A 111034-nucleotide genomic window follows, 5' to 3' on the forward strand; every position below is an offset into this window, starting at 1 on the left:
ACGCTAACACGAGAGCGCTGCCCGGCGGGGCAGGCGCTCCGGCGGCGAAGCCCGCCCAACGAGATACCCGGCTTGACGTGATCAGGGCTCTGGCGCTGATCACGATCTTCATCAATCACGTGCCCGGACAGATGTTCGAGCACTGGACATCGAAGAACTTCGGCTTCTCCGACGCATCCGAAGCATTCGTGCTGATTTCGGGAATCGCTATCGGCCTCGCCTACGGCCGCAAATACGGTGTCGGCAACCGCCTTTCTATGTCGATCAAGGCCGTTCGTCGTGCCCTTGTCCTCTACGGCGCGCACATTGCCTGCACGTTTACCACCCTTGCCGTCTTCGCCCTGGGCGCCTGGTGGTTCCATCAGCCGGACATGCTGGAGAAGATCGCCATCGCGCCTGCACTTGCCGAACCGGCGAAGGGCATGCTTGCCATCTTCCTGCTCGGCCACCAGTTCGGCTACAACAATATCCTGCCGCTCTATGCCGCCCTGCTTCTCATGGTGCCGGCGATCCTGTGGCTCGAATCGAAGAGCCCGCGGTTGCTCGTCACGCTTTCCATCGCCCTGTGGTTCATTGCGGGTCTCTATGAGATCGCGCCAGCCAACATGCTGATGGACGGCGTCTGGTTCTTCAATCCGCTCTCCTGGCAGCTGTTGTTCGTGATCGGAATCGTGTCGATGCGCCATGTGCAGCGAGGCGGCACGATCTACTGGAACCCGGTCCTGTTCCTCGCCGCAGCAGGCTATGTGATTCTGTCGGCCTTCTGGGTGACCCTGTCCTGGTGGAACCTGGACATCACGCTCGGCCTGCTGCCGAAGGTGCTGGGTGGCTTCGAGAAGACCTATCTGTCGCTGCCGCGCCTTCTGCATGTGCTGGCGCTGGCCTACCTGGTCGTCAAGGTGCCGTTCCTTTCGGCCGCCGCCCGCCGTCCGGTCAACAATCCGCTTTCGGTGCTCGGCCGTCATTCTCTCGGTATCTTCGTGTCGGGCACCATCCTGGCGATGATTGCCCAGGTGCTGATGGCCGGCATGGGCGACAGTGCGGCCATGGGGATCTCGCTTGTGCTGCTCGGGATCGTCATCCAGTTCGGCATCGCCTACTGGCTGGACGATCGCGACCAGAAGAAGAAGCAGGGCGTAAAGAAGCCGCAGCGGACCAAGCCGATGCTGCCGGCGACGCCGATACAGGCGTTGAAATAAGCAACGGAATGAAACGCATCTGCCCGGACAGGATCCGGGTGCTCAAAGCAGAAGGGGGCGAGACGCCCCCTTTTTCATTGGCCTTCGTGATGGTCTCCAAGCTGAATGGGAACGGCCGCGCTCGTTCAGGCCGCCTCGGTCCCGTCAGGGCCGCGCGCTTCCAGGGCAGGCGTTTCGGTAATGCCGCTCGCTTTCAGCAGGGAGGCGAACCGTCCGCTCTTCTCCGCCAGTTCCTGGTAGCCGCCCATTTCGACGATCTGACCATGATCGATGAAGAGGACGAGGTCGGCCTCACGCACCGTCGACAGGCGGTGGGCGATGATGAAGGTCGTGCGGTCCTTCCGCAGCCTGTCGATCGCCGCCTTGACGCGGCCTTCCGTTTCGACATCGAGCGCGCTTGTCGCTTCGTCGAGCACGAGGATCGGAGCGTTCTTCAGGATGGCGCGGGCAATGGCGATGCGCTGGCGCTCGCCGCCGGACAGGCGGTTGCCGCGCTCGCCGGCATGCGTCTCGTAACCATCCTGCCGGCCTTCGATGAACTCGACGGCGGCTGCAGCTTCTGCGGCCTGGGCGATTTCCTCCGGCGTGGCGGCTTCCTTGCCGATCTGGATGTTATCGCGGATCGAGCGGTTGAGCAGACCGGCATCCTGGAACACGGCGGCGATGTTGGCGCGCAGCGACTTTCGGGTGGCGGTCGAGATATCCATGCCGTCGATGAGGATCTTGCCGTCCTGCGGATCGTAGACCCGCTGCAGGAGGTTCATGAGCGTCGTCTTGCCGGCGCCGGTCGGACCGACGATGGCGACGGTCTGGCCCGCCTTGACGGCGAAGGACATGTTGCGCACGCCCTGCGTCGTGTTGGCGAAATCAAAGGAGACGTTGCGGAACTCGACATCGCCCTTGACCTTGCCGAGGTCGATCGCGTCCGGCGGATCGCTCTGCCGGATGGCCGCTTCCTTCTCCAGCTCGAAGAAATCCTCGAGCTTGGCGCGGGATTCGAAGATCTGCGTTGCGTAGCCGCGCATCTGGTCCAGCTTGCCGATCAAAAGGTTCGCAAAGCCGGTGAAGGCGATGATCTCGCCGACCTTCAGTTCGCCGCGCTGGACGAGAATCGTGCCGATGATCAGGATGATCATCATCGAGATGGTGGAGGCCATGCGGTTCAGGGCGCTGGCGATCGCCCACCAGTCGAGCACCGGGATCTGCGCATCGAGGAGGTTGCGCGTATAGTTCTTCAGTGCCCGCGTCTCGGCCTCGATACGGTTGTAGGAATGCAGGACCGAGACGTTGGAAATGCTGTCGCTCACATGTGCGAACACGGAATGATAGTGCCCTTCGACCGCCTGCTGGCCTTCCTTGGTGCGCGCGATCACGGCTCGGCCGATCAGGAGATAGAGGACGCTGAGGACGATGAGGACGGCGGTCATGCGCACGTCCATCGCCAATGCGGTCGGGACGAGGAGGGTGAGCGAGACGGCGGTGGCCAGATGCGTGCGCATGAACTCCAGCCAGAGGCCGAACAGTGTCTCGCATGCGCGCAGCAGTGTGTGCAGCGCATTGGAGGTGCCGCGCTGGTGATGCCAGGACAGCGGCATGGAAATGATCCGCTCGAAGGCTTCCGTCAGCAGGTGCGCCCGGCGCTCGTGAGCCAGCCTGTCGGCCTCGCGCGCGACGAGAACGTAGGCGATCGTGTTGAAGATGCCGAAACCCGCCCAGGCAATGAGGATCGGGGTCACATCCGTCTTGTCTGAGATCGCATCAATGATCTTGCCGAAAAGGATGGGTTCGGCGATGGTGATGACAGCCAGGACGATGTTGGCGACGACGATGATCCATACACGCAAACGGTAAGTTGCGAGGTAGCGAAGCGCCTGAAAATAAACGTGGGCTAGTGACACGATACAATCTCTTGTTTAAATTTGTTCACGTCTTCACGGATTCGTAGTCCTTGCCGAAGGCCGTGGAGATATTGTGAGACAACGGTTGGCCGTTTGCATCCGAAAAAAGGCAATTTTCGTTCTGACGTGAAATATCCGGATAAAAAGCAAGAAACCATATAAATGTTCCGTCATAACGCCTGCGGAATAGCCGCAAATCACTTTTTCATCCGGGAGCGAATGTATCATGCCGATTATGTGTGATCTTTGCCCCTCCCCTGTACAAGCGCGACGCGGTCTCGTTGATCGGGGGGCGATGTGAAGATTGACGCCCTACTCGAGTTTCTGGAGCGTGCGGACGACTACGACAGCTATGAGCGTGTCGTCCAGCAGCTGGAACGCGTCATCACGCTCTTCGGCTTCGAATATTACGGTGTTTTGCGGCAGCCCAAGCCCGTCGAGGACATAAGCAGCCTTGTTCTTTGCGGGCGCTGGCCGGAGGGCTGGCCGGAGGTCTACACCGCCAAGAAATTCATCCTGAGCGATCCGACGATCCGTTATCTGCAGGTCGCACATCGGCCGTTCCGCTGGCGCCACGCTCTCTCCATTTTTCGCACCGACCCGCATCGCAAGCGTATGGAGCGCATGATGGCGGAGGCCAAGAAGTTCAGGCTTGAGGATGGCTACGTGTTCCCCGTGCACGGCCGGACCGGGTTGCTCGGCAACATGTCCGTCAGCGGCGTGCTGATCGAGCTCAGGCCGATGGAGCTGTCGCTCTTCTCCGCCTTTGCCGATCGCGCCTTCTGGCGGCTGATGGACATCACCAACAAGTCGGGCGAGCTGGAGCTTCTCGCCAATGTCGACACGCAGCTGACCAAGCGGGAGCTCGAGGTTCTCAACTATCTCGCCGATGGCCTGACCTCCAACGAAATGGGCCAGATCCTCGAAATCTCCAGTCATACGGTCGACTGGTACATGAACGGAATCCAGGACAAGCTGAGGGCAAAGAACCGCCAGCATGTCGTCGCGACGGCGCTTCGCATGGGGCTGATCGGCTGATCGCAGGCTGCGATACGAAATTTTCTTCCACTGTCGCCAAGGAAATTGAACTTATTGCGACAAGCCGTTAAGACTCTTCTTCGCAGTGCAGCATAAGTGCACGTGGCGAATTGAGGAGACTGTCTTGTCCATTCAGAAGATTCTTGTTGCCAACCGATCTGAAATCGCCATCCGCGTTTTTCGCGCGGCCAATGAACTGGACATAAAAACGGTCGCCATCTGGGCGGAAGAAGACAAGCTGGCGCTGCATCGCTTCAAGGCGGACGAAAGCTACCAGGTCGGCCGCGGCCCGCACCTCGAGCGTGATCTGGGCCCGATCGAGAGCTATCTGTCGATCGAGGAGGTGATCCGCGTCGCCAAGCAGTCCGGTGCCGACGCCATCCACCCCGGATACGGCCTGCTCTCGGAAAGCCCGGAATTCGTGGACGCCTGTGATGCCGCCGGCATCACCTTCATCGGTCCGAAGGCCGAAACCATGCGCCAGCTCGGCAACAAGGTTGCCGCCCGCAACCTGGCGATCAGCGTCGGGGTTCCGGTCGTGCCGGCCACGGAGCCGCTGCCGGACGACATGGCCGAGGTCGAGAGAATGGCCGAGGAGATCGGCTATCCGGTGATGCTGAAGGCCTCCTGGGGCGGTGGCGGGCGCGGCATGCGCGCCATTCGCAAGAAAGAGGATCTCGCCCGCGAGGTGATGGAAGCCAAGCGCGAGGCGAAGGCCGCCTTCGGCAAGGACGAGGTCTATCTCGAAAAACTCGTCGAGCGGGCGCGCCATGTGGAAAGCCAGATCCTCGGCGACATGCACGGCAATGTCGTCCACCTGTTCGAGCGCGACTGCTCCATCCAGCGGCGCAACCAGAAGGTCGTGGAGCGGGCTCCCGCGCCGTATCTCAATGAAGAACAGCGCCAGGAACTCGCCAGCTATGCGATCCGCATCGGCGAGGCGACGAACTATATCGGTGCCGGCACCGTCGAGTTCCTGATGGATGCCGACACGGGCAAATTCTATTTCATTGAAGTCAATCCGCGCATCCAGGTCGAGCACACGGTCACCGAAGTCGTCACCGGCATCGATATCGTCAAGGCGCAGATCCACATCCTCGACGGCGCCGAGATCGGCACGCCGGAATCGGGCGTGCCGGCGCAGGAAAACATCTGGCTGAACGGCCACGCGCTGCAGTGCCGCATCACCACGGAAGATCCGGAGCAGAACTTCATTCCGGACTACGGCCGGATCACCGCCTATCGCGGCGCGACCGGCTTCGGCATTCGTCTCGACGGCGGCACGGCCTATTCGGGCGCGGTCATCACCCGGTTCTACGATCCGCTTCTCGAAAAGGTGACCGCGTGGGCGCCGACGCCGCTGGAAGCCACCCAGCGTATGGACCGTGCGCTTCGCGAGTTCCGTATCCGCGGCGTGGCGACGAACCTGACCTTCCTCGAAGCAATCATCAGCCATCCGGATTTCCGCGCCAACAAATACACGACGCGCTTCATCGACACGACGCCGGAGCTCTTCCAGCAGGTCAAGCGCCAGGACCGCGCCACCAAGATCCTGACTTATCTCGCCGACGTGACCGTCAATGGCCATCCGGAAACGAAGGGTCGCGCCGAGCCGAACCCGGATGCTGCAAAGCCTGTCATTCCCTATATCAACGGCGCCATTCCGGACGGCACCAAGCAGCTGCTCGACACGCTTGGGCCGAAGGGCTTTGCCGACTGGATGCGCAACGAAAAGCGCGTCCTGATGACGGATACGACCATGCGTGACGGGCATCAGTCGCTGCTCGCCACCCGCATGCGCACGCATGACATCGCGACGATCGCCGGCACTTATGCCCGCGCCCTGCCGCAGCTTCTGTCGCTGGAATGCTGGGGCGGTGCGACGTTCGACGTCTCCATGCGCTTCCTGACGGAAGATCCGTGGGAGCGGCTTTCGATGGTCCGCGAGGCGGCGCCGAACCTGCTTCTGCAGATGCTGCTGCGCGGCGCCAACGGTGTGGGCTACAAGAACTACCCGGACAATGTCGTCAAATACTTCGTCCGCCAGGCGGCGAAGGGCGGCATCGATCTTTTCCGCGTCTTCGACTGCCTCAACTGGGTCGAAAACATGCGGGTGTCGATGGATGCTGTCGCCGAGGAGAACAAGCTCTGCGAGGCGGCGATCTGCTATACCGGCGACCTCCTGAACTCGGCTCGCCCGAAATACGACCTGAAATATTATACCGCCCTTGCCAGCGAGCTGGAAAAGGCCGGTGCGCATATCATCGCGGTCAAGGACATGGCGGGTCTCCTGAAGCCCGCTGCCGCGACGATCCTGTTCAAGGCGTTGAGAGAAGCAACCAGCCTGCCGATCCATTTCCACACGCATGACACGTCCGGCATTTCGGCCGCGACCGTGCTCGCCGCCGTCGATGCGGGTGTGGACGCGGTCGACAGCGCCATGGATGCCTTCTCCGGCAACACCTCGCAGCCCTGCCTCGGTTCGGTCGTCGAAGCGCTGAAGGGGACGGAGCGCGATCCGGGCCTCAATCCGGAATGGATCCGCCGCATCTCCTTCTACTGGGAAGCCGTGCGCAACCAGTACGCAGCATTTGAAAGCGATCTCAAGGGACCGGCATCGGAAGTCTATCTGCACGAAATGCCCGGCGGCCAGTTCACCAACCTCAAGGAACAGGCCCGTTCGCTCGGTCTCGAGACCCGCTGGCACGAGGTCGCGCAGGCCTATGCCGACGCCAACCGCATGTTCGGCGACATCGTCAAGGTGACGCCGTCCTCCAAGGTCGTCGGCGACATGGCCCTGATGATGGTCAGTCAGGATCTGGCGGTTGCCGACGTGGAAAACCCGGCGAAGGATGTATCCTTCCCGGAATCGGTGGTTTCCATGCTCAAGGGCGACCTCGGGCAGCCGCCCGGCGGCTGGCCGGAAGCCCTTCAGAAGAAGGTGCTGAAGGGAGATGAGCCCTATGTCGTGCGCCCGGGCTCGCTGCTGCCCGACGCTGACCTTGCCGCCGAGCGCAAGACGATCGAGGAGAAGATCGAACGCGAGGTCAACGACTTCGAGTTCGCCTCGTATCTCATGTACCCGAAGGTCTTCACCGATTACGCCATGGCGCACGAGACCTATGGTCCCGTCTCCACGCTGCCGACGCCAAACTATTTCTACGGCCTGCCGGTCGGCGACGAGGTCCTGATCGATATCGAAAAGGGCAAGACGCTGGTCGTGCTCAACCAGGCAATCGGCCATACGGACGAGAAGGGGATGGTCACCGTCTTCTTCGAACTGAACGGCCAGCCGCGTCGCATCAAGGTTCCGGACCGGGCGCACGGCGCGGCCGGCGGCGCTGTTCGCCGCAAGGTCGATGTCGGCAATGCCGCCCATGTCGGCGCACCGATGCCGGGCGTGATTTCCACGGTTGCCGTTGCGACCGGTCAGGAGGTCAAGCAGGGCGACGTTCTTCTCTCCATCGAGGCGATGAAGATGGAAACCGCGCTTCACGCGGAAAAGGACGGCGTCATTGCCGAGGTTCTGGTCAAGGCGGGCGACCAGATCGACGCGAAGGATCTGTTGATCGTCTACGCAAGCTGACGCTTCGAGACATTGAGGAACAGCAAGGGCGGCCTTTGGGTCGCCCTTTTTCCTTCAGAGGCATTCGTCCGACGGATCGGTTGCAGAAATAGCATCTTGCCCGCAACGCTGTGATGCATTATGCACGTTTATGCATGTTTTTACCGATTTGAGCCGAAATCCATGAAGCCCGATCTCTTTCTCAAACAACGCCACGCGCTGATCCAGGAGCGTCTTGCCGCCTCCGGCAAGGTGATCGCCGCCGACCTCGCCGAAGAATTCGGGGTGTCCGAAGACACGATCCGCCGTGACCTGAGGGACATGGCGGCAGCCGGTCTTTGCGAACGCGTTTATGGCGGCGCTCTGCCGCCGGCGCCGTTTCCCGGCGGTCTTTCGGTGCGCACCCGGCTCGATCCGGAGCGCAAGGCCGCGCTGGCCGCGGTCGCGGTCGGCGAAATCCAGGACGGCATGTTCGTCTTCTTCGACGTCGGCAGCACCAATCTCGCCATCGCGAAGGCTTTGCCGCCGACACTGAAGATCACCGCCGCCACGAACGCACCGATCATCGCAGCGACGCTGATGGAGCATGAAGGCGTCAACGTCATCATGATCGGCGGCGCAATCGATCGGGAAACCGGAGCAGCCGTGGGGGCGGAGGCGGTGAGCGAGGTCAAGCGCCTGCGGCCCGATCTCTGCATCCTAGGTGCTTGCGGCATAGACCGGGACGCCGGCGTCACCAGCTTCGGCTACGAAGATTCGATCCTCAAGCGCCATGTCGTCGAGCAAAGCCGGTCCGTCATGGCAGCAGTGACGTCCGAAAAGCTCGGCACCGCGGCCCCCTTCGCCGTCGCTCCGCTGGCGGCATGCGGCATCGCGGCTTTCGAAGGCGATGCCGATCCACAATTCCTGACCCATTGCCACGGGCTCGGCATCAAGGTGCTGCAGCCGTCTCCCGCCTTTCTGCCTGAAAAGGTCTGATCCATGAACCAGATGTCTCCCGGGCTGCCGGTTCGCGCGCCCTTCATGCCCAAGCAGCGTATTGCCGTCAGCCTGCTGTTCCTCATCAACGGCTACATGATCGGCAACTGGGCGCCGAAAATTCCGGAATTCATCGATCGTCTGGGTCTGACTAGCGGTGAGATGGGCCTGATGATCATGGCCTTCGGCATCGGCTCGCTGGTGCTGATGCCGTTTGCGGGCGCTGCGATTGCCCATCGCGGTTCGCGCCTGGTCTCGCGCGTCACAGCGCTCCTGCTGCTGCCGGGCATGCTGATGCTGACATTCGCCCCGAACTGGTGGCTGGCCGCTGCCGCGCTCTTCTATTTCGGCGGCATGATAGGGGCGATGGACGTGGCGATGAACGCCAATGCCGTTGTCGTCGAGAAAAGCATGGGACGGGCGATCATGTCGTCCTGCCACGGCTTCTGGAGCCTCGGCGGCCTGATCGGCGCCGCGACGGGTGGCTATCTCATCGTTCACCTCGGTGTCGTCGGGCATACGCTCGTCCTGACCGCCTTGGCGACGATGCTGCTTCTCGTGGCATGGGCGGAGATCGAGACCGATGCACCGCATCCCGAGGATGAGAAGCTGAAGGTCAGCCTGCCGCTGACGCCGCTTCCCTGGCTGATCGGCATCATGGCGCTGTTCTCGATGATTCCCGAAGGCTCGGTGCTCGACTGGGGCGCGCTTTACCTGCGCAACGAACTCGGGACGACGCTCACCCATTCCGGCTTCGCCTTTGCAGGCTTCTCGCTCACCATGGCTGCCATGCGCTTTGCCGGCGATTTCGTGCGGGACCGTTTCGGTGCCGTCATGACGTTGCGGATCTGCGCGCTTGCCGCGATGACGGGCCTGCTGATCGCCGGATTTGCGCCGAACGCGACGGTTGCGATCCTCGGCTTCACCGTCTGCGGCATCGGCATATCCAACATGGTGCCGATCGCCTTCTCGGCTGCCGGCAACCTGCCCGGCCTGCCGCCAGGCGTCGGCATCTCGGTCGCCACCTTCCTCGGCTATTCCGGCCTGCTGTTCGCGCCGTCGATCATCGGCTTCATCGCAGAGCATACCGGCTTTGCGCCGCTCTATGCGGGCCTGAGCATCCTGATCATGGTGGTTCTTGGGCTCTCCAGGCTGGCGAGCCATGCCGACGCAGCGTGAACGGGTGTTGACAATGACGGGGGCATGATCCACCTGAATGGCATAGTCTCCAGCTTTCCGGGAAGCCCGAACCATGTCCTCGATCCGCGACTTTGATCCGAAACCGCGCCGTGCCTCGGTCGCCGTCGATGTCGGCGGCGTGATCGTCGGCGGCGGCGCACCGGTCGTCGTGCAGTCGATGACCAACACCGATACGGCGGACGTGGATGGCACCGTCGCGCAGGTGGCGGCGCTTTACAAGGCCGGCTCGGAGATCGTCCGCATCACCGTCGACCGCGACGAAAGTGCCGCTGCCGTGCCGAAGATCCGCGAGCGCCTGGAACGGCTGGGCCTCGACGTGCCGCTTGTCGGCGACTTCCACTATATCGGCCACAAGCTGCTCGCCGACCATCCGGCCTGCGCCGAAGCGCTGGCGAAATACCGCATCAATCCCGGCAATGTCGGTTTCAAGGACAAGAAGGACAAGCAGTTCGCCGACATCGTCGAGATGGCGATCCGCTACGACAAGCCGGTGCGCATCGGAGTCAACTGGGGCTCGCTCGACCAGGAACTCCTGACCCGGCTGATGGACGAAAACCAGAAGAACGGTTTTCCGCTGTCGGCGCGCGATGTTACACGTGAATCCATCGTCCAGTCGGCGCTGCTGTCGGCCGAGCTCGCGGAAGAGATCGGCCTGCCGCGCAACCGCATCATTCTCTCCGCCAAGGTGTCGCAGGTCCAGGATTTGATCGCCGTCTATTCCATGCTGGCCGAACGCTCCGACCATGCGTTGCATCTCGGGCTTACCGAAGCGGGCATGGGATCGAAGGGCATCGTCGCCTCGTCGGCCGCCATGGGCTACGTCCTGCAGCAGGGTATCGGCGATACGATCCGCGTCTCGCTGACGCCGGAGCCGAATGGCGACCGCACCCGCGAGGTGCAGGTGGCGCAGGAAATCCTGCAGGTCATGGGTTTCCGCCAGTTCGTGCCTGTTGTCGCGGCTTGTCCCGGCTGCGGCCGTACGACCTCGACCGTCTTCCAGGAATTGGCACAGCGCATCCAGAGCGACATCCGCAAGAACATGCCGGTCTGGCGCGAGAAATATCCGGGCGTCGAGGCGCTGAACGTCGCGGTGATGGGCTGCATCGTCAACGGTCCGGGCGAATCCAAGCACGCCGATATCGGCATATCGCTCCCCGGCACGGGCGAAAGCCCTGCGGCACCGGTGTTCATCGACGGCAAGAAGGCGATGACGCTGCGCGGTCCGAAGATCGCCGAGGATTTCGAGGCGATGGTGATCGACTATATCGAGAAGCGCTTTGGCTCCGGCTCGCAGGCGGCGGAATAGTTAGATCCGGCTGGTCAGAAGCTTCAATCCCGCCAGGCCGAAGAACAATCCCATAGCCCCTTCGATGACGCGGCGCGCCTTCGCATAGCCACGGACCATGGGTTCCGTGGAGAACAGCACGGCGAGCATGTTGAAGGATATGAAGCCCATCACCATCGCGCCACCGATGAAGATATAGACCACCTCGGACGGTGCGTGCGCCGGCAGGCCGAGCGAGACCAGCGACATCCAGACGAAGATGGCCTTCGGATTGGTCAGGTGGATGCCGAGACCCCGCAGATAGAAGACCTTCAGGGGCAGGTCTTCATGGCTCATCCTTGCGACGGACCCGTAGTCCGCCTTGACGGCCGAGCGAAGGTTCTTCCAGCCGAGCCACAACAGGTAGCATCCCCCGGCAATCTTCAATCCTGTCAGCGCGTAGGCGAATTGGGTGAGCAGGGCCGATAGGCCGAGTGCCGCCAGTATCGCCCAGATGAAGGAACCGGTGATGACGCCCGTTGCGAGCGCCATGCCGCGGCTGCGGCCATTGGCCATGGCCGTTCCGGCGATGGCGAGCGTCGCCGGGCCGGGGCTGATGACGGCAAGGAAGTAAACGCTCCAGGCGACCGCGAGATGCGGCAGGATAGTCGGCAGGTCCATGGGGTCCTCATCGGCAGGGGTAGCCGATTGTTGCTGCGACCCCGACGCGCAGGCAAGCCGACTCTTGTCACCGCTGCAATTTGGGTCGATCAGCCGGCAGCGTCCTTGAAGCGCTTCAGCACCGCGTCCAGTCCTTCCGCGAGCTGGTCGAAGGCGCCGTTCTCTTTCAGGTGCTTGAGGACCTGTTCGTTGATCCCGCCCGCCGTCGTGTGTTCGTCGGCCAGTTCAGCGAAGCTCGCTTCCGCGTTCAGCATGGCCGTATTGGTGAGACCGCGCATCATGGTGGCGACGAAGCGGCGCGCCTCTGAATAGGGAATGCCTTGGCCGGCCAGCCACTGCGCAATGGTTTCGGCGAAGGTGAAGACGGAGGCCATGCTGGCGGTCGCGGCCGTCAGCGCGTCGAATTCGGCGGCGTTTTTCACCTCTATAGCGACGCCAAGAATGTTGAACAGCGCGGCCACATCGGCGTCGGGCGGATAGACGGGCGTCGGGCCCATGCGCTGCGCCGTCGAGGGCAGAGGGATGACGCGCGTCACCCTCTCGGCGGGCGAGACCATCGCCTTCACCTCATCGAGCCCGATGATCGCCATGAGGCTGACGACATGATGATTGGCACGGAATGTCAGGTCTTTGAGCACGTCCACGGCGACCTGCGGACGCACTGCGATCAGCACCATCTCGGAGCCGTCGAGCACGGCCTGGTTCGAGGCTGCAACGGAGACATTGGCAAAGCGGGCTGCGAGTGACGCGGCGATCTCTGCGTTGCGGGGTGACAGGAGAATTTCCGGCGCGGTCTTTTCGTTCGTGCTCAGTCCTTCGACGATGGCCGCTGCTATTGCGCCCGTTCCGACAACTCCGATGGTCATTATCCGCCCGTTCGTCTGTATTTCATTCGTCGGCGACCATAGGAAGAACGGTATGAAAATGCCACCTCCGTCGCAAATTGCTCCCGCCTTTCAAGGGGAGAAAGGCGGGAGCGGACTTGCCGCCTCGGGGTCTGCACCTCGCTAGAATGTCACGGGGGGCAGGCGGCAATTCGGATAGGGGAAGGGAACCTTCAGGCGGCGATCTCTTCGTAGGGTGCCTTGGCACGGGCGTCGCGCAGCACCGATCCCCACCAGTCTAGATGCGCGAGCAGGTGGGCCATTTTGGCTCTCTCGCCGGCGCCATCCGACAGATGTCCGGACTGATTGAAGCGGCCCCAGGGATTTGCGAAGCTGACGACGTCGCGGATCGTCACCGCATGCAGTTCGGCGAAGACAAGGCGGAGCTGTTCGACCGCGCGCAAGCCTCCGGAAATGCCGCCGTAGGAGACAAAGGCGACCGGCTTAGCCCGCCATTGATCCTTCCCGCTGTCGATCAGTTGCTTCAGCGGCGCGGTGAAGGAGTGGTTGTATTCCGGCGTCACGATGAGGAAGACATCGGCTTCATCGAGCCGGAGCCAGAGATCGAAGAGCCCCTCGCTATGGCCTCCGTGACGCGCCGGAAGCGTCATCTCCAGCGGATCGATGATGTCGACCGTGAAGCGGTCCTGCCGTTCGATCTCGCCCACTGCCCAGCGGACGATGCGGTCGCAGAGCCGGCCTTCCCGTGTGCTGCCGTAGAGCACCGCGATTCGTAGTCTCTCTTCCTGCATGCATTCTTTCCCGTTGCTGTGATAATGAGGGCACGCTACAACCTCAACATTACTTGAGGTCAACAGGAAAATTTCGCATGGGCGAGAAATTCGAAATCCGCCGCGAGCTGACCGTCGGAGAGGTGGCGGCGCGCAGCGGCGTGGCGGTCTCGGCGGTTCACTTCTATGAGGCAGAGGGGCTGATACGCAGTTGGCGGAATGCCGGCAATCACCGGCGCTACGGCCGCGACGTCTTGCGCCGGATCGCGATCATCAAAGTGGCGCAGCGCGCCGGCATCACGCTCAAGGAAATCGCCGGCGCCTTTTCGACGCTGCCGGACGGCCGGACGCCTAACCGCCAGGACTGGGAGCGCCTGTCGGCTGCCTGGCATGCGGACCTGAACGACCGGATCGCGCGTCTCACCCGGCTTCGGGACCGGCTGTCCGGCTGCATCGGCTGCGGCTGTCTCTCCGTCGATCGCTGTCCGTTGCATAACCCCTACGATGCACTCGGACGGGAGGGATCCGGGCCGCGCCTCCTGGAGCAGGATTGATGGCAGGTCACAGGCCGAATTCGGACAGGCAGCCGCTGAGGCGACGGACAGCCGTCGTGATTTCATCGGCCGTATAGGCCGCAAATCCGAGCACGAGACCCGACCGCGGCTGGCTGCCGGCATAGTGCGGCGACAGCGGCAGGAGCGACAGGCCCTGCCGGCGCGCTTTTTCGCAGACCGTCCGGTCGTCGCAGCCGTCCGGCAAAAGGACCGTCACCTGCATGCCGGCGTGGTGATTGTCGAAACGGCAGGATGGCGGCAGGTGTGTCGACAGCGCTTCGATCAGCGCCTGGTGCCGCTCGGCATAGATGCGCCTCATCCGCCGTATGTGGCGCAGGAACTCGCCGTCCTCGATGAAATGCGCCAGCGGCCGCTGGGCCGAAATCGAGGCGCGGGCGCCGAAATGCGCGACGCAGCGGGCGAAGGTATCGACCAGGTTCTCCGGCACGACGAGATAGCCAAGCCTCAGGCCGGCGGTGAAGACCTTGGAGAAGCTGCCGACATAGAGGACATGGCCGGAGGTGTCGACGCTTGCCAGCGCGGGGATCGGCCGGCCAGCATAGCGGAATTCGCTGTCATAATCGTCCTCGACAATGAAGCTGTCGTTGCGGACCGCCCAATTGAGGAATTCCACCCTCCGGCCGGCGGACATGATGCCTCCCAGAGGAAACTGATGGGATGGCGTGAGGACCGCAAGACGCGGCTGCGCGCCGGACGGGTTCGGAAGCCGGGCACCGTCGGCGTCGATGTCCAGCCATATGGTTCGCGTGCCAAGGCTGTCGGTGAAATGGCGTAGACGCTCGAAGCCCGGATCTTCCAGCGCGATGCAATCCTCCTTGCGCATCAGCGCGCGGACGCAGATTTCGAGTGCATCGGCCGAACCCGCGGTCACCACGATCTGGTCCTCGGTCGCCGAAACGCCGCGCCAGTCGTGGATATGGGCGGCGATCGCCCGCCTCAGGCGCCGGTCGCCAAACAGGTCATCATTCATGACCATGGCTTCCGGCTCGGTTCGCGCCACGCGGGCAATCGCCCGGCTCCATTGCCGGAAAGGGAAAAGCCGCATGTCGGGCAGGCCGGGGTAAAGGGGGAGCGTGCGCCCTGTCTTGCCGGCATGGATCGGTTCGGACCTCTGCGCCGGACCTTTTGGCAGGTCTGCTTCCGCAAGCCGGCTCGGATAATAGCCGGAACCCTGCCGACCGGTGATGTAGCCCTCGGCCGAAAGCTGCTCATAGGCCGCGATGGTGGTCGATCGGGAGACGCCGAGTTCGACGGCCAGGGCCCGGCTCGGCGGCAGTCGGCTTTCGGGCTTCAGGTCGCCGGCGACGATGCGGTCGCGCAGCTGCGCGTAGATCTGCTGAAAGAGCGGCTGGGCCGCGTGGCGGTCGAGACTGAGCGATAACAATGGAGTATCCAAAATTGGTTTGCTCAATTTCTACATTATTGGATATTTTTCACAAACCAAAACTGTCCTATCTCCGAGCCAGCAAAGGAGTTGGCCTATGAGCGATGTGATGGACAAGACGGAACGGACGCGGCTGCGGCGGATGCATGAGAGGGGACATTTCGATCGGGAAACGGTCAATGGGATCCTCGATGCGATGCCGCTCTGTCACGTCGGCTACATACTGGATGGCCGGCCGGCGGTGACGCCGAATCTGCAATGGCGCGAGGGAAACCATGTCTACTGGCATTCCTCCAGCGCCAGCCGCGCGGGCCGTCTTTCGGCGGGTGCGGATGTCTGCCTGACGGTCTCGATGCTCGACGGCATGGTGATGGCGCGCTCGGCGATGCACCATTCGGTCAATTTCCGGTCGGTGATGATTTACGGCAAGGCGACGAAGATCGACGATCCCGAGGTCAAGCTCATCAAGTTCCGCAACATGATCGAGGCCTATTTCCCCGGCCGCTGGGATCTGCTGCGCCCGGTTTCGGCGCAGGAGACAAAGGCGACCATGGTCCTGTCACTGCCGATCGACGAAGCCTCCGCGAAGGTGCGGACCGGTGGACCCAAGGACGACGAGGAGGATTATGCGCTGCCGATCTGGGCAGGCGTCGTTCCGATCACGTTCTCGGTCGGAGCGCCGATCTCCGACCCGCTGAACCTGCCGGGCGTCGAAACGCCCGACCATGCGACAAACTTCAGGATCGGCTAGAGGATGGCATCGAGCGCCGCGATGAGGCGCTCGCATTCCTCCGCAGTGCCGATGGTGATGCGCAGGTGGTCGGAAATCCGCGGCTTGTTGAAATGGCGGACGAGCACCGCCTTTTCGCGCAGGCCGGCGGCGATCTCGGCGCCTGACTTCGAGGCGTGGCGGGCAAAGACGAAGTTTGCCGCTGATGGCAGCACGTCGAAGCCGCGTTCGACAAGCGCTTTCGTCACCGCTTCCCGGTTGGCGATGATCTGCGCCCGGCAGGTCTCGAACCAGTCCTCGTCCTCGATCGCCGCAATCGCGCCGAGCTGGGCCAACCGGTCCAGCGGATAGGAATTGAAGCTGTCCTTGACGCGTTCCAGCGCCTCGATTAGCGGACGCTGGCCGATGGCGAAGCCGACGCGAAGGCCGGCAAGCGAGCGGGACTTGGAAAAGGTCTGCACGACCAAGAGATTGGGATAGGTCTTCGTCAACGGAACGGCGCTCTCGGCGCCGAAATCGACATAGGCCTCATCTATGACAACCGGCTGATCCGGGTGATTGCGCAGCAGCGTCTCGATGGCCGACAAGGGCAAGGCCATGCCGGTCGGCGCATTGGGATTGGGCAGGATGATCGCACCGCACGGACGATCATAGTCGGCTATGGAGACGCCGTAGTCCGCATCCAGCGGAACGGTCTCGGCGGTGATCCCATATAGTCGGCTATAGGTCGGATAGAAACTGTAACTTATATCCGGATAGAGGAGCGGCAGGTCGTGCTTCAGCAGGGCCTGGAAGGCGTGCGCCAGCACCTCGTCGGACCCGTTGCCGACGAAGACTTCCTCCGCCGAGACGCCATAATGGCGGGCGATCGCCTGACGCAGGTCCAGCGCCGAGGGGTCCGGATACAGGCGCAAGCCGTCTTCGGCCGCCGCGCGAATGGCGGCCAGCACCTTTGGCGAGGGACCGAAGGGGTTCTCGTTGGTGTTGAGCTTGACGAGATCGGCAATGCGCGGCTGCTCGCCCGGCACATAGGGCTGGAGATCATGGACGATCTGCGACCAGAACTTGCTCACGATACTTGCCTTTCTAGCTCTTGCGGTTGGCGACGAAGTGCGCCGTCTCGATCAGAATGCCACCCGCGGCGCCAAAGGGGGCCATCAGTTCCTCGGCCTGCGCGACGAGATACGAGAGCCGCGCCTCTGCCCAATCGGTGCCGTGCAGGGATACGAGCGTGCCCTTGCCGCGCGCGGCGTCCTTGCCGGTCGCCTTGCCCATGGTGGCGGCGTCCGACGTCAGGTCGAGAAGGTCGTCGGCAAGCTGAAAGGCGAGGCCGAGCGTTTCGCCGTATTGGCGCATTCGCTGCCTGTCCTCGGAAGAGGCGCCGGCAATGACAGGCCCGGCTTCGCAGGCAAAGCGGATCAGCGCGCCGGTCTTCATCGCCTGCAGCATGACGATGCCGTCTTCGTCGGGCGCCTGCTTCTCGGCGGCGAGATCCAGGGCCTGGCCACCGGCCATGCCGCCGATGCCGGAGGAGCGCGCCAGCATGCGCAGGAGCTCCACCCGTGCCTCGGCGGAAAGCGGCGTTTCCTCCGCGGCGATGATGTCGAAGGCGTAGGTCAGCAGGCTGTCGCCGGCAAGAATGGCAGTGGCTTCGTCAAAGGCGATGTGGACCGTCGGCTTGCCGCGACGCATGTCGTCGTCGTCCATGGCCGGCAGATCGTCATGGACGAGCGAGTAGCAGTGGACGAGTTCCAGCGCCGCGCCGACCCTCAGCGCAGCGTCCGGGTTGCCGCCGAACAGCCGGGCGCCTTCGAGGACCAGGAACGGTCGTAGGCGTTTTCCGCCGTTTAGCACCGCGTGCCGCATGGCATCCAGCAAGGTTGCCGGTCGGCAGATTTCGTCGTCCAGCAAGCCCGCCCCGAGGACTTCGGCAAGGAACATCTCCACGCTGCGGGCGTTGTCGGCAAGGCGGTTTGCAAGGGTGGTGGCGTTCGTCATCATGCTCGCTCTTTGGCATGGCGGCGGCAAACTGGCAATGGATTTCAAACATGGCCGGCGGGGCTGGTCATCGGCTGCGGGCCATGTTTTAAGTGACGTCCGGAATGCATTTTTGACCGGGACCACCACAAGAAACCGGCAGGGGGAAAGATCAGTGGCGGCCAGTTGGCGTTTTTTATCGGGCAACCGTGTGCGTCCCATTTTTCGGCGGATTGTCCGTATCGCCCTTTTTCTTCTGGTCCTGCCCTACCTTCTGATTTTCGTCTACCTGCTGCCGGTGCATCCCGTCTCGACGCTGATGATCGCCGATCTCGTCACCTTCCAGGGCTATTCCCGCCAATGGGTCAAGCTCGATGACGTCGCGCCGGTGCTGGTTCAGTCGGTGATGATGTCGGAAGACGGCCAGTTCTGTTTCCATGACGGGGTCGACTGGGAGCAGATGCGGGGCGTGGTGGACGACGCGCTGGACGGCGAGGCGACCCGCGGCGCCAGCACCATTCCCATGCAGACGGTCAAGAACCTGTTTCTCTGGAACGGTCGCTCCTTCCTGCGCAAGGCGCTCGAGCTGCCGCTGGCGCTGGCGGCGGACGCGGTCTGGTCAAAGCGGCGGATCATGGAGCTCTACCTGAACGTCGCCGAATGGGGGCCGGGCATCTACGGCATAGAGGCGGCGAGCCACTATCATTTCAATGTGCCGGCCTCCAAGCTCACGCGCCGGCAGGCCGCCTACCTGGCGGTTTCTCTCCCCAATCCGCTGGAGCGCAACGCCGGCAAGCCGAGCTCCGGCATGAAGCGGCTGGCCTCGATCGTCGAGCGGCGGGCCCGCGCTTCCGGCGAATACATCAAATGCATTTATGATTGACGGCAAACCTATTCATTTGTCGTGGAGCCGCCGCCTGGGCTAACGTCTGGTCCATCAGCATTTTTGGAGACAGCCGTGAGCGAACTTCTTCTGTATGTCGGCAACAAGAACTATTCCTCATGGTCCATGCGCCCATGGCTGGCGCTGAAGGCGGCCGGAATTCCCTTCCGTGACGAGGTCATCCCGTTCGACTTTCCGGGTGGCAACCCGGCCATCAAGGCGGTGTCCGAGACCGGCAAGGTGCCGCTTCTCGTCCATGACGGCTTCAAGGTCTGGGAATCTCTGGCGATCATCGAATATGCCGCGGAGCTTTTTCCGGATGCCGGCGTCTGGCCTCAGGACCGCAAGGCGCGGGGCCGGGCGCGCTCGGTGTCGATGGAAATGGCCACAGGCTTCCAGGCGCTGCGCAACGCCTGCCCCATGAACCTGCGCTATCCGCCGCAGACGCTGGACGTCGGAAGCGATGTCCTGGCCAACGTTGCCCGCATCACGACGATCTGGAACGAATGCCTCTCGGATTCCGGTGGGCCGTTCCTTTTCGGCGCATTTTCGGCTGCCGACGCCATGTATGCACCGGTCGGCAGCCGGTTCCGAAGCTACATGCTCCCGGTCGACGACGTCTCGGCTGCCTACATGACCGCTGTCACTGGCCACCCGGCCTTCCAGGCATGGGCGGCGGATGCCGCCAGGGAGACATGGGTGGTACCTGAGGACGAAGTCTGAAGGAGAGTGCCCGGCGGCACTAAAAAAATCCCTGTGGGGTATGGCCAAACGCCGCTTGCGCATGTATAAGCCGGCCCAATTTCCGAAATAGGGGCATGTCCATTTCGGCCAACAAGGCGGCTGATGGCATATGCCGTCCGTCCAGTGGAGTAAGTCAAATGGCTGTACCGAAGAAGAAAACGACCCCGTCCAAGCGCGGCATGCGCCGTTCGGCCGACGCCATCAAGGCATCGGCATATGTTGAAGACAAGAACTCCGGCGAACTGCGCCGTCCGCACCATATCGATCTGAAGACCGGTATGTATCGCGGCCGCCAGGTTCTGACGCCGAAGGAAAGCGCATAACCCCTAGCGGTTCCGCTTCACTGCGATTTTAAAAGAGGTCGGCCGTTCGCGCCGGCCTTTTTGTATTTGTCTCGCTACCCGCATAAAGTATTGTGCGTTGCGGCGAGATTCGCGAGCGGCTGCATTTGCAGAGCTTTTCCATCCGATCCGCCTGAAATGACACTCCGGATGAGGTTTATGTAATGCTTGCTGCGTTGCCACTGATGATCGTGCCGTTCCTGCTCTACAATGCGGTAATGCTGGGACTTGTCGGCGCGGATGGCGTCAGTGCGCTCGGAAGCGTCCTCACGTCGGTGCAGATGCTCTCGGGCGCTGACTGGACGCTCAGCCTCGGCGATATTCTGATCGTCGTCTCGCTGGTGGCGCTGTTCTTCGAGATCCTCAAGGCGACGATGCACAACTCCGCTTCGCTGCTCAATCACATGCTGTCGATGCTGATCTTCATCGCGTTTCTGGTCGAATTCCTGCTCGTGCGCGATGCCGCGACGCAGATCTTCTTCATCCTGATGGCAATGTCGCTGATCGATGTCGTGGCGGGCTTCACCATCTCCATTCGCTCGGCCGGTCGCGACGTATCGATCGGGCTCTGATCAGGAGCCACGATCGACGTCATTCGCATTTCGGTCTCTCAGAGATTGTCGAGCTTGGTCTGAAGCGCCTTCAGCTGCGCCTTCAGTTCGTCGATGTCCTTGCTCTCCGCCTTCTTTTCCTCCGCGGCTGCCGGCGGGGTCATGAAGGGCGAGAACATCTGCATCGCCTGGTGGAACATTTCGGTGTTCCGCTTGACCTGTTCTTCCATCAGTTGCATCGGCATCTGCAGGTTCTTGGCAAGCGGTGCTTCGCCGAAGGCCCTGCCGATCTGCTCGCGCATTTCCGTCTGCTGCTGGCCGAACGCCTTCATCGAATGTTCGAGAAAGCTCGGCACGACCATCTGCATCTGGTCACCGTAATAGGTGATCAGCTGGCGCAGGAAGGAAATCGGCAAAAGGGTGTTCCCGGTCTTGGATTCCTGCTCGAAGATGATCTGGGTGAGAACGGAATGAGTCAGATCTTCCCCTGACTTGGCGTCCTGAACGGTGAACTCTTCCCCCTTCTTGACCATCTCGGCCAAGTCTTCGAGGGTCACATATGTGCTGGTGCCGGTATTGTAGAGACGACGATTGGCATATTTTTTTATGATGATCTGATCGCCATTCTTGGCCATTGCAAACTCCTGCTCCCAAAACGTCCAGCGTTTCCTCTTAGATAGGAACTGTAAGCGCAAATTGCCGGTCGTTACAATCGATTTGTGCAATGCATGAATTCAACTTCGAGCTTCACGGGAAGCTGGCGCGAGGACCTGTTTCATCTCATTGAAGTCATTTGACTTCGCATTCAAGCTTTGTCAGTTTCGAGAAAATGGACAATAGCGCCAATGAGGAGGCACCCATGAGTGAACCAAGCATCGTCATCGCCAGCGCGGCCCGCACAGCGGTCGGCTCATTCAATGGCGCCTTCGCCAATGTCCCGGCGCATGATCTCGGCGTGACCGTCATCAAGGCCGTGCTGGAGCGGGCCGGTGTCGACGCCAGCGACGTCAACGAGGTGATCCTCGGGCAGATCCTGACCGCCGGCCAGGGCCAGAACCCGGCGCGCCAGGCGGCGATCAACGCCGGCATCCCGATCGAAGCGACCGCCTTCGGCCTCAACCAGCTCTGTGGCTCGGGCCTGCGCGCCGTCGCGCTCGGCGCCCAGCAGATCGCAACCGGAGATGCATCCATCGTGATTGCCGGCGGCATGGAATCCATGTCGATGGCCCCGCACTGCCAGCACCTGCGCGCTGGCGTGAAGATGGGCGATTACAAGATGATCGACACCATGATCAAGGACGGCCTGACGGACGCCTTCAACGGCTACCACATGGGCAACACGGCGGAAAACGTCGCCAAGCAGTGGCAGCTGTCGCGCGAAATTCAGGACGAATTCGCGGTCGCTTCGCAAAACAAGGCCGAAGCCGCCCAGAAGGCGGGCAAGTTCAAGGACGAGATCGTCGCCCACGTGATTTCGACCCGCAAGGGCGACGTCGTGGTCGACACCGACGAGTATATCCGCCATGGCGCGACGCTGGAGAGCATCGCCAAGCTGAAGCCGGTGTTCGAAAAGGATGGCACGGTGACGGCGGCCAATGCATCGGGCATCAATGACGGCGCGGCCGCGACGCTTCTGATGAGCGAGGCGGAAGCCGCCAAGCGCGGCATTCAGCCGATGGCCCGCATCGTCTCCTGGGCAACCGCCGGCGTCGATCCGAGCATCATGGGAACCGGCCCGATCCCGGCATCGCGCAAGGCCCTGCAGAAGGCCGGCTGGAGCGTCGGCGACCTCGATCTCGTGGAAGCCAACGAGGCATTCGCCGCCCAGGCCTGCGCGGTCAACAAGGACCTCGGCTGGGATCCGTCGATCGTCAACGTCAATGGCGGCGCGATCGCCATCGGCCATCCGGTCGGCGCGTCCGGTGCGCGCGTGCTCAACACGCTGCTGTTCGAAATGAAGCGCCGCGGCGCCAAGAAGGGCCTTGCGACACTCTGCATCGGCGGTGGCATGGGCGTTGCCATGTGCGTCGAGGCGATGTGATCAGCGCTGATTGTCACTAGGGGAGATGGCCTGCCGTATCATGCCGGGCGGCAGGCCTCAACAACCGCATAAAATACCGGCGAGAGTTTTAGTTACGGGCATCTCGGGAGGAATACATCATGAGCAGGGTGGCCATCGTTACGGGTGGGTCGCGTGGTATCGGCGCGGCGATCTCGATCGCATTGAGGGATGCAGGCTACAAGGTTGCCGCCAACTACGCCGGCAATGACGAGGCGGCAGCGAAGTTCAAGGACGAAACCGGCATTCCGGTGTTCAAGTGGGACGTGTCGTCCTACGAGAGCTGCGTCGAGGGCGTGGCCAAGGTGGAAGCGGAGCTCGGGCCGGTCGACATTCTGGTCAACAATGCCGGCATCACGCGCGACGCGATGTTCCACAAGATGACGCCGGACCAGTGGAACGCCGTCATCAACACCAACCTGACGGGTCTGTTCAACATGACCCATCCGGTCTGGAGCGGCATGCGTGACCGCGGCTTCGGGCGGGTCATCAATATTTCCTCGATCAACGGCCAGAAGGGCCAGGCCGGACAGGCAAACTATTCGGCCGCGAAAGCCGGCGATCTCGGCTTCACCAAGGCGCTTGCCCAGGAAGGCGCGATGAAGGGCATCACCGTCAATGCGATCTGCCCGGGCTATATCGGCACGGAGATGGTGCGCGCCATTCCCGAAAAGGTGCTCAACGAACGCATCCTGCCGCTGATCCCGGTCGGCCGGCTTGGTGAACCGGAGGAGATCGCCCGCTGCGTGCTGTTCCTCGCCTCCGACGATTCCGGCTTCATCACCGGGTCGACCATTTCTGCGAACGGCGGACAGTTCTTCGTCTGATTGTGGCAATAGTGGATGTTGCCGGAAATGGCGCCCTCGGGCGCCATTTTTGCTTTCAGCAAAGGTTAACGTCCGGGTCAAAATCGCTCCAATTTGGCGCATCCGGCAGATGAGAATATGGTTAAAATATTGTAAAAATACAATATTTAGCGATGAACAAAGCAGGAAACTTGTGGTGTCAATGATTCGTCGCCGATTCGTTCCGGCTTTGGCCTGAAGGTTAAAGTCCGCGCTTTTGGCGCCTGCTTTTCCCTATTCACGAGGACGTCGCCGGACTGTTGTTTCCCGCCAGCAGATGCATGATCGAGCGACCCACCATCAAGGTGACCGAGAGACCATTGACGAAGCTCCAGGTGATTTGCATTGGCTGGCTCGCTGCTGCGGCAGGATCGATCGCGGTGAGGACCCCATCGACGTAGTTGACCGCGAAGATGACCAGCAGCAGCCCCAGTGAAAGCCACTCTCCCTGCAGCAGCAACTTGCCGTTCGGCAGGCGCCTGGTCTGCCGAGCCGGCTTGATCGACAGAAGGATGACGAATGCCAGGATGATGCCGGTGGCGGTTCCCGCCAAGACATCCGCATCGAAACCGGCCATGACCAGCCGGCGGAGCGCAAGGAGAGTGAGGATCGCCGGCAGCAGGATCAGCGAGTTCTGCGATACTTCGCGTGTCTTTGTCCTCTTCAGCCCGCGAAAGACAAGAAGGGCGAGAACGAGCCATACCCAGCTGGGCGTGTGGGTGAGGATGTCGATCGGCATTTGCATGATGTCATGTGCTCCATTACTCAGGATGAAAGGTGCGGCGAACGGAGGTCTGGCATGTCGCCGCCGGAGAATGAGGGCAATGACGGGTTCGTATAATGCGTGAGGGCTACGTGGGCGGCGCGCCGCTGCAGCTCGCGCTTCGTGAAATGCAGGATGAATTTTCGAGCTGGCGAACCTGGGGCGCACTGGCCCTGGTCGCGGTGCTGCTGGTCGTTTCCGGTCCTTTCCAGACGATGACGACGCTTTCCCTGCCTCAGCGCAGCCTTTACTGGGGCGCCCTGGTTGTTGCCACATTCGTCGCCGGAAACTTTGTCGGCACATGGTGGAATTATGTCGTGCTGGAGCGCGGATGGCGGCAGCCCTGGCGGTTCATGACGGTCGGGGTCAGCGCCGGCATTCCAGCGGCCATAGCGGTTACAGCTATCAATGTTGCCGCCTTCGGATGGCAAATGCTTGCGCCGGCACAGATCGTGGAGCTTACCGCCTACAGCGTCTTCATCAGCGTTCTGGTCGCCGGATTATTCGCGCTCTACAGCCGGTCGGCGGACGAGGTGCCAGTCGGCATCAACGCGGGTGCGGAGGATGGTCTGCCGGCCATCCTCCGCCGCCTGCCGCTGCCCAAACGCGGGCGGCTCGTTTCGATCTCCGTCAGCGATCACTATGTCGAGGTGACGACGCTGAAAGGGCGGGAATTGCTGCTGATGCGTCTGCGGGATGCGGTGGCCGAATGCCCCCCGGAAAAGGGTCTGCAGATCCACCGCTCGCACTGGATCGCACTTGACGGCGTGAAGCATGTCTATCGCAGCGGCGGCAAGGTGATGGTCGAGACGGTGACCGGTGATCATCTTCCAATCAGCCGGTCCTTCTTGGCAGAGGCGCGTGCCTCCGGGTTGAACGCCTGAAGTGGGGCTCAAAGGTTAACAACAGGCGCTGCAATGCTGTCCCGCATGCTTCATTTGCTCGAAAATTATGGTTAAAATATTGTAAATACACCATATTTAGCGGTGAACAGATCGGGAAGACATTGATGTCAGCGATTCGTCGCTGATTCGTTCCAGCTTTGGACCGAAGGTTAATCGGGAGGTTGTTTTTCGCCGCCTTGGTCGGTTCTTTACGAAGGGGTGCCGCCGTCTGCCGACATTAGCAAACCGGTAGGATCTATTAACGCCGGACCGTCCATCTTGCGTCTGCAAGGAATTCCTGATTCACTATCTGGTGTCACGGCGTCGTTCGGGTGGAAGATGTAGCGGTGAACAAAGCCTGAATCCGTGCGAGTCAGCGATTCGTCGCTGATTCGTTCCTTTGCTGTTCCGAATCTTAACCGTTTGGTTTGACTCTCGAATTTCGGTCACCCTCGAAGTTGGGGCTTGCCTCGCCCGCCCTTAGTCGCCATGTGTCTTGCGGTGTTCCAGCCTTCCTCGCCGGGGGCGGTCACCCTCTCGTTTTTGCGTGGTGTGATAGTGACGATCCAACCCATGATCCTGAGCGGCCGCGGTGTCACCGCCATGCTCGGTCCGACCAATACCGGCAAGACCCACTATGCCATCGAGCGAATGCTGGCCTACGGTACGGGGGTCATCGGCCTGCCGCTGCGCCTGCTCGCACGCGAAGTCTACAACAGGCTGGTGGAGCGCGCCGGGGCCGCCAATGTCGCGCTGGTGACGGGAGAGGAAAAGATCTCGCCGCCCGGTGCGCGCTATTCCGTCTGCACGGTCGAGGCGATGCCGCGGGAAACCAATGCCGCATTCGTGGCGATCGACGAGGTACAGCTCGCCGGCGACCTGGAGCGTGGACACATCTTCACCGACCGCATTCTGCATCTGAGAGGCCGCGAGGAGACGCTGCTGCTTGGCGCCGACACGATGCGGCCGATCCTGCGGCAGATGCTTCCCGGCATTACGCTTGTGGACCGGCCGCGCATGTCGCAGCTCTTTTATGCCGGCCAGAAGAAGATCACGCGCCTGCCGCAGCGAAGCGCCATCGTCGCCTTCTCGGCGGAGGAGGTCTATGCGATCGCCGAACTCATCCGCCGCCAGCGCGGCGGCGCGGCAGTGGTGCTCGGCGCGTTGTCTCCGCGAACCCGAAACGCCCAGGTTGGCCTCTATCAGGCAGGTGACGTCGAATATCTGGTGGCCACCGATGCGATCGGCATGGGGCTGAACCTCGACGTCGATCACGTCGCCTTTGCCCAGGACCGCAAGTTCGACGGGTTCCAGTACCGCAATCTCAATCCGGGCGAACTCGGCCAGATTGCCGGCCGCGCCGGCCGCCACGTCCGCGACGGCACATTCGGGGTTACCGGCCGCGCCGAACCATTCGACGAGGAACTGGTCGAGCGCCTGCAGAATCACGAATTCGATCCGGTCAAGGTGCTGCAGTGGCGGACCAAGGCGCTCGATTATTCTTCGCTCAACGCCCTGCGCCGCAGCCTGGAAACGCCGCCACAGGTGCCGGGCCTGACCAAGGCGCTGCCGGCAATCGACCACGAAGCGCTCGAACTGCTGGCGCGCTATCCCGAGATCATCGATCTCGCCACCACGCCGGAGCGGGTCGAGAAGCTTTGGGAAGCCTGTGCGCTGCCCGATTATCGCCGCATCACCCACGCACAACACGCCGACCTGATTTCGACGCTCTATTCGGATCTCGTTCGCCATGGTGTGGTCAACGAGACTTTCATGGCAGAACAGGTCAGGCGGTCGGACCGGACGGACGGGGAAATCGATACTTTGTCGGCGCGCATTGCGCAAATTCGAACTTGGACTTATGTGTCCAATCGCCCAGGGTGGCTAACCGATCCGACACACTGGCAAGAAAAGACGCGTGAAATCGAGGACCGGCTGTCCGACGCGTTACATGAGAGGTTGACGAAACGCTTTGTTGATCGCAGGACTTCTGTGCTCATGAAGCGGCTTAGAGAGAATGCGATGCTGGAAGCAGAAATCAGTGTGAATGGCGATGTCTTCGTCGAAGGACATCACGTCGGCCAGTTGGCCGGTTTCCGGTTTTCGCCGGTCACCGGGGGGAACGGGCCTGACCAGAAGGCGGTCGAGGCTGCGGCCCAGAAGGCGTTGTCGCTGGAATACGAAGCGCGCGCCGCGCGTCTCTACGCGTCCGGCAACAGCGACCTCGTCATCGGTTCGGATGGTTACGTCCGCTGGCGGGGCGAACCCGTGGCACGGCTTTCGTCCGGCGATCACATCCTGCATCCGCGCGTCATCCTGCTCGCCGACGACCAGCTGAGCAGCAATGCGCGCGAGCACGCGACCGCCCGCGTCGAGCGCTTCGTCAATCACCACATCGCGACCGTCCTGAAGCCGCTCGATGACCTGTCGCGTGCCGAAGACCTGCAGGGTCTCGCCAAGGGCCTGGCATTCCAGCTGGTCGAGAACCTCGGCGTTCTCTTCCGCCGCGACGTCGCCGACGACGTGAAGTCGCTCGATCAGGATGCGCGCAGCTCTATGCGCAAATACGGCGTGCGGTTCGGCGCATACCATGTCTTCATGCCACTTCTCCTGAAGCCGGCGCCGGCGGAACTGATCACGCTTCTCTGGGCGCTCGCCAATGACGGCCTGGACAAGCCCGGCTACGGCGACCTGATCCCGGTTCTGGCCGCCGGCCGCACGTCGATCGTCACCGACAACACCTATGAACGCGCCTTCTACAAGCTCGCCGGCTTCCGCTTCCTCGGCAAGCGCGCTGTTCGCATCGACATTCTCGAGCGCCTGGCGGACCTGATCCGTCCGCTCCTGCAGTGGAAGCCGGGTTCGGGCGCTCGGCCCGACGGCGCCTATGACGGCCGCCGGTTCACGTCGACGACCGGCATGCTGTCGATCCTTGGGGCTACGCCGGACGACATCGAGGAAATCCTCAAGGGTCTCGGTTACCGTGCCGACCAGGTTTCCGCTGAAGAAGCCGCGGCATTCCTGGCAAGCCAGGGTGGCGAGACGCCTGCCGCCGAGGGCGAGGCCGACAAGGCCAGCGCAGAGGCCGAGAGCGCCGAACACGAAGACGCCGGTGACGATGCCGATGGCGAGGAGAGTGCTGCTCCCGCCGAAAGCGCTGCCGTAGCCGAGGAGGCTCCCGCGGCAGTGGCCGAGGCAGCCGATGCGACGGTCGCCGAAAAGTCCGAGACGGATGCGTCTGCCGCCGAGGAGGCCGTTGCAGAAGAGCCGAAGCCGGTTCTGCTCTGGCGCATGGGCGGTCGTTCCGACCACCAGCAGCGCCGTCCGCATGGCCAGCAGAAGCAGGCACGCTCCAATCGCGGCGAAGATGGCCGCAAGGACCAGCCGCGCGAAAATCGGGAAAACCGTGACAATCGCGGCAAGGGCGGCAAGCCGAACCGCAATCAACGGCATGACGGTCCGCGTCCGGACAAGGGCCAGCGCAACGACCGCCATCAGCAGCAGGCCAAGCCGCCGCGCAAGGAAAAGCCGATCGATCCGGATTCGCCTTTCGCAAAGCTCGCCGCGCTGAAGGAACAGATGAAGAAGTAAGCGATGGCGGAGGAAGGCCATCCGGTTGCAGCGGCGCGACAGCGCCTCGACAAGTGGCTATTCTTCACCCGCCTCGTCAAATCACGCACGCTGGCGCAGGATTACATTCGCTCGGGCCAGATCCGGGTGAATGGCGAGCGTGTCACCTCCTCAAGCGCGCAGGTCAAGATCGGCGACCGGATCGAGGCGACGCTTGCCAGCCGCGACATCGTCGTGGTCATGCGGGATGGAGGCTTTCGTCGCGGGCCGTCCGAGGAGGCGCGGCGCCTCTACGAGGACTTCTCGCCGCCGCCTGGTGAGACAAAACGCCTCAGGCCTCTCGAACAGGCCCTTCGCACGCCGGGAACGGGTCGTCCGACCAAGAAAGAACGGCGGGCGGTGGATCGGCTGAAGTCGGAAGACGATTAGAAAACTCTGCCTCCAGAAGGCCGAAATCGGAAACGGAATGCCCTTGCCATAAGGGATCAAAGCCGTTACCTCACAAATGAAATGAGCGCATTGGATTCTCCGGTCGAGCGCCGGATAACCGCGCTCCCCGGTATTTCTGGACGTCAGGGCTGATCGTCCAAATTAGCATAGCTGGAGTGTCTCGTGACATATATCGTGACGGATAACTGCATTCGCTGCAAATACACAGATTGCGTCGAAGTCTGCCCCGTGGACTGCTTCTACGAAGGCGAGAATTTCCTGGTCATCCATCCCGATGAATGCATCGATTGCGGCGTCTGCGAACCGGAATGTCCCGCCGAGGCGATCAAGCCGGATACCGAGCCGGGTCTCGACAAGTGGCTGAAAATAAATACGGAATACGCCTCAATCTGGCCAAATATCACGACCAAACGTGACCCGCTTCCCGAAGCGACCGAAATGGACGGCGTGGAAGGCAAGTTTGAAAAGTTCTTCTCCGAGAAGCCCGGTTCTGGCGATTGAGCGGAGAGTATTTCCTTCCGTTACGGAAGGTTGCGATTGAAGGATTCCGCCGCACGCCGGCGGTCAACCGTCGGGGATGCCCGACGGGCATGTATTGATTGATTTTATCATATTTTTGTGGTAGACATTCTCTATCTGGTCCACCACGCGGCAGCTATGTGCCTCAATAATCACGAAAGCTACAAAACAATTCGCACGCGAAATCGGCATCGTCGTTGATGCTGTCTACAGATTTCGAGCTTCGGAGCGTTTTGTTCTCTGCATGCATTCGACCAGAGCAGAGGAAATGTACCCGTCCGTGCATTTCATTTATCCGGGCCTCACTGACCCGACTCCGGCCTTGTTGGGCCGGCAGTGTAACAGGGAGTTTTTGAATCGAATGACGACCCAGCAGAAAAAATCTTCGACGCGCCACGGCTTCAAGACCGGCGAATCCATCGTGTATCCGGCTCATGGCGTCGGCATGATCTCCGCCATTGAAGAGCAGGAAGTGGCGGGCATGACGCTCGAACTTTTCGTGATTGATTTCGAGAAGGACAAGATGCGCCTCAAGGTTCCGGTGGCAAAGGCCGTGAGCATCGGTATGCGCAAGCTGTCCGAGACGGATTTCGTCGATCGCGCCCTCAAGGTCGTCCAGGGCAAGGCCCGCATCAAGCGCACCATGTGGTCGCGCCGCGCGCAGGAATATGATGCCAAGATCAATTCCGGCGATCTGATCTCGATTTCCGAAGTCGTTCGCGACCTTTACCGCGCCGAAAACCAGCCGGAGCAGTCCTATTCGGAGCGTCAGCTCTATGAAGCTGCCCTGGATCGCATGGCGCGCGAAATCGCCGCCGTCAACAAGATGTCCGAGACCGAGGCCGTCCGCCTGATCGAGGTCAATCTTGCCAAGGGTCCGAAGCGCGGCAAGTCTGTCGAAGACGATGCTGCCCAGGAAGAAGAAGAAGCCGCGTAAGCGCTGATTGCATCACCTGCGATCTCCCAAAACCCGGCCTCAGCGCCGGGTTTTATTTTTTTGAAGAGACCTCCCAAACTCTCACATTCGTGTGATTTTTTTCCTCTGCCATTGCATTGCCGCGAAACTGGGTTCACATAATAATTGTTCGCCTGACTTATTAATTGTTTTCTTGCTGGCGGGTAGTGAACAATTTCGCGGTTGGATCGTTGTACCGACGTAGGTTGCGCGGATGAATAAGGATGAAGCGACCTGAACCCATTGGGGTTTGGCGCTTTTCATAGATTTAAGACTTTAATTGCCCCAGGAGAAGTCTGATGAATAGCATTGCCATAGACCGTCAGCTCAGCAGGGTAGCCAGAAGCGCTCCGTACCTCGCCCGCGAGGAGGAACACGATCTTGCTGTGCGCTGGAAGGAAAGCCACGACCAGGGTGCGCGCAACCGCATCGCCATGTCGCACATGCGCCTGGTTATTTCGATGGCCAACAAATTTCGTAATTTCGGATTGCCGCTCAGCGACCTCATTCAGGAAGGCCATGTGGGTCTCCTGGAGGCGGCCGCTCGCTTCGATCCTGAACGTGAAGTGCGTTTCTCAACCTATGCAAGCTGGTGGATCCGCGCGTCGATGCAGGATTATATCCTGCGCAACTGGTCCATCGTCCGCGGCGGCACCAGCTCGGCGCAGAAGGCCCTGTTCTTCAACCTCAGGCGGCTGCGCGCCAAGCTTGCCCAGGGTGACACGCACCTGACGGCTCAGGCGATCCACCAGGAAATTGCCTCCGCGCTCGGCGTCAGCGTGTCCGACGTGCAGACCATGGATGCCCGTCTTTCCGGCCCGGACGCCTCCCTGCAGGCGCCGGCGATTGCCGGCGACAACGACAGCAGCGAGCGCATCGACATGATGGCGAGCGATGAGCCGCTGCCGGACGAGCAGGTCTCCGACATGATCGACAGCGAACGCCGCCGCGAATGGCTCACCCATGCGCTCGACTCGCTCAACGACCGGGAAATGAAGATCATCCGCGCCCGCCGGCTCGCCGAAGACGGCGTGACGCTGGAAGAACTGGGTTCCGAACTCGGGATTTCCAAGGAACGTGTCCGGCAGATCGAAAACCGGGCGATGGAAAAGCTCAAGGCCGCTCTTATGTCGGCCGATCCGATGCTCGCCATGCTTTAGACGCGGGTCGCATCATACTTGCAAAAAACGGCCCCGTTCGGGGCCGCTTTTATTTTGGCTTGGGTTTTCAACCCTTCGTGAAGACGTAGTCGGTTTCCTGGCGCAGCACCTCACCTGGACGCAGCACGGGGCTGGGAAAGCTCTCGTGGTTGATGGCGTCCGGCCAGACCTGGGTCTCCATGCACAATCCCGAAAACGCGCCGTAGGTACGGCCTTCAAGGCCCGGGACCGGTGTGGCGAGCTTGACGGCGGCGTAGAACTGCACGCCGGGTTCGGTGGTGCGCACTTCCATGGCGACCCCCGAACTGCTGCTCTTGGCCAGCGCCACGGCGCGCTTGGCGCCACGCTCCGTCGACAGGCAGAAATTGTGGTCGTAGCCGACCTGCTTGCCGTCCTCGAGCATGCGGATCGGCCGCATCTGGCGGAAGTCGAACGGCGTCCCGCCAACCGGCCGAAGTTCTCCCGTCGGGATCAGGTTCGCATCGGTCGGCAGATAGTAATCGGCGGCGATCAGCATGTCGTGGTCGAGGATGTCGGCCTTGCCGTCCAGATTGAAATAGCTGTGCTGGCAGAGGTTGGCGAGCGTCGGCTGGTCCGTCGTCGCCTCGTATACGACCGACAGGACGCCGTCGCCGTGAACCGTGTAGGTTGCCGAAATCGAGCAGTTGCCGGCGTAACCGCAACGGCCGTCCGGATCGACGATCTCAAGGCGAACGCTGTCTTCCTTCAGATCGGCAATCACCCAGTTCTGCTTGCCGATGTTGTTGGCGCCGCCATGCAGGTGATTGACGCCCTTCTCGTTGAGATCCAGCTGATAGGCCTTGCCGTCGAGCGTGAACTTGCCGCCGGCGATGCGGTTGGCGCAGCGGCCCGGTGTGGCGCCGAAGTTGGAGGAATATTTCGGGTAGCTGCCGAAGTCTTCGAACCCAAGCACGAGTGGCGGCTGGTGGCCTTCGAGGCGAAGATCCTGGATGACGGATCCCCAGGTCATGACGTTGGCAGTCAGTCCGCCACCGCGGATCGTCACGCGATAGACCGGCTCGCCGGCATCCGTATGGCCGAAAATTTCACGCTCCAACGGTTTGACCGTCATCTCCCATTCCTCTTCGTCATTTCGGTTGATTGACTTTCGTGCCGCCTGCTGGAAGCAGGCAATTGCATACATGGAGCAGGGCAGACTTCAAGACAATTCCCGCGTAGCCTTTTCCAGTCCGCCAAGCGTCAGGGGAAACATCCGGCCTGCCATGAGGCCGTTCAGCAGGCCGATCGACGTGGTGTAGTGCCAATAGGATTCCTTGACGGGATTGAGCCATACCGATTTCCGGAAGTGGTCGGTAATCCGTCTCAGCCAGACCGCCCCCGCCTCGGCATTCCAATGTTCGACGGAACCGCCCGGATGGGTGATCTCGTAGGGCGCCATGGAGGCATCCCCGACGAAGATCGCCTTGTAGTCGGGTCCGTAGGTATTGAGGAGTTCCATCGTCGGGGTGCGCTCGCCGTAGCGGCGGTTGTTATCCTTCCAGACGTCCTCGTAGATGCAATTATGGAAGTAGAAATATTCCATGTGGCGAAATTCCGCCTTGGCCGCGGAAAACAGCTCTTCCACGGCACGGACATGATCGTCCATCGAGCCGCCGATATCGAAGAACATCAAAAGTTTGACGGCGTTGCGCCGCTCCGGCCGCGTCTGGACGTCGAGATAGCCATGTTCTGCGGTGGCGCGGATGGTGCCGTTGAGGTCCAGCTCGTCAGGCGCTCCCTGCCGCACCCATTGCCGCAACCGTTTCAGCGCGACCTTGATGTTGCGCGTGCCGAGCTCGACCGTGTCGTCGAGATTGGCGAAGTCGCGGCGGTCCCAGACCTTGACCGCCCGGCGGTGGCGCGAGGTTTCCTGGCCGATGCGCACGCCTTCCGGATTGTAGCCATAGGCACCGAAGGGCGAGGTGCCAGCGGTGCCGATCCACTTGTTGCCGCCCTGGTGGCGCTCCTTCTGCTCGGCGAGCCGCTCCTTTAGCGTTTCCATCAGCTTTTCGAAGCCACCGAGGCTCTCGACGAGCTTCTTTTCTTCCTCCGTCAGATGCTTTTCCGCGAGCCGTCGAAGCCACTCTTCGGGTATGGCGGCGTCCGTCGGACCCGCTTCCGAACCTGAAACGGCCTCGACTCCGCGGAAATATTCGGCGAAGGTCCGGTCGAAGCGGTCGATGAAGCGCTCGTCCTTCACCAGCGCTGTGCGGGCGAGGTAGTAGAAGGCCTCTACATCATAGTCGACCAGTCCGTCCTCCATGCCTGCCAGCAGCGTCAGAAACTCCTTCAGCGTCACGGGGACACCGGCTTGCTTCAGGCTCAGGAAGAACGGGATGAACATGCAGGCGACTATAGGCCGGCGCGGTCAGCCTGTCAGCCGCTGATCCATCCGGTCGAGGCCGATCTCGGCGAGATCGTAGGGTGTCGTCTGGTAGACCTGGTTGATCCAGTTGCCGAACAGCAGGAAGGCGTGGCTGCGCCAGCGGTTGAGCGGCTGCTTGGTCGGATCATCATCCGGGAAGTAGTTGTGCGGCGGCTTGATCGGCGTGCCGGCCTCGACATCGCGGAAATACTCTTCCGCCAGCGTCGTCGAGTCATATTCGACGTGGTTGAAGATGTAGAGCCGGTTGCACTTTTCCTCGGAAATGAGGCAGACGCCGGTGTCGTTCGATTCCATCAGCAGCTCCAGGCCCGAGCCTGCGCGCAGGTCTTCCTTGCGCACCTCTGTCCAGCGCGAGACGGAAATCTGGAAGTCGTCGGAGAAGCCGGAGAGATAGGGCGATGCCGGCTTGAGGTTCTTGTGGCGGTACACGCCAAAGGCCTTTGCCGGCAGATTGTATTTCGGCACCTTGTGGAAGTGCCAGATCGCCGCCATCGCTCCCCAGCAGATGAAGAAGCTCGAATGGACGTTGGTCTCGGTCCAGTCGAGGATCTGCTTCAACTCATCCCAATAGGTGACGTCCTCGAAGGGCAGCGTCTCGATCGGTGCGCCGGTGATGATGAAGCCGTCGAACTTGCGGTCCTTCACCTCGTCCCAGGTGTTGTAGAAGGAGATCAGATGGTCCTCGGGCGTGTTCTTCGCCTTGTGGCCGCCGATGCGCACCAGCGTCAGCTCGACCTGCAGCGGCGAGGCGCCGACGAGGCGGGCGATCTGCGTCTCCGTCTTGATCTTGTTCGGCATGAGGTTCAGGAGGCCGATCTGCAGTGGCCGGATGTCCTGCCGGAGCGCCGTCTTCTCATCCATGACCTTAACGCCTTCACGCACGAGAATGTCGCGGGCGGGGAGTTCGTCTGGAATTCTGATCGGCATCGTAGTCATCCTTCATGCGGTCGGGCGATAGCCCAAAGACAAAAAAACCGGCGGCGAAATCGCAACCGGTCCTTGGAACATTCGTTTGTCCGCGGCCCTTTTTAGCGACTTCTTTAACGTGGCTGCAAGCCGGCCGGCCAAATCACCACGGAACGCCTATGAAATAGCGCCAAGTTGAATGAGAATCAAGAAAAAGCGCACTCAGGGGAATGTGGGCATGCGCCATGCCCCTCCCCAACCCCTCCCCACAAGGGGGAGGGGCTTTGCCGACGAATCTGCCTCTGCTGCCATAAGCATCCTGATGATCAGGTTAGGGGGTGGGTGAAGAGTGTCGCGGGAGATAGCCCCTCCCCCTTGTGGGGAGGGGTTGGGGAGGGGACTTTGTGTTGGTGAGCGAAAGCTTCAGCCGTCTCGCCTTGCCATGAAAGCCAGGCGTTCGAAAAGATGGACGTCCTGCTCGTTCTTCAACAGTGCGCCGTGCAGTTTCGGCAGGGCGTTCTTCGCATCGCCGCGCAGGCTCATCGGATCGACGTCGTCGGCGACGAGGAGGCGGATCCAGTCGAGCGCCTCGGAGGTCGACGGGCGCTTCTTCAGGCCCGGCGTCTCGCGGATCTCGTAGAACTGCGTGAGGGCGGCGCGAACCAGCGACTGCTTGATGCCGGGGTAGTGAACCTCGACGATGCGCTCCAGCGTCTCCGCGTCGGGGAAGCGGATATAGTGGAAGAAGCAGCGGCGCAGGAAGGCGTCCGGCAGTTCCTTCTCGTTGTTGGAGGTGATGATGACGATCGGCCGGTTGGCGGCAGAGACCGTCTCGCCGGTTTCGTAGACGTGGAACTCCATGCGATCGAGTTCCTGCAGAAGATCGTTCGGGAATTCGATGTCGGCCTTGTCGATCTCGTCGATCAGCAGCACGACCTTGCGGTCCGCCTCGAAGGCCTGCCAGAGCTTGCCCTTGCGGATGTAGTTCTTCACGTCATGGACGCGTTCGTCGCCGAGCTGGCTGTCGCGCAGGCGGGAGACCGCGTCGTATTCGTAGAGGCCCTGCTGTGCCTTGGTGGTCGACTTGATGTTCCATTCGAGGAGGTCGAGGCCGAGCGCGCTCGCCACCTGGCGGGCAAGCTCCGTCTTGCCGGTGCCGGGCTCGCCCTTGACCAGCAGCGGCCGCTCCAGCCGGATCGCGGCATTGACCGCTGTCATCAGGTCCTTGCCGGCGACGTATTCTTCCGTTCCTTCAAAACGCATCGTTCGTTCGTTCCCGCTGTTCAACAGCCTTAGACCTATTGCCTGAGACGGACGCGGGCAACAGAAAACCCGGCGGAATTGACTTCCGCCGGGTTCTGCAGAGCGAAAGCGGAGACCGGCCTGCCTAAGGAGAACACCGCTACTCCAAAACCGGTCCCCGCCTTTCAGGCGGCACGCCCTACGCTCTGATCTCCTGACGCTGGAAGGAGACATAGGCGATCGTGTAAACCACGACCATGGCTGCGATCAGGCCGGAAAGCTGCGGCCAGATCAGAAGTGCGCTTTGATCGAAGGGCAGCGGCATGCCCATGATCGCCCCCTGCAACTGGCTCATGAAGACGAGGCCGAGCGAGCGGGTAGCGGGGTTGAGGATCGCCATCGTCGCCTCACCGAAGAGCGTGTTCGGCGAGATGCGCGACAGCGCCTGACCGATTTCCGCCTGGTGAACGATGGTGACCGGGTTGAAGGGATCGGCCGGCGCAATGGCGCTGGCGATCAGCGGCGCGATCATGCTCCAGAAGATCGTGAAGATCAGCCACAGCGTCAGGCCTGCCAGCGCCGAGGTCGCCGGCGAGCGGAAGAGCGTGGAGAACAGGAGCGAGATCGCCAGCCAGACACCGGCATAGGCGAGCGAGATCAGCAGGAACGTCAGGCCCCTGAGGATTTCCTCGCCGGAAGGTGGCAGGCCGAGCATGATAATGCCCATGCCGGTGACCAGCAGCCAGAGGGTGATCAGGCAGATGCCGATCACCATCAGCCCGCCGAGGAATTTTCCGGCAAGCAGCGCGTCGCGATAGATCGGTTGCGACAGGATGCGGCTCATCGTGCGGCGGTTATACTCGCCGTTGATCGCGTCGAAGCCGAGCGAGATGCCGACCAGCGGCAGGAGGAAGCCGAGGAAGGCGATGAACGACGGCAACGGGTCCTGCGCGGTGGTGAAGATGCGCAGGAACAGGAAGGGATCCTCCCCGACCGTGTTCTTGATCTGGCCGATGGCGCCGTAGATGGAGCCGATCGCCGTCAGGATGACCAGCAGCATGACGAGGTGCATGCGCGGGCTGCCCATGTGATCGGCCGCCTCCTTCATGGCAACGGTTGCGAGACCCTTGAAAGGTGATCCTTCACGCTGCTTCATCGCGGTCACCCTCCTCGAAATAGCGGACATAGACCTCGTCAAGGCTCGAGCGGTCCATGGACATGCCCTTCAGCCTGCCGCCCGATTGCACGATCTTTTCGGCCAGTTCGTCGCGTACGTCGCGGGCCGCGTCGATGCGGTAGCGGCCGGTGCCGATGGTGGTTACGTTGCTCACTCCGTCGATGGCGCCGCCAACGGCCGCGACATCGCAGTTCTCGGCATCGATCTCGATGACATAGGCGCCACCGAGCACCTGGCTTGCCAGATCGCTGACCTTGCCGATCAGGCCGACCTTGCCTTTCCTGAACAGCGCGACCCGCGAGCAGATCGACTGCACCATGGACAGAAGGTGCGAGGAGAGCACGATGGTCATGCCTTCGCCGGCAAGCTTGACGATCAGGTCGAGCAGTTCCTGCGTCGACTGCGGGTCGAGGCCCGAGGTCGGCTCGTCGAGGATCGCCACCTCGCAGGCCTTCACCAGGAGATCGGCAATGCCGAGCCTCTGGCGCATGCCGCGCGAGAAGGTGGCGACGCGGCGGTCGATGACATGGCCGAGACGCACGCGATCCATCGCCGCGACGATCCGCCTTGCCGCCTCATCGCCGGGAATGCCGGCGAGCCGCGCGGTGTAGGCGAGGTTCTCCCGGGCCGTCATCGAGTCGTAGAAGCCGACGGCATCTGGCAGGTAGCCCACCCGCCGCTTGACGGCGAGTGGATCGCGGTAGGGGTCGTGTCCGAGGACACGCACCTCGCCGCCGGAGGGTTCTGTAAGGCCGAGCAGGAGCAGGATGGTCGTCGTCTTGCCCGCTCCGTTCGGTCCGAGCAGGCCGAAGACCTCGCCCCGCTCGACTGTCAGATCAAGGCCATCCACCGCAATGTGGTGACCATAGGCTTTCCGGAGGCCTTTCGCCTCTATGACCGGCGTGCTCATCTGCGGCCATACCGGGCAACCGCGAAAGCAAGAACGATCACGGCGGAGCCGATGACGCCGAGGCCGGCGAGGCCCCACATGGTGGAGGTGGTGACGGTGACGCGGAAGTCGGAGCTATCCGACACGCCGTCGCCGCGGGCCGACACGGTGACCATGTAGTCGCCGGCGATCGCCTTGTCGGAGGGCGTCATGTGGACGGCGAACTTCTGGTCGCTGCCGGGAGCGAGTTCCGGAATGGACTTCGGATCAACCTCCATCTTCCAGCCCTGCGGCGCGCTGGCATTCAACGCAACGTTGGCGGCCGGTGCGGAACCGGAGTTGGAGACGGTGAAGTCGAAGGTTTCTTCCTTGCCGGCTTCGGCGCGGCCGGAGAGGCGGCCTTCGGGGGCGGCGAGCGCCACCTTCGGCTGGCCGGTGATGTCGAGCAACAGCTTGGTTGCGGCCTTCACCTTGTCGTTGGAAGCGCCGGCGGCGACGGGATACTGGCCGGCGGAAATGTCACGCGGCGGGGTGACCGAGAGTTTCACGGTCTTGGTCTCGCCGGGCTTGAAGGGCAGGCTGGTCAGCTCCTGGCTGCCATATTGTTCCTTGAAGGTGGTCTGGAAGCCGGCCGGCGCGTCAGCGAGCAGGTTGAAGGTCTGGTCTTCGGCGCTGTCGTTCTTGATCGTCAGGTCGAAATCGAAATTGGACCGCGGCGTGCCGCGGAGTGCCGGAAGCTTCGGTTCGATCGTCACCTTGTCGGGGTCGGCGGCGGCGAGCGTCATGGTGATCGGCAGCTTCAGCGACTGGCCGTCGGCGGTCTGGCCGATGACGGTGAAGTCGTAGGTGCCGGCCTTGACGTCCTTCGGCGCGCTGACCTTCAACTGCAGGCTGCGGTTCTCGTCCGGGGTGACCATGGCGGCCTTGACCGGCTTGCCCCCGCCGTCAAGCTCCCATTTCCAACCGTCCGGCAGGCCGTTGACGCTGAATTCGACGCGGGCGGGCGGTTCGTTGGAATTGGCAAGACTGAGGGAAAGGGTCGCATCCTCCCCGATGCGTTCGGTAATGGCCGGATAATCGGTGGTGAGCCAGAGGCCCGAGGGTTTCATGTCGGCCTGCTGGGCCATGGCAGGAATTGAGCACAGCAAGGCGGCACCGGTAACCATGGTCACCGATGAAAGGCGGCGTAAGCGATTCATCGCATCACTCCCGAATCTGATTTCTTAGAGGCTTGTTTTCGACTTCGTTGTGGTGGCGTGCCCGCTCCCCGGCCGGTCGGACCGTGGCGCGAACAAGGAAACGCTTTGCCCGAAATGTGACCAAAGTCGGGCAGGAAAATTACAAGCTCGTAATGTCAGAAAAGCCTTAAGCAGCGGCCGGCGTGCCGAAAACAAGCACCAGAACGGCAAGCGCTATACCCGCGATAAACACAATTCTCTGCGGCAATATATCGCGCTTCTTTACTTCCAATGTTGCCAAAAGTGCCTGAACGCACTGGATTCCGTAGTAGAGAACGAATGCCTTGGAAGCATAGGAGATGATCTCGAAGATGTCGGCCGACCAGGTGACCGCGATGGCCACCAGCGCGGTCGCGAGATAGCCGCCCCTGACCGGAATGCGTCCGCGTGTCGCACCGTTGACGAGCCCGGCGGCGCCGTTCAAATCAGCCATGGCGGCGGAAAGTTGCGATGCGAGGGCCGTCAGGATGACGAGCGGGGCGGCCGCGCTGCCCAGCGAGGCGACCATGTCGATGATCTGAGTCTCGCCGCCGACGGCCGGCAGGTCCGTCGGAAAGAACGGCGTGACCAGCAGGATGAAGGCGAGATAGATCGCCGTTGCGATCCCCTGCGCGTAGATCATCGTGCGAATGCGCGTCCGGCGGTCATAGGTGTTTCCGAGATAGCGGGAGGTTTCGAAGCCCTGGACGAGAATGATCAGTCCGAGCAGGACGCTCAGCCTTTCCCCGCCGGTGTCGTGGTTGATTTCCGCCAGATGAAACGTGCCGCCGTTGAACGCGAGGAAGGCGGCATAGGCGAGAGCGGTGATGAGGCCGGCGATCAGCGCCAGCTTGATGGCGACGGCGGCGACCTCGACATGCTCCAGCGCCCGCAAGCCGCGCAGCGTGCCGATCAATCCAAGTGCGCCGATGACGACGGTCGCGATGATCCTGCCTGTCCATTGATCGACGATGCCGTCGGCCTTCAGCGCGAAGGAGGCGAAGAGATTGATGTAGTAGCAGACCGAGATGAAATAGGCGAAGGCAAGCGCCAGATCGGAGGCGCGTTCGAGAAACAGGATCGGCCCCGTCTCACCGGCCTCGATCATCTCTTCCACATGCGCGATGTTGAATCGGATCGCGGCCCCGAACATGTAGGCGGCAACGCAGAGGAACAGCATGGCCGCCCAGGCCCAGTTGCCGGCGACATGGGCAAGGACGGGACCGGCCACGAGGAAACCGGAGCCGATGATCGAGGCAAGCGGTGTCACCGTCGCCCGCCATGTCGGCGAAGCGAGCAGCGTCGGCCGGAAGAGGATGATCGCCGCGATTGCGGCGGTGAGGATCATGATGATGTTGGTCGACATGATCCGATGCTTAACCCCTCAAGCGGGCGATGGATAGCCTTGGACTTTGAACGGAGCCGACCTAGCCGCGCAGATGCATGAGCTTGAAATGGGGCGCCGTCAGCGGCTCCAGAAGGTGGGCATGGCCGCCGTCCTTCAGCAGCCGAAGCGCTTCCAGCTGCGATTGCCGGCGCTCGTTGAGGTCTGCTACGGCGGTAACGACGAGGGTACTTTCGGTGTAAGGGCGAGGCAGGCCGTTTTCGACGGCGCCGGCGATGACGAGGGCGCGGTACCAGTCGAAGGGAAGAAGGTCCGCATCGCGGGTATCATCTTCGGCGATGTAGGTGCAGGCTGTCCGCACGTCTGAGGCGCCTGCCTGCTCGACCGGCACTTCGTCCAGTCGGTCATAGCCGCGCCGATATCCTTCGAATTCGTCCAGCAGCACGATATCATCGGCCAGAAGCCGGTAAAGCACGCCGTGGACCCGGTCCGCCGGTTCCGCCGGAACGATCGTCGCCTTGCCCGATCCATCCCGGCCACGCTTGGAATAATCCAGCGCATAGCCGGCTATCGAACCGATGCCGACGACCCGGGCGCTCGGGCAGCGCGCGGAAAGCCGCGCCGGCAGCATGTTCGACCCGTAGGCGAAGTAGAGGCGGAAACTCGTGCTCAGCCTTCCATCTCCTCACGCAGCATTTCCAGCTCCAGCCACTCTTCCTCCATGGCGGTGATCTTCGCGCGAAGGGCCTCGAGTTCGGCGGCAAGCTTGTTGAAGCCGGCGGGGTCCTTGGTAAAGAGGTTCGGGTCCGCCATCTTCTCCTCGATCTTCGCCGCCTTGGCTTCGGCCTCTTCCATCTGTTTCGGCAGGTTTTCGAGCGCGAACTTCTGCTTGTAGGACAGCTTGCCCTTGTTCTTGTCGGCGGCCGGCTTCGCCTGCTGATCGCTCTTCGGTTTCTCGGCTGCCTTTTCCGCCTTCTTGCGTTCCTGCTCGGCGCCCCTGCGCTGGGCGAGCATGTCGGAATAGCCGCCGGCATATTCGATCCAGCGTCCGTCTGGCGCCTCGATATTGGCGGGAACGATGGTCGAGGTCACGGTGCGGTCGAGGAAATCACGATCGTGGCTGACAAGGATGACGGTTCCCGCGAAACCGGAAACGATCTCCTGCAAAAGGTCGAGCGTCTCGATGTCGAGATCGTTGGTCGGTTCGTCGAGGATCAGGAGATTGGACGGCCGTGCCAGAATGCGGGCGAGCATCAGCCGTGCCCGTTCGCCGCCCGACAGATTGCGGATCGGCGTCCTCGCCTGTTCCGGCTGGAACAGGAAGTCCTTCATGTAGCCGGTCACATGCTTCTGCTCGCCGTTGACGAGCAGGTTCTCGCCGCGACCATCGGTCAGGTAGTGAGCGAGCGTGTCCTCGAGGTTCAGGTCCTCGCGCTTCTGGTCGAGCGTGGCGATTTCCAGATTGGTGCCGAGCTTGATTGTGCCGCTGTCGGGCGCCAGTTGTCCGGTCAGCATCTTCAGCAACGTCGTCTTGCCGGCGCCGTTGGGGCCAACTAGGCCGATGCGGTCGCCGCGATGGACGCGGGTCGAAAACGGCTGAACGATCGTCCTGTCGCCGAAGCTCTTGGTGATCTTTTCCGCCTCGACGACGAGCTTGCCGGATTCACGCGCTTCCACCGCCGTTGCCTGCACCGTGCCCTGCGGGCCGCGATGCGAACGATGCTCGGCGCGCATGGCGTGCAGTTCGCCGAGCCTGCGGACGTTGCGCTTGCGTCGTGCGGTCACGCCGTAACGCAGCCAGTGTTCCTCGCGTTCGATGGCGCGGCCGAGCTTGTGCTGCTCGAGTTCTTCCTCTTCCAGCACCTTGTCGCGCCATTCCTCGAAGAAGGCGAAGCCCCGGTCGAGACGGCGCGAAGTGCCGCGATCGAGCCAGACGGTGGCGTTGGAGACCTTTTCGAGGAAGCGGCGGTCGTGCGAGATGACGACGAGCGCGCTGCGGCTCCCGTTCAGTTCGCCTTCCAGCCATTCGATGGTGGTGAGGTCCAGATGGTTGGTCGGCTCGTCCAGGAGCAGGATATCCGGCTCCGGCGCCATGACGCGGGCGAGCGCCGCGCGACGGGCTTCGCCGCCCGACAGCGTCGAAGGATGTTCCTCGCCGGTCAATCCGAGATGCGACAGCAGGTAGGTGACGCGGTAGGGATCATCGCCGGGGCCGAGGCCGGCCTCTGCATAGGCCTGCACGGTGGCGAAGTCGCCGAAATCGGGTGACTGCTCCAGATACCGGATGGTGGCGGACGGGTGACGGAAGACTTCGCCCGACTGTGCTTCGGCAAGGCCGGCGGCGATCTTCAGGAGCGTCGACTTGCCCGAACCGTTGCGGCCGACAAGGCAGATGCGATCGCCGGGCTCGACCTGCAGGCCGGCGCCATCGAGAAGCGGCGCGCCGCCGAAGCTCAAGTGAATGTCGTCGAGTTTGAGAATGGGGGGCGCCAAAGGTCAGGCTCCTGTCATGTCATAGGGGCGGGCGAGGAAAATGCCCCGGCCCGATTTGAGCGACAGGCGCACGGGGCCTTCCGCCACATTGGAAATCGTCCGCGTCGATCCGAACGGCAAGGCAAAGGCCTGCAGCGGATAGCGGACATTGGCAAGTGTCAGGCCGGACAGTGCCGTCAGTCCGAGCACGGAGAAGAGGCTGCCGCGCGGCAGATCGATTTCCCGGTCGCCCGGAAGCAGCGGATAGGCCTCCTCGATTCCCGACGTCAGCAGCACGTCGAGGCCGCTCTCGGCCAGGTGACTGGCGTGCAGCAGATGCATCAGCGCATGATCCGAGCGCTCGCCGCCCAGCGCGCCGGCAAGAACGAGTGCGGTCGCGCCGCGTTCGAGCGCCACCTGCACCGCGAGTTCGCCGTCGGTCGCCGCTTTCGCTGGCGGAAAATCACGGCGCTCCACGTCCGGCCAGTTCTTCTTCAGGCTCTCGGTGGAGGAATCGAAATCGCCGACCCAGAGCTCCGGCGTGATGCCGAGCGCACGGGCGTGTCGCATGCCGCCGTCGGCGGCAATGTAGCGCGCGCCGGCAGAGGCCGCCTCAAGCCGCGGGGTTACGGCAAGGTCGCCGCCGAGAAGAATGGTGAAGAGCGTCATGGGACAAGCGCAATAGCGCAAAATCGCCGGCAATGGAAAGGGAAACCGGCGGCGGCAATCGTCGAATTTCCTTGTCATAAAGCCGCCGGCACAGTAAATCTCGCGGCAGATCTAACGGGGTGCACCTTCCACGATGCTGGAATGGCGCTGAGAGGCCTGAGGCCAACCCGCAGAACCTGATCCGGCTAACACCGGCGGAGGGATTAGACGCATCTCATCAGCGCGCTATCCCAACATGTAAAACATAAGGAGGCGCCTGATGCGCAGACTGACGATTTCGCTCACCATGGCCGTTGCGGCCCTGTCATTCGTTCTGCCGGCATCTGCCGCGGACAAGGTGCTGACCGTCTACACCTACGAAAGCTTTATTGCCGACTGGGGCCCGGGTCCCAAGGTCAAGGAAGCCTTCGAGAAGACCTGCGCCTGCACAGTCAAATTCGTTGGTGTCGAGGACGGCGTTGCGCTGCTGACGCGGCTGAAGCTGGAGGGCGAAGGCACCAAGGCCGACGTCGTGCTCGGGCTCGACACGAACCTCATCGCCGAAGCGAAGTCGACCGGGCTTTTCGTGCCGGCGGAGGTGGACACGTCCAAGGTTTCGGTTCCGGGCGGTTTCTCCGACGACGTCTTCGTCCCCTATGACTACGGTCATTTTGCCGTCGTCTACGATACCAAGTCGATGGCCGAACCGCCGAAAAGCATGAAGGACCTGGTCGAGGGAGATCCGTCGCAGAAGATCGTCATCGAGGATCCGCGCACGTCGACGCCGGGCCTCGGCCTGCTTCTCTGGGTGAAGTCGATCTACGGCGACAAGGCGCCGGAGGCATGGGGCAAGCTCAAGGACCGCGTGCTGACGGTGACGCCGGGCTGGTCGGAAGCCTATAGCCTGTTTACCAAGGGCGAGGCGCCGATGGTGCTGTCCTACACCACGTCTCCGGCCTATCACATGATCGCCGAGAACGAGAACCGCTACCAGGCGGCAAGCTTCTCCGAAGGCCATTACATCCAGATCGAGGTTGCGGGTGTGACCAAGACGGCGGCCGACAAGGATCTCGCCCGGCAGTTCCTGACCTTCATGGTGAGCCCGACCTTCCAGGACATCATTCCGGAAACCAACTGGATGATGCCGGCAGCCCCGACTTCCGCGCCGCTTCCGGCCGCCTTCGACACGCTTGTCCATCCGGACAAAACCTTCCTGATGGACCCCGACACTGTCGAGAAGAACCGCAAGGCCTGGATCGACGAATGGCTGGCGGCGATGGCGGTCAACTGACGTTTCGATGCAGATTGCCGGCCGGGACAGACGAGGTGCGATCATCGGCGGGGCCATGGGCCTCGCCTGCCTCTCACTGTTCGTCGGCGTGGCGATCGGATCGCTCTTGAGCTACGGCGGATCGGGCCTGTCGATCTCGCCGCTTGGCGATCCCTATATCCGGCGCGTACTGATCTTCACGTTGTGGCAAGCTGGCCTCTCCACTGCGCTTTCCATCCTGTTCGCCATTCCCGTGGCACGCGCGCTCGCACGTCAAAGACAGTTTCCGGGCCGTGTCTGGGTGCTGCGGCTGATGGCCGTGCCGATGGGCCTGCCGGTGCTGATCGGCGCTCTGGGCCTGCTCGGTCTCTGGGGTCGGCAGGGCATGCTGAACAAGGCTCTCCTCGGTCTTGGCCTCGACAGTCCCGTAAACATCTACGGATTGTCAGGCATCCTGCTCGCCCATGTCTTCTTCAACATGCCGCTCGCCGTCCGCTATCTGGTGGCCGGTCTCGATCGCGTGCCGAACGAATACTGGCTCCTGTCGGCGCAGCTCGGCATGCGCTCCGGGAGCATTTTCCGCTTCGTCGAGTGGCCGGTCATGCGCCGGCACCTGCCCGGTGTCGCGGGGCTGATCTTCATGCTCTGCGCCACCTCCTTCACGCTGGTGCTGGTACTTGGTGGCGGTCCGGCGTTGACGACGGTTGAGGTGGCAATCTATCAGGCGCTGCGTTTCGATTTCGATCCCGGCCGCGCCGTCTCATTGGCCGTCATCCAGATCGTCATTACTGCTATTCTCCTGTCGCTGATGGCGTTCCTGCCGGTGCCGGAGGACCACGGAACGACGACCGGTCGAACTGCACGCCGGCCGGATGCCCGGCCGCCTGCTGCGAAGGCTGTCGACGGTGCGATCATTGCCGTCGCGACCGCTTTCGTACTGTCGCCGCTGGCCATGGTTGCGGCGGCCGGCATGCGTGCCGATCTCGCCAGGCTTGTGAGCGAACCCGTCTTCTGGCAGGCAACGGTGACCAGCCTGACGATCGCCTTCTTCTCCGGCTTGTTTGCGGTGCTTATCGGGATTGCGCTCGTGCGTGCGCAGCTGGAGACCGACGGCGGCGGAACGCTTGTCGCCAGAGCCTTCTCAACGGCGATCGGGTCTTCCTCGTCACTCGTCCTGCTGGTGCCGCCGGTCGTTCTTGGTACCGGCTGGTTTCTCGTCCTGCGGTCGGTGGGCGTCACCACGTCGGCGGCACCCTATCTCGTCCTCTTGATCAACACGGTGATGGCCTTGCCGTTCGTGGTGCGCATCCTCCATCCGGCGGTCGAGGTCCACCGCCAGCGGACGGCACGGCTCAGCGCCAGCCTCGGCATGTCCGGCCTGTCGAAACTGCGGCTGGTCGACTGGCCTCTGCTGCGCAAGGCGCTTCTGATGGCGCTGTCCTTCGCAATGGCGTTGTCGCTTGGCGACCTCGGCGCGGTGGCGCTGTTCGGCTCGGACGGCTTCATGACGCTGCCATGGCTGCTGTTCAGCCGGCTTGGCAGCTATCGCACCGCGGATGCCGATGGGCTGGCGCTGCTGCTCGGCGTCGTCTGCCTGGCATTGACGGTTGCTGGTACGGTCGGCCAGGGTGCGGAAAAGGAGAGCCGGGATGGATAGGGCTGAAGTCAACGATATCCGCCTCGCGGATGTGCGGCTCACCCTGGGGAACCGCGACTTTCTGTTCGACGGCGAGTTTCCCGCCGGCCGGATCACCGCGGTCACCGGTGCCTCCGGCGCCGGCAAGTCGACGCTCTTCAATCTGATTTCCGGCTTCGAGACGCCGCAGTCGGGCCAGATCTGGCTGGGTGGTCGCGACGTGACAGAACTGGCACCGGCCGAGCGCCCGGTCTCGTTGATCTTCCAGGACAACAACCTGTTCGCCCATCTCGACCTTTTTACCAATGTCGGCCTCGGCATCAGCCCGTCAATGCGGCTGACGCAGGGTGACCGCGAACGGGTCGGCGACGCGCTTGCGCGGGTCGGATTGTCCGGTTTCCAGAAAAGATTGCCCGGTTCGCTTTCGGGCGGGGAACGCCAGCGCGTCGCGTTTGCCCGGGCGCTCGTGCGCGACAGGCCTTACCTGCTCCTCGACGAACCCTTTGCCGCGCTCGACCCGGACCTGCGCCGCACCATGGCGGATCTTCTCAGGGATCTGCAGGCGGAAACCGGAAAGACCGTGCTGATGATCAGCCATGATCGAGCCGAACTGGAACAGATCGCACACGCAATCGTTCCTATTGTTGAAGGTCGACTGGGTCGCCTGAAACCCGTCGTACCGGTATAATTGCGGCTGAAACCTGCATCGCCACAATTTGGACGCCACCCGATGGCAAGCCGATCAGGTCCCTGACGCTTGCAGCTTTGCAACGGTTGAGCGGAATGATTGCGATCCTCTAGGCAAATCGCCGGGAAATCGGATAGAGGGTGGGCGATCGGACCTGTGAAGGCTGACGGGTTTTGAGAGATTCGCCAATGCGTTGTCGCGCGGCGTGAACAGGGAGACTGCGGAACTGCTTACGAGGGAACGTCAGCCGAGGTTCAAGGCCTTCGCTGCTCGGGCGATGGAACCTGCGTTTGTTGAAATCAAGCGTGCGGGCCGTCTGTCCGTGCTCGTGGTGACGCTTGCCCTTTCGGGCTGCCAGTCGCTTCTCGATCAGACCTACGAAGCCAATGTCGCGCCCTCCTCCAATCCGCAGATCGTCGAGGAAGTCCAGAAGGACGACCCGCGTGCGCAGATGGGCGCACGGGAGCATCCGCGCATCGTCGCGAGCTACGGCGGCGAATACAAGGACGAGAAAACGGAACGGCTTGTCGCCCGGATCGCCGGATCGCTGACCGCCGTCTCCGAAAATCCGCAGCAGTCCTACCGCATCACCATTCTCGATTCGCCCGCGATCAATGCCTTCGCTCTGCCGGGCGGCTATCTCTATGTCACCCGCGGCCTGCTGGCGCTTGCCGACGACGCGTCGGAAGTGGCGGCCGTGCTGGCGCATGAAATGGCGCATGTGACGGCCAATCACGGCATCGAGCGGCAGAAGCGCGAAGAGGCGGAGGTGATCGCCAGCCAGGTTGTCGCCGAAGTGCTCTCCAGCGATCTTGCCGGCAAGCAGGCGCTTGCCCGCGGCAAGCTGCGCCTTGCCGCCTTCTCGCGAAACCAGGAGCTGCAGGCCGACCTCATCGGCGTGCGCACGCTCGGCGAAGCCGGCTATGACCCCTATGCCGCCGCCCGGTTCCTCAATGCGATGGAGGCCTATGCCCGCTTCCAGTCGAGCGATCCGGACTCCGATCCGAGCCTCGACTTCCTTTCGAGCCATCCAAGCGCGCCGCAGCGCATCGAACTTGCCCGCCGCCATGCCCGCGCCTTCGGGCCCGAGGGCAGCGTCGGCGATGTCGGGCAGGGCTATTATCTCGACGGCATCGACGGCCTGCTTTTCGGCGACAGCCCGCAGGAAGGCTATGTCCGCGGCCAGACCTTCATGCACGGCAAGCTTGGCATCCGCTTCACGGTGCCGGAAGGCTTCCATATCGACAACAAGGTCGAGGCGGTGCTGGCGACCGGCCCCGGCGATGTGGCAATCCGCTTCGATGGCGTGACAGACAACCGCCGCCAGAGCCTGTCGAACTACATTTCCAGCGGATGGGTGGCCGGTCTCGACCCGGCCAGCATCACGACGCTGAAGATCAACGGCCTGGAGGCGGCAAACGCCAAGGCATCGGCCGACAAATGGGACTTCGACGTTACCGTCATTCGCGACGGCAAGCAGATCTACCGCATCCTCACCGCCGTGCCGAAGGGCGATCCGCGCTTGCCGCAGGTCGCCGAAACGGTGCGCTCTAGCTTCCGTCGGATGACGCCGGCGGAAATCGAAAGCCTGAAACCGTTGCGCATCCGCGTCGTGACCGTCGCGCAGGGCGATACGATCGGCAGTCTCTCGGGCCGGATGATGGGCACCGAGCGCAAGCTCGAGCTCTTCAAGCTCATCAACGGCTTCCCGTCCGGCAAGGTCCTGTCGCCGGGCGAGCGCGTCAAGATCGTCTCGGAATAGTTCCTTGCCTCGCGCGGCATGGCGCCGCGAACCGCAGGTGCGGGTTTTCATCCGTGCCGCAATGCGCTAGACCGCGCTCCGCGGCCCGGCATTGCAGGGCCTTTGAAGCGAATGAGGAAGCGGGCATGCGTTATTTCATCACCGGTACGGCCGGGTTCATCGGCTTTCACCTCGCACGGCGTCTCCTGGAAGACGGACACGAGGTGTTCGGCATCGACGGGATGACCCGGTACTACAACCTCAAGCTCAAGGAAGCGCGCAACGCGGCGCTGGCGCAGTTTCCGTCCTTTGCCGGGCGGATCGGCATGCTGGAGGACAACGGCTTCCTGCGCGAGGCGGTGATGGATGCCAAGCCGGATGTGATGATCCACCTCGCGGCCCAGGCCGGCGTGCGCTACAGCCTCGAAAATCCCAAGGCCTATCTGGATTCCAACCTTGTCGGCACCTGGAACATCCTGGAGCTGGCGAAGGAGCTGCAGATCGGCCATCTGATGCTGGCGTCCACCTCATCCGTCTACGGCGCCAATCCGGAGGTTCCCTTCCGTGAAAGCGACAAGACGGACGAGCCCCTGACCTTCTACGCCGCCACCAAGAAGGCGACAGAGCTGATGGCGCACAGCTATGCCCATCTCCACAAGTTCCCGATCACGGCCTTCCGCTTCTTCACCGTTTACGGTCCCTGGGGCCGGCCGGACATGGCGCTTTTCAAGTTCGCCAAGGCGATGCTCGACGGCCAGCCGATCGAGATCTACGGCGAAGGCAAGATGAGCCGCGATTTCACCTATATCGACGATCTGGTCGAGGCGATCGCGCGGCTCTCCGCCATTGCGCCGGCCGAGGCGAACCGCGTCACCAAGCCGGGTGTGACCGATACGCTGTCGCACCAGGCGCCATTCCGTGTCGTTAATCTCGGTGGCGGCCAGCCGGTCGGGCTGATGGAATTCGTGGAAACGATCGAGAAGGCGATGGGACAGCCGGCGATCCGCAAGATGCTGCCGATGCAGAAGGGCGACGTGCCGCGCACCTTCGCCGCTCCGGATCTCCTGCAGGCGCTGACGGGCTATACGCCGTCGACCACGGTCGAAGAGGGCGTGAAGGCCTTCGTTGAATGGTATCTCGACCAGGGCCGGGCGCTCGAATAGCCCGCCGCAAAGGGCCACTGAAACCGGAAACGCCGCGACCATCCTCTGGCCGCGGCGTTTTCTTTTGCTTCAATCGCGATTGAAGATCTTGCGGTCGAGGCTCAGCGAGCCGCCGCCGGCGAAGACGAGGTACAGGAAGACGAAGCAGAAAAGGATCGCCGCGTCGCCGCCGTTAAGGACGGGGAAGAAGCTCTTCGGGAAGTGGGCCATGAAATAGGCGACGGCCATCATGCCGGACAGAATGAAGGCGGAGACGCGAGTGTAAAGGCCGAGAATGATGGCCGCACCAAAAACGAATTCCAGAGTGCCCGCGAAGCCGAAGAAGGAGAAGAGCTCGACGGCACCGCGTTCGGATGCCGGGAAGTTGAAAAGCTTCTGCGTGCCGTGCTCCATGAAGGTGAGGCCGGTGACGATCCTCAGGATCGACAGGACAAGGGGAGACCTTGCGGTAAGTGCGGCGGCAAAATTCGAACTGCTCATGAAATCCTCATCAATGTGCTTGTGGCGTGAATGGACGAAACCATGTCCTGCAGCGGTCGATAGCAGATAATATGAGCAGGAATATCCTGTTTTTGGTCGCCTCACGGCAATGTGAAATTCCGCGAGTTCATTTGGGGAACCCCCTCCAGCCTATGCATGCCATGCATCATCCAACGACAAATCAGCGTTGTTGCTTCGCCGGTCCAATGGCTATGTACATCATCAATCGAGCCGCTAAGCTGATGACCGCAATTTTCTGAAGGAGAACTCCGATGGCAGCCAATTCCGCTCACTCCCACAAAGGCGGGGCATTCGCCTGGGAGGATCCCTTTCTCCTCGACGACCAGCTGTCCGACGAAGAGCGGATGATCCGTGATGCCGCCGCCGGGTTTGCAACCGACCGGCTGCTGCCGCGGGTCGAGGACGCCTATCTCAACGAGACGACCGATCCGGAGATCTTTCGCGAAATGGGCAAGGCCGGCCTGCTTGGCGTCACGGTGCCGGAGGAATACGGTGGGGCAGGCGCCTCCTATGTTTCCTACGGCCTCGTGGCGCGCGAAGTGGAGCGTGTCGATTCCGGCTATCGTTCGATGATGAGCGTCCAGTCTTCGCTGGTGATGTTTCCGATCTATGCCTACGGCTCGGAAGAGCAGCGCAAGAAGTATCTGCCGAAGCTTGCGTCCGGTGAATTCATCGGCTGCTTCGGCCTGACCGAGCCCGACGCCGGCTCCGATCCGGGCGGCATGAAGACGCGTGCGATCAAGACCGATGACGGCTACCGCCTGATCGGCTCGAAGATGTGGATCTCGAACGCACCGATCGCCGACGTCTTCGTCGTCTGGGCGAAATCGGAAGCGCATGGCGGCAAGATCCGCGGCTTCGTGCTGGAGAAGGGCATGAAGGGTCTTTCGGCGCCGAAGATCGGTGGCAAGCTGTCGCTGCGCGCCTCGATCACCGGCGAGATCGTGCTCGACAATGTCGAGGTCGGCGAGGATGCGCTTCTGCCGAACATCGAGGGGCTCGGCGGTCCGTTCGGCTGCCTCAACCGCGCCCGCTACGGCATTTCCTGGGGTGTCATGGGTGCCGCCGAGGACTGCTGGCTGCGCGCCCGCCAGTACGGCCTCGACCGCCACCAGTTCGGCAAGCCGCTTGCCGGCACGCAGCTCTTCCAGAAGAAGCTCGCCGACATGCAGACGGAAATCGCGCTCGGCCTGCAGGGATCGCTGCGCGTCGGCCGTCTGATGGACGACGGCCGTTTCGCGCCGGAAATGATCTCGATCGTCAAGCGCAACAATTGCGGCAAGGCGCTCGACATCGCCCGCCAGGCCCGCGACATGCACGGCGGCAACGGCATCCAGATCGAATACCACGTCATGCGTCACGCGCAGAACCTGGAAACGGTCAACACCTATGAGGGCACGCACGACGTTCATGCGCTGATCCTCGGCCGTGCCCAGACCGGCATCCAGGCGTTCTTCTGATGACGGCTTCGCGCGCAGCGCCGCTTGCAGGCCTCAAGGTCGTCGAGCTGGCCCGCATCCTTGCCGGTCCCTGGACCGGCCAGACGCTCGCCGACCTCGGCGCCGAGGTGATCAAGGTGGAGAGCCCCGGCGGCGACGACACCCGCACCTGGGGGCCGCCCTTCATCGAACGGCCTGACGGCAAGGGCGGCACCGAAAAGGTGGCCGCCTATTTCCACGCCGCCAATCGCGGCAAGTCCTCCGTCGTCTGCGATTTCGCCAATCCGGAGGATCTCGCCCGGGTCAAGGCGCTGATCGCAGAGGCCGACGTGCTGATCGAGAACTTCAAGGTCGGCGGATTGAAGAAGTTCGGGCTCGATTACGAGAGCGTTTCGAAGCTCAATCCGCGGCTCGTCTACGCCTCCGTCACGGGTTTCGGCCAGGACGGGCCGCGCGCCGCGACCGCCGGCTACGACTTCCTCATCCAGGGCATGTGCGGGATCATGGACCTGACCGGCGAGCCGCAGGGCGAGCCGCAGAAGGTCGGTGTCGCCTGGATCGATATCTTCACCGGGCTTTACGGCGTGATCGGCATTCAGGCGGCGCTTGCGGAGCGTCAACGCTCCGGCTTCGGCCAGCATGTCGACCTGTCGCTGCTCGATGTCGGTGTTGCCGTTCTTGCCAACCAGGCGATGAATTTCCTCGCCGGCGGCAAGGTGCCGCACCGCATGGGTAATGCGCATCCCAACATCGTGCCATACCAGGTGTTTCCGGCCTCGGACGGACACCTGATCATCGCCTGCGGCAATGACCGGCAGTTTGCCGCGCTGTGCAGGATGCTGGGGCTCGACGGTCTTGCCGCCGACCCAGCCTATGCGACCAATCCGGCGCGCGTGGAAAACCGGGTGGCGCTTGCCGCCATGATCTCGGAAAAGACGTCAGCTCGCACCAAAGATGAACTGATCGCCGCGCTCGAGGCTGCCGGCGTTCCCGGCGGCCCGATCAACACGGTCGCCGAAGCGATCGGCGACAAGCAGATCGCCGCCCGCGGCCTGAAGATCGAGCCCGAAGGCCTGCCGGGTCTTAGAACCCCCATCCAGCTGTCACGCAGCCCCATGGCGCTCGACAAGGCCGCCCCGGCACTCGGTGCAGGCGAATGGGGATTTGCTTCGGACGAGGACAAGCGTTGAGAAATTGAATTGGAGCGCGGCCGGATGACGGCCGCGCAAAATCTCTCCATCTGCATGCGACGTCTGGAGAAGGCGTGCCAAAATGACGAAACGTGCGCGTCAGCGCACTCGTCTGTCATTCTCGATTTTCGGAGAAACTGGAGCGGGCGAAGGGATTCGAACCCTCGACCCCAACCTTGGCAAGGTTGTGCTCTACCCCTGAGCTACACCCGCTCATCGTTCGCAGCCGGGGTAAGTGGTTGGCTGCGAGGTGTGTCGCTTGCGGCGACGGGCGCTATATGGCTCAACCAATTTCCAAATGCAACAGGTAAAAGACAAATCGGCGAAGAAATTTTTGGCGGTCCGCGAAAGCCGTTGAACGGCAGGGGTTCTGGGGTTTGCCGCAAAGTGCGATTGCCAAATACCGACGGGGCTCGTATCAGAGGACGATGAGCCGGATGACCGGCGCGAACCAATGCAGACGAACAAGCGCATGCCGAAAACAGCCGACGACCTCTTCCGTTTCCTCGACGATCTGGGGATCAAGCATTCGACCAAGACGCACGAGCCGGTGTTCACGGTCTCCGAGTCCGTCTCCCTGCGCGACGAGATCCCCGGCGGCCACACCAAGAACCTTTTCGTCAAGGACAAGAAGGATCAGTATTTCCTTTTGACCGTCGAGGAGAATGCGGTGGTCGACCTGAAGGCCGTGCACAAGGTGATCGGGGCTTCGAGCCGCGTGTCCTTCGGCAAACCGGAGAAGCTGATGGAATATCTCGGCGTGCTGCCGGGCTCCGTCACGGCGTTCGGTGCGATCAACGATGGCGGCAAGAATGTCACCTTCATTCTCGACGAAGAGTTGATGGAGCATGATATCATCAATTGCCATCCGCTTTCGAACGATGCGACGACGTCGATCGGACGCGATGACCTCATGGCCTTCATGCGGGCGACGGGACATGAGCCGCTCGTCTTGAAAGTGACCGGCGAGCTCAACATCTAAAGGCCAAGTTTAAAGCGGCCCTCGGCGGGCCGGCACGGGAGATTCCAATGAGCGGCTTCGACAATCCCTACGGTGGATACGGCAACGGCGTGATGCGTGGATCGGTCAACAGCGGCGCGGCGCCGACGGGCGGCCATGTCAAGGACACGACGACGGCCGGCTTCATGAAGGATGTCATCGAGGAATCGCGCAACCAGCCGGTTCTGGTGGACTTCTGGGCGCCCTGGTGCGGCCCCTGCAAGCAGCTCGCGCCGGTGATCGAAAAGGTGGTCGCCGAGGCTGGCGGCCGGGTCAAGCTCGTCAAGCTCAACATAGACGATCATCCGGCCATTCCAGGACAGCTAGGCGTGCAGTCGATCCCGGCCGTCATCGCCTTTGTCGACGGCCGGCCGGTCGACGGGTTCATGGGCGCGGTGCCGGAAAGCCAGGTCCGCCAGTTCATCGAGAAAATTTCCGGACCGGAAGGCGCCGATCAGGCTGCCGAGATCGCCGGCGTGCTGGAAGAAGCCGACCAGCTTCTGGCGGATGGCGACTTCAACTCGGCCGGCCAGCTTTACGGCGCCGTGATGCAGGCCGATCCGGAGAACCCCAAGGCGATCGCCGGCATTGCCCGCTGCATGATTGCGGCCGGCCAGCAGGAGCGCGCCAGGGAGTTGCTCGACCAGATCGGCGACGAGCTGATGGCGGATGCGGATATCCAGTCGGTGATCAAGAAGCTCGAGCAGTTCGAAGAGGCTCGCAAGCTTGGCAATCCGGCGGAACTCGAGCACAAGCTGGCGCTCGACCCGGACGATCACGAGTCGCGCATGAAGCTAGCAAAGATCCTGAATGTGCAGGGCAACCGCGACGAGGCGGCCGATCATCTGCTGTTGATCATGCGCAAGGACCGCACTTTCGGCGACGATGCGGCACGCCGCCAGCTCCTGGAATTCTTCGATGCCTGGGGCTTCAAGGATCCGGCCACCATTGCCGCACGGCGCAAGCTCTCGACGCTTCTCTTCTCCTGAGGAGGGAAGCTCCGGCGTTGATCTGACGACCCTTGTTTTTTCTGCTGCAGGGGCCATCTTTGCAGATACGCGTTGTGACGAAAACAGCGTTTGGACGACAAGAGGAACAGCACAGGACGTCATGCAATGCATGCGGGCAACGCACGGTATATAAAGCGCGAAGATCTACCCGAGACGGTTCCGGTCTTCCCCCTTTCCGGCGCATTGCTGTTGCCGATGGGACAGATGCCGCTCAACATCTTCGAGCCACGCTATCTGTCGATGTTCGACGACGCGCTCGCCGGCTCCCGGCTGATCGGCATGGTACAGCCAGCGCTCTGCGGCGAAGAGATCAAGGACAAGTACAGCGACAAGCCGGACCTCTGCTCGGTCGGCTGCATCGGTCGTATCACCTCGTTTGCCGAGACAGGCGACGGGCGCTACATCGTCTCGCTGACCGGCATCTGCCGTTTCCGGGTGATGGACGAAATCCAGGGTGGCCGACCGTATCGCCGGGTCCACTGCATGCCGTTCGTCACAGATCTTTCAATGTCGGACGAAGAGGACAAGCTGGTCGACCGCAAGGGGCTGCTGGCGGCCTTCCGCGCCTATCTCGACGCCAACAAGCTCGACGCTGACTGGGACAGTATCGCGCATGCGAGCAATCGCAGCCTCGTCAATTCCCTGTCGATGATGTCGCCATTCGGGCCGGCGGAGAAGCAGGCGCTACTCGAGGCGCCGGACCTGAAGACGCGGGCCGAGACGTTGATCGCCATCACCGAAATCCTGCTTGCCCGCAGCTGCGGCGGCAGCGATCCCCTGCTGCAGTAGGGTGGACATGGCCGACAAGCTCTCAAACGTCGATCCGAAACTGCTGGAGCTTCTGGTCTGTCCCCTGACCAAGGGACGGCTGACGTTCGACCGCAAGGCCAACGAGCTCATTTCCGAAAAGGCAAGGCTCGCCTATCCCGTCCGTGACGGGATTCCGATCATGCTGGTATCTGAAGCCCGGACGATCGAGGACTGAGCGCCGTCAGATCGGCTCGCCGACCAGCAGGCGGGGATTTCCTTTTTCATTGACGCCGGCCGCCTGGCCGATCAGGTAGCTCTTGACCATCGGCATCCGCTCCACAAGGCCGAGGCCGAAGTCGCGGGCGATGCGCACCGGCGCAATGTCATTGGAGAACAGGCGGTTGAGGACGTCGGTCGTCACGCCCATGCGGAACGTGTCGAAGCGGCGCCAGGTCTGGTAGCGCTCGAGCACGTTCACTGACCCGATATCCAGGCCAAGCCTCGACGCTTCCACAATCGTCTCCGCCAACGCTGCGACATCCTTGAAGCCGAGGTTGAGGCCCTGGCCGGAAATCGGGTGGATGCCGTGGGCGGCGTCGCCGGCAAGCGCCAGCCGCGGCGCAATGAAGCAGCGCGCCAGGGTCAGGCCGAGCGGAAAGGCCTTCTTGTCGCCAACGACCTTCAGCGCGCCGAGCTTGTGGCCGAAGCGGCGCTCCAGTTCTTCCTCGAAAATGAAATCGTCGGAGGCCACCAGCCGATTGGCGTCTTCCGTCCGCTCTGTCCAGACCAGCGAGGAGCGGTTGTTCTTCAAAGGCAGGATGGCAAACGGGCCGGCGGGCAGGAAATGTTCCTCGGCGCAGCCGTTATGCGGACGCTCGTGCTCGACGGTCGTGACGATGCCGGACTGGCCGTAATCCCAGCGCACGATCTTGATGCCGGCCATGTCGCGGAGCTTCGAGCGCGCGCCGTCGCAGGCGACCAGGAGCCGGCTTTTCAGCTCCTGCCCGTCGCTCAGCTGAACGGTGACGTCGGCGTCGCCGTTCTGGAAGGAGGCGACGGTGGTGCCGTAGATCACCGGGATGTCCAGCCTGTCGCAGGCTTTCAGCAGCGCGCCGACCATGACCTTGTTGGGGATCATGTGGGCGAAGGGCCGGCCTTTCTCCACGTCGCCGTCAAAGGTCAGGAACACCGGGCGCACGGGATCGCCGGTCTTCGAATCAGTGACGATCATCTTCTCGATCGGCTGCGCTTCCGGCTCGATATCTCCCCACACGCCGAACACTTCCAGCATGTGCGAAGCCGCGGCGATGATGGCGGAGGCGCGCTCTTCCTTCTGCCATACGCCGGGCGGCGCCGCCTCGATCACCTTGATCGCGAGGTTGGGAGCCGCCTGCTTGATTGCCACAGCCACGGAAAGCCCTACATAGCCACCACCTGCGATCACGATATCCAGCATCGGTCTGCTCCTCTTGAGAATGTGTTGCGCTCTTATATAGATGAAACCCAACAAAGTTCCTATTGCATGGAGACGGTCCAAAATGTCGCGAGAAGACGAGAAGCCCACGGCGATGGAAACCCTGATCGCGACGCTGGATCTCGAAAAGCTCGAGGAAAACCTGTTTCGCGGCAACAGCCCGAAGGTCGGCTGGCAACGGGTGTTCGGCGGGCAGGTGATCGGTCAGGCGCTGATGGCGGCGCAGCGCACGGTGCCGGAAGACCGGTTCGTGCATTCGCTGCACGCCTATTTCATGCGCCCCGGCGATCCGTCGGTGCCGATCGTCTACCAGGTCGAGCGGCCGCTCGATGGCGCGAGCTTCGTCAATCGCCGGGTGCTGGCGATCCAGCATGGCAACCCGATTTTCTCCATGTCGGCTTCGTTTCACATCGATGAGCCCGGCTTCGATCACCAGTTCGACATGCCTCAGGTCACGTCGCCGGAAGAGCTGATTCCCGAACAGCAGTTCAAGGAGCTTTATCTCGAACAGGCGCCGGAGCCGGTGCGGCGCTATTGGGCACGAGAGCGGCCTATCGAGCTCAGGCCGGTTTCGCTGAAGCACTATATTTCGAAGGAGAAGCTTTCACCGTTCCAGGATGTCTGGGTTCGTGCCACCGGGCCGGTGCCGAACATGCGGCATTTCCAGGCCGCGGTGCTGGCCTACCTGTCGGATATGACGCTGCTCGATACGTCGCTGTTTCCCTATGGCGTTTCGGTCTTCGATCCGTCCGTGCAGGCTGCCAGCCTCGATCATGCCATGTGGTTTCACCGCCCGTGCACGCTCGATGACTGGCTTCTCTACGTCGAGGACAGTCCGTCGGCCTTTGGCGCACGCGGCATGACACGAGGTAGCCTCTACAGCCGCGACGGCACATTGGTTGCCTCGGTGGCGCAGGAAGGCCTGATTCGTCGCCGCACGCCTGCCTGACGTCCGACCCAAGGGCCACTTCCCAATTTTCGAAGGATGAGGGCTGCCGTCGGCGGCGTGTCGGTACGAAGTGATGCTCCGAGGCAGGCTATCTTGCGTATCGAATAATCAATTTGCCTATTTTCAGGGCAATAAAATGGCAAATTTACGACATCTGCCTTCTGGTGCCTATCCATGAGGCAACTCTGAGCGCCCGCTGCCGGCAGGCGGATTCACCTTCTTTTAAGCTTTCCTTACTGTCACATCCCTGATTCACGGGCCCGTACGACGCGTTCCATGAATCTTTTTTCCATCCCCAGGCCTGCGACGCGAAAACTGGCACGCCGCTTGTATGGATATATCCGGCTGGCTGCAGATGTGATTGCGCGGCTGGATCAGACTGCACCGCAACTGCGATGCAAGAAAAGGATGGGATGTCAGATGAAAATCATTATGGCCATTATCAAGCCGTTCAAGCTCGACGAAGTGCGTGAAGCTCTCACGGCTGTCGGCATTCAGGGCCTGACCGTTACCGAAGTGAAGGGATACGGCCGCCAGAAAGGGCATACCGAAATCTACCGCGGCACCGAATATGCCGTCAGCTTTCTGCCCAAGTTGAAAATCGAAGTCGCCGTTTCCTCCGACATGGTCGAAAAGGCCATCGAAGCCATCGGCTCCTCCGCCAAGACCGGCCAGATCGGCGACGGCAAGATCTTCGTCTACACGCTGGATCAGGCTGTCCGGATCCGCACCGGCGAAACCGATTCCGAAGCGCTATAAGTTACGGCCACAAGGGGGTTTTCTCATTATGTCGTTTTCCAAAGTTTCTTCCATTCTCGGCCGTGTAAGCCTTGCTTCCGCCGCCCTTCTTGCGCCCGTCGTAGCGGTTGCCCAGGATGCCGCAGCCGCTGCTCCCGTTCCGGACAAGGGCGACACCGCCTTCATGTTCCTGAGCACCCTGCTCGTGCTGTTCATGATCATTCCGGGCCTCGCTCTCTTCTATGGCGGCCTGCTGCGCACCAAGAACATGCTGTCCATGCTCATGCAGTGCACGGTTGTCGCCTGCACGGTCATGATCATCTGGGTACTCTACGGCTACTCGTTCGCCTTCGGCGGCGGCACCAGCGCGTTCTGGGGCGGCACCGCCAAGATGTTCCTGTCCGGCGTGACGCCGGATAGCACGGCCGCGACCTTCTCCGACGCCGTCATTCCGGAATACATCTTCATCCTGTTCCAGATGACCTTCGCAGCCATCACCCCGGCCCTGATCCTCGGTGCCTTTGCTGAGCGCATCAAGTTCGGCGCCGCCGTTCTGTTCTGCGGCCTGTGGGTCACCTTCGTCTACTTCCCGGTTGCCCACATGGTCTGGGATGCCAATGGCCTGATCTTCGGCTGGGGCGCTCTCGACTTCGCCGGCGGTACCGTCGTTCACATCAACGCCGGTGTTGCCGGTCTGATCGGCGCGCTGATGATCGGCAAGCGTGAAGGCCTTGGTCGCGACATGATGGCTCCGCACTCGCTGACGATGACCTTCATCGGCGCTGCGATGCTGTGGTTCGGCTGGTTCGGCTTCAACGCCGGTTCCAACCTGGAAGCAACGGGCGGTGCAATGCTCGCTGCGGTCAACACCTTCGTTGCCACCGCAACTGCAACGCTGTCCTGGTCGCTCGTCGAAAAGATGACCCGCGGCAAGGCTTCCATGCTGGGTGCAGCTTCCGGCATGATCGCCGGCCTGGTTGCCGTTACCCCGGCCTGCGGCACCATCGGCCCGATGGGTGCGATCGTGCTCGGCGCGCTTGTTTCTCCGCTCTGCTACTTCTTCGTATCGGTCGTGAAGAACAAGTTCGGCTATGACGACACCGCGGATGTCTTCGGCGTTCACGGCATCGGCGGCATCTTCGGCGCCATCGCCACCGGCGTCCTGACGTCCAGCGCCTTCGGTGGCACGGGTGCGGAGGATTTCTCCGTCGCCAGCCAGGTGGTCGTACAGGCCAAGGCCGTTCTCGTCACGATCCTGTGGACGGGTATCGGTTCTGCCGTGCTGTTCAAGATCACCGACATCGTCATCGGCCTTCGCGTTCCGCCGGAAGCCGAGCGCGAAGGTCTCGACCTCTCGTCGCACGGCGAAGCAGCCTATCATTCCTAATGCCTGGACGGCGCGGCTTTGGCCGCGCCGTCTGCCAATCTGCAATAAGCGGTTCCGGTTCACCCGGAGCTTCCTTGCCCGGGCCTGACAAAGGTCCGGGTCTTTTTTTGCCCGCCGGCTGCCTAGGTGTGCATGGTTAATGTGGCATTAACCGCCGTGGTTTACGGTCCCTAGCATATCCCGGAATCCGGGCTGGGGTCTCGAGATCATGCCGCCGTCGCCGCATCCGTTGCGGATCGCCATCTGCATGCTCGTCCCACCCGACCGTCTTTGAGTAAAAGTGGATTGTAGGTATGGGCAGAAGCACTTCGGCAGCAATGGACAGTCGCGCGGATCGGTTTTCCCTGACCGGGTTCGCCCTGCGGCAGGTGAAGACCTTCGCCGGGCTCGGCATTTTCATCGTCCTGGCTCTGGCGGTCGCCGCGCTGGCGACCTGGAACGTGGACGATCCGAGCCTGTCCTATGCGACCGACAACCGGCCGACGAACATCCTTGGCTCCGCGGGGGCGGTGTTCGCCGATCTCGTGATGCAGTCCCTCGGCCTTGCCAGCGTCTTTGCGCTGCTGCCCGTGCTCTCCTGGTCGCTGGCGCTGATTGCCGGCCGTCCTGTCAACCGCGTTCCGGCCCGTGTCATCGCCTGGATCGTCGGCTCCATTCTCGTTGCGGCCGTCGTCGGCTGCTTTCCGGCGCCGGTCACCTGGCCGATTCCCAACGGAACCGGCGGTTTCCTCGGTGACATGATCCTGCGGTTCCCGGCGCTTTTCGTCGGGGCCTATCCGACCGGCACTTTCGCCATGGTGCTTGCCACCATCTTCGCGGTGCCGGCGCTCTGGCTCTACGCATTCGCGGCAGGCTTCGTCGGCAAGGAAGCGCCGGTGCGCGAAGAGCGCATCGAGATGCCGGGTTCCAAGCCGCAGGCACGGACGATCGCCGAAAGCAGCCGCGATGACGAAGAGGATGAAGACGACGAGCGCGAAGGCACGGGGCTCCTCGCGCTTGGCGCGCTGGCGCACTACGCCTACACCGTTCGCGCCTGGTTCTCGCGACGCCTGGGCCTGAAGTTCAGCAGTGGCAGGTCGACCTTCGATCCGGGCGAGCCTTATGATTTCAACGACGAGGAATTCGTGACGCTGAACGCACCGCCGGTCGTGGAACCGGAAGTGCGTGGCGGTTTCGATCGTCGCGAACCGGAACTCGATGCGGGCTACGCCCCCGCAACGCGCCATGTGGTCTCCGCGCCCTCGATCTCGGTCGATGACGAGGACGAATACGACGACGATCCGCCGTTCGATGTGGAGCCGCAGCGGGTCGCGCCGCGTGTCCAGCCGCAGCCGGTCCCTTCGCCTGCCCGGATCGCCCCCGCGGCACCTGCCGCTGCTGCTCCTTCCGGCGCACGCGTCGTCGCTCCGGCCGCAGCACCCAAGCCCGGCAATCGGCTTGTTCGCGAGGCGCAGCGCTCGTTCATCGATCCGGACGGCTTCCAGCTGCCGAGCGTCCACCTGCTGGCCGAGCCGAAGAGCATAGCGCGCGATGTGACTCTGTCCCCCGAAGCGCTCGAGCAGAATGCCCGCATGCTGGAAGGCGTGCTGGAAGATTTCGGCGTCAAGGGCGAGATCATCCATGTGCGTCCCGGCCCGGTCGTCACCCTTTACGAGCTGGAACCGGCACCCGGCATCAAGTCGTCCCGCGTCATCGGCCTCGCCGACGACATCGCCCGCTCGATGAGCGCGATCTCGGCGCGTGTCGCCGTCGTTCCCGGCCGCAACGCGATCGGCATCGAATTGCCAAATCAGAAGCGCGAGACGGTCTATCTGCGCGAACTGGTCGCCAGCCGCGACTTCGAGACCAGCAAGGCGAAACTCGCCATGGCGCTCGGCAAGACGATCGGCGGCGAGAGCGTCATCGCCGATCTGGCCAAGATGCCGCACCTGCTGGTCGCCGGTACCACCGGTTCCGGTAAGTCGGTCGCCATCAACACCATGATCCTGTCTCTGCTCTACCGCATGTCGCCGGAACAGTGCCGGCTGATCATGATCGACCCGAAAATGCTGGAACTCTCCGTCTATGACGGCATCCCGCATCTGCTGTCGCCGGTCGTCACTGATCCGAAGAAAGCCGTCGTCGCGCTGAAATGGACCGTGCGCGAGATGGAAGACCGCTACAAGAAGATGTCCAAGATCGGCGTGCGCAATATCGACGGCTTCAACAGCCGGGTCGAGCAGGCGCTGGCCAAGGGCGAGCAGATCACCCGCACCGTCCAGACCGGCTTCGACCGCGAGACGGGCGAGGCGATCTACGAGACGGAAGAATTCGACCTGCAGGCCATGCCCTATATCGTCGTCATCATCGACGAAATGGCCGACCTGATGATGGTCGCCGGCAAGGACATCGAAGGCGCGGTCCAGCGTCTGGCGCAGATGGCGCGTGCCGCCGGCATTCACGTCGTCATGGCGACGCAGCGTCCGTCGGTCGACGTCATCACCGGTACCATCAAGGCGAACTTCCCGACCCGTATCTCCTTCCAGGTGACGTCGAAGATCGACAGCCGCACCATTCTCGGAGAGCAGGGCGCCGAACAGCTGCTCGGCATGGGCGACATGCTCTACATGGCCGGCGGCGGGCGCATCCAGCGCGTCCACGGTCCCTTCGTCTCCGACAATGAAGTCGAAGAGATCGTCAGCTACCTGAAGACGCAGGGCGCGCCGGAATATCTGGACGCGATCACTGCGGATGACGACGAGGATGACGATCAGGGCGGCGGGCCGTCCGGGACCTCCAATCTTGCCGATTCGGACGATCCCTACGACCAGGCGGTCGCCATCGTGCTTCGCGACGGCAAGGCCTCGACGTCCTACGTCCAGCGTCGGTTGGGCATCGGCTACAACCGCGCCGCTTCGCTCATCGAGCGGATGGAGCAGGAGGGCATCATCGGCCCGGCCAACCATGCCGGAAAGCGTGAAATCCTGGTGCCGACGGAGCGGGACATCATCGAAGGCCACAACTGATCGGGGACACGAAAAGGTGAGGTCAGCGCCTTGCCGATGTCACGAAGAAGCCTAGTTTGATTGGCAAACGGTGGGTCTGTGCAAGGAAAACGATATGAAAAACACAAAAAGTCTTCCGGCTTATAGTCTTACACGGCGTCAGTTCGCAGGAAGCCTGGCCGCTGCCGCCCTCTTTGCGTCCGTCCGTCCGACCTTTGCGGCGACGGCTGAAGGCGCGTCCGCCCAGAAGATCGCCGATCATTTCTCCTCGGTCAAAACCATGATGGGCGAATTTGTGCAGTTCGGCCCCCGTGGCGATCAGACCGGCGGCAAGTTCTATATCGAACGCCCCGGCAAGCTCAGGTTCAATTATGCCGATCCGTCGCCGATGCGCGTCATTTCGGATGGCAAGGCCGTCGTCATCGGCAACATGAAGCTCGGCACATGGGAACTTTATCCGCTGTCGAAGACGCCGCTCAGCCTGCTCTTGGCCGACCACATCGACCTGTCCGACGACATGGTCCGCGGCGTGAAGTCGGAACAGGATCTCACCACCATCGTCATGGGCAACAAGACCATTTTCGGCGATTCCACCATCACCATGATGTTCGATCCGAAGACCTTCGACCTGCGCCAGTGGACCATCCGCGACGCGCAGGGCAAGGACACGACGGTGATGATCCTCAACGTCCAGACCGGCGTTGATTTCGGTCGCCGGGTGTTCGAGATCCCCTATGACGAGGTCCGTCGCGGACGCTGACTTCAGGTCGTCTCGACGACGCCCCTGTGGATAAGAGGCGGTGCGCCGAAAGGCTGCACCGCCTTTCCTGTTCAAGGCCGGCAAATTTGCCTAAACCGTTGGGGCAATCCGACGAGGCCCGCCATGACACTTTCGATCACCACCTGGAACATCAATTCCGTGCGGCTGCGCATGCCCATCGTGGAGCAGTTCCTGAAGGCCCAGCAGCCGGATATCATCTGCCTGCAGGAGACGAAGTGCTCCAACGACCAATTCCCTTCAAAGCCGCTGAAGGCGCTCGGCTACGAGCATCTGGCGATCCATGGCCAGAAGGGCTATCACGGCGTGGCGATCGCCTCGCGCATTCCGATCACCGAGATTGCCAGCCGCGACTATTGCCAGGTAGGTGACGCACGGCACGTTTCGGTCGTCTTCGAGAAGGCCAACCGCAAGATCCGGCTGCACAATTTCTATGTGCCGGCCGGCGGCGACGAGCCGGACCGGGCGATCAATCCCAAGTTCGGCCACAAGCTCGATTTCGTCGAGGAGATGAAGCTGCTGCATGCCGAAGCCGATGCAGGCGTGTCGTCCATTCTCGTCGGCGATCTCAACATCGCGCCCTATGAGGAAGACGTCTGGTCGCACAAGCAGCTTCTGAAGATCGTCAGCCACACGCCGGTGGAGACCGAGGGGCTTCTGGAGGTCATGCAGAAGGGCGCCTGGGTCGATCTGATGCGCCAGCACGTGCCGATGACGGAAAAGCTCTACACGTGGTGGAGCTACCGCGCCAAGGACTGGGAAGCCGCCAATCGTGGTCGCCGCCTCGACCATATCTGGTCGTCGGCGGATCTGGCGCCGGCGTTGACACGGGTCGATGTGCTGAAGGAAGCGCGCGGCTGGGAGCGGCCTTCAGACCACGTCCCGGTTACGGCACATTTCGATATTTGAGCAGATAAGCCGTTACTGGAAGCGATGCCGCATCGAGGCGATGCGGCTGATGAGGGCGCTGAAGTTTTCCCTGAGGCGTTCCTCGACGATGCCGCCGATGTCGGGATATTCCTCGACCAGCCGATAGAAGAGCGCGCGGGATATCTTCAGGAGTTCGCAGTCCTCGCGTGCCACGGCGGTCAGCTTGCGGCTGACGGCGGAAATCAGCGCCAGTTCCGAAATCAGCGATCCCGGCAGGGCGATCGCCTGTTCCTCCTGGTTCCCGGCGCGGTCGACGGAAAGCATCTGCAGGCTGCCATGGACGATCACATAGGCGCAGTCGGCCGGTTCGTTCTGGCGGAAGAGAACGCCTCCGGCGCTCAAGTGCAGATGTTCAGCGCCGAATGCGATCAGCCGCAGTTGATCGCCGTTCAGTCCCTTGAACAGCGGCACTTTCGACAGAATGTTGATATCGGTGTTGAGCGCCATTCAGCGGGGATCCTACGGTACGATCTTGTAACCGCCGTTTTCGGTTACGAGAATTTCCGCATTGGACGGATCGCGTTCGATCTTCTGGCGCAGGCGGTAGACGTGGGTTTCCAACGTGTGGGTTGTCACACCGGAGTTGTAGCCCCAGACCTCCTCCAGCAGCACGTCGCGGGTGACGACCTTCTGCTCGGCCCTATAGAGGAAGCGGATGATCGCGGCTTCCTTTTCCGTCAGCCGGATCTTCTTGCCGGCTTCGTCCGTCAAGAGCTTCTGGCTCGGCTTGAACAGATAGGGGCCGATGTTGAAGGTCGCGTCCTCGCTCTGCTCGTGCTGGCGGAGCTGCGCCCGGATGCGGGCGAGCAGGACGGCGAAGCGGAACGGCTTGGTGACGTAGTCGTTGGCGCCGGCTTCCAGGCCGAGGATCGTGTCGGCATCGGTGTCGTGGCCCGTCAGCATGATAATCGGCGCCTTGAAGCCGCCCTTGCGCAGGAGCTTCACCGCCTCGCGGCCGTCCATGTCCGGCAGGCCGACATCCATGACCAGAAGATCGACCGGGTTGGCGCGCGCGGTCTGGATACACTTGGTTGCCGTCGCTTCCTGAAGAATGTTGAATTCGTCATAGAGCGAGAGCTGTTCCGTCAGCGTCTCCCTGAGATCGTCATCGTCATCGACCAGCAAGATGGTACGGGCTGTCATGCGTGTGCCTTTTCTCGAGCAATGGCTGACCGCCGGACGAAAAATCGTTCTGGCAAATCAGGGAATGGTGTACCGGTTTTTCCGGGATAAGGCAAAATGCCTGTCCCGATTGGAGAGCCAGCAAGGGCGAAAGTCTGTGAACAAACGGGTCAATACAACCGGCGGAATGATAAAGCCAAGACAAAACAGCGTGATCGCCGTTCGGCGGAGCCCGCTGGACGCGCGGCGCGGCCTCCTGCGGCTGGAGCATTTGGCCATCCCGACCGCGCTTGGGCGGTCAGGGATCGGCAGTAGCAAGCGGGAAGGGGACGGCAAGACGCCGCGGGCGGCGATGCGGCTCCTGTACGGCTTCTACCGGGCCGACCGGATCATGCGGCCCGCCACGCGCCTCCCGCTGATTGCGCTGAAACCGGGCATGCTGTGGTGCGATGCGCCGAACCATCCTGCCTATAACCGTCTTGTCAATGCTCCGTTTCCCGCGAGCCACGAGACGTTGATGCGGGAGGATCACCTCTATGACGTCTGCCTGGTGATGGACTGGAACATTCCCTCGCGTCGGCGTGGCGGGGGATCGGCGATCTTCCTGCATCTCGCCCGCCCCGGATATCGCCCGACGGAGGGTTGCGTGGCGGTCAGCCTCACGGACATGCGCAAGCTGTTGTCCATTGCCCGCTATGGAACTGTCGTCAAGGTCCTGTGACGTTCGCTACGAGAGGCCACGAGGCGTCACAAACCGTTCCAGCCGGCCGCTCTTCGGTGTGAGGCCCGACCAGTCCGCCTCGGAGAAGTCGATGACGGCTAGGCCAGCGGTCGGGAACTTGCGAGCGAGGTTACCCGTGTCCTCGCCGTCGCGAAGGAGCGCCAGCGCCAGATCCTGAAGTCCCGGATTGTGCCCGATCACCAGAAGAGTGGTGCACCTTGATGTCTGGCTTCGGATGACGTCTGCAATGCGTTCGGCCGGCGCTTCGTAAATGTCGCCGAGATACCCAGCGTCCGCATCTTTCGCCACATGGGCCTGAACCCGCGACCAGGTCTGGCGCGTGCGCAAAGCCGTCGAGACGATAACCCGGTCCGGGACCAGGCCTTCCCTTGCCATATATGCGCCCATTGCCGGCGCCGCCTTTTGGCCACGGGGGGCCAGTGGCCGGTCGTGATCGTCCACCCCATCCGGCCAGGCGGACTTGGCGTGGCGCAACAGCATCAGACGTGGCATATCATACCTCTCTCTCGGGCTAGGCCCGAAGGATGTGCGGCAGGGGTTATCAAATTCATGTCTTGCCCTAGGTATAGGTTCGACCTGAATTCCTTGCCGGCGTCATTCCGACTGCCGGTGCCGCCGATCCGGTGGAAAACTCAAGAGACAATCTGGAGGATCAGCATGAGCAGTCAACCAACAATCGCGCTCAACGATGGCAATTCCATTCCGCAGGTGGGCCTCGGCGTCTGGCAGACACCGGACGAGACCGCGGCGCCTGCGGTTCGTGCGGCGATAGGGGCGGGTTATCGCCATGTCGATACGGCGGCGGTCTATGAGAACGAGCACGGCGTCGGCGAGGGCATCCGGACATCGGGCGTTGCGCGCTCCGAAATCTTCCTGACGACCAAGCTCTGGAACGACCGCCAGGGCTATGATTCGACGATGCAGGCATTCGACGAAAGCCTGAAGCGGCTCGGAACGGACTATGTCGACCTTTATCTCATCCACTGGCCGTCGCCGCATCGCGGTCTCTTCGGTGACAGCTGGAAGGCCTTCGTCAAGCTGAAGGAGGAGGGCCGCGTCCGTTCGATCGGCGTTTCCAATTTCGGTGCCGAGCATCTGAAGCAGATCATTTCGGAAACCGGTGTCACCCCGGTGCTGAACCAGGTCGAGCTGCACCCGGATTTCCAGCAGCGTGCGCTGCGCAATGTGCACTCCGCCCTCGGCATCGCCACCGAATCCTGGAGCCCGCTGGGTCAGGGCAAGCTGCTGTCGAACGACACGATCGCCGGCATCGCCAAGAAGCACGGCCGTACGCCGGCGCAGATCATCATCCGCTGGCACATCGAAAACGGCTTGGTCGTCATCCCCAAGTCGGTCAATCCGGATCGAATCGCGGAAAACTTCCAGGTCTTCGACTTCTCGCTGGATGCCGACGACATGGCGACGCTGGACGGTCTCGATTCGGCTTCCGCGCGGATCGGGCCCGATCCGGTGACCGCGACGTTCTGATCTGCCGGCCGACGGCGGCTACTTGTCCACGAGCTTCAGGACCTTGTCGAACACCTTGAGGACCTGCTGCAATTCATGGCCGCGTTTGAGGATGCGGCCATCGGTGTTGATCACCGAATATGCGCCCTGTTTTGTTGCAAGCTTGGGGTTCTTCTCGACGCGGTAAAGCGGCATTTCGCCGGATCGCTTGAAGATGGAGAAGACCGCGCGATCCTTCAGGTGATCGATCGCGTAGTCGCGCCATTCGCCCTCGCCGACCATGCGGCCGTAGATCCTGAGGATGAGATCGAGTTCTCGGCGGTGGAACGTGACCGGCAGCGGATCCTTGGCCTTGCGGTACTCCTGGAGATCGACAACGATCGGCGAAGTGCCCGACACGTTCTCCGAGCGGTAAGGCCCTTCTGTCGAATCAGTCATATCTCTCCCGCAGCATGAACATGACAACGTCATGTCAGTTTGCCCCAGATGTCGCAAAATGCAAGGGGAGCGATGGTTCCGCCGGGTAGCGCCGGTTGCGGGCCATTAATCCCGCACGCGCCGCATTTCAGTCAAAACTCAGCCGCATTTCCGGGTGACAGTGTGATCGTTGCCTGGCGCCCTAGCGCCAATCATGGTCCGGTCCTGGTTCATTGCCCCCAACCCCAGCCCCAAAATGAGCCAAGGCCGGACCACTTCCTTTCCGGAGACCGGCAGCAACATTCCAAAGACATGACAGGTCAGTTCTTCGCCATCACGGTGGTCGCGCCGCGTATGGCTTTCGGCGTGCCGTCCTCGGCATATTCCTGCAGCAACACGGCGCAGCCATTGCCCTTGACGTTCTTGAAGACGCTCTTGGGCAGGCTGATCTTCAGGTCGCTGCCATTCCACATGCCGACGGTCTGCACGTCCGTCACGCTGTGCCAGTAGGTCACCGTCCGGCCGTTGTTTTCACCGGCCTTGATGTCGACTGTGCGCTTGTCGTTGAAGTAGACCACCACGACGTCGGCCTTGCCGGTGCCCTTGCCGATCTCGATATCGAGTTCGTTGCCGTTCATCGCCGCGCGGACGGGAACCGTCATGCCTTCGCCATCGGCTTGCTGCTTCGTCAATCGCGCGTTGATGCCGGCAACGTCGGAGCCGATGATGTGGTCGCGTCCGTTGAGGACCGCCTGCGGCGTGTAGACGCCGCTGCGGCCGAGCGTCTTCGCGTAGCCGTACTGGCGAGCCGTAAAGGCCGGTGCGCTCATCGTGTCGGGCCAGCCGAGCGAATTCCAGTAGTCGACATGGTAGGACAGGCCGACAATGTCCCCCTGCTGGATCAGCTTGCCGAGCGCCGCGTCGGCAGGCGGACAGGAGGAGCACCCTTGAGAGGTGAAGAGTTCCACGACGCCTTTCGGCGTGCCGTCGGCATTTGCCAGTCCGCCCGACAGCAGCAGCGCTGTCAGTGCAGTCATGATCGTTTTCATGTTCATTCCCTGTGAGGCGGGCATGGCGCCGCCTCTTCTATCCGAGTGATTATCCTGAACATAGTGAAGGCGCGCTTCAACAGGAATTCACTTTGGGGTGAGCGTGGCGAGAGTGAATATCGATCACCAAGGCACGCACTCCCTTGCGTACCTGAGCTGGATCGGCGAGCCTCGACGGGAAGTCATGTTCCCACGAGAATACAGAGGAGCCTCCATGCCCGTCATCCGACTGGCCGACGCCATAGTTGAGCGTCCCGACCCATCCAATCCCGATCCGGAGCTTGGCACCTATTGGGCGGCGCTCTTCAGCGACACTGGGGGCCTCACCCAGTTCGGCGCCTTTCTCGAGGTGCTGCCGCCGGGTTCGAAATCCTCCCACCAGCATTGGCATGAGTGCGAAGATGAATTCGTCTATATGCTGGAAGGCGAGGTGGTGCTGCTGGAGGGTGACACGGAGACAGTCATGAGGCCTGGGGATGCTGCGACCTTCAAGGCCGGCGTTGCGCTCGGCCACCGGCTGGAAAACCGGTCGACCGCCGATGCGCGCTATCTTGTCGTTGGGACGCGGTCCCAGAATGATATCGTGCATTATTCCACCAAGGACCGGCTGCTGACGAAAACGGACGGCCGGAAAGTTCTGACCGACCGGGCGGGAAATCCCATAACCCCCTAGCGGTCATGCTTCGGGGTATTGCACCTTGTCCGTCCCGGCCATGGGTGAACGTTGCTCCGCCGGCCGGGCCCGCAGGGTGCGGTTCCGGCCGGCTGCCTTGGCGCTGTAGAGCGCCTCGTCGGCGCGCTTGAAGACATCCCGCAGCCATTCGGTTCCGCGTGTTTCGGTGACCCCGAAACTCGCCGTGATGCCGCCGCGCGCAAGCGGCTCCAGCCTGAGATTTTCCATCGCTTTCCTGACACGCTCGGCGATCTGCCAGCCCTCGTCCAGCGGTGTATCGGGCAGAACCATGCAGAATTCCTCGCCGCCGATGCGGGCCGCGATGTCGAAGCTGCGCAGACAGGTGCGCAAGACCTCGCCGGTCGCAACCAGCACGCTGTCGCCGACGTCGTGCCCGTGGCGATCGTTGATCGATTTGAAGTTGTCGAGGTCGAACAGCACGACGGACAGCGGCTTGCCGCTCCGTCCCGCCTTGGCGATTTCCTCCTCCAGCCGTTCCGTCAGCCACCGGCGATTGCCGAGGCCGGTCATATCGTCGGACAATGCCTGCCGGCTGAGCCTTTTCACCGTCGCCCCCATGTCCCGGGTCATCGCGTCGATCGCATCCGAAAGGACGCCAATCTCGTCCTCCCTGCCGGGGCATGACGGGCTCCAGGGCGCGCCACCGGGCTGGTGGGCGCGCAGCGCCGAGGCCATGGCGCGCAGGGGACGCAGATAGATATTGAGGATCACGAGACAGGAGACCGTGCCGACGAGCGTGGCGGCCGTCAGCAGGATGAGGATGCTTTTCGTATCCAGTGCAAAGCCGAAGGAGAGATAGGCGACGGCGGCAATCAGGGGCAGGTGAATGCAGGCGAAGCAGGTGACGAATATCTTCAGCGTCAATGACTTGCGAAGAACCCGCGTGACAGAACTCAAAGCTGGCATAATCGGTGAGTGACCTTCCCGTATTGTCTGTCCCAAGCCCTGTCGCCGGCCCAAACTAGGGGCCGGTATTTACCGAATTGCTAATAAGCGAACGGAAATTTTAACGACAAGCGCCATCCGGCATATTCGTCCACAGCCGTCACCCGGCGAGGGCAGCGGCTGCACCGTGATTGATATTAAACCATGTGGTTGACTATTGTCTGTGGTCATGTATATTCAACCGCATGGTTAAGCAACAAGATCCTGAGCTCGATATCATCTTCCACGCCCTTGGCGACGCAACGCGTCGCCGGATGCTCGGCGACCTGATCGATGGTGAGAAGACCGTGAGCCAGCTCGCGGAGCCCTTCTCCATGTCGCTCGCCGCCGCGTCGAAGCACATCAAGGCGCTGGAAAATGCCGGACTCATTCGCCGCGAGGTGCGCGGGCGGGTCCATCTCTGCCGTCTCGATCCAGGCCCGCTCGCCTCCGCCAGCCGATGGCTCAGCGTCTACGAGCGCTTCTGGACCGGCCGTCTCGACATGCTGGAGCAGCTCTTGCGCAATGACGACCAGCACAATGCCAACGATCCCGAAAAAGGAGAGAGAGAATGACCGATACCCTCACCTTGGATGGCTACGGCACACTGACCGAGCCCGCGACGCTGAAGATCGAAAGACTGCTTCCCGGTCCCGTCGAGCGGGTGTGGGCCTATCTCACCGACAGCGACAAGCGCCGCCAGTGGCTTGCCGGCGGAGAGATGACCATGGCGGTCGGCGCGCCCTTCAAGCTGACTTGGCGCAACGACGAGCTGACCGATCCGCCGGGCAACCGTCCGGCCGATTTCGGCGACGAGCACAGCATGGAGACCCGCATCACCGAACTGCATGCGCCCTACCGGCTGGCCTTTGCCTGGGGCGAACGCGGCGAGGTGGTGATCGACCTCGACCCGCAAGGCGACAAAGTGCTGCTGACGCTCGTTCACAAGCGCATCTCGGACCGCAAGAACGAAGTCATGATCGGCGCCGGCTGGCACGCCCATCTCGACATCCTCGCCGCCAGGATTTCAGGCACCCGGCCGGAGCCTTTCTGGGATCACTGGCTCGCGCTGAAGGAGGAGTACGAGGCGCGGATTCCGAAGTGAGGCAGCTTTTGAAAGCGCAGTAAGCCATGCACGATAAAAAACCGCCGGGTGATCTCTCACCCGGCGGCTTTTGTTATTCGCAAGCCTCTCCCGATCCCGGGGGAAGCCCGGGGATCGGGATGCCATCTGTATCAGGCGGCCAGCTGACGGAGAACCGTCTGCAGAATGCCGCCGTTGTTGACGTAGGTGACTTCGTCGAGCGTGTCGATGCGGCAGATGATCGGGATATCCTTCACCGTGCCGTCGCCGTAGGTGACCTTGGCGATCTTCTTCTCGCGCGGCTTTACGCCGTCGAGGCCTTCGATCGACACGGTCTCGTCACCCTTCAGGCCGAGGCTTTCCCAGGTCGTGCCTTCCTCGAAGACGAAGGGCACGATGCCCATGCCGACGAGGTTGGAGCGGTGGATACGCTCGAAGGACTGGGCGATGACGGCGCGGACGCCGAGCAGGTTGGTGCCCTTGGCAGCCCAGTCACGCGACGAGCCGTTGCCGTATTCGACGCCGGCGAAGATGACGAGCGGAACGCCCTCTTCCTTGTACTTCATGGCCGCATCGTAGATCGACATCTCTTCCTTCGACGGATAGTGGATGGTGTAGCCACCTTCCTTGCCGTTCGGACCGAGCATGTGGTTGCGGATGCGGATGTTGGCAAACGTGCCGCGCATCATGACTTCATGGTTGCCGCGGCGCGTGCCGTACTGGTTGAAGTCCGCCACGCCGACGCCATGCTCGGTGAGGTAGGCACCAGCCGGCGATGCGGCCTTGATGGAGCCTGCCGGCGAGATGTGGTCGGTGGTGATCTTGTCGCCGAAGAGGCCGAGGACGCGGGCGCCCTTGATGTCGGTGACGCCAGCGGCCTGCATGCCCATGCCGACGAAGTAGGGCGGGTTCTGCACATAGGTCGAATCATTGTCCCAGGTGTAGGTCTGGCCCGATGGGGCCTGCACGGCCTGCCAGTTCTCGTCACCCTTGAAGACGTCGGCGTACTTGGCCGCGTAAAGCTCGCGGGTCACGTACTTCATGACGAATTCCTGGATTTCCTTCGACGACGGCCAGATGTCCTTCAGGTAGACCGGGCCGTCCTTGCCTTCGCCGATCGGCTCGGAGGTCAGGTCCATCTGGACCGAACCGGCGAGCGCGTAGGCGACGACGAGCGGCGGGGAGGCGAGATAGTTCGCCTGGACGTCCGGGGACACGCGGCCTTCGAAGTTGCGGTTGCCGGAGAGAACGCCGGCGGCAATCAGGCCCTTGTCGTTGATCGTCTTGGAGATCGGGGCCGGCAGCGGGCCGGAGTTGCCGATGCAGGTCGTGCAGCCGAAGCCGACGAGGTTGAAGCCCAGCGAGTCCAAGTCCTTCTGCAGGCCCGAATTGGAGAGATACTCCGCAACCACCTGCGATCCGGGAGCGAGCGAGGTCTTGACCCACGGCTTGGTCTTCAGGCCCTTGGCAACGGCGTTGCGGGCGAGAAGGCCGGCGGCGATCAGGACGCTCGGGTTCGAGGTGTTGGTGCAGGAAGTGATCGCGGCAATCGCGACGTCGCCATGACCAAGATCGTAGTCGGTGCCTTCAACCGCGTAGCGATTGGAGAGCTGGCCCGGCTTCTTGTAGTCGTTCTCGAGAGCGGTCGCGAAGTTCGGCGCGATGGTTTCGAGCGCGAGGCGGCCTTCCGGACGCTTCGGGCCGGCCATCGACGGCACGACGTCGCCGAGGTCGAGTTCCAGCGTGTCGGTGAAGACGAGGTCGGAGCCGTCGCCATCGCGCCACATGCCCTGCGCCTTGGAATAGGCTTCAACGAGCGCGATGCGCTCTTCAGTGCGGCCGGACATGGTCAGGTAGTTGACGGTTTCGCCGTCGACCGGGAAGAAGCCGCAGGTCGCGCCGTATTCCGGACCCATGTTGCCGATCGTCGCGCGGTCGGCGAGCGTCATGTTGTCGAGGCCGGGGCCGAAGAATTCGACGAATTTGGAAACCACGCCCTTCTTGCGCAGCATCTGAACGACGGTCAGGACCAGGTCGGTTGCCGTGCAGCCTTCCTTCAGCTTGCCGGTCAGCTTGAAGCCGACTACTTCCGGCAGCAGCATGGATACCGGCTGGCCGAGCATGGCAGCTTCGGCCTCGATGCCGCCCACGCCCCAGCCGAGAACGCCGAGACCGTTGATCATCGTGGTGTGGCTGTCGGTGCCGACGCAGGTGTCGGGGTAGGCGACGGTGTCGCCGTCCTCGTCCTTCGTCCAGACGGTCTGGCCGAGATATTCGAGGTTGACCTGGTGACAGATGCCGGTGCCGGGCGGAACCACGCGGAAGTTTTCAAACGCCTGCTGGCCCCACTTCAGGAAGCGGTAGCGCTCGCCGTTGCGCTGGTATTCCAGCTCGACGTTGCGGGCAAATGCGGTCGGGGTGCCGAATTCGTCGACGATGACCGAGTGGTCGATGACGAGGTCGACGGGGACGAGCGGGTTGATCTTTTCCGGATCGCCGCCGAGGTTGACCATCGCGTCACGCATGGCGGCGAGGTCGACGACGGCCGGCACGCCGGTGAAGTCCTGCATGAGGACGCGGGCCGGACGGTAGGCGATTTCATGTTCCGTCTTGCCCTTGTTGGCAAGCCAGGCGGCGACAGCTTCGATGTCGGCTTTGGTAACCGAGCGGCCGTCTTCGTTGCGAAGCAGGTTTTCCAGAAGAACCTTCATGGAATAGGGAAGCTTCGAAACGCCGGCGAGACCGTTGGCCTCGGCTTTCGGGATCGAGAAATAGACATAGTCCTTGCCGTTGACGGACAAGGTGGTGCGACAATTGAAACTGTCCAGTGATTTAGCCACGGATAGAACCCCGCTTCGTCTGATCAGCCAAAACTGACGTGCGAACGCCCGGCGCATTTGAAGCGCAAATGGGATGCGGGTGCGACCATTTCCGCTGTCCGCACGTGAGAACCAGAAAGGTTTTCATGTTCGGCGCTTGGATAATGAACACGCCGGCCGCTGGCGTGGTTGCGGGCGTTATAGATAATTTCTAAGAAAGGTGCCAGACCATTCAGCGGTCAATTTCTATATTTTTTGCAATGCGCAAAATCGCTTGCCGCAGGACCGAGACAGGATACGCCTTCGCTCATGAAGCTCACCGTCGAAAATGTTTCCGCCCGGCGCGGGGAGGATCTGCTGTTCCGCAACATCGCGTTCGAGCTTCAATCCGGCGAGGCCCTGCTTCTGACCGGCAAGAACGGTTCGGGAAAGTCGACGTTGATTCGCGTGCTGGCGGGCCTCATTCGGCCGGAGACCGGAAGCGTCGTCTTTACCGGCGTTGATGGCTCGACCGAGCATCCGCTGCGGGAAGCGAGCCACTATCTCGGCCACCGCAATGCCATGAAGCAGGAACTGACGGTCGAGGAGAACCTCCTCTTCTGGCAGTCCTTCATGGGCGATTTCGACGGCAATATGCGCGTCGATATCCGCGCGGCGGCGGAGGTCGTCGGCCTGGCGGGCATCCTTCATCTTCCCTACGGCTACCTGTCGGCCGGCCAGCAGCGGCGTTTCGCCATGGCCAAGCTCCTGACCGCCTATCGCCCGGTCTGGCTGCTCGACGAGCCGACCGCGGCCCTTGACGCCAGCGCCGACCGGATGTTCGCCCGCCTGGTCGAAACCCACCTCGCCATCGGCGGCATCGTGATCGCCGCCACCCACCAGCCGCTCGGGCTCAAGGATACCAAGGAGCTGACGATGAAGGGGTTCGAGTACCTGGAGGAGGAGGTTTGATCTTGGCGACCTTGTCATCTGCCGTCAAAAGACCCTCTCTGCCCTGCCGGGCATCTCCCCCACAGTGGGGGAGAAGACTCGCGGCCGGGCCTCATTCCGCAACGAGCGTCGTATGCCGGGTTAGCCCCTCCCCCTTGTGGGGAGGGGTTGGGGAGGGGTTTTTGCCAGAAGGAAATGCACATCCATGACCGCTCTCTTCCTGCGCGACCTGAAACTGTCGATCCGGGCCGGCGGCGGGGCGCTGATCGGCATCCTGTTCTTCCTGACGGTGGTCGCGGTCATTCCGTTCGGGGTCGGCCCCGATCTCAATCTCCTGGCGCGCATCGGCCCGGCAATCATCTGGATCGGTGCGCTCTTGGCAGCACTTCTCGGCCTCGACCGGCTGTTCCAGGCCGACCGCGACGACGGGTCGCTCGACCTTATCCTCATGCAGGAAACGCCGTTGGCGCTGACGGTCTTCGTCAAGTGCCTGGCGCACTGGACGGCCACCGTGCTGCCGCTGGTCATCGCCTCGCCGCTGCTCGGGCTGTTCATGAACATGAGCGAGACGGCGATCGCGGCGGCCTTCGTCACGCTTCTGGTTGGATCCCCGGCGATCACCTTCATCGGTGCGGTCGGTGCGGCCGTGGCCGTTGCCTTGCCGCGCGGCGGGCTGCTCGTTTCCATCCTGGTGCTGCCGCTGACGATCCCGGTGCTGATCTTCGGGGTATCGGCGACCTATGCGGCGGTCGAGGATCCGGCGCCCTTCCTGCCGCCCTTCATGTTCCTGACCGCGATCATGCTGTTCTTTGCGGCAATCGGTCCGCTTGGCGCGGCGCTGGCGCTCCGGCATGCTTCCGACTAACGCGGATTTGAACGCCAGGCTTGACCAGGATCAATTGCGGGGCTTCCCGTATCGGGGTATGAAGCGGCCATGAACGGAACAAGCCTCTCTCTTTCCAAGATCGGCGATCTCGCCAACCCGACCCGCTTTCTGGCGCTGGCGACACGGCTCATTCCGTGGCTGGCGGCCATCACCATCGTCCTCATGGCCGTCGGGCTCTATCTGAGCTTCACGACGGAAGGCGACTACCAGCAGGGCGATACGGTCCGGATCATGTACATCCATGTGCCGGCCGCCTGGCTGTCGATGATGTGCTACACGATCATGACCCTGTCGGCGATCGGCACGCTGGTCTGGCGCCATCCGCTGGCCGACGTCGCCCACAAGACCGCCGCGCCGCTCGGGGCCGCCTTCACGCTGATCGCGCTGATCACCGGCTCCTTCTGGGGCAAGCCGATGTGGGGGACGTGGTGGGTGTGGGATGCACGGCTGACCTCGGTCTTCATCCTGTTCCTGATGTATCTCGGCCTGATCGCGCTCAACCGCGCCATGGACGACCCGTCCAAGGCTGCGAAGGTCTGCGCAGTGCTGATCCTCATCGGCTTCGTCAACATCCCGATCATCAAGTTCTCGGTCGAATGGTGGAACACGCTGCACCAGCCGGCAAGCGTGATGCGGATGGGCGGTTCGGCAATCGATCCGGAATTCCTGTGGCCGCTGTTCACCATGGCGTTCGCCTTCACCTTCCTGTTCTTCACGCTGCATCTGATGGCGATGCGCAACGAGATCTGGCGCCGCCGCGTCTCGGCCCAGCGCCGCATCGCCGCCCGCATGGCCAGCAACGCAAACTGACGGGAGAGCTCGGGTGGATCACGCATTCTACATCTACTGGGCCTACGGCCTGACGGTTGCGATTATCGCCATCCTGATCGGCTGGATCTTTGTCGACGGCAGGGCCCGGCAGCGTGAATTGAAGGCGCTGGAGGCGGCCGGTATCCGCCGCCGCTCGGCGCAACAGGAAAAAGAGACCAGCTGACATGGCCGACGACACCCAAGTCCCCAGCGAGCAGCCGAAGCGGGGCATGAGCCGTTATGTGCTTGCCCTCCTGCCGCTCGCCGTCTTCGCGGTCATCGCCGGCACGGCGGGAAAGATGCTCTACGACCAGGACGTCAACGGCAAGGATATCTCGACGATCCCGTCCGCGCTGATCGGCACGAGGGCCCCCTCGCTCAACCTGCCGCCGCTTGAGGGTTCCGACCGTCCGGCGCTGACGGACGCCGCCATCAAGGGCAAGCTGACGCTCGTCAACGTCTTCGCCTCCTGGTGCGTTCCCTGTCGCCAGGAACACCCGATCCTGATGCAGCTCGCTAACGACCCGCGGCTGAACGTCGTGGCGATCAACTACAAGGACAAGACGGACAACGCGCTGCGCTTCCTCGGCGAGCTCGGCAATCCTTTCGCGGCGATCGGCGTCGATCCCAAGGGACAGGCGGCGATCGACTGGGGCGTCTACGGCATTCCGGAAAGCTATCTGGTGGCCGCCGATGGCACGATTGTCTACAAGCGCGTCGGCCCGTTCGACGACCTCAGCTTGCAGGAAGGGCTTTTCCCGGCAATCGAGAAGGCTTTGGCCAGCGCGAAGGCCGGAAGCTGACCTCCTAAAGTGCCGCCTGCCATTCGCGGATGGCGTCGACTGGCCAGACCAGCATCAGCACGTTCAGCGTGAGATTGTCGCGAATGATCCAGCCGGTCAGGAGTTCAAACCCGATCGCGATCAGGACGGTGAGCCAGATCGGCGCCCTTGAAGCGAAAAAGAAGCCGATCGCCATGGCGACGGTATCCATCACTGAGTTCAGGATGCTGTCGCCCTCGTAGCCGTTGGCGATCGTCGCGGAACGGTAGCGGTCGATGATGATCGGCGAATTTTCCAGAAGCTCCCAGGCGATCTCGATGATGGCCGCAAAGGTCAGGCGGAAGCCGAAGGACCGGCGGCGGAAGATGAGATAGCCAGCGAGATAGAACAGGAAGCCGTGGATGATGTGGGACGGCGTGTACCAGTCGGAAATATGCTGCGAGTTGCCCGGCGTATTGACGCCCGGTTCGAAAAGCTTGACGTAGCCGCAGGTGCAGATCGGCACCCGGCCCATCAGATACAGGCTGATCGCCTGCGCGGCGATGAGTACAAGGAAGACGATGAGCCAGAAGCTGGTGGAACTGTTCTTTTCGGACGCTGCACCCGTGACGTTCACTCGGCGGCTCCGGTTTCTTCTTCCTTCGTCTCCACTGTGTGCTTCATGATCAGCGGCATCTGCGCCATGGTGAAGAGGATGGTGATCGGCATGGTACCCCATACCTTGAAGGCGACCCATGTGTCGTCGGAGAAATTGCGCCAGACGACTTCGTTCAGTACCGCCAGGAACAGGAAGAACAGGCCCCAGCGGATGGTGAGCTTGCGCCAGCCCTCGTCGGTCAGTTCGAAGGCGGCGTTGAAGACGTAGCCGAGGAGGCTCTTGCCGAAGAAAAGCCCGCCGAGCAGCACGACGCCGAACAGCGTGTTGATGATCGTCGGCTTCATCTTGATGAAGGTTTCGTTCTGCAGGTAGATCGACAGGCCGCCGAAGACGAGGACGACGATGCCGGAGACGAAGGGCATGATCGGCAGGTGCCCGACGATGATCTTCGAGCAGACGAGCGAGATGATCGTCGCGGCCATGAACAGCGCGGTTGCCACGAACAGAGGCCCGCCGAGCGCCTCCAGCGCCGGGAAGGTCTTGGTCAGCCAGGCACCGCGCAGGTTGGCGAAGAAGAAGACCATCAGCGGCCCCAGCTCCAGCGCCAGCTTCAGAAGCGGGTTTTCCTTGGTTGCGGGCCTGTTTTCGACGTTCGTCACGCTCTGCACTTCCTTGATGCTCCGCTCGATCGGGTTGATGTGCGGGGCTGCTTGAAGCCCATTTTGGGCATTATGGTGTCAATCCGGCAATGGCTTCGGCAAAATCCGCCGCCTCGAAGGGCTCCAGATCGTCGACGCCTTCGCCGACACCGATGAAATAGACCGGCAGCTTGTGCTTGGCGGCGATGGCGACGAGGATGCCGCCGCGCGCCGTGCCGTCGAGCTTGGTCATGATCAGGCCGTTGACGCCGGCGATGTTCTTGAAGATCTCGACCTGGTTCATGGCGTTCTGGCCGGTCGTCGCATCCAGCGTCTGCAGCACGGTATGCGGCGCATCCGGATCGAGCTTGGCCAGCACTCGGACGATCTTTTCAAGCTCCGCCATCAGTTCGGTCTTGTTCTGCAGCCGGCCGGCCGTGTCGATGATCAGCACGTCGGAGCCGTTCTCCTTCGCCTGCTTGAAGGCATCGAAGGCCAGGCCCGCGGCGTCGGCGCCGATCTTGGTGCCGATGAAGCCGGACTTGGTGCGGTCGGCCCAGATCTTAAGCTGCTCGATCGCGGCGGCGCGGAAGGTGTCGCCGGCGGCCAGCATGACCTTGAGGCCGGCGCCGGAGAGCTTCGCCGCCAGCTTGCCGATGGTCGTCGTCTTGCCGGTGCCGTTGACGCCGACGACGAGAATGACATGCGGCTTGTGCGACAGGTCGAGCGCCAGTGGCTTGGCGACCGGGGACAGGACCTTGGTGATCTCGCTTGCCATGATGCGCGAGACGTCCTCGCCGCTCACATCCTTGCCGTAGCGTTCGGAGGCGAGCGTATCTGTAACCCGCATCGCCGTCTCGACACCGAGATCGGCCTGGATCAGCAGGTCTTCCAGTTCCTGCAGCGTGTCGTCATCGAGCTTGCGCTTGGTAAACAGCGCGGCGATCTGGCCGGAGAGCTGCTGCGACGTGCGGGCGAGGCCGGCGCGCAGGCGCTGGAACCAGGAAAGCTTCGGCGGCGGCACGAGTGGAGCGTCCGGCTGGACGGTCTTTTCGGCGGTGGCGAAGCCCTTGGGGAGGGCGGGAGTGACGGGAGTGGCAGCGTCCTCGAACTCATCGGGCGCACCCCCCTCTGTCCTGACGGACATCTCCCCCACAGGGGGGGAGATCGAAGGGGTGGCGTCCTGCTCGTCGTCGATAGCCTCGGGAGCGGTATCCGGTTCAACCACGGCGGTTGGTGGGGTGGAGGGCTCTTCCACTGCCGACGTGGCCGGTGGGGCAGTTGTTTCCTCGGCGGCGGGCTCTTCGGAGTCGATTTCAGCCTTCTGCTCGTCTTCCGGGATGGCTGCGGCCGAGGGCTCTTGCTGGAGGGGTGGCTCGTTATCAGACGAAGTAGCCTCGTCCTCCTGATCTCCCCCCATGTGGGGGAGATGTCCCGAAGGGACAGAGGGGGGTGTCAGGTCCTCTGTCGCTGGCGCTTCGGTTACGTCCGTCGACGCCTCTTCGAGCGTTTCGAGGGGCGTTATCGCCTCGGCTTCTGCCAGCACGTCTTCGGCAGTGACCTCGTCATGCGGCTTTTCGACCGCCTGAACCGGCTTGTCCTTGCCGAATGTGAAGACCTTCTTGATGAAACCGAGAGCCATGCAGTGTCCGTGTTATTCGATGATCAGGCCGCCGCGGCGGCGACCGTCTTGATTTCAAGATGCTTGCCATTGTGGCCGGTGACAAGCACCGAAACGAATTCGCGCGGCATAAATTCGCCGGCGTCGGCAAGCGTGAAGTCTTCCGTGTGCGCCATGCCGTTCATTTCGACGAGGATCGTCTGGCGGCTGCCGACGAGACGGTCGAGATGGGCCGCATGCAGCCGCTCGCCGGTCAGCCGCAGACGGGCGGCGCGTTCCTTGACGAGCGCTCGGTCGAGTTGCGGCATACGGGCGGCGGGCGTGCCGGGGCGCGGCGAATAGGGGAAGACGTGCAGGTGGGCGATGCCGATCTCCTCGGCGAGGCTTTCGGCGTTGGCGAACATGTCCTCGGTTTCCGTCGGGAAGCCGGCGATCATGTCGGCGCCGAAGCTCACCTCCGGACGCAGCCTGCGCACATCGCGACAGAAGGCCAGCGCATCGGCGCGGGAATGCCGCCGCTTCATGCGCTTCAGGATCATGTCGTCGCCGTGCTGCAGCGAGAGATGCAGGTGCGGCATGAAACGCGGCTCGTTGGCGATCAGGTCCATCAGGTGCCGGTCGGCCTCTATGCTGTCGATCGACGACAGCCGCAGCCGGCGGATCTCCGGCACCATCTTCAGGATCGTCTTGGCGAGCAGGCCAAGCGTCGGCTCGCCCGGCAGGTCGGCGCCGTAGCTGGTCGCGTCGACGCCGGTGAGCACGACCTCGCGGTAGCCGCTGTCGGCGACCTTGCGGACCTGGTCGACGACCGCGCCCATGGGCACCGAGCGGGAATTGCCGCGGCCATAGGGAATGATGCAGAAGGTGCAGCGGTGGTCGCAGCCGTTCTGCACCTGGATGAAGGCGCGCACGTGGCCGTCGATGTGCCGGACCATCTGCGGAGCGGTCTCGGTGACGCTCATGATGTCGTTGACGCGGAGCTTTTCCTCGGCCGTAACGCCGAAATCGGGAAGCGACCGGTAGGAGGCGCTTTTGAGCTTTTCTTCATTGCCGAGCACGGCATCGACCTCCGCCATGGCGGCGAAGGTGTCTTTCTCCGTCTGGGCGGCGCAGCCGGTGACGATGATGCGGGCGTCTGGATGTTCGCGGCGCTTGCGGCGGATTGCCTGGCGCGCCTGGCGGACGGCTTCACCGGTCACCGCGCAGGTGTTGATCAGGACGGCATTGTTCAGGCCGGCCTTTTCGGCCTCCGCCTTCATGACCTCGGATTCATAGGTATTGAGACGACAGCCGAAGGTTATGACTTCGACGCCGCTCACTGCGCCTCTGCTCCGCTTTCGGCTTCGCGCGACCAGTCGCCTGTCTTCGGGCTGACGGCGCCGGACCATTCCCATTCGGCCGGGCCGGTCATGATCACGTGGTTGTCGCGCTCGCGCCATTCGAGTTCGAGCACGCCCGGCGGAATGGCGCTGGCAACCGTGATCGTCACCTTGCGACCGGTGCGGCCGGTGCGGGCGGCGGAAACGGCGGTGGCACAGGCGGCCGAGCCGCAGGCAAGCGTCAGGCCGGCGCCGCGCTCCCATGTCCGCGTCGTGATCGTCGTCGGCGATGTCACCTGGGCTATGGTGATGTTCGCCTTTTCCGGAAACATCGGATGGTTTTCGAGCAGGGGCCCGAAGCGCTCGAGATCGAAGGTGTTGACGTCGCGGTCGACCCAGAAAACCGCGTGCGGATTGCCCATCGACATGGCCGAAGGCGAATGCAGCACCGGATTGTCGATCGGCCCGATCTGCAGCTCGATCCGGCTGGTGTCGTGAAACTCCTCGGCGAGCGGGATCTTGTCCCACGCGAAGACCGGCTGGCCCATGTCGACCGAGATCAGCCCGTCCTCGTGCTCGCGCGCATTGAGGATGCCGGCGACCGTCTGGAAGGTGAAGGCCTTCCTGCCGGTTTCGGCGGCGAGCGCCTGTACTACGCAGCGCGTGCCATTGCCGCAGGCCTGGGCCTTGGTTCCGTCGGAATTCAGGATGTCGATCCAAGCGTCGGTGCCGGCCGCCTTCGGATCATGGATCGCCATGATCTGGTCGAAACGGGTGTCGGGATCGGCATTCAGCGCAATCGCCGCCTCGGGCGTCACCTGATCCTTGCGGCCGCGCATGTCGACGACGAGGATCTTGTTGCCAAGCCCGTTCATCTTCGCAAATTCTACGCGGTCGTCAGTCATCGTTTACCGGAACCTGTTGGATTTCGGCCTGTATATGGCGGATATCATCGCCGATTTCCAGTGATTTCGCGGCTGTTCAGGCCATCGGTACGTCGAAGACCTCGCCGGCGTGCATCGGCCGGAAGCGCTCGCGGGCGATGCCGGCTTCATCGAGGGCATGGTGGAGCGCCTGCTTCGGCGCCTCGATCGCCTCGTTGGTCAGCTGGAACGTGCGCCAGTGATGGCCGGCGACATGGGCGGCGTTGCAGAGCTGCATGCCCATGACGGCCTCTTCCGGGTTCTGATGCTGGCCCTTCATGAACCAGCGCGGCTCATAGGCGCCGAAAGGCAGGTTGGCGAGCCGGAAGCCGCCATGCTTGTCCGCCGCCGCACGATAGTTGATGCCGTCGTGAAATCCGGTGTCGCCAACGTGGTAGATCTTGCCGGCGGGCGTGGTCAGCACGAAAGCCGCCCACAGCGCCATGCGCCGGTCGCCCATGCCGCGGGCCGACCAGTGGTGGCAGGGTTCGGCATCGACTGTCACTCCGTTCGGGAGCTCCAGACGGTCGCCCCAGTCCATGACGCTGAGCTTCGCCGCTGGCGCTGCCTTGCGGATGATGGCGTCGTTGCCGAGCGGCGTGACGATGTGCGGTGCATGCGCCTGATGGAGTTTGCGCAGCGAGGCGATGTCGAGATGGTCGTAGTGGTTGTGGGTGACGAGGACGATGTCGATATCCGGCAGGTCTTGCAGCCGGATGCCCGGCTCGACGACGCGCTTCGGCCCGGCAAAGGAAAGCGGACTTGCCCGTTTCGACCAGACGGGATCAGTCAGGATGTTGAGGCCGGCAACCTGGATGAGAAAGGTGGCGTGACCGACCATGGTGACGCGAAGCGCGTCGCCGTCGATCCTGGCCGCGGGCCGGCTGCGGGGAAAGGGACTTTCGAGGCTCTCCGGCCATTTGGAGCGGCTTTCCCAGAATTGCCATTTCAGAAGTGCGCTCAGCCCGCCGGGCTCGACGCCGTCCGGATTGAAGAAGCGGGTTCCGTCGAAATGGTCCGACACAGGACCGGCGTAATAGGGGTTCTTGGGCATGAAAGATCCGGCCATATCATTGTCGTCAATGCGTTAAACTGGGACTCTCCACGGCAACTTTCAATCAGCTGATCGATTATTGGCATGCGCCTTACGGCATGCGGCGTGGTCTCCGGTCGCGGCCGCATAATTTATGCGTCGGCTGCATGCTGTGTAAGTTTTTGATATTCCTATTTTTTAAATCCGGTCTGCGTTTGCTTCCTCTTCTCTGGCTTGTGTTGTGACGTCGGGAAAGGCAGTTTGCAGCCAAATCGCCTTCCTGTATTCTTCTTCCTCCGGTGACCTGCCGATGACCAACATCGCTATCGGGCGGATGAGCCCGCTCCACATCCTTGCCGCCCTCGCATCCGGCGGGCTTCTGACGCTGATGATCCATTTCAATGCCGAGCTCGCGCATTTCGGCGGGCCGCTGTTTTCCTCCTGGTGCGCGCATGGCACCGGCACGATTGCGGCGGTTGTCTACCTGCTGATGCTCAATCGCGGACGCTGGCCGCGGCCTGATACGTCCACGACGGCCGGCCGGGCGCCACTCTGGGCCTATCTCGGCGGTCTTTCCGGGGCGGTCACCGTCATGCTGAGCGGTATCACGGTCAATTCACCCATTGCGCTGACCGGGACGCTGGCGCTCGGGCTTGCCGGGCAGGTGGTGTTCAGCCTCGCCTCGGACCATTGGGGGCTCTTCGGCATGGCGGCACGCAGGATCACCCTTCGCGATATCCTGTCCGTGGTGCTGATTTCGGCTGGAAGCCTCCTCATCATTGTCTTCGGGGCGAGGGCTGTATGACGATCCTGCCCGTCCTGCTTGCTATCCTCGCCGGAATGCTGGTGGTCGTCAGCCGCCAGGTCAACGGTCGGCTGAGCCTTTCGACCTCGCCGCTGATCGCCTCGTTCTGGAATCACCTTGTCGGCTTCGCCTTCCTGACTGTCGTTGGCCTGCTTCTGGGACAGCTTTTCCTGCCGGGCGCTGCGGACGCGCCGCTTTATGCCTATATCGGCGGGCCGCTGGGTGTTATCTTCGTCGCCTCGGGCAGCTGGCTGATCGCCCGCATCGGCGCCGCCAACACGGCGCTTCTGGTCATTGCCGGCCAGATGGTCTCGGGCATTGCCTTTGACGCCGCCGGCGGTCATCCTCCGGCCTTCTGGGCGGCAGGCCTCGGGGTCGTCCTCATCGTCGCCGGCGTGCTTTTGACCCAGAAGCGCGGCAAGCCTTGACTTTCTGCGGCATTTCCTGTTTACCCGCGCCATCTGCTGACAAGTGACAAGCTTGAAGCCGCCGACCGGGACCCGTGAAGGTATAAAGAGATCCCGGAGGTCAACACCCGACAGCGCGTTGCGCCCTCGGGTGCTTTTTGGCTTTGCGCCTTGTTTTACGCGTCACGGTAAACCACGTTTCCGGGAACCGATTCCCCCGGATGCGAAAAGGAAGAGCTGATGTTTGAAAACCTCCAGGACCGTCTTGGCGCCATTCTGAATGGACTGACCGGACGTGGCTCCCTGTCGGAAAGCGATGTCTCGGCAGCGCTGCGCGAAGTCCGCCGCGCGCTGCTCGAAGCCGACGTCGCGCTCGAAGTCGTGCGCTCCTTTACCGACCGCGTGCGCGAGAAGGCCGTCGGCGCCGCCGTGCTGAAGTCGATCAAGCCGGGGCAGATGGTCGTCAAGATCGTCCATGACGAGCTGGTCGAGATGCTCGGCACCGAAGGCAAGACGATCGACCTCAATGCCGCCGCTCCGGTCGTCGTCATGATGGTCGGCCTTCAGGGCTCCGGTAAAACCACGACCACGGCGAAGATCGCCAAGCGCCTGACGAACCGCGAGCGCAAGAAGGTCCTGATGGCCTCGCTCGACACGCGCCGTCCGGCAGCCCAGGAGCAGCTTCGCCAGCTCGGCGTCCAGGCCGGCGTCGACACGCTTCCGATCATTGCCGGCCAGTCGCCGACGGAGATCGCCGGGCGCGCCGTGCAGGCCGCCAAGCTCGGCGGCCATGACGTCGTTATCCTCGATACCGCCGGCCGTACCCACATCGACGAACCGTTGATGGTGGAAATGGCCGACATCAAGAAGAAGTCCAACCCGCACGAAATCCTGCTGGTTGCCGACAGCCTCACCGGTCAGGACGCCGTCAATCTCGCGCGCAACTTCGATGAGCGCGTCGGCATCACCGGTCTCGTGCTGACCCGCATGGACGGCGACGGCCGCGGCGGTGCAGCCCTTTCGATGCGTGCCGTCACCGGCAAGCCGATCAAGCTGATCGGTACCGGCGAGAAGATGGACGAGATGGAGGAATTCCATCCCCGTCGTATCGCCGACCGCATTCTCGGCATGGGCGACATCGTTTCGCTGGTCGAAAAGGCGGCAGAGACGATTGACGCCGAAAAGGCGGCGGCCATGGCCCAGAAGATGGCCAAGGGCAAGTTCGACCTGAACGACCTTTCCGAACAGCTCAAGCAGATGCAGCAGCTCGGCGGCATGGGCGGCATCATGGGCATGATGCCCGGCATGTCGGGCATGAAGGACAAGATCGCTGCCGCCGGCCTCGACGACAAGGTCTTCAAGCGCCAGCTCGCCATTATCTCCTCGATGACCAAGGCCGAGCGCGCCAATCCCGATATCCTGAAGCATTCTCGCAAGAAGCGCATTGCAGCCGGCTCCGGCACCGACGCCGCCGACATCAACAAGCTTCTGAAGATGCACCGCCAGATGGCCGACATGATGAAAGCCATGGGCGGCAAGGGCAAGGGCGGCGGCATGATGAAGCAGATGATGGGCGGCCTTGCCGGCAAGATGGGGCTTGGCGGCATGATGGGCGGCGGCATGCCGGACCTGTCGGGCATGGATCCCAAGCAGCTCGAAGCCTTGGCCAAGCAGGCCGAAGCTTCCGGTCTTGGCAAGGGCATGGGCGGACTTCCGGGTGGCCTTCCCGGTCTCGGCGGCGGCAAGCTGCCCGGGCTTGGCGGTGGCGGCCTTCCGGGCCTTCCCGGTCTGCCGAAGAAGAAGTGAGAGGGTAACTGAATGACGACCGATTCCGAAATCAGAAACCAGCTCGCAAAGTACCGTCAGTCGATCGACAACATCGACGCGGCGCTCATTCACATGCTGGCCGAACGCTTTGCCTGCACGAAGGCCGTGGGCGTTCTGAAGGCCACGCACGAATTGCCGCCGTCTGATCCGGCGCGCGAAGAATACCAGATCGACCGCCTGCGCAGGCTTGCCAAGGAGGCCAATCTGGACCCGGACTTTGCCGAGAAGTTCCTGAACTTCATCATCAGGGAAGTGATCCGGCACCATGAAGCAATCGCTGCCGAACATAACGGCAAGTAACCAACATGCCGCTCACACGAAGCGGTCAGACATGCCTTGAAGGAGAAATGAAATGGCACTGAAAATTCGTCTCGCCCGCGGTGGCTCCAAGAAGCGCCCGTATTACCACGTTGTCGTCGCTGACGCCCGTTCGCCCCGCGACGGCCGCTTCATCGAAAAGATCGGCCACTGGAACCCGATGCTGGCCAAGGACAATGCCGAGCGCATCAGCCTCGACGGCGACCGCGTCAAGCACTGGATCGAGCAGGGCGCACAGCCGACCGACCGCGTTCTGCGCTTCCTCGACGAAGCCGGCCTGGCAAAGCGCGACGCCCGCAGCAACCCGGAAAAGGCAAAGCCGGGCAAGAAGGCTGTCGAGCGCCAGAAGGAAAAGGAAATGAAGGCTGCCGAAGCCGCTGCCGCTGCTGCGGAAGCTGCCGGCGAGTAAGGCTTTCGACCTTTCGAGATTTTTCGAATGCAGGCTCCTCCGCCTTGTGCGGGGGAGCCTTTATCTTTGTGGGGTTGCGCCAAGTTCCGTCAGATAGGCCCGGACGGCGTTCTGCACGTGACGGAAGCGGTCGCCACCCAGATGCTTGCCGCCATACCAGCGGGTGACGACGACGATGTGGTCGGTGAGGTTTTCGTGCTGCAGCATCTGCAGGATGATCATGCCGGCGCCGCTCTCGCCATCGTCGGCCTTGATCGCCCCGTCGGCGCAGACCAGCGCCCAGGTGTTGTGGGTCGCCTTGGCGAATTTCTTGCTGCGCTTCAGTTCGGCGATGAAGGCTTTGGCCTCTTCCGCCGACTTGCAGGGGCCGCCGGAGACCGCGTATTTCGAGCCGCGATCGGTGATGATGTTTTCAAGAACGAGCATGTCTTCCGGCATAAGGCCCGCCGGTCGCCTGTGCAACTCTCCCGCCCAGATACGGTTTTCCTTGTGAAGCGGTGGGCGCTCGGATTAAGAGAGGCGGAAATTTAAGAATGAAGGGGGCTTCATGGCGAAGCTGACAAATCCGGTTCTCATGGCGACGATCGGCGGTGCCCAGGGCATCCGCGGCGAAGTGCGCGTGAAGTCCTATACCAACGATCCGCTGTCACTTGGCGATTACGGCAAGCTGCATGCCGAGGACGGCCGCGTGTTTGAGGTGCTCGAGATCCGGTCGGCGAAGAACGTCGCAATCGTGCGGTTCCGCGGCATCAACGACCGCAACACCGCCGAGGCGCTGAACGGCCTGGAACTCTATATCGAGCGGGAGAACCTGCCGGACGAGGAACTCGACGACGACGAGTTCTACTATGCGGATCTCGAAGGCCTCGAGGTCGTTGACGACACCGGGACCTCCTACGGCACCATCAGCGCTGTCTTCGATTTCGGCGCCGGCGACCTGCTGGAGGTCAAGGGGCCGGGCAAGCGGCCGGTGCTGATTCCGTTTTCCGAAGCCGCGGTTCTCGAGATCGACCTAGAAGAGGGCAAGCTGCTGATCGATCCGATCGCCGCCGGTCTGGTGGACACGGACACCGACGGTCCCGGAAGCCGCAAGCGCCGCCCCTCAAGGGACGGCGAATGACGTTCAAGGCCACCGTTCTCACACTCTATCCGGAGATGTTTCCCGGTCATCTCGGCCATTCGCTGGCGGGCAAGGCGATGGAGCGCGGGCAATGGGCGATGGAGGCAGTGCAGATCCGCGATTTCGCCACCGACAGGCACCGCAGCGTCGACGATACGCCTGCCGGTGGTGGAGCGGGCATGGTCCTGAGGGCCGATGTGCTGGCGACCGCGATCGATTCGATCGCGGATGATGCGAGACCGCGCCTGCTGATGAGCCCGCGTGGGAAGCCTTTGACGCAGGCCCGCGTGCGGGAACTTGCGGCCGGTGAAGGCGTGGTCATCGTCTGCGGCCGGTTCGAGGGTGTCGACCAGCGCGTCATCGACGCGCGGCAGCTCGAAGAGGTTTCCATAGGGGACTATATATTGTCGGGCGGCGAGCCGGCGGCCCTGACGCTGCTCGATGTTGTCGTGCGGATCCTGCCAGGCGTCATGGGCAATGACGAATCCGGCACGCATGAAAGCTTCGAGAGCGGCATGCTGGAGCATCCGCACTATACGCGTCCGCAGGTCTTCGAAGGCCGGGAGATCCCGGAGGTGCTGACGTCCGGCAACCACAAGAAGATCGCCGAGTGGCGCGAGGCGGAGGCCCGCAAGCTGACGGAAGAGCGGCGCCCGGACCTGCTTAAATAACCGGGCAGCCGGTCACTTCAGAAAGTAATAGACCGCCAGGAACAGCCCGACGGCGACGACCAGCCAGCGCAGGATGTGCTGCGGCACGCGTTTCGCCGCCCAGACGCCGGAATAGCCGCCAAGCGCTGCGCCAGGCAGCATGACGATCGCATACAGCCAGTTGATCGCCCCGCCGGCGGTAAAGACGATAATGGCAACGGCGGCGATGATGATGGCCAGGAAATTCTTCAACGCGTTCAGGCGGTGATAATCGCCACCCGTTGCGATCGTCAGCGAAGCGAGCATCATGATGCCCATGCCGGCGCCGAAGAATCCGCCATAGATGGAGGTCAGGAACTGGCTGACGATGCCCTTGGCATTGTGCGGCGGATGCTCCTTCTCGGTCCTGGGCTTCAGCTTCGGTCCGGCGGCGAAAAGCGCGGTCGCGGCCAGAAGGAGCCAGGGTACGAGGCTGCGGAAGGACGGGTTCGACAGCGACAGGAGAAGAAGCGAGCCGCCGAGCGCGCCGACGGCCGAGACTATGCCGAGGATGATGGCTGCCCGCCACATGCCGCGGATCTCCCGCCCATAGGCGAGCGCCGACGTGATATAGCCGGGAAACTGCACGATCGAGGAGGTGGCGTTCGCCGTGATCGGCGGCAGGCCGGCCAGCGTCATGGCGCCGAAGGTCAGGAACGTGCCTCCGCCGGCAATGGCATTGACCATGCCCGACAGGAGGCCGGCGAGAAACAGCAGGCAGATGGAAATGAGCGTCATGATCCCCCCTCATGCGACCATGGATGAATAGACCGGCACTTCAGCCGTCGCAACCGCTCAATTCCGGCCGCCAGACGGCAAAAATGGCGGGCAGGGGGATGACAACGGACCTTTTCTCGTGTAGAGGCCCACGCGGACATGGGGAAAACCCCCTAAACCAGCAACAAAGAACCGCGTACCCGCTCCCGCCCGCAAGGGCATGTCCGGAGGCCAAGTGCCAAGGGACACCGTGTCGAGCGCTCTGGCTGTTTTAGAAGAAATCAGAGGTTTAAGCGATGAACATCATCGAGCAGTTGGAAGCCGAACAGGCCGCCAAGATTGAAGCCAAGCGCAAGCTTCCGGAATTTTCCCCGGGTGACACCGTTCGCGTCAACGTTCGCGTGACGGAAGGCAACCGTACCCGCGTACAGGCCTATGAAGGCGTTTGCATTGCCCGCTCCGGCGGCGGCATCAACGAAAGCTTCACGGTCCGCAAGATCTCCTACGGCGAAGGCGTCGAGCGCGTATTCCCGGTCTACTCCCCGCTCGTCGAGAGCGTCGAAGTCGTCCGTCGCGGTAAGGTCCGTCGCGCCAAGCTCTACTACCTGCGCGACCGTCGCGGCAAGTCTGCCCGTATCTCCGAAAACACCAACGTCCGCGCCCGCAAGCTCAACGACGCCGAGCGCCAGGCCGTTGTTGAAGAGAAGGCACGTCTGGAAGCTGAAAAGATCGCAGCAGCAGAGGCTCTGGCCGCCGAAAAGGCAGCAGCAGAAGCCGCTGAAGCTGCAGCGGCAGCAGAAGCAGCCAAGGACGGCGCTGCCGAATAATTGCGGGTTCAATCCCGAATTTGAAAAGCCCGGCGATGTTATCGCCGGGCTTTTCCTGTTTCTGCCTGATGTTTCGGATCAGAACTTCGGGGACGAATCCCAGTGTTCATCCGCCTTGCCGTCGACGAAGCGCCAGGTATCGTACCAGGTGGTGGTGTAGGTCTTGGTCGGGTCTTTCGGATCCTTCTCGGTGCGCACCGTCGCAACCGTCACGTAATCCCCTTCAGCGTTGACGAAGACCACCGGCAGGCCGAGCTTCTCCGGGATTGGCGTCGGCTTCGCTTTCAGCACCTTGACGAAGAAGTCGATGACCGACTGGCGGCCGGAGGCGGCGTTCGGATTGTGCTGGATGTAGCGTTCGGTCAGATACTTGTCGGCGAGCTCCCAGTGATTTGCCTCCAGGAGATCGCGCATGATGTGATAGGCGACCTGCTTGTTGGCATTGAGCTTGGGATCGGGGCTGGTGAACAGCGCTTCCTTGTCGGCGGCGGCAACGACCGCTTCCTGAGAGGAGGCCGGCGTTGCGAACGGTACCGTGCCGGCAAGGAGGCTTACGGCAATCGCGAGGGTCGGCATCAATTTCATCGGAGTATCCCTTTCCTGTTCAGCCTTGGATGGCGATGCGATCATGCGCAGCGTTGCGCGTCGATCCGGGGAATTTTGAGATAGAAGCGGGCGGTGACATTTGAAAGAAGGCACCTTTTTCGCCGATAGGCAGGTTCAGGGAACCGTCACGTTTGCAAGTCGCGGGTCTTCCTCTCGTTCGCCTTGCAATCGACCGTCCTGTTGTGACAGTGTTTCGCCGCCATAATCCAGGAGATTTCCATGCCGCTGAGACGCGCATTTCTCGCCGGGCTTGCCGCCCTTTCGCTTCTTCCGCTCACCGCACATGCGGACGGGCTGCCGGATCTCGGCGGCAAGGAGATCGTGGTCGTCACGGAAAACGCCTATCCGCCGCTGCAGTTCGTCGATCCGAAGACCGGCGAGCAGATCGGCTGGGAATATGACGCGATGAACGAGATCGCCAAGCGGCTGAACGCCAAGGTCTCCTACCAGAACACCAGCTGGGACGCGATGATCCAGGCCGTTTCCGACGGCCAGTTCGATATCGGCATGGATGGCATCACTATCAAGGACGACCGCAAGGAGAAGGTCGACTTCTCCGATCCCTACATGCGCTCCGAGCAGTTCATGCTGGTGCGCGGGGACGAGGACCGTTTCACGGATGCGAAGACCTTCGGTGCCAATGACAAGCTGCTGATCGGCTCGCAGCCGGGCACGACGCAGTTCTACACAGCCGTCTACGAAGTGCTGGACGGCAACGAGCAGAACCCGCGCATCAAGCTTTTCGAGACCTTCGGTGCGACGGTCCAGGCGCTGAAGACCGGCGACGTCGACATGGTGCTGACCGACAACACGGCCGGCCAGGGCTATGTCAGCCAGTCGAATGGCGGGCTGAAGATCGTCGGCGCTCCGCTTGGCTCCGAGGATTTCGGCTTCATCTTCAAGAAGGGCTCCGACCTCGTAGCACCCGTCAACGCCGCCATCGCCTCGATGAAGGCGGACGGCACCATGGATGCGCTGAACAAGAAGTGGTTCCTCGACTACAAGATGGGCGAGTGATCGCAATCTTGAGCTGTCGGTCAAAAATGGCTGTAAGCCCTCCCCAACCCCTCCCCACAAGGGGGAGGGGCTCCGTGCTGCACATCTCCTGCGCAACTCACGCATTCACATGACGCGCCACTTGCCCAAAAATAGGAATTGGGTCGGGCTGGATAGCCCCTCCCCCCTGTGGGGAGGGGTTGGGGAGGGGTGCTCGCGCGGAAGCAATGGCGGGGGCACACGCTCATGACCATGCTGACGCAGCCCGCCAATGGGGGCGATCGCCCCTGGTGGCTCTATACGTTGGTCCTGATCGGGCTGGCGCTGGCTGTGGTCATCGCGGTCAACGACATCTATGCGCAGGTCTTCCAGGTGGTGCTGAAGGGGGCGTGGACCACGGTCTTCGTGACGATCGTCGCGTTCAGCCTGGCGACCGTCTTCGGCCTTGGCATTGCGCTCCTCGGCATGGCCGGTCATGTGGCGTTGAGGCAGATCGCGCGCTTCTATGTCGAGGTGGTGCGCGGCATACCCATGCTGGTCCTGCTCTTCTATGTCGCCTTTGTCGGCGCGCCGGGCATCGTTGCGGCCTTCAATTTCATCATGACGCCGCTGATCGAGCGAGGCGCGATGGAACCGCTTCTGGTGCGCGACGTTTCGCTGATGTGGCGGGCGATCATTGCGCTCACGCTCGGTTATGCCTCGTTCATCGCCGAAATCTTCCGGGCCGGCATCCAGTCGGTCGACAAGGGGCAGATCGAGGCAGCCGAAGCGCTCGGGCTCTCGCGCTTCCAGCGCTTCCGGCTCGTCGTCCTGCCGCAGGCGGTCCGCATCATCCTGCCGCCGCTCTCCAATGACTTCGTGTCGATGGTCAAGGACTCGTCGCTCGTCTCCGTGCTGGGCGTCGCGGACATCACGCAGATGGGCAAGGTCTACGCGTCCGGCTCGTTCCGCTTCTTCGAGACCTATTCGATCGTCACCTATGTCTACCTGATCCTGACGATCGGGCTGTCGCTTCTCCTGCGCAGGCTGGAGCGGAGAATGAGCGCGATGCCGTCTCGCGTCGAGGGCGGGCGCGACAAGACGGCCCGTTCGGCCTGACGATATGAATTGCCACTCTGGCGAAAAATTGGTATGAGCCCCGCCCATGGGATCTAAATTCGGATGTCTCGCGCCTCATATCTACGTGCTGCAGGACCACAAGCGTCTGCCGGCACGCTTTTTCGCGCGCGTTTCCGGGGCGCTCACCAGCCGCCTATCCTGACGCAATGACTGCCGCAGCCCTTGCGGACGACTGCACGCTCCCATTTTAAAAAACAAGACGGATATGAAGCCATGAGCGCACCCCGCACACTCTACGACAAGATCTGGGACGACCATCTGGTCGACCAACAGGCCGACGGAACCTGTCTTCTCTACATCGACCGTCACCTCGTTCACGAAGTGACGTCGCCGCAGGCCTTCGAAGGCCTGCGCATGGCCGGCCGGCCGCTGCGCGCGCCGCAGAAGACGCTCGCCGTCGTCGACCACAACGTGCCGACCACGCCGGACCGTGTCGAAGGCATCAAGAACGAGGAAAGCCGCATCCAGGTGGAGGCGCTTGCCAAGAACGCCGCCGACTTTGGCGTCGAGTACTATTCCGAAAAGGACAAGCGCCAGGGCATCGTCCACATCGTCGGGCCGGAGCAGGGCTTCACCCTGCCGGGCATGACGATCGTCTGCGGCGACAGCCACACATCGACGCATGGTGCATTCGGCGCTCTGGCGCACGGCATCGGCACGTCGGAAGTCGAGCATGTGCTCGCCACCCAGACGCTCATCCAGAAGAAGGCCAAGAACATGCTGGTGCGTGTCGATGGTCAGCTGCCGGAAGGCGTGACCGCCAAGGACATCATCCTGGCGATCATCGGCGAGATCGGCACGGCCGGCGGCACCGGCCACGTCATTGAATTTGCCGGCGAGGCGATCCGTTCGCTCTCCATGGAAGGCCGCATGACCGTCTGCAACATGACGATCGAAGGCGGCGCCCGCGCCGGCCTGATCGCGCCGGACGAGAAGACCTTCGAGTATATCGCCAACAAGCCGCGCGCGCCGAAGGGCGAGGAGCTGGAACAGGCAATCTCCTACTGGAAGACGCTGCATTCCGACGAAGGCGCGCACTTCGATCGTGTCGTCGTTCTCGACGCCGCCAACCTGCCGCCGATCGTCTCCTGGGGCTCGTCGCCGGAAGACGTCGTCTCGATCCAGGGCGTCGTTCCGAACCCGGACGATATCGCCGACGAGAACAAGCGCACGTCCAAGAAGCGCGCGCTCGATTACATGGGCCTGAAGGCGGGCACCAAGATGACGGATATCGCCATCGACCGCGTCTTCATCGGTTCGTGCACCAATGGCCGCATCGAAGACCTGCGCGCCGCCGCCAAGGTTGTCGAAGGCAGGACGGTCGCCTCGACTGTCAGCGCCATGGTCGTGCCGGGCTCCGGTCTCGTCAAGGAACAGGCGGAAGCCGAAGGCCTCGACAAGATCTTCAAGGCGGCCGGCTTCGAATGGCGCGAGCCGGGCTGCTCCATGTGCCTGGCGATGAACGACGACCGGTTGAAGCCGGGCGAGCGCTGCGCCTCGACCTCCAACCGCAACTTCGAAGGCCGTCAGGGCTTCAAGGGCCGCACGCATCTCGTCTCGCCGGCCATGGCTGCGGCGGCCGCGATCGCCGGCCACTTCGTCGATATCCGCGACTGGAAGTAAGCGGCGAAAGCCTGATCACATTGAAAGGGCCGTCCTTCGGGGCGGCCTTTTTGCATCTCAGAGGCCGGCGCGAAAGGCCTCCACGACAATCAATGCTCCGCCGAAAATGACGACGGCGTCGAGGAGGTAGACGTGGTGGAGGTCAGACATACGCCGGGTCAGCCGCCTTGCTACGAATGCGCCCGGGATTGCGCAGACGCCGATGAGGATCGACATGATCCACATGGCGGACGGCAGGAAGCCCGAGGCCTGGAAAACAGCCGTCTTGGCGATGCCGAGCAGGAAGGACACGCCGGCATCGGTGGCGATCACCGATGCACCGCTCAGGCCCGCGGCAAGGAGGATGGAAATCAGGAAGACGCCCGAACCGGCTGTGCCTCCGACCATCAATCCGAAGCCGGCACTTGCCGCTGCCAGGCCTGCCGGCGGCAGAACGGCCTTGCGGCGCGCCAGCACGCGGCGGGCCGGAACGAGGATGATGATCATGCAGCCGATCAGCATGGTGACCGCCGTACCCGACAGCCAGGTGTAGGCGTAGGCGCCGAGCGGCGTGAAGGGCAGGGCGGCGGCAAGCACCAGCCCGGCCTTCTTCCATTCGATCTTGTCGCGATAGGCTGCCAGCCGGCCGAGATTGGTCAGGATGGAGGCGAGCCCGATGACCGGCACGACGGCCTGCGCGCCAATGATCGGGATGAGGACGGGTGGAAGAAGAAGTCCGGTCCCGTAACCGGAAACGCCGCCGAGGATGGAGGCGAAGAACGCAACGGCGGCGACCAGTGCATATTGATAGATGCTCGCGCCTGCCATTTCGGTCATATGCAATCACCGGTACGAATCGATTGTCATTGCACCCCGATTACGCCGGATTCGATTCATCGTCCACGATAAAAGAAAAAGGCGGCCCGTGGGGCCGCCTTCTCCGTCATTCCATTTCGTCCGTTCGCTGTTAGCGGCGGTCGCCCATGAAGCGAAGCAGGAACAGGAAGAGGTTGATGAAGTCGAGGTACAGGGTGAGTGCACCCATGACCGCCTTCTTGCTGGCCACTTCGTTACCATCGGCTTCAAAGTAGTTTTCCTTGATCTTCTGGGTGTCCCACGCGGTCAGGCCGGCGAAGATCAGTACGCCGATGACGGAGATCGCGAAGTCCAGCGCCGAAGATGCGAGGAACAGGTTGACCAGCGACGCGATGATCAGACCGAACAGACCCATCACCAGGAACGAGCCCATGGCGGAGAGGTCACGCTTCGTCGTGTAGCCGTAGAGCGACAGGGCGCCGAACGAGGCTGCAGCCACGAAGAAGGTCTGCGTCAGCGACGCACCGGTGTAGACCAGGAAGATGGACGACAGCGACAGGCCCATCAGGCCGGCATAGACCCAGAAGGTCGTCTGCGCGGCGGAAGCGCTCATCTTCTGAACACGGAAGCTCAGGAAGAAGACGAGAGCCAGCGGAGCCAGCAGGATGACCCAGCGCAGCGGCGAGGTGTAGATGGCGACACCCAGGCTGGTCAGCATGATGTCGCCCATCTGTGCGGCGGCCTGGGACGGATCAGACGTCGTTGCCAACGCCGAAAGGCCGTAAGCTGCGGCACCGGTCAGCGCAACGCCGCCTGCCATCAGGTTGTAAACCTTCAGCATGTAGGCGCGCAGGCCCTGATCCACGGCCGTGTCGGCGCGTACGCCGGCTTGGGTCTGGAAATTGCGAAGATCTGCCATAGTTTTCCTCTCTTTGGTGAAGCCCGGCAATGCGTTTCGACATATGCGCCTTAAGCATTGTCAGCATGCGCCCGCGCGGGGAACTTTTATTTCACATCGAAATATGAGGTGACATTTCATCCGATACAAGACCTGATCACTCCGAATTTATCGGGGTGAGCCCAACCTTACCGATTTTTAATGCTCTGGTTAATTAAGCCCGACCTGTTTTACAGCTCCCGCAGGACCGAAGCCGGCTTCTTTCCGAGCACCGACCAGGTGCCGGCGAGGCCGACCCCGATGGTCACGACAAGCGCGATGACGAGCGTCGCAATCGCCGCCTCCGGCAGGAAAACAGCGTTCAGATGCATGATCTGCTCGACCACATACCAGGACGCTGCGGTGCCGGCGAGCAGGGCGAAAACTGCGGTCGCGACACCGAGGATCAGATATTCGTAGGTAAAGGCGCGGATCAGCGTCGTGCGTTTCGCGCCCAGCGTTTTCAAGACCACGGCATCGTGGGTGCGGGCGCGATTGCCAGCCGCCAGCGCCCCGGCGAGCACCAGGATGGAGGCGACGAGCGCGAAGGCGGCTGCGGCGCGGATCGCGGTGGCGATCTGTCCGGCGAGCTTGTTGACGAGGTCCAGCGCGTCCTTGACCCGGACGGTGGTCACTGCGGGGAAGGTGTTGGTCACCTCCCGCATGATCGAGGCTTCTTCGGTGCCGCTGGCGCCCGCATCCGTCAGCGTTGCGATCCAGCCGTGCGGTGCGCCGCGGAAGGTATTGGGCGAGAAGACCATGACGAAGTTGATCGACAGGGATTGCCATTCGACATCGCGGAAGTTGGCGATCTTCGCGGTGATGTTGCGGCCAAGGACGTTGACCGTGACGGTGTCGCCGAGCTTCAGCCCCAAGTCGCGTGCTTCGTCCGCCGAGAACGACACGAGCGGTTCGCCGGCATAGTCCGGCGCCCACCACTTGCCTTCGGTCAATGTCGAGTTCTCGGGCAGCGCGTCGGCATAGGTGATGCCGCGATCGCCGCGCAGAACCCAGCGGCCGCCGGGCGGCACGTTCATCTTGGCCACATCCTCGCCGTTGAAGGCCATGATGCGGCCGCGCAGCATCGGCACTTCCATGAGTTTGCCTTCGGGCGCCTTTTCCTTCACCAGCGTTCGGAAGGCATCGATCTCGCTGGCCTGGATGCCAACGAAGAAGAAGTTCGGTGCCTGATCGGGGATCTTGCCGGTCAGTTCGCGGCGCAGATTGCCGTCGATCATGGTGAGCGTGACCAGAAGCGCGAGGCCGAGGCCGAGCGACAGCACGACGGGGGATGTAAGCGCACCGGGGCGGTGGATGTTGCCGATCGCGAGGCGCAGGGCCGGCGAACTGACGATCGGCGCGCGACGGGCGATTGCCGCGATGCCGGCGGCAACCGCGCGCAGGACGACGAAGGCGCAGGCTGTCGCGACGATGAAGACGCCGGCGATGAAGCGGTCGTCGGCCATCAGCAACGCCAGACCGGCGAGCGCCAGAAGCGAGGCGGTGGCAACGGCGAGATAAGGCCATGACGGCCAGCGGCGTCCCTCGAAACCCTGTTCGCGGAAAAGTGCGGTCGCCGGTATTTCCCGCGTCTGGCCGAGCGGCAGGATGGCGAATGCGAGCGTCGTGAGGTAGCCGAAGACGGCCGCAATCGCCAGCGCTGACGGATAGAGCGCCGCTTCGCCGCTGACCGGCAGGATGCCGGCGAGAAACTTGAGCGCGATGAACGGTGCGATCGCGCCGATGACGAGGCCGACGAGGACACCGACGGTGGCGATCATCATGATCTGGATGAGATAGATCATCACTACGACGGATGCGGGCGCGCCCAGGCACTTGAAGGTTGCAATCGTCGTGCGCTTGGAATCGAGGAAAGCTCGGACCGCATTGGCGACGCCCGCACCGCCGACGATCAGCGCGGTCAGGCCGACGAGCGTCAGGAATTGCGTGAATCGTTCGATATTGTTGGTGAGCGCCGGCGTGGCGTTGGCGCTGGAGCGGATCGACCAGCCGGCATCCGGGAATTTTGCCTTGGCGGCATCAATGATGCGGGCAAGGGGAGCGTGACCGGGAGGCAGCTTCACCTTGTAGGCGGTTTCGACGAGGCTCCCGGTCTGCACAAGGCCGGAGACAGACAGCGCCTGGCGGCTGACGATCAGGCGGGGCGCGAAGCCAAAGCCTTCGGACAGCGCGTCGGGTTCGTTGTCGAGGCGGGCGGCGACCACGAGTTTCAGCTCGCCGAGCAGGAGCGGATCGCCGACCTTGAGACCAAGCCGGTCCAGCAGTATCGGCGCGGCAATCGCTCCGTAGCTGCCGTCTTTTTCCGACAGCAACTGTGCGACCGGTTCGGAGGGCGTGGTTTCGAGCTTGCCGTAGAGCGGGTAGGCGTCGTCGACCGCCTTAACCTCGACCAGCGACTGGTCGGAGCCGTCCGCCTTGCGGGCCATCGAGCGCGTGCCGGTGGAGACGGCGACGTCGCCAAGGCTCTGCAAATAGTCAAGTTCGTCCGAAGAGGCTTCCCGGTTGTTCAGTTCGAAGCGCAGATCGGCGCCGAGCAAGTCGCGTCCCTGTGAGGAAATCGAGCCGGTGATGGCGCCGGAAATGGAGTTGACGGCGGCAATCGCCGCAGTGCCGAGCGCGATGCAGGCGAGAAAGATGTAGAACCCCTTCAGGCCGCCGCGCAGTTCCCGCGATGCCAGCCGCCATGCAAGGCCAAGACGGAATTTCGCCTGGTTCATGCGAGCGCCGCCTGGCTGTTGTCGGCAGTGACAGCTGAGGCGGCCGGTTCGATCTGTCCTGACCGCATGCGGATCTGGCGCGAGCAGCGGGCGGCGAGCGCCGGATCATGCGTGACGAGAACCAGCGTCATGCCGCGCTCCGCCTGCTGGGCAAACAGGAGATCGGCGATCTGCCGGCCGGTTTCAGTATCGAGGTTGCCGGTCGGCTCGTCGGCGATCAGGACCGCCGGAGAGGGTGCCAGCGCCCGGGCGATGGCGACGCGCTGCTGTTCGCCGCCCGAAAGCTGGCCGGGATAATGGTGCATGCGCTCACCCAATCCGACGGCGGTCAATTCCCGCCTGGCGATGTCAAAGGCATCCTTGACCCGTGCGAGCTCCAGCGGGACGGCGACGTTTTCGAGCGCGGTCATGTTGGCGATCAGGTGGAAGGACTGGAAGACGATGCCGATGTTGCGGCCGCGATAATCGGCGAGCTCATCCTCGCGCATGGCATGGAGAGCCGCGTCGCCGAGGTGAATCTCGCCGCTGTCGAGCCTTTCCAGCCCGGCCATCACCATCAGCAGCGTCGACTTGCCGGAGCCGGACGGCCCGACGATGCCAACCGATTCGCCTTTGGCAATCTTCAGGCCGACATTCTTCAGGACATGGACCGAGACGGCTCCGTTGCCGAGCGTCAGATCCGCGTTGCGCATTTCGATGATGGTTTCACTCACGATGCGGCGCCCTATATTGTTGCAAGGAAATCCGGTGCTCCAGCGCCCGAGATCAAAACAATCTAGGAAAGCCTCCATGTCATTTAAAGCCGCAATCGTTCAATTCCTCGTCATGACGGGCCTATTTGCCGGCATCGGCGGAGTGGCGGATGCCAAAGAACTCAAGCTGGTCGGGTTCGGCGACAGCCTGATGGCCGGATACCAGTTGCCGGCAGGCGATGCCTATCCGGCAAAGCTGGAGGCGGCACTGAAGGCCAAGGGTTTCGACGTGTCGATCAGCAATGCCGGCGTTTCCGGCGACACGACGCGCGACGGGCTTGCCCGGGCGGACTGGTCGGTGCCGGACGGAACCGACGGCGTCATCCTCGAACTCGGCGCCAATGACGCTCTGCGCGGCCTTGCGCCGGAGGAAACGGAGAAGAACCTGGTCGCCATGATCGAGCGGTTCAAGGAGCGCGGTATTGCGGTCATGCTCGTCGGCATGATGGCGCCGCCCAACATGGGCGAGGACTATGCCAAGCGTTTCAACGCGATTTATCCACAGCTTGCCGAGACCTACGATTTGCCGCTCTATCCGTTCTTTCTCGATGGCGTGGTGACCGTGAAGGGCACGCAATTGTCAGACGGAATGCATCCCGATGCAAAGGGCGTCGACATCATGGTGGAGAAGTCGCTCCCGCTTGCCGAAAAATTCATCAGCGGGATTCAGTGAATAAAAATTAAGGACTTGCGTACCATTTGAATGCATGATCGGTTGTGAATACCAGTCATAGATTCGGGGAGCTCGCCATGCCGAGACTGTTTACCGCCCTCGAAATTCCGCGTCATGCGGCAATGAGTCTTTCATTGTTGCGCGGAGGATTGCCTGGAGCTCGATGGATCGACGTCGAGAACTATCACATTACCCTGCGCTTCATCGGTGACGTCGACGGACGCACAGCCGACGAGATCGTCGATCGGCTGGACCGGATAGATCGGCCCGAATTCGAAATCAGTCTGAACGGTATCGGTTCCTTCGGGTCGAAGAAGCCGCATTCGGTCTGGGCGGGTGTGACCCAGGCGCCGGAAATGTACCAGCTGCAGGGAGAAATCGAGCGTATCTGCCAGAGGATCGGGCTGCCGCCGGACCCGCGAAAGTTCTCGCCTCACGTGACGCTGGCGCGACTGCGCGCGTCCAGGCTGGACGACGTGGTACACTATCTTGCGGGGCGCGGGGATTTTCATACCGCGCCCTTCGTCGTTTCACGCTTCGTGCTGCTGTCGTCGAAGGAATCCGTCGGTGGCGGGCCCTATCTGACGGAAGAGGTCTTTCCGCTTCACGACCGGTTCCCGAGCTTCTCGACGAGCGAGGCGCAACCGGTCAAGAGCATGCTGTAGACCGTTTCGAAGCCATCCGCGCCGCCATAATAGGGATCGGGAATGTCTGACGGCTGGCCAAGTGCATAGTCGCTGAAACGGTGGATTCCGAGCCGCGGCGTTGCTGGCGCGATGCGGGCGAGGTGGTCGAGATTGTTGCGGTCCATGGCGAGGATCAGGTCGAAGGTCTCGAAGTCTTCGGGACGCACCTGTCTGGCGCGCTGGTTGGAAATGTCGATGCCATGCTTGCGGGCGACCGCGATGGAGCGGCTGTCCGGCGGGTCACCCTGATGCCATGCGCCGGTGCCGGCCGAATCGGCGGCAAACCGTGCGGAACATCCCGCCTCCTCAATGGTTTTCATAAAGATACCCTCTGCGAGAGGCGAACGGCATATGTTGCCGAGACAGACGAAAAGCACGTTGCAGGCAGTCATTTCACCGGCGGTCCCTTTGATCGTTGCGGAGGCTGCGGAAGAAGCGGGAGAACATCCATGAAACATGACAGACTGGAACCGGCCATGATCACATCGAAACTTGAAGGGCTTTCGGGCTGGGAGGTCAATGCCGACGGCACGTCGATCTCGAAGAGTTTCAAATTCGCCGACTTCACCGAAGCCTTCGCCTTCATGACGCGGATAGCGCTGAAGGCGGAGAAGCTCAATCATCATCCGGAATGGTTCAATGTCTATTCCAAGGTGGACGTCACGCTGTCGACGCATTCGGCAAACGGACTGACCGACCTCGACTTCATGCTCGCAGCCGAAATGGATGACGCTGCCGGAGAGTGACGATTTCGGACGCCGGACGTCCGATTTCAGTGGCAAACCGGGACGAAAATCACCATCTCAATGCCGAAACCTACAGAAAGGGGGATTTCGATGGACGACATAAAGTATGGCGAAATTCTGCTTCCGGGCGACGAAAGGACCCAGGATCGGCGCGAGAAGAGAGTGCGCGACAAGTTCTGGCCGACGATGAAGAAGGCGGTCCGCCAGCTTCCGTTCGGCCGTGATGCGGTCGCCGCCTTCTATTGCGCGACCGATCCGCACACGCCGCGAAAGGTCAAGGGCATCCTGCTGGCTGCACTTGCCTATTTCGTCATGCCTGCCGACATCATTCCCGACTTCTTCGCCGTCATCGGCTTTTCCGACGACATGGCGGTGCTGACGGCCGCGATCGCGATGATCAGCGGCCATATCAAAGAGGGACATTACGAGGCGGCGGACAGGGCCCTTGCGGATGATTCCATGAAACCGTAGCGATGATGGCGAGAGTTTGGCCAAATGCGCCAAACTCTCGCCAGATTTGTTCTGTCTTTGGCAAGGAGATGGTAACGGGTCAGATCGCAAAGACATCCCGAACGGCCGGTGGGCGCGGCCTTATCATCTGACTTTTATCGTTCTCGTTGACGGTTTGGTAACCAGGATGAATCCAAAATGAGCCAGACCGCTTAACTGTCTGCCTGGGCCTCCGTTCCCGGGACCAAGATACCAACCGGCAGGAAATCCATGTTTGTAAGAAGTCTCACCGCAGCACTCTCGATCGTTCTCGTCACCGCAACCGGTGCGTTGGCTGAGAAGCCGACCCGTATCGACCAGTTCAAGGCTTGGGGCGCCTATTCCTACAAGTCGGGCAATGGCACGGTCTGCTACGTTCTGTCGGTTCCGACCAAGAAGGAACCGGCCAACGTCGATCATGGCGACAATTTCTTCATCGTCTCCCAGCGCCCCGGCCAGAACATCGCCTACGAGCCGCAGGCCATGATGGGATATACGCTGAAGCAGGATTCGAAGGTCAACGTCGTCATCGACAGCAAGACCTTCGTCATGTTCGTCAAGGATAAGGCCGCCTGGCTCGAAAACGCCGCCGAGGAGCCTTCGCTCGTCGCGGCGATGAAGGCCGGCACCAACATGACCGTCAAGGCGACCTCCCTGCGTGGGACCGCGACCAGCTATTCCTACTCGCTGTCGGGCATTTCCGCGGCGCTGCAGAAGATCGAAAGCTGCAAGTAGTCCCTGAAGCGGACGACCGTATTCAGGCGTTTCGGAAAGGCCGGGCTTCCCGGCCTTTTCCTTTGGCCGAGCGCCCTGAACCGCGCCGGGGGTGACGGACTGCTGTTTTGGTGCTAAAGGGCGCCCTTCAAGGCCGCAGCCCGATGAGGCTGGCGACTGGTCGGCGGGAATTGACACCCTGATCCGCGACCGTGACCGGCCCGACAGCATTTTTCGAATTCTTGAAGAGACAGGATTGCCGATCATGACCGGCGAAAGCGCAGTACTCGTATCCGACGTGGCAAAGACAGGTGGCCCTGCACGCTTCGGCATGACTGAAAAGCCCATGCTGATCGGGCTGACGCGCGAGGAGATGGGCAAGGCGCTGGCCGAAAAGGGCGTTCCGGAGCGTCAGGTCAAGATGCGCGTGGCGCAGCTTTGGAACTGGATCTATGTGCGCGGCGTCTCCGATTTCGACGCGATGACGAATGTCTCGAAAGACATGCGCGAAATGCTGAAGGCGCATTTCTCGATCGCCCGTCCGGAAATCGTCGAGGAGCAGATCTCCAATGACGGCACGCGCAAGTGGCTCTTGCGGTTTCCGCCGCGCGGCGCCGGCCGGCCCGTCGAGGTCGAGACCGTCTACATTCCGGAAGAAGGGCGCGGGACGCTGTGCATTTCGAGCCAGGTCGGCTGTTCGCTCACCTGCACCTTCTGTCACACCGGCACGCAGCGCCTGGTGCGCAACCTGACGGCCGAGGAAATCCTGTCGCAGCTGCTGCTGGCGCGCGACCGGCTCGGCGACTTCCCGGATCGCGATGTGCCGCAGGGCGCCATGATCCCGTCGAGCGACCGCAAGGTTACCAACATCGTGATGATGGGCATGGGCGAGCCGCTCTACAATTTCGAAAGCGTCAAGACTGCGCTCCTGATCGCGACCGACGGCGACGGCCTGTCGCTGTCGAAGCGGCGCGTCACGCTGTCGACCTCCGGCGTGGTGCCGGAAATCTACCGCACGGGCGAGGAGATCGGCGTGATGCTGGCGATCTCGCTGCATGCGGTGCGCGACGAACTGCGCGACATGCTGGTGCCGATCAACAAGAAGTATCCGCTGAAGGAGCTGATCGAGGCCTGCCGCGCCTATCCGGGTCTGTCGAACGCCCGTCGGATCACTTTCGAGTACGTCATGCTGAAGGGTGTCAACGACAGCCTGGAAGATGCCCGCGATCTGGTGAAGCTCCTGAAGGGCATCCCGGCCAAGATCAATCTCATCCCGTTCAATCCCTGGCCCGGCACGAACTACCAGTGTTCCGACTGGGAGACGATCGAAACCTTCGCCGAGTTCGTCAACAGCGCCGGCTATGCCTCGCCTATCCGCACGCCCCGCGGTCGCGACATTCTCGCGGCCTGCGGTCAGCTGAAGTCCGAGTCGGAGCGGATGCGCAAAACCGAGCGGCTGGCCTTCGAGGCGATGATGATCGCCGGCCACGGCGAGGACGACTGATCCGCTTTTTTCGGCCTTCGAAAAAAAATTGCGTCGGCAATGTCGATGTGAGCTTATCCTGTTCGTCAAGGCGGTGACCTGTGCGGCAGTCGCGCAGGCTGCTCGAACGGAGGTTCACCATGAAGTACATTGCCTTGATCTATTCGGATCCCCAGACTTCGCCCGCTCCGGGAACGGAAAATTTCGGCCGCATGATGGGCGGCTACGAACTCTGCAACAAGACCTATCATGCCGACGGCGTCTATGTGGCCGGCGACGCGCTGCAGCCGGCCAGCACAGCGACGACCGTCCGGGTGCGCGACGGCAAGACGGAGACCATGGACGGCCCGTTTGCCGAGACCAAGGAACAGCTCGGCGGTTTCTACATCCTCGATTGCCAGTCCCTCGACGAGGCCATCCGCTATGCGGCGATGATCCCGCACGCTGCGACCGGTTCGGTCGAGGTGCGGCCGATCATGGTGTTCGATCGCTGATGCCAGCCGGCGCGGAAGAATGCGCCGATGCAGTCTCGCGCGCGGTCGAACGGATCGCGCGCGAAGACCAGGGGCGGCTGCTGGCCGTCCTCGTGGGCTCGCTGCGCAACTTTCAGCTCGCCGAAGACAGTCTTCAGGATGCGATGGAATCGGCGCTCGTGCACTGGCGGCGAAGCGGGCTGCCGCAATCGCCGGCCGCCTGGCTCCTGCAGGCCGCGCGGCGAAAGGCCATCGACCGCCTGCGGCGCGCGGCCAATTTCGACGGGAAGGCCGGAGATATCGCCTTTCTTCTGGAAAACGCGATCACTGAGGCGAACGAGCGCCGGGACGAGCCGATCGAAGACGACCGCCTCAAGCTGATCTTTGCCTGCTGCCATCCGGCGATCGATCGGAAAACCTGCGTGGCGTTGACATTGCGGTCCGTCAGCGGTCTGAAGACGGAGGAGATTGCCGACGCGTTCGTCGACAGTCCGACGGCCATGGCGCAGCGGCTGGTGCGGGCGCGCCAGAAGATTGCCGCAGCAGGGATCGCCTTCGAGGTGCCGGGCCCGGAGAGTTGGGCCGAGCGGCTGGAAAGCGTCCTGGCGGTCATCTACCTCACCTTCAACGAAGGCTATGCCGCGGCCGGCGACCAGATCCTGCGCACCGATCTCTGCGAGGAGGCTATCCGCCTTGCCCACCTTGTGATGAGCCTGTTGCCCGGCGAGGCCGAGGTCGAAGGGTTGGCTGCACTGATGGCGTTGCATCACGCCCGCCGGCATGGGCGCACAGCGTCCGACGGAACGCCGCTGTCGCTTGAGGAGCAGGACCGTCGGCTGTGGGATCACGAAGAGATTGTCCGCGCCACGAAACTGCTCGATACCGCCATGCGGCGCGGCAGGGCCGGCCCCTATCAGCTCCAGGCGGCCATCGCCGCGCTGCATGCCGAGGCGCCGGATTTCGCACGCACCGACTGGCGGCAGATCGCACTGCTTTACGGCGTGCTGACATCCATGGCGAACAATCCGGTGTTCGAGTTGAACAGGATTGCCGCTATATCGTTCCATGAAGGCCCGCAACGGGCACTTGCGCTGTTGAGGCCGATCGCGCCGGCGCTCGTTCAGTATCAGCCATTTCATGCGTTGCATGCCGATCTTCTCGTCCGCTCCGGACAGATCGAGGCGGCGCGTCTCGCCTATCGCAGCGCGATCGACCTGTCGCAGTCGAGTGCGGAAAAGCGCTTCCTGGAGCGCCGACTTGCCCGCTGCTTGCCGTCAGCGGGCGTGGGTGAAGAAGATCTTGACCGCGAAGATGGAGAAGACACCGGCAAAGGTGTAGTCGATCCAGCGCAGGACGCGGCGATTGGCCATCAGCCATCCTGACAGCCAACCGGCGGCGAGAATGATGGCGATTGTCACCGGCAGCGCGAGGACGATGAAATAGAAGCCGAGGAAGAGCAGCTTGCCGGTCACATGCGGATCGGAGGCCTGCACGAACTGCGGCAGGAATGTCATGAAGAAGATGACAACCTTGGGGTTCAGCAGGTTGACCCAGAAACCGTTCAGCAGCGCCTCCATGTGCGAACCGCGCCGCTCGACGCCGGCTTCCGCCGCCATGACGAAATTCGAGCCCTTGCGGATGGCGTGGAAGGCAAGCCAGAGGAGATAGGCGGCGCCACCGGTCTTCAGCACGAAGAAGGCGGCCGGCGAGGCGACGATCAGCGCCGAAACGCCGAAGGCGACCAGGACCGTGTGGATGACCAGCCCGATATTGGTGCCGAGCAGCACCATGAAGGCGGCCGTCCGGCCATCCTTCAGCGCCCGGCCAATCTGCAGCGTCATGTCCGGCCCCGGCGTCAGCGTCAGCAGCATGCAGGCGGCGGCGAAGGTGAGCAGGGTGGGGAGACTTGGAACGAAGTCCATGGTTTGCTCTCAAGGTTCGAAGACGAAGCGCTCGTCTTACACCGGGCTCGGACGCGGGGGAAGATGGCGGCCCCGATCCTTGCCAACACCAAGCCTTCTTGCTATCGCGGATCAGCAATCGCCGCGTTGCGGCAAAGACATCATGCGAGGCCGATGTGCGCATCCTGACCGAAGCCTATATTCCGGAACTGCCGAATTATTACCGCGGCAAGGTGCGCGAGAATTACGACCTGCCGGACGGCAGCCGCGTCATCATTTCGACCGATCGCATCAGCGCCTTCGACCGCATCCTGACCTGCATCCCCTACAAGGGCCAGGTTCTGACGCAGACGGCGCGCTACTGGTTCGAGAAGACTGCCGACATCTGCCCGAACCATGTCATCGACTATCCGGACGTCAACGTCGTGATCGGCAAGCGTCTCGATATCCTGCCGGTCGAAATCGTCGTGCGCGGCTATCTCGCCGGCACCACCTCGACATCGATCCTCACCCTCTACAAGAAGGGCGAGCGCACCATGTATGGCGTGACCTTCCCGGACGGTTTGCGGGACAATCAGGCGCTGCCGGCGCCGATCATCACGCCAACGAGCAAGGAATTCGACGGCGGCCATGACGAACCGCTGACGCCGGCCGAGATCATCGAAAAGGGTCTGCTGACGCAGGAGCAATGGGACACGGTTTCCCGCTATGCGCTGGCGCTCTTTGCCCGCGGGCAGGAGCTGGCGGCCGAACGCGGTCTGATCCTGGTCGACACAAAGTACGAGTTCGGCACCGACGAGAACGGCAAGATCATCCTTGCCGATGAAATTCACACGCCGGATTCCTCGCGCTACTGGTTCTCGGAGAAATACGACGAAGCCTTTCAAGCCGGCAGGCGGCCGCAGAGCTTCGACAAGGATTTCATTCGCGCCTGGGTCGTCGAACGCTGCGACCCCTACAAGGACGATATTCCGGAAATTCCCGCATCGCTGATCGCGGAGGCCTCGAAGGTCTATATCGAAGCCTATGAGATGATTACGGGCAGCCCGTTCGTTCCCGACGACAGCTTCGATACGCCGCTTGCGCGGGTTCGCGAGCATCTCCGGCATCTGTTCCCGGAATAAGGCATCCGCCCGCGGGCTGGTCATGCGGGCGATTGATGTTAGATTACCGGAAATTAATTGGCAGCCACCGATGTGACATGTTAGCGCATGCTTATCGGTCGCCGCGCAATATTTCGGGATTTTCATGAAAAGACGCATTTTCCTTGTTCTCGCACCGCTTTTGTTTGCGCTTTCCGCCTGTAGCGATTCAGGCGATGGCAAGAAGGCGGGAGGGCCTCCCGGCGGGCGTGAAGTCACGGTCGGCATCATGAAGCTGCAAGCCGTGACGGCTCCGGTGACCATCGTGCTGCCAGGTCGCGCCGTCTCCTTCCGTTCCGCCGACATCCGGCCGCAGGTTGGCGGCATGATCCAGGAAATCGCCTACAAGGAGGGGACGCCGGTCAAACAAGGCGACCTGCTCTTCAAGATCGAGGACGACACCTATGTCGCCGCCGTTGCGGAAG

Annotated in this window: 112 protein-coding genes, 1 tRNA gene and 2 riboswitches (2 of these 115 only partly in view); of the genes, 68 read left to right on the top strand and 45 right to left on the bottom strand. The window is 62.4% G+C overall.

Annotation, left to right across the window (positions count from 1 at the left end):
• A protein-coding gene (locus ACU5AY_RS18045) for an OpgC family protein (RefSeq protein ID WP_446827232.1) crosses the window boundary here: on the top strand, window positions 1–1199 show its 3' portion. The gene continues 10 nt to the left of window position 1, outside the view; the window shows 1199 of its 1209 coding nt (coding positions 11–1209); its start codon lies beyond the left edge, outside the window; the stop codon is at window positions 1197–1199.
• 125 nt (window positions 1200–1324) lie between these two features.
• Here the strand turns inward: ACU5AY_RS18045 and ACU5AY_RS18050 are convergent, their stop codons facing one another.
• Complete coding sequence (locus tag ACU5AY_RS18050; RefSeq protein ID WP_446822436.1) at window positions 1325–3097, bottom strand: glucan ABC transporter ATP-binding protein/ permease; 1773 nt, start codon at window positions 3095–3097, stop codon at window positions 1325–1327.
• Between the two features lie 297 nt (window positions 3098–3394).
• Between ACU5AY_RS18050 and ACU5AY_RS18055 the strand changes: the two genes are divergently transcribed.
• The 5 genes from ACU5AY_RS18055 to ispG all read left to right on the top strand — a co-directional run bounded on the left by ACU5AY_RS18055 (window position 3395) and on the right by ispG (window position 11184).
• Window positions 3395–4135 carry a helix-turn-helix transcriptional regulator gene (locus tag ACU5AY_RS18055; protein WP_446822437.1) on the top strand — a complete coding sequence of 247 codons (741 nt, stop codon included), beginning with the start codon at window positions 3395–3397 and terminating at the stop codon, window positions 4133–4135.
• 124 nt (window positions 4136–4259) lie between these two features.
• Complete coding sequence (gene pyc / locus ACU5AY_RS18060; RefSeq protein ID WP_446827233.1) at window positions 4260–7721, top strand: pyruvate carboxylase; 3462 nt, start codon at window positions 4260–4262, stop codon at window positions 7719–7721.
• Window positions 7722–7883: 162 nt separating this feature from the next.
• Entirely contained in the window at window positions 7884–8678 is a 795-nt protein-coding gene (locus ACU5AY_RS18065; protein WP_446827234.1) for a DeoR/GlpR family DNA-binding transcription regulator, read from the top strand.
• A gap of 3 nt (window positions 8679–8681) precedes the next feature.
• Window positions 8682–9857 carry an MFS transporter gene (locus tag ACU5AY_RS18070; RefSeq protein WP_446827235.1) on the top strand — a complete coding sequence of 392 codons (1176 nt, stop codon included), beginning with the start codon at window positions 8682–8684 and terminating at the stop codon, window positions 9855–9857.
• Between the two features lie 73 nt (window positions 9858–9930).
• Window positions 9931–11184: a flavodoxin-dependent (E)-4-hydroxy-3-methylbut-2-enyl-diphosphate synthase gene (gene ispG / locus ACU5AY_RS18075; RefSeq protein ID WP_446822441.1), complete on the top strand. Its 1254-nt coding sequence runs from the start codon at window positions 9931–9933 to the stop codon at window positions 11182–11184.
• Here ispG and ACU5AY_RS18080 read toward each other — a convergent pair whose 3' ends face one another.
• The 3 genes from ACU5AY_RS18080 to ACU5AY_RS18090 all read right to left on the bottom strand — a co-directional run bounded on the left by ACU5AY_RS18080 (window position 11185) and on the right by ACU5AY_RS18090 (window position 13459).
• Complete coding sequence (locus tag ACU5AY_RS18080) at window positions 11185–11823, bottom strand: LysE family translocator (protein WP_446827236.1); 639 nt, start codon at window positions 11821–11823, stop codon at window positions 11185–11187. It lies immediately after the preceding gene.
• An 89-nt stretch (window positions 11824–11912) separates the two neighbouring features.
• Complete coding sequence (locus ACU5AY_RS18085) at window positions 11913–12689, bottom strand: pyrroline-5-carboxylate reductase (RefSeq protein WP_446827237.1); 777 nt, start codon at window positions 12687–12689, stop codon at window positions 11913–11915.
• A 191-nt stretch (window positions 12690–12880) separates the two neighbouring features.
• Window positions 12881–13459, bottom strand: a complete 579-nt coding sequence (locus ACU5AY_RS18090) for an NADPH-dependent FMN reductase (RefSeq protein WP_446827238.1) — start codon at window positions 13457–13459, stop codon at window positions 12881–12883.
• Window positions 13460–13536: 77 nt separating this feature from the next.
• Here ACU5AY_RS18090 and soxR point away from each other — a divergent pair, with 77 nt between their 5' ends.
• Window positions 13537–13992, top strand: coding sequence for a redox-sensitive transcriptional activator SoxR (gene soxR / locus ACU5AY_RS18095; protein ID WP_446827239.1), 456 nt, complete (start codon window positions 13537–13539; stop codon window positions 13990–13992).
• A 7-nt stretch (window positions 13993–13999) separates the two neighbouring features.
• On the opposite strand, the gene pdxR is transcribed toward soxR, so the two are convergent.
• Window positions 14000–15397 carry a MocR-like pyridoxine biosynthesis transcription factor PdxR gene (gene pdxR, locus ACU5AY_RS18100; RefSeq protein ID WP_446827240.1) on the bottom strand — a complete coding sequence of 466 codons (1398 nt, stop codon included), beginning with the start codon at window positions 15395–15397 and terminating at the stop codon, window positions 14000–14002.
• A 97-nt stretch (window positions 15398–15494) separates the two neighbouring features.
• Between pdxR and ACU5AY_RS18105 the strand changes: the two genes are divergently transcribed.
• The gene (locus ACU5AY_RS18105; protein WP_446822447.1) at window positions 15495–16148 is read left to right on the top strand and encodes a pyridoxamine 5'-phosphate oxidase family protein; all 654 of its coding nucleotides are present in this window, start codon (window positions 15495–15497) and stop codon (window positions 16146–16148) included.
• Here ACU5AY_RS18105 and hisC read toward each other — a convergent pair.
• Both hisC and ACU5AY_RS18115 read right to left on the bottom strand, forming a co-directional pair.
• Window positions 16145–17200 carry a histidinol-phosphate transaminase gene (gene hisC, locus ACU5AY_RS18110; protein WP_446827241.1) on the bottom strand — a complete coding sequence of 352 codons (1056 nt, stop codon included), beginning with the start codon at window positions 17198–17200 and terminating at the stop codon, window positions 16145–16147. The genes ACU5AY_RS18105 and hisC overlap by 4 nt on opposite strands.
• 13 nt (window positions 17201–17213) lie before the next feature.
• A complete protein-coding gene (locus ACU5AY_RS18115; protein WP_446827242.1) occupies window positions 17214–18128 on the bottom strand; it encodes a polyprenyl synthetase family protein in 915 nt (304 codons plus the stop codon).
• Window positions 18129–18162: 34 nt separating this feature from the next.
• On the opposite strand from ACU5AY_RS18115, the gene mtgA reads away from it, so the two are divergent.
• The 4 genes from mtgA (at window position 18163) to ACU5AY_RS18135 (ending at window position 20644) form a co-directional block, all read left to right on the top strand.
• The gene (gene mtgA / locus ACU5AY_RS18120) at window positions 18163–18987 is read left to right on the top strand and encodes a monofunctional biosynthetic peptidoglycan transglycosylase (protein ID WP_446829056.1); all 825 of its coding nucleotides are present in this window, start codon (window positions 18163–18165) and stop codon (window positions 18985–18987) included.
• 75 nt (window positions 18988–19062) lie between these two features.
• Entirely contained in the window at window positions 19063–19710 is a 648-nt protein-coding gene (locus tag ACU5AY_RS18125) for a glutathione S-transferase family protein (RefSeq protein WP_446827243.1), read from the top strand.
• 158 nt (window positions 19711–19868) lie between these two features.
• The gene (gene rpmF, locus ACU5AY_RS18130) at window positions 19869–20054 is read left to right on the top strand and encodes a 50S ribosomal protein L32 (protein WP_446822451.1); all 186 of its coding nucleotides are present in this window, start codon (window positions 19869–19871) and stop codon (window positions 20052–20054) included.
• Window positions 20055–20236: 182 nt separating this feature from the next.
• Window positions 20237–20644 carry a hypothetical protein gene (locus ACU5AY_RS18135; RefSeq protein WP_446822452.1) on the top strand — a complete coding sequence of 136 codons (408 nt, stop codon included), beginning with the start codon at window positions 20237–20239 and terminating at the stop codon, window positions 20642–20644.
• A gap of 38 nt (window positions 20645–20682) precedes the next feature.
• On the opposite strand, the gene phaR is transcribed toward ACU5AY_RS18135, so the two are convergent.
• Window positions 20683–21258, bottom strand: a complete 576-nt coding sequence (gene phaR / locus ACU5AY_RS18140) for a polyhydroxyalkanoate synthesis repressor PhaR (RefSeq protein WP_446827244.1) — start codon at window positions 21256–21258, stop codon at window positions 20683–20685.
• 224 nt (window positions 21259–21482) lie between these two features.
• Between phaR and ACU5AY_RS18145 the strand changes: the two genes are divergently transcribed.
• Together ACU5AY_RS18145 and phbB are read left to right on the top strand one after the other, a co-directional pair.
• A complete protein-coding gene (locus ACU5AY_RS18145) occupies window positions 21483–22664 on the top strand; it encodes an acetyl-CoA C-acetyltransferase (protein ID WP_446822454.1) in 1182 nt (393 codons plus the stop codon).
• 119 nt (window positions 22665–22783) lie between these two features.
• Window positions 22784–23509, top strand: a complete 726-nt coding sequence (gene phbB / locus ACU5AY_RS18150; RefSeq protein ID WP_446822455.1) for an acetoacetyl-CoA reductase — start codon at window positions 22784–22786, stop codon at window positions 23507–23509.
• A gap of 256 nt (window positions 23510–23765) precedes the next feature.
• Here phbB and ACU5AY_RS18155 read toward each other — a convergent pair whose 3' ends face one another.
• The gene (locus tag ACU5AY_RS18155; RefSeq protein WP_446827245.1) at window positions 23766–24272 is read right to left on the bottom strand and encodes a DUF6622 family protein; all 507 of its coding nucleotides are present in this window, start codon (window positions 24270–24272) and stop codon (window positions 23766–23768) included.
• Between the two features lie 95 nt (window positions 24273–24367).
• Between ACU5AY_RS18155 and ACU5AY_RS18160 the strand changes: the two genes are divergently transcribed.
• From ACU5AY_RS18160 to ACU5AY_RS18185, 6 genes are all read left to right on the top strand, one after another.
• Window positions 24368–25174 carry a LytTR family DNA-binding domain-containing protein gene (locus tag ACU5AY_RS18160; RefSeq protein ID WP_446827246.1) on the top strand — a complete coding sequence of 269 codons (807 nt, stop codon included), beginning with the start codon at window positions 24368–24370 and terminating at the stop codon, window positions 25172–25174.
• Window positions 25175–25747: 573 nt separating this feature from the next.
• Window positions 25748–28765, top strand: a complete 3018-nt coding sequence (locus tag ACU5AY_RS18165; protein WP_446827247.1) for a helicase-related protein — start codon at window positions 25748–25750, stop codon at window positions 28763–28765.
• A gap of 3 nt (window positions 28766–28768) precedes the next feature.
• A complete protein-coding gene (locus tag ACU5AY_RS18170; protein ID WP_446827248.1) occupies window positions 28769–29173 on the top strand; it encodes an RNA-binding S4 domain-containing protein in 405 nt (134 codons plus the stop codon).
• Window positions 29174–29356: 183 nt separating this feature from the next.
• Window positions 29357–29695 carry a ferredoxin FdxA gene (gene fdxA / locus ACU5AY_RS18175; protein ID WP_446822459.1) on the top strand — a complete coding sequence of 113 codons (339 nt, stop codon included), beginning with the start codon at window positions 29357–29359 and terminating at the stop codon, window positions 29693–29695.
• Window positions 29696–30074: 379 nt separating this feature from the next.
• On the top strand, window positions 30075–30650 hold the full coding sequence (locus ACU5AY_RS18180) for a CarD family transcriptional regulator (protein WP_261928430.1): 576 nt from the start codon (window positions 30075–30077) through the stop codon (window positions 30648–30650).
• 317 nt (window positions 30651–30967) lie between these two features.
• Window positions 30968–31828: an RNA polymerase factor sigma-32 gene (locus ACU5AY_RS18185; RefSeq protein ID WP_446822460.1), complete on the top strand. Its 861-nt coding sequence runs from the start codon at window positions 30968–30970 to the stop codon at window positions 31826–31828.
• A 67-nt stretch (window positions 31829–31895) separates the two neighbouring features.
• Here ACU5AY_RS18185 and ACU5AY_RS18190 read toward each other — a convergent pair whose 3' ends face one another.
• The 11 genes from ACU5AY_RS18190 to ACU5AY_RS18240 all read right to left on the bottom strand — a co-directional run bounded on the left by ACU5AY_RS18190 (window position 31896) and on the right by ACU5AY_RS18240 (window position 44152).
• Window positions 31896–32921, bottom strand: a complete 1026-nt coding sequence (locus ACU5AY_RS18190; RefSeq protein WP_446827249.1) for an aldose epimerase family protein — start codon at window positions 32919–32921, stop codon at window positions 31896–31898.
• A gap of 87 nt (window positions 32922–33008) precedes the next feature.
• Entirely contained in the window at window positions 33009–34193 is a 1185-nt protein-coding gene (locus tag ACU5AY_RS18195) for a vWA domain-containing protein (RefSeq protein WP_446827250.1), read from the bottom strand.
• 24 nt (window positions 34194–34217) lie between these two features.
• On the bottom strand, window positions 34218–35162 hold the full coding sequence (gene metA, locus ACU5AY_RS18200) for a homoserine O-acetyltransferase MetA (RefSeq protein WP_446827251.1): 945 nt from the start codon (window positions 35160–35162) through the stop codon (window positions 34218–34220).
• A gap of 79 nt (window positions 35163–35241) precedes the next feature.
• Window positions 35242–35321, bottom strand: a riboswitch (SAM riboswitch).
• Between the two features lie 243 nt (window positions 35322–35564).
• Window positions 35565–36404, bottom strand: a complete 840-nt coding sequence (locus ACU5AY_RS18205; RefSeq protein WP_446827252.1) for an AAA family ATPase — start codon at window positions 36402–36404, stop codon at window positions 35565–35567.
• Between the two features lie 178 nt (window positions 36405–36582).
• Window positions 36583–37539, bottom strand: coding sequence for an ABC transporter permease (locus tag ACU5AY_RS18210; RefSeq protein WP_446822465.1), 957 nt, complete (start codon window positions 37537–37539; stop codon window positions 36583–36585).
• The gene (locus ACU5AY_RS18215; protein WP_446827253.1) at window positions 37526–38470 is read right to left on the bottom strand and encodes an ABC transporter ATP-binding protein; all 945 of its coding nucleotides are present in this window, start codon (window positions 38468–38470) and stop codon (window positions 37526–37528) included. The genes ACU5AY_RS18210 and ACU5AY_RS18215 overlap by 14 nt, the downstream gene beginning before the upstream one ends.
• Window positions 38467–39648, bottom strand: coding sequence for a COG1470 family protein (locus ACU5AY_RS18220; RefSeq protein WP_446827254.1), 1182 nt, complete (start codon window positions 39646–39648; stop codon window positions 38467–38469). The genes ACU5AY_RS18215 and ACU5AY_RS18220 overlap by 4 nt, the downstream gene beginning before the upstream one ends.
• A gap of 166 nt (window positions 39649–39814) precedes the next feature.
• Window positions 39815–41032 (bottom strand): hypothetical protein, encoded by a 1218-nt coding sequence (locus tag ACU5AY_RS18225; protein WP_446827255.1) that lies wholly within the window; start codon window positions 41030–41032, stop codon window positions 39815–39817.
• A gap of 61 nt (window positions 41033–41093) precedes the next feature.
• The gene (locus tag ACU5AY_RS18230; RefSeq protein WP_446827256.1) at window positions 41094–41642 is read right to left on the bottom strand and encodes a gamma-glutamylcyclotransferase family protein; all 549 of its coding nucleotides are present in this window, start codon (window positions 41640–41642) and stop codon (window positions 41094–41096) included.
• Window positions 41643–41680: 38 nt separating this feature from the next.
• Window positions 41681–43504, bottom strand: coding sequence for an ABC-F family ATP-binding cassette domain-containing protein (locus ACU5AY_RS18235; RefSeq protein WP_446822469.1), 1824 nt, complete (start codon window positions 43502–43504; stop codon window positions 41681–41683).
• A gap of 3 nt (window positions 43505–43507) precedes the next feature.
• Window positions 43508–44152, bottom strand: coding sequence for a thiamine diphosphokinase (locus tag ACU5AY_RS18240; protein ID WP_446827257.1), 645 nt, complete (start codon window positions 44150–44152; stop codon window positions 43508–43510).
• Window positions 44153–44257: 105 nt separating this feature from the next.
• Window positions 44258–44372, top strand: a riboswitch (TPP riboswitch).
• A 66-nt stretch (window positions 44373–44438) separates the two neighbouring features.
• Between ACU5AY_RS18240 and thiB the strand changes: the two genes are divergently transcribed.
• The 5 genes from thiB (at window position 44439) to ACU5AY_RS18265 (ending at window position 50629) form a co-directional block, all read left to right on the top strand.
• The gene (gene thiB, locus ACU5AY_RS18245; RefSeq protein ID WP_446829057.1) at window positions 44439–45422 is read left to right on the top strand and encodes a thiamine ABC transporter substrate binding subunit; all 984 of its coding nucleotides are present in this window, start codon (window positions 44439–44441) and stop codon (window positions 45420–45422) included.
• Window positions 45423–45429: 7 nt separating this feature from the next.
• On the top strand, window positions 45430–47058 hold the full coding sequence (gene thiP / locus ACU5AY_RS18250) for a thiamine/thiamine pyrophosphate ABC transporter permease (RefSeq protein WP_446827258.1): 1629 nt from the start codon (window positions 45430–45432) through the stop codon (window positions 47056–47058).
• Window positions 47051–47725, top strand: a complete 675-nt coding sequence (locus ACU5AY_RS18255) for a thiamine ABC transporter ATP-binding protein (RefSeq protein ID WP_446827259.1) — start codon at window positions 47051–47053, stop codon at window positions 47723–47725. The genes thiP and ACU5AY_RS18255 overlap by 8 nt, the downstream gene beginning before the upstream one ends.
• 277 nt (window positions 47726–48002) lie before the next feature.
• On the top strand, window positions 48003–49487 hold the full coding sequence (locus ACU5AY_RS18260) for a M48 family metalloprotease (RefSeq protein WP_446827260.1): 1485 nt from the start codon (window positions 48003–48005) through the stop codon (window positions 49485–49487).
• A gap of 125 nt (window positions 49488–49612) precedes the next feature.
• Complete coding sequence (locus tag ACU5AY_RS18265) at window positions 49613–50629, top strand: NAD-dependent epimerase/dehydratase family protein (protein WP_446827261.1); 1017 nt, start codon at window positions 49613–49615, stop codon at window positions 50627–50629.
• 69 nt (window positions 50630–50698) lie between these two features.
• Here the strand turns inward: ACU5AY_RS18265 and ACU5AY_RS18270 are convergent, their stop codons facing one another.
• The gene (locus tag ACU5AY_RS18270; RefSeq protein ID WP_446827262.1) at window positions 50699–51109 is read right to left on the bottom strand and encodes a DoxX family protein; all 411 of its coding nucleotides are present in this window, start codon (window positions 51107–51109) and stop codon (window positions 50699–50701) included.
• A gap of 272 nt (window positions 51110–51381) precedes the next feature.
• On the opposite strand from ACU5AY_RS18270, the gene ACU5AY_RS18275 reads away from it, so the two are divergent.
• On the top strand, window positions 51382–52590 hold the full coding sequence (locus tag ACU5AY_RS18275) for an acyl-CoA dehydrogenase (protein WP_446827263.1): 1209 nt from the start codon (window positions 51382–51384) through the stop codon (window positions 52588–52590).
• Entirely contained in the window at window positions 52590–53759 is a 1170-nt protein-coding gene (locus tag ACU5AY_RS18280) for a CaiB/BaiF CoA transferase family protein (RefSeq protein ID WP_446827264.1), read from the top strand. Before ACU5AY_RS18275 ends, ACU5AY_RS18280 begins: the two co-directional genes overlap by 1 nt.
• Before the next feature lie 138 nt (window positions 53760–53897).
• Here ACU5AY_RS18280 and ACU5AY_RS18285 read toward each other — a convergent pair.
• Window positions 53898–53972: transfer RNA gene (locus tag ACU5AY_RS18285), tRNA-Gly, on the bottom strand.
• A gap of 259 nt (window positions 53973–54231) precedes the next feature.
• Between ACU5AY_RS18285 and ACU5AY_RS18290 the strand changes: the two genes are divergently transcribed.
• The 4 genes from ACU5AY_RS18290 (at window position 54232) to ACU5AY_RS18305 (ending at window position 56754) form a co-directional block, all read left to right on the top strand.
• The gene (locus ACU5AY_RS18290) at window positions 54232–54741 is read left to right on the top strand and encodes a prolyl-tRNA synthetase associated domain-containing protein (protein WP_446822478.1); all 510 of its coding nucleotides are present in this window, start codon (window positions 54232–54234) and stop codon (window positions 54739–54741) included.
• Window positions 54742–54833: 92 nt separating this feature from the next.
• The gene (gene trxA, locus ACU5AY_RS18295; RefSeq protein ID WP_446829058.1) at window positions 54834–55748 is read left to right on the top strand and encodes a thioredoxin; all 915 of its coding nucleotides are present in this window, start codon (window positions 54834–54836) and stop codon (window positions 55746–55748) included.
• A 126-nt stretch (window positions 55749–55874) separates the two neighbouring features.
• The gene (locus ACU5AY_RS18300; RefSeq protein ID WP_446822479.1) at window positions 55875–56558 is read left to right on the top strand and encodes an LON peptidase substrate-binding domain-containing protein; all 684 of its coding nucleotides are present in this window, start codon (window positions 55875–55877) and stop codon (window positions 56556–56558) included.
• 7 nt (window positions 56559–56565) lie between these two features.
• Window positions 56566–56754 (top strand): Trm112 family protein, encoded by a 189-nt coding sequence (locus ACU5AY_RS18305; RefSeq protein ID WP_446822480.1) that lies wholly within the window; start codon window positions 56566–56568, stop codon window positions 56752–56754.
• Between the two features lie 6 nt (window positions 56755–56760).
• On the opposite strand, the gene ACU5AY_RS18310 is transcribed toward ACU5AY_RS18305, so the two are convergent.
• On the bottom strand, window positions 56761–57975 hold the full coding sequence (locus tag ACU5AY_RS18310; RefSeq protein ID WP_446827265.1) for a ubiquinone biosynthesis hydroxylase: 1215 nt from the start codon (window positions 57973–57975) through the stop codon (window positions 56761–56763).
• Window positions 57976–58057: 82 nt separating this feature from the next.
• Between ACU5AY_RS18310 and ACU5AY_RS18315 the strand changes: the two genes are divergently transcribed.
• The 6 genes from ACU5AY_RS18315 to xth all read left to right on the top strand — a co-directional run bounded on the left by ACU5AY_RS18315 (window position 58058) and on the right by xth (window position 65738).
• Window positions 58058–58942, top strand: coding sequence for an acyl-CoA thioesterase (locus tag ACU5AY_RS18315; RefSeq protein ID WP_446827266.1), 885 nt, complete (start codon window positions 58058–58060; stop codon window positions 58940–58942).
• A 408-nt stretch (window positions 58943–59350) separates the two neighbouring features.
• A complete protein-coding gene (locus ACU5AY_RS18320) occupies window positions 59351–59701 on the top strand; it encodes a P-II family nitrogen regulator (RefSeq protein WP_315972606.1) in 351 nt (116 codons plus the stop codon).
• A 28-nt stretch (window positions 59702–59729) separates the two neighbouring features.
• Complete coding sequence (locus ACU5AY_RS18325) at window positions 59730–61067, top strand: ammonium transporter (protein ID WP_446822483.1); 1338 nt, start codon at window positions 59730–59732, stop codon at window positions 61065–61067.
• Window positions 61068–61360: 293 nt separating this feature from the next.
• On the top strand, window positions 61361–64072 hold the full coding sequence (locus tag ACU5AY_RS18330) for a DNA translocase FtsK 4TM domain-containing protein (RefSeq protein WP_446827267.1): 2712 nt from the start codon (window positions 61361–61363) through the stop codon (window positions 64070–64072).
• Between the two features lie 94 nt (window positions 64073–64166).
• Window positions 64167–64811 (top strand): outer membrane lipoprotein carrier protein LolA, encoded by a 645-nt coding sequence (locus tag ACU5AY_RS18335; protein WP_446827268.1) that lies wholly within the window; start codon window positions 64167–64169, stop codon window positions 64809–64811.
• Between the two features lie 123 nt (window positions 64812–64934).
• On the top strand, window positions 64935–65738 hold the full coding sequence (gene xth / locus ACU5AY_RS18340; protein WP_446822486.1) for an exodeoxyribonuclease III: 804 nt from the start codon (window positions 64935–64937) through the stop codon (window positions 65736–65738).
• Window positions 65739–65750: 12 nt separating this feature from the next.
• On the opposite strand, the gene ACU5AY_RS18345 is transcribed toward xth, so the two are convergent.
• Complete coding sequence (locus tag ACU5AY_RS18345; protein ID WP_446827269.1) at window positions 65751–66206, bottom strand: cyclic nucleotide-binding domain-containing protein; 456 nt, start codon at window positions 66204–66206, stop codon at window positions 65751–65753.
• Between the two features lie 12 nt (window positions 66207–66218).
• A complete protein-coding gene (locus ACU5AY_RS18350) occupies window positions 66219–66902 on the bottom strand; it encodes a response regulator transcription factor (protein ID WP_261928461.1) in 684 nt (227 codons plus the stop codon).
• A 136-nt stretch (window positions 66903–67038) separates the two neighbouring features.
• Here ACU5AY_RS18350 and ACU5AY_RS18355 point away from each other — a divergent pair, with 136 nt between their 5' ends.
• The gene (locus ACU5AY_RS18355; protein WP_446829059.1) at window positions 67039–67602 is read left to right on the top strand and encodes a L,D-transpeptidase family protein; all 564 of its coding nucleotides are present in this window, start codon (window positions 67039–67041) and stop codon (window positions 67600–67602) included.
• Between the two features lie 6 nt (window positions 67603–67608).
• Here ACU5AY_RS18355 and ACU5AY_RS18360 read toward each other — a convergent pair whose 3' ends face one another.
• Window positions 67609–68115 carry a SixA phosphatase family protein gene (locus ACU5AY_RS18360; RefSeq protein WP_446827270.1) on the bottom strand — a complete coding sequence of 169 codons (507 nt, stop codon included), beginning with the start codon at window positions 68113–68115 and terminating at the stop codon, window positions 67609–67611.
• A gap of 165 nt (window positions 68116–68280) precedes the next feature.
• Between ACU5AY_RS18360 and ACU5AY_RS18365 the strand changes: the two genes are divergently transcribed.
• Window positions 68281–69111, top strand: coding sequence for an aldo/keto reductase (locus tag ACU5AY_RS18365; RefSeq protein ID WP_446827271.1), 831 nt, complete (start codon window positions 68281–68283; stop codon window positions 69109–69111).
• Window positions 69112–69129: 18 nt separating this feature from the next.
• Here the strand turns inward: ACU5AY_RS18365 and ACU5AY_RS18370 are convergent, their stop codons facing one another.
• Both ACU5AY_RS18370 and ACU5AY_RS18375 read right to left on the bottom strand, forming a co-directional pair.
• Window positions 69130–69528 (bottom strand): DUF2794 domain-containing protein, encoded by a 399-nt coding sequence (locus ACU5AY_RS18370; RefSeq protein ID WP_446827272.1) that lies wholly within the window; start codon window positions 69526–69528, stop codon window positions 69130–69132.
• Between the two features lie 299 nt (window positions 69529–69827).
• A complete protein-coding gene (locus ACU5AY_RS18375) occupies window positions 69828–70562 on the bottom strand; it encodes a DUF1223 domain-containing protein (RefSeq protein WP_446829060.1) in 735 nt (244 codons plus the stop codon).
• A 208-nt stretch (window positions 70563–70770) separates the two neighbouring features.
• Here ACU5AY_RS18375 and ACU5AY_RS18380 point away from each other — a divergent pair, with 208 nt between their 5' ends.
• Window positions 70771–71229 carry a cupin domain-containing protein gene (locus ACU5AY_RS18380; RefSeq protein WP_446827273.1) on the top strand — a complete coding sequence of 153 codons (459 nt, stop codon included), beginning with the start codon at window positions 70771–70773 and terminating at the stop codon, window positions 71227–71229.
• 3 nt (window positions 71230–71232) lie between these two features.
• Here the strand turns inward: ACU5AY_RS18380 and ACU5AY_RS18385 are convergent, their stop codons facing one another.
• Window positions 71233–72156: a GGDEF domain-containing protein gene (locus ACU5AY_RS18385; RefSeq protein WP_446827274.1), complete on the bottom strand. Its 924-nt coding sequence runs from the start codon at window positions 72154–72156 to the stop codon at window positions 71233–71235.
• Between the two features lie 224 nt (window positions 72157–72380).
• Here ACU5AY_RS18385 and ACU5AY_RS18390 point away from each other — a divergent pair, with 224 nt between their 5' ends.
• Together ACU5AY_RS18390 and ACU5AY_RS18395 are read left to right on the top strand one after the other, a co-directional pair.
• Window positions 72381–72749 (top strand): ArsR/SmtB family transcription factor, encoded by a 369-nt coding sequence (locus tag ACU5AY_RS18390; RefSeq protein WP_446827275.1) that lies wholly within the window; start codon window positions 72381–72383, stop codon window positions 72747–72749.
• Window positions 72746–73279 (top strand): SRPBCC family protein, encoded by a 534-nt coding sequence (locus ACU5AY_RS18395; protein WP_446827276.1) that lies wholly within the window; start codon window positions 72746–72748, stop codon window positions 73277–73279. The genes ACU5AY_RS18390 and ACU5AY_RS18395 overlap by 4 nt, the downstream gene beginning before the upstream one ends.
• 131 nt (window positions 73280–73410) lie before the next feature.
• Here the strand turns inward: ACU5AY_RS18395 and acnA are convergent, their stop codons facing one another.
• Window positions 73411–76098 (bottom strand): aconitate hydratase AcnA, encoded by a 2688-nt coding sequence (gene acnA, locus ACU5AY_RS18400; RefSeq protein WP_446822495.1) that lies wholly within the window; start codon window positions 76096–76098, stop codon window positions 73411–73413.
• Between the two features lie 288 nt (window positions 76099–76386).
• Here acnA and ccmA point away from each other — a divergent pair, with 288 nt between their 5' ends.
• The 5 genes from ccmA (at window position 76387) to ACU5AY_RS18425 (ending at window position 79506) form a co-directional block, all read left to right on the top strand.
• The gene (ccmA, locus tag ACU5AY_RS18405) at window positions 76387–77028 is read left to right on the top strand and encodes a heme ABC exporter ATP-binding protein CcmA (RefSeq protein ID WP_446827277.1); all 642 of its coding nucleotides are present in this window, start codon (window positions 76387–76389) and stop codon (window positions 77026–77028) included.
• A 184-nt stretch (window positions 77029–77212) separates the two neighbouring features.
• Window positions 77213–77872, top strand: coding sequence for a heme exporter protein CcmB (gene ccmB, locus ACU5AY_RS18410; protein WP_446822497.1), 660 nt, complete (start codon window positions 77213–77215; stop codon window positions 77870–77872).
• Between the two features lie 69 nt (window positions 77873–77941).
• Window positions 77942–78703 (top strand): heme ABC transporter permease, encoded by a 762-nt coding sequence (locus ACU5AY_RS18415; protein WP_446827278.1) that lies wholly within the window; start codon window positions 77942–77944, stop codon window positions 78701–78703.
• Window positions 78704–78716: 13 nt separating this feature from the next.
• Complete coding sequence (gene ccmD, locus ACU5AY_RS18420) at window positions 78717–78887, top strand: heme exporter protein CcmD (protein WP_446827279.1); 171 nt, start codon at window positions 78717–78719, stop codon at window positions 78885–78887.
• Between the two features lies 1 nt (window position 78888).
• Window positions 78889–79506, top strand: a complete 618-nt coding sequence (locus ACU5AY_RS18425) for a DsbE family thiol:disulfide interchange protein (protein WP_446827280.1) — start codon at window positions 78889–78891, stop codon at window positions 79504–79506.
• 4 nt (window positions 79507–79510) lie between these two features.
• On the opposite strand, the gene ACU5AY_RS18430 is transcribed toward ACU5AY_RS18425, so the two are convergent.
• The 6 genes from ACU5AY_RS18430 to ACU5AY_RS18455 form a co-directional block, all read right to left on the bottom strand.
• Complete coding sequence (locus tag ACU5AY_RS18430) at window positions 79511–80101, bottom strand: DUF2585 domain-containing protein (protein ID WP_446827281.1); 591 nt, start codon at window positions 80099–80101, stop codon at window positions 79511–79513.
• The gene (locus tag ACU5AY_RS18435) at window positions 80098–80751 is read right to left on the bottom strand and encodes a septation protein A (protein ID WP_446827282.1); all 654 of its coding nucleotides are present in this window, start codon (window positions 80749–80751) and stop codon (window positions 80098–80100) included. The genes ACU5AY_RS18430 and ACU5AY_RS18435 overlap by 4 nt, the downstream gene beginning before the upstream one ends.
• A gap of 61 nt (window positions 80752–80812) precedes the next feature.
• Entirely contained in the window at window positions 80813–82363 is a 1551-nt protein-coding gene (ftsY, locus tag ACU5AY_RS18440) for a signal recognition particle-docking protein FtsY (protein ID WP_446827283.1), read from the bottom strand.
• A gap of 23 nt (window positions 82364–82386) precedes the next feature.
• Entirely contained in the window at window positions 82387–83661 is a 1275-nt protein-coding gene (gene mtaB, locus ACU5AY_RS18445) for a tRNA (N(6)-L-threonylcarbamoyladenosine(37)-C(2))-methylthiotransferase MtaB (RefSeq protein ID WP_446827284.1), read from the bottom strand.
• Window positions 83658–84566, bottom strand: a complete 909-nt coding sequence (dapF, locus tag ACU5AY_RS18450) for a diaminopimelate epimerase (protein ID WP_446827285.1) — start codon at window positions 84564–84566, stop codon at window positions 83658–83660. Before dapF ends, mtaB begins: the two co-directional genes overlap by 4 nt.
• A gap of 76 nt (window positions 84567–84642) precedes the next feature.
• Window positions 84643–85638 carry an MBL fold metallo-hydrolase gene (locus ACU5AY_RS18455; RefSeq protein WP_446827286.1) on the bottom strand — a complete coding sequence of 332 codons (996 nt, stop codon included), beginning with the start codon at window positions 85636–85638 and terminating at the stop codon, window positions 84643–84645.
• Window positions 85639–85927: 289 nt separating this feature from the next.
• Between ACU5AY_RS18455 and ACU5AY_RS18460 the strand changes: the two genes are divergently transcribed.
• The 5 genes from ACU5AY_RS18460 (at window position 85928) to rpsP (ending at window position 89383) form a co-directional block, all read left to right on the top strand.
• On the top strand, window positions 85928–86422 hold the full coding sequence (locus ACU5AY_RS18460; RefSeq protein ID WP_446827287.1) for a DMT family transporter: 495 nt from the start codon (window positions 85928–85930) through the stop codon (window positions 86420–86422).
• A complete protein-coding gene (locus ACU5AY_RS18465; protein WP_446827288.1) occupies window positions 86419–86850 on the top strand; it encodes a DMT family transporter in 432 nt (143 codons plus the stop codon). The genes ACU5AY_RS18460 and ACU5AY_RS18465 overlap by 4 nt, the downstream gene beginning before the upstream one ends.
• 219 nt (window positions 86851–87069) lie before the next feature.
• Window positions 87070–88635, top strand: a complete 1566-nt coding sequence (gene ffh, locus ACU5AY_RS18470; RefSeq protein ID WP_446822509.1) for a signal recognition particle protein — start codon at window positions 87070–87072, stop codon at window positions 88633–88635.
• Between the two features lie 12 nt (window positions 88636–88647).
• Entirely contained in the window at window positions 88648–88956 is a 309-nt protein-coding gene (locus ACU5AY_RS18475; RefSeq protein ID WP_446822510.1) for a chorismate mutase, read from the top strand.
• Window positions 88957–89008: 52 nt separating this feature from the next.
• Complete coding sequence (rpsP, locus tag ACU5AY_RS18480; RefSeq protein WP_446827289.1) at window positions 89009–89383, top strand: 30S ribosomal protein S16; 375 nt, start codon at window positions 89009–89011, stop codon at window positions 89381–89383.
• Window positions 89384–89443: 60 nt separating this feature from the next.
• On the opposite strand, the gene ACU5AY_RS18485 is transcribed toward rpsP, so the two are convergent.
• A complete protein-coding gene (locus ACU5AY_RS18485; protein WP_446827290.1) occupies window positions 89444–89809 on the bottom strand; it encodes a YigZ family protein in 366 nt (121 codons plus the stop codon).
• A gap of 121 nt (window positions 89810–89930) precedes the next feature.
• Between ACU5AY_RS18485 and rimM the strand changes: the two genes are divergently transcribed.
• Window positions 89931–90503, top strand: coding sequence for a ribosome maturation factor RimM (gene rimM / locus ACU5AY_RS18490; protein WP_446827291.1), 573 nt, complete (start codon window positions 89931–89933; stop codon window positions 90501–90503).
• Window positions 90500–91174, top strand: coding sequence for a tRNA (guanosine(37)-N1)-methyltransferase TrmD (gene trmD, locus ACU5AY_RS18495; protein ID WP_446827292.1), 675 nt, complete (start codon window positions 90500–90502; stop codon window positions 91172–91174). Before rimM ends, trmD begins: the two co-directional genes overlap by 4 nt.
• Window positions 91175–91186: 12 nt before the next feature.
• On the opposite strand, the gene ACU5AY_RS18500 is transcribed toward trmD, so the two are convergent.
• A complete protein-coding gene (locus ACU5AY_RS18500; RefSeq protein ID WP_446827293.1) occupies window positions 91187–91930 on the bottom strand; it encodes a sulfite exporter TauE/SafE family protein in 744 nt (247 codons plus the stop codon).
• A gap of 275 nt (window positions 91931–92205) precedes the next feature.
• Between ACU5AY_RS18500 and rplS the strand changes: the two genes are divergently transcribed.
• Entirely contained in the window at window positions 92206–92736 is a 531-nt protein-coding gene (gene rplS / locus ACU5AY_RS18505; protein WP_446827294.1) for a 50S ribosomal protein L19, read from the top strand.
• Between the two features lie 78 nt (window positions 92737–92814).
• On the opposite strand, the gene ACU5AY_RS18510 is transcribed toward rplS, so the two are convergent.
• Window positions 92815–93321: a nuclear transport factor 2 family protein gene (locus ACU5AY_RS18510; protein WP_446827295.1), complete on the bottom strand. Its 507-nt coding sequence runs from the start codon at window positions 93319–93321 to the stop codon at window positions 92815–92817.
• Between the two features lie 240 nt (window positions 93322–93561).
• On the opposite strand from ACU5AY_RS18510, the gene ACU5AY_RS18515 reads away from it, so the two are divergent.
• The 3 genes from ACU5AY_RS18515 (at window position 93562) to leuC (ending at window position 97080) form a co-directional block, all read left to right on the top strand.
• Complete coding sequence (locus tag ACU5AY_RS18515) at window positions 93562–94359, top strand: transporter substrate-binding domain-containing protein (protein ID WP_446827296.1); 798 nt, start codon at window positions 93562–93564, stop codon at window positions 94357–94359.
• Between the two features lie 231 nt (window positions 94360–94590).
• The gene (locus tag ACU5AY_RS18520; protein WP_446829061.1) at window positions 94591–95436 is read left to right on the top strand and encodes an amino acid ABC transporter permease; all 846 of its coding nucleotides are present in this window, start codon (window positions 94591–94593) and stop codon (window positions 95434–95436) included.
• Window positions 95437–95670: 234 nt separating this feature from the next.
• Window positions 95671–97080, top strand: a complete 1410-nt coding sequence (gene leuC / locus ACU5AY_RS18525; protein WP_446822520.1) for a 3-isopropylmalate dehydratase large subunit — start codon at window positions 95671–95673, stop codon at window positions 97078–97080.
• 57 nt (window positions 97081–97137) lie between these two features.
• On the opposite strand, the gene ACU5AY_RS18530 is transcribed toward leuC, so the two are convergent.
• From ACU5AY_RS18530 to ACU5AY_RS18545, 4 genes are all read right to left on the bottom strand, one after another.
• Entirely contained in the window at window positions 97138–97896 is a 759-nt protein-coding gene (locus ACU5AY_RS18530; RefSeq protein ID WP_446827297.1) for a TSUP family transporter, read from the bottom strand.
• A gap of 130 nt (window positions 97897–98026) precedes the next feature.
• The gene (locus tag ACU5AY_RS18535; protein WP_446822522.1) at window positions 98027–98794 is read right to left on the bottom strand and encodes a Bax inhibitor-1/YccA family protein; all 768 of its coding nucleotides are present in this window, start codon (window positions 98792–98794) and stop codon (window positions 98027–98029) included.
• 209 nt (window positions 98795–99003) lie between these two features.
• Window positions 99004–101550, bottom strand: coding sequence for an ABC transporter permease (locus ACU5AY_RS18540; RefSeq protein WP_446827298.1), 2547 nt, complete (start codon window positions 101548–101550; stop codon window positions 99004–99006).
• Window positions 101547–102263: an ABC transporter ATP-binding protein gene (locus tag ACU5AY_RS18545; RefSeq protein ID WP_446827299.1), complete on the bottom strand. Its 717-nt coding sequence runs from the start codon at window positions 102261–102263 to the stop codon at window positions 101547–101549. Before ACU5AY_RS18545 ends, ACU5AY_RS18540 begins: the two co-directional genes overlap by 4 nt.
• 76 nt (window positions 102264–102339) lie before the next feature.
• Here ACU5AY_RS18545 and ACU5AY_RS18550 point away from each other — a divergent pair, with 76 nt between their 5' ends.
• Window positions 102340–102975, top strand: coding sequence for an arylesterase (locus ACU5AY_RS18550; protein ID WP_446827300.1), 636 nt, complete (start codon window positions 102340–102342; stop codon window positions 102973–102975).
• A 77-nt stretch (window positions 102976–103052) separates the two neighbouring features.
• The gene (thpR, locus tag ACU5AY_RS18555) at window positions 103053–103640 is read left to right on the top strand and encodes an RNA 2',3'-cyclic phosphodiesterase (protein WP_446822526.1); all 588 of its coding nucleotides are present in this window, start codon (window positions 103053–103055) and stop codon (window positions 103638–103640) included.
• Here thpR and ACU5AY_RS18560 read toward each other — a convergent pair.
• On the bottom strand, window positions 103580–104053 hold the full coding sequence (locus ACU5AY_RS18560; protein ID WP_446822527.1) for a low molecular weight protein-tyrosine-phosphatase: 474 nt from the start codon (window positions 104051–104053) through the stop codon (window positions 103580–103582). The genes thpR and ACU5AY_RS18560 overlap by 61 nt on opposite strands.
• A 57-nt stretch (window positions 104054–104110) precedes the next feature.
• Here ACU5AY_RS18560 and ACU5AY_RS18565 point away from each other — a divergent pair, with 57 nt between their 5' ends.
• The 6 genes from ACU5AY_RS18565 to ACU5AY_RS18590 all read left to right on the top strand — a co-directional run bounded on the left by ACU5AY_RS18565 (window position 104111) and on the right by ACU5AY_RS18590 (window position 108948).
• A complete protein-coding gene (locus ACU5AY_RS18565; RefSeq protein ID WP_446827301.1) occupies window positions 104111–104407 on the top strand; it encodes a 4a-hydroxytetrahydrobiopterin dehydratase in 297 nt (98 codons plus the stop codon).
• A gap of 90 nt (window positions 104408–104497) precedes the next feature.
• Window positions 104498–104878: a YkvA family protein gene (locus tag ACU5AY_RS18570; protein ID WP_446827302.1), complete on the top strand. Its 381-nt coding sequence runs from the start codon at window positions 104498–104500 to the stop codon at window positions 104876–104878.
• Window positions 104879–105127: 249 nt separating this feature from the next.
• Complete coding sequence (locus ACU5AY_RS18575; RefSeq protein WP_446822530.1) at window positions 105128–105631, top strand: invasion associated locus B family protein; 504 nt, start codon at window positions 105128–105130, stop codon at window positions 105629–105631.
• Window positions 105632–105941: 310 nt separating this feature from the next.
• Window positions 105942–107114, top strand: a complete 1173-nt coding sequence (rlmN, locus tag ACU5AY_RS18580) for a 23S rRNA (adenine(2503)-C(2))-methyltransferase RlmN (RefSeq protein WP_446829062.1) — start codon at window positions 105942–105944, stop codon at window positions 107112–107114.
• A 119-nt stretch (window positions 107115–107233) separates the two neighbouring features.
• A complete protein-coding gene (locus ACU5AY_RS18585; RefSeq protein ID WP_446827303.1) occupies window positions 107234–107587 on the top strand; it encodes a YciI family protein in 354 nt (117 codons plus the stop codon).
• Window positions 107587–108948: an RNA polymerase sigma factor gene (locus ACU5AY_RS18590; protein WP_446827304.1), complete on the top strand. Its 1362-nt coding sequence runs from the start codon at window positions 107587–107589 to the stop codon at window positions 108946–108948. The genes ACU5AY_RS18585 and ACU5AY_RS18590 overlap by 1 nt, the downstream gene beginning before the upstream one ends.
• Here ACU5AY_RS18590 and ACU5AY_RS18595 read toward each other — a convergent pair.
• Complete coding sequence (locus ACU5AY_RS18595; protein WP_446827305.1) at window positions 108841–109488, bottom strand: LysE family translocator; 648 nt, start codon at window positions 109486–109488, stop codon at window positions 108841–108843. The two genes, ACU5AY_RS18590 and ACU5AY_RS18595, sit on opposite strands and share 108 nt — an antisense overlap.
• Before the next feature lie 155 nt (window positions 109489–109643).
• On the opposite strand from ACU5AY_RS18595, the gene ACU5AY_RS18600 reads away from it, so the two are divergent.
• Both ACU5AY_RS18600 and ACU5AY_RS18605 read left to right on the top strand, forming a co-directional pair.
• On the top strand, window positions 109644–110591 hold the full coding sequence (locus ACU5AY_RS18600) for a phosphoribosylaminoimidazolesuccinocarboxamide synthase (protein ID WP_446827306.1): 948 nt from the start codon (window positions 109644–109646) through the stop codon (window positions 110589–110591).
• 124 nt (window positions 110592–110715) lie between these two features.
• A protein-coding gene (locus ACU5AY_RS18605) for an efflux RND transporter periplasmic adaptor subunit (RefSeq protein ID WP_446822535.1) crosses the window boundary here: on the top strand, window positions 110716–111034 show its start. 884 nt of this gene lie beyond the right edge of the window; only the first 319 of its 1203 coding nucleotides appear in the window; the start codon lies at window positions 110716–110718; its stop codon lies off the right edge, out of view.

The organism is Rhizobium sp. PAMB 3174 (assembly GCF_052908375.1).

Bases quoted from the DNA above. Each gene is read 5' to 3' on its own strand.
- ACU5AY_RS18365 (WP_446827271.1), top strand. From the start codon at position 68,281: ATGAGCAGTCAACCAACAATCGCGCTCAACGATGGCAATTCCATTCCG.
- ACU5AY_RS18455 (WP_446827286.1), bottom strand. From the start codon at position 85,638: ATGCCCAAGAACCCCTATTACGCCGGTCCTGTGTCGGACCATTTCGAC.
- leuC (WP_446822520.1), top strand. From the start codon at position 95,671: ATGAGCGCACCCCGCACACTCTACGACAAGATCTGGGACGACCATCTG.
- ACU5AY_RS18210 (WP_446822465.1), bottom strand. From the start codon at position 37,539: ATGAAGCAGCGTGAAGGATCACCTTTCAAGGGTCTCGCAACCGTTGCC.
- ACU5AY_RS18135 (WP_446822452.1), top strand. From the start codon at position 20,237: ATGCTTGCTGCGTTGCCACTGATGATCGTGCCGTTCCTGCTCTACAAT.
- thiP (WP_446827258.1), top strand. From the start codon at position 45,430: ATGCAGATTGCCGGCCGGGACAGACGAGGTGCGATCATCGGCGGGGCC.
- ACU5AY_RS18305 (WP_446822480.1), top strand. From the start codon at position 56,566: ATGGCCGACAAGCTCTCAAACGTCGATCCGAAACTGCTGGAGCTTCTG.
- ACU5AY_RS18485 (WP_446827290.1), bottom strand. From the start codon at position 89,809: ATGCTCGTTCTTGAAAACATCATCACCGATCGCGGCTCGAAATACGCG.
- ACU5AY_RS18575 (WP_446822530.1), top strand. From the start codon at position 105,128: ATGTTTGTAAGAAGTCTCACCGCAGCACTCTCGATCGTTCTCGTCACC.
- ACU5AY_RS18085 (WP_446827237.1), bottom strand. From the start codon at position 12,689: ATGACCATCGGAGTTGTCGGAACGGGCGCAATAGCAGCGGCCATCGTC.
- ACU5AY_RS18390 (WP_446827275.1), top strand. From the start codon at position 72,381: ATGGTTAAGCAACAAGATCCTGAGCTCGATATCATCTTCCACGCCCTT.
- rpsP (WP_446827289.1), top strand. From the start codon at position 89,009: ATGGCACTGAAAATTCGTCTCGCCCGCGGTGGCTCCAAGAAGCGCCCG.
- ACU5AY_RS18265 (WP_446827261.1), top strand. From the start codon at position 49,613: ATGCGTTATTTCATCACCGGTACGGCCGGGTTCATCGGCTTTCACCTC.
- ispG (WP_446822441.1), top strand. From the start codon at position 9,931: ATGTCCTCGATCCGCGACTTTGATCCGAAACCGCGCCGTGCCTCGGTC.
- soxR (WP_446827239.1), top strand. From the start codon at position 13,537: ATGGGCGAGAAATTCGAAATCCGCCGCGAGCTGACCGTCGGAGAGGTG.
- ACU5AY_RS18360 (WP_446827270.1), bottom strand. From the start codon at position 68,115: ATGCCACGTCTGATGCTGTTGCGCCACGCCAAGTCCGCCTGGCCGGAT.
- ACU5AY_RS18225 (WP_446827255.1), bottom strand. From the start codon at position 41,032: ATGTCGACCAACATCATCATGATCCTCACCGCCGCAATCGCGGCGATC.
- ACU5AY_RS18395 (WP_446827276.1), top strand. From the start codon at position 72,746: ATGACCGATACCCTCACCTTGGATGGCTACGGCACACTGACCGAGCCC.
- ACU5AY_RS18540 (WP_446827298.1), bottom strand. From the start codon at position 101,550: ATGAACCAGGCGAAATTCCGTCTTGGCCTTGCATGGCGGCTGGCATCG.
- ACU5AY_RS18105 (WP_446822447.1), top strand. From the start codon at position 15,495: ATGAGCGATGTGATGGACAAGACGGAACGGACGCGGCTGCGGCGGATG.
- ACU5AY_RS18590 (WP_446827304.1), top strand. From the start codon at position 107,587: ATGCCAGCCGGCGCGGAAGAATGCGCCGATGCAGTCTCGCGCGCGGTC.
- ACU5AY_RS18325 (WP_446822483.1), top strand. From the start codon at position 59,730: ATGTCGTTTTCCAAAGTTTCTTCCATTCTCGGCCGTGTAAGCCTTGCT.
- ACU5AY_RS18315 (WP_446827266.1), top strand. From the start codon at position 58,058: ATGTCGCGAGAAGACGAGAAGCCCACGGCGATGGAAACCCTGATCGCG.
- ACU5AY_RS18585 (WP_446827303.1), top strand. From the start codon at position 107,234: ATGAAGTACATTGCCTTGATCTATTCGGATCCCCAGACTTCGCCCGCT.
- ACU5AY_RS18310 (WP_446827265.1), bottom strand. From the start codon at position 57,975: ATGCTGGATATCGTGATCGCAGGTGGTGGCTATGTAGGGCTTTCCGTG.
- ACU5AY_RS18515 (WP_446827296.1), top strand. From the start codon at position 93,562: ATGCCGCTGAGACGCGCATTTCTCGCCGGGCTTGCCGCCCTTTCGCTT.
- ACU5AY_RS18255 (WP_446827259.1), top strand. From the start codon at position 47,051: ATGGATAGGGCTGAAGTCAACGATATCCGCCTCGCGGATGTGCGGCTC.
- ACU5AY_RS18065 (WP_446827234.1), top strand. From the start codon at position 7,884: ATGAAGCCCGATCTCTTTCTCAAACAACGCCACGCGCTGATCCAGGAG.
- ccmB (WP_446822497.1), top strand. From the start codon at position 77,213: ATGACCGCTCTCTTCCTGCGCGACCTGAAACTGTCGATCCGGGCCGGC.
- ACU5AY_RS18290 (WP_446822478.1), top strand. From the start codon at position 54,232: ATGCCGAAAACAGCCGACGACCTCTTCCGTTTCCTCGACGATCTGGGG.
- rplS (WP_446827294.1), top strand. From the start codon at position 92,206: ATGAACATCATCGAGCAGTTGGAAGCCGAACAGGCCGCCAAGATTGAA.
- xth (WP_446822486.1), top strand. From the start codon at position 64,935: ATGACACTTTCGATCACCACCTGGAACATCAATTCCGTGCGGCTGCGC.
- ACU5AY_RS18190 (WP_446827249.1), bottom strand. From the start codon at position 32,921: ATGACGGTCAAACCGTTGGAGCGTGAAATTTTCGGCCATACGGATGCC.
- ACU5AY_RS18230 (WP_446827256.1), bottom strand. From the start codon at position 41,642: ATGCTGCCGGCGCGGCTTTCCGCGCGCTGCCCGAGCGCCCGGGTCGTC.
- ACU5AY_RS18460 (WP_446827287.1), top strand. From the start codon at position 85,928: ATGACCAACATCGCTATCGGGCGGATGAGCCCGCTCCACATCCTTGCC.
- rlmN (WP_446829062.1), top strand. From the start codon at position 105,942: ATGACTGAAAAGCCCATGCTGATCGGGCTGACGCGCGAGGAGATGGGC.
- ACU5AY_RS18425 (WP_446827280.1), top strand. From the start codon at position 78,889: ATGGCCGACGACACCCAAGTCCCCAGCGAGCAGCCGAAGCGGGGCATG.
- trxA (WP_446829058.1), top strand. From the start codon at position 54,834: ATGCGTGGATCGGTCAACAGCGGCGCGGCGCCGACGGGCGGCCATGTC.
- ACU5AY_RS18090 (WP_446827238.1), bottom strand. From the start codon at position 13,459: ATGCAGGAAGAGAGACTACGAATCGCGGTGCTCTACGGCAGCACACGG.
- ACU5AY_RS18070 (WP_446827235.1), top strand. From the start codon at position 8,682: ATGAACCAGATGTCTCCCGGGCTGCCGGTTCGCGCGCCCTTCATGCCC.
- ACU5AY_RS18275 (WP_446827263.1), top strand. From the start codon at position 51,382: ATGGCAGCCAATTCCGCTCACTCCCACAAAGGCGGGGCATTCGCCTGG.
- ACU5AY_RS18260 (WP_446827260.1), top strand. From the start codon at position 48,003: ATGGAACCTGCGTTTGTTGAAATCAAGCGTGCGGGCCGTCTGTCCGTG.
- ACU5AY_RS18375 (WP_446829060.1), bottom strand. From the start codon at position 70,562: ATGAACATGAAAACGATCATGACTGCACTGACAGCGCTGCTGCTGTCG.
- ACU5AY_RS18535 (WP_446822522.1), bottom strand. From the start codon at position 98,794: ATGGCAGATCTTCGCAATTTCCAGACCCAAGCCGGCGTACGCGCCGAC.
- ACU5AY_RS18415 (WP_446827278.1), top strand. From the start codon at position 77,942: ATGAACGGAACAAGCCTCTCTCTTTCCAAGATCGGCGATCTCGCCAAC.
- ACU5AY_RS18300 (WP_446822479.1), top strand. From the start codon at position 55,875: ATGCATGCGGGCAACGCACGGTATATAAAGCGCGAAGATCTACCCGAG.
- trmD (WP_446827292.1), top strand. From the start codon at position 90,500: ATGACGTTCAAGGCCACCGTTCTCACACTCTATCCGGAGATGTTTCCC.
- ACU5AY_RS18560 (WP_446822527.1), bottom strand. From the start codon at position 104,053: ATGACTGCCTGCAACGTGCTTTTCGTCTGTCTCGGCAACATATGCCGT.
- ftsY (WP_446827283.1), bottom strand. From the start codon at position 82,363: ATGGCTCTCGGTTTCATCAAGAAGGTCTTCACATTCGGCAAGGACAAG.
- ACU5AY_RS18595 (WP_446827305.1), bottom strand. From the start codon at position 109,488: ATGGACTTCGTTCCAAGTCTCCCCACCCTGCTCACCTTCGCCGCCGCC.
- ACU5AY_RS18115 (WP_446827242.1), bottom strand. From the start codon at position 18,128: ATGATGACGAACGCCACCACCCTTGCAAACCGCCTTGCCGACAACGCC.
- ACU5AY_RS18205 (WP_446827252.1), bottom strand. From the start codon at position 36,404: ATGCGTTTTGAAGGAACGGAAGAATACGTCGCCGGCAAGGACCTGATG.
- dapF (WP_446827285.1), bottom strand. From the start codon at position 84,566: ATGACTGACGACCGCGTAGAATTTGCGAAGATGAACGGGCTTGGCAAC.
- ACU5AY_RS18475 (WP_446822510.1), top strand. From the start codon at position 88,648: ATGACGACCGATTCCGAAATCAGAAACCAGCTCGCAAAGTACCGTCAG.
- ACU5AY_RS18350 (WP_261928461.1), bottom strand. From the start codon at position 66,902: ATGACAGCCCGTACCATCTTGCTGGTCGATGACGATGACGATCTCAGG.
- ACU5AY_RS18280 (WP_446827264.1), top strand. From the start codon at position 52,590: ATGACGGCTTCGCGCGCAGCGCCGCTTGCAGGCCTCAAGGTCGTCGAG.
- ACU5AY_RS18270 (WP_446827262.1), bottom strand. From the start codon at position 51,109: ATGAGCAGTTCGAATTTTGCCGCCGCACTTACCGCAAGGTCTCCCCTT.
- phbB (WP_446822455.1), top strand. From the start codon at position 22,784: ATGAGCAGGGTGGCCATCGTTACGGGTGGGTCGCGTGGTATCGGCGCG.
- ACU5AY_RS18380 (WP_446827273.1), top strand. From the start codon at position 70,771: ATGCCCGTCATCCGACTGGCCGACGCCATAGTTGAGCGTCCCGACCCA.
- ACU5AY_RS18145 (WP_446822454.1), top strand. From the start codon at position 21,483: ATGAGTGAACCAAGCATCGTCATCGCCAGCGCGGCCCGCACAGCGGTC.
- ACU5AY_RS18165 (WP_446827247.1), top strand. From the start codon at position 25,748: ATGATCCTGAGCGGCCGCGGTGTCACCGCCATGCTCGGTCCGACCAAT.
- ACU5AY_RS18565 (WP_446827301.1), top strand. From the start codon at position 104,111: ATGAAACATGACAGACTGGAACCGGCCATGATCACATCGAAACTTGAA.
- ACU5AY_RS18500 (WP_446827293.1), bottom strand. From the start codon at position 91,930: ATGACGCTCATTTCCATCTGCCTGCTGTTTCTCGCCGGCCTCCTGTCG.
- ACU5AY_RS18320 (WP_315972606.1), top strand. From the start codon at position 59,351: ATGGGATGTCAGATGAAAATCATTATGGCCATTATCAAGCCGTTCAAG.
- ffh (WP_446822509.1), top strand. From the start codon at position 87,070: ATGTTTGAAAACCTCCAGGACCGTCTTGGCGCCATTCTGAATGGACTG.
- mtgA (WP_446829056.1), top strand. From the start codon at position 18,163: ATGGATTTCAAACATGGCCGGCGGGGCTGGTCATCGGCTGCGGGCCAT.
- ACU5AY_RS18385 (WP_446827274.1), bottom strand. From the start codon at position 72,156: ATGCCAGCTTTGAGTTCTGTCACGCGGGTTCTTCGCAAGTCATTGACG.
- ACU5AY_RS18530 (WP_446827297.1), bottom strand. From the start codon at position 97,896: ATGACCGAAATGGCAGGCGCGAGCATCTATCAATATGCACTGGTCGCC.
- ACU5AY_RS18155 (WP_446827245.1), bottom strand. From the start codon at position 24,272: ATGCAAATGCCGATCGACATCCTCACCCACACGCCCAGCTGGGTATGG.
- ACU5AY_RS18215 (WP_446827253.1), bottom strand. From the start codon at position 38,470: ATGAGCACGCCGGTCATAGAGGCGAAAGGCCTCCGGAAAGCCTATGGT.
- ACU5AY_RS18510 (WP_446827295.1), bottom strand. From the start codon at position 93,321: ATGAAATTGATGCCGACCCTCGCGATTGCCGTAAGCCTCCTTGCCGGC.
- ACU5AY_RS18220 (WP_446827254.1), bottom strand. From the start codon at position 39,648: ATGAATCGCTTACGCCGCCTTTCATCGGTGACCATGGTTACCGGTGCC.
- ACU5AY_RS18345 (WP_446827269.1), bottom strand. From the start codon at position 66,206: ATGGCGCTCAACACCGATATCAACATTCTGTCGAAAGTGCCGCTGTTC.
- ACU5AY_RS18330 (WP_446827267.1), top strand. From the start codon at position 61,361: ATGGGCAGAAGCACTTCGGCAGCAATGGACAGTCGCGCGGATCGGTTT.
- ACU5AY_RS18550 (WP_446827300.1), top strand. From the start codon at position 102,340: ATGTCATTTAAAGCCGCAATCGTTCAATTCCTCGTCATGACGGGCCTA.
- ACU5AY_RS18160 (WP_446827246.1), top strand. From the start codon at position 24,368: ATGCGTGAGGGCTACGTGGGCGGCGCGCCGCTGCAGCTCGCGCTTCGT.
- ccmA (WP_446827277.1), top strand. From the start codon at position 76,387: ATGAAGCTCACCGTCGAAAATGTTTCCGCCCGGCGCGGGGAGGATCTG.
- ACU5AY_RS18570 (WP_446827302.1), top strand. From the start codon at position 104,498: ATGGACGACATAAAGTATGGCGAAATTCTGCTTCCGGGCGACGAAAGG.
- thiB (WP_446829057.1), top strand. From the start codon at position 44,439: ATGGCCGTTGCGGCCCTGTCATTCGTTCTGCCGGCATCTGCCGCGGAC.
- ACU5AY_RS18170 (WP_446827248.1), top strand. From the start codon at position 28,769: ATGGCGGAGGAAGGCCATCCGGTTGCAGCGGCGCGACAGCGCCTCGAC.
- metA (WP_446827251.1), bottom strand. From the start codon at position 35,162: ATGCCGATCAGAATTCCAGACGAACTCCCCGCCCGCGACATTCTCGTG.
- rimM (WP_446827291.1), top strand. From the start codon at position 89,931: ATGGCGAAGCTGACAAATCCGGTTCTCATGGCGACGATCGGCGGTGCC.
- ACU5AY_RS18080 (WP_446827236.1), bottom strand. From the start codon at position 11,823: ATGGACCTGCCGACTATCCTGCCGCATCTCGCGGTCGCCTGGAGCGTT.
- ACU5AY_RS18335 (WP_446827268.1), top strand. From the start codon at position 64,167: ATGAAAAACACAAAAAGTCTTCCGGCTTATAGTCTTACACGGCGTCAG.
- ACU5AY_RS18195 (WP_446827250.1), bottom strand. From the start codon at position 34,193: ATGTTCATCCCGTTCTTCCTGAGCCTGAAGCAAGCCGGTGTCCCCGTG.
- ACU5AY_RS18240 (WP_446827257.1), bottom strand. From the start codon at position 44,152: ATGACGCTCTTCACCATTCTTCTCGGCGGCGACCTTGCCGTAACCCCG.
- phaR (WP_446827244.1), bottom strand. From the start codon at position 21,258: ATGGCCAAGAATGGCGATCAGATCATCATAAAAAAATATGCCAATCGT.
- ACU5AY_RS18520 (WP_446829061.1), top strand. From the start codon at position 94,591: ATGCTGACGCAGCCCGCCAATGGGGGCGATCGCCCCTGGTGGCTCTAT.
- thpR (WP_446822526.1), top strand. From the start codon at position 103,053: ATGCCGAGACTGTTTACCGCCCTCGAAATTCCGCGTCATGCGGCAATG.
- ACU5AY_RS18185 (WP_446822460.1), top strand. From the start codon at position 30,968: ATGAATAGCATTGCCATAGACCGTCAGCTCAGCAGGGTAGCCAGAAGC.
- ACU5AY_RS18370 (WP_446827272.1), bottom strand. From the start codon at position 69,528: ATGACTGATTCGACAGAAGGGCCTTACCGCTCGGAGAACGTGTCGGGC.
- ACU5AY_RS18465 (WP_446827288.1), top strand. From the start codon at position 86,419: ATGACGATCCTGCCCGTCCTGCTTGCTATCCTCGCCGGAATGCTGGTG.
- rpmF (WP_446822451.1), top strand. From the start codon at position 19,869: ATGGCTGTACCGAAGAAGAAAACGACCCCGTCCAAGCGCGGCATGCGC.
- ACU5AY_RS18180 (WP_261928430.1), top strand. From the start codon at position 30,075: ATGACGACCCAGCAGAAAAAATCTTCGACGCGCCACGGCTTCAAGACC.